At 68.4% G+C, this 112850-nt stretch carries 102 protein-coding genes, 1 tRNA gene and 1 pseudogene (2 of these 104 cut by a window edge); 50 read left to right on the forward strand and 54 right to left on the reverse strand.

Annotated features, from left to right (window positions below; genetic code table 11):
- Both ABL838_RS28170 and ABL838_RS28175 read left to right on the forward strand, forming a co-directional pair.
- Positions 1-1277 carry the 3' portion of an ATP-binding cassette domain-containing protein gene (locus tag ABL838_RS28170; protein WP_418122968.1) on the forward strand. 628 nt of this gene lie to the left of the window's left edge, so 1277 of the gene's 1905 nt are visible here — the last part of the coding sequence; its start codon lies beyond the left edge, outside the window; it ends in the stop codon at positions 1275-1277.
- An 84-nt stretch (positions 1278-1361) separates the two neighbouring features.
- Complete coding sequence (locus tag ABL838_RS28175) at positions 1362-3074, forward strand: phospholipase D family protein (protein ID WP_418122969.1); 1713 nt, start codon at positions 1362-1364, stop codon at positions 3072-3074.
- A gap of 18 nt (positions 3075-3092) precedes the next feature.
- Here the strand turns inward: ABL838_RS28175 and ABL838_RS28180 are convergent, their stop codons facing one another.
- The 4 genes from ABL838_RS28180 to ABL838_RS28195 form a co-directional block, all read right to left on the reverse strand.
- The gene (locus ABL838_RS28180) at positions 3093-4013 is read right to left on the reverse strand and encodes a copper chaperone PCu(A)C (RefSeq protein WP_418122970.1); all 921 of its coding nucleotides are present in this window, start codon (positions 4011-4013) and stop codon (positions 3093-3095) included.
- A 38-nt stretch (positions 4014-4051) separates the two neighbouring features.
- On the reverse strand, positions 4052-6343 hold the full coding sequence (locus tag ABL838_RS28185) for a TonB-dependent receptor (RefSeq protein ID WP_418122971.1): 2292 nt from the start codon (positions 6341-6343) through the stop codon (positions 4052-4054).
- Positions 6344-6469: 126 nt separating this feature from the next.
- On the reverse strand, positions 6470-6841 hold the full coding sequence (locus ABL838_RS28190) for a DUF2946 family protein (RefSeq protein ID WP_184642031.1): 372 nt from the start codon (positions 6839-6841) through the stop codon (positions 6470-6472).
- Positions 6842-6852: 11 nt separating this feature from the next.
- Positions 6853-8055 (reverse strand): TraB/GumN family protein, encoded by a 1203-nt coding sequence (locus ABL838_RS28195; RefSeq protein WP_418122972.1) that lies wholly within the window; start codon positions 8053-8055, stop codon positions 6853-6855.
- Positions 8056-8119: 64 nt separating this feature from the next.
- Between ABL838_RS28195 and ABL838_RS28200 the strand changes: the two genes are divergently transcribed.
- Positions 8120-8533 carry a VOC family protein gene (locus ABL838_RS28200; RefSeq protein WP_126025831.1) on the forward strand — a complete coding sequence of 138 codons (414 nt, stop codon included), beginning with the start codon at positions 8120-8122 and terminating at the stop codon, positions 8531-8533.
- 4 nt (positions 8534-8537) lie between these two features.
- A complete protein-coding gene (locus ABL838_RS28205; protein WP_418122973.1) occupies positions 8538-9710 on the forward strand; it encodes a toxin-antitoxin system YwqK family antitoxin in 1173 nt (390 codons plus the stop codon).
- Positions 9711-9827: 117 nt separating this feature from the next.
- Here the strand turns inward: ABL838_RS28205 and ABL838_RS28210 are convergent, their stop codons facing one another.
- Genes ABL838_RS28210 through ABL838_RS28220 form a run of 3 tightly spaced genes read right to left on the reverse strand, consistent with a single transcriptional unit; the run spans position 9828 to position 12811 of the window.
- Positions 9828-10802 (reverse strand): Bug family tripartite tricarboxylate transporter substrate binding protein, encoded by a 975-nt coding sequence (locus tag ABL838_RS28210; RefSeq protein WP_418122974.1) that lies wholly within the window; start codon positions 10800-10802, stop codon positions 9828-9830.
- A 42-nt stretch (positions 10803-10844) separates the two neighbouring features.
- Entirely contained in the window at positions 10845-11063 is a 219-nt protein-coding gene (locus ABL838_RS28215; RefSeq protein ID WP_418122975.1) for a hypothetical protein, read from the reverse strand.
- Positions 11060-12811: an FAD-dependent monooxygenase gene (locus tag ABL838_RS28220; RefSeq protein WP_418122976.1), complete on the reverse strand. Its 1752-nt coding sequence runs from the start codon at positions 12809-12811 to the stop codon at positions 11060-11062. Before ABL838_RS28220 ends, ABL838_RS28215 begins: the two co-directional genes overlap by 4 nt.
- A 98-nt stretch (positions 12812-12909) precedes the next feature.
- On the opposite strand from ABL838_RS28220, the gene ABL838_RS28225 reads away from it, so the two are divergent.
- Entirely contained in the window at positions 12910-13692 is a 783-nt protein-coding gene (locus tag ABL838_RS28225) for a helix-turn-helix transcriptional regulator (protein WP_369660657.1), read from the forward strand.
- Positions 13693-13698: 6 nt separating this feature from the next.
- Here ABL838_RS28225 and ABL838_RS28230 read toward each other — a convergent pair whose 3' ends face one another.
- Positions 13699-14796 (reverse strand): fumarylacetoacetate hydrolase family protein, encoded by a 1098-nt coding sequence (locus ABL838_RS28230; protein ID WP_418122978.1) that lies wholly within the window; start codon positions 14794-14796, stop codon positions 13699-13701.
- A 140-nt stretch (positions 14797-14936) separates the two neighbouring features.
- Here ABL838_RS28230 and ABL838_RS28235 point away from each other — a divergent pair, with 140 nt between their 5' ends.
- Positions 14937-16145 (forward strand): DUF3108 domain-containing protein, encoded by a 1209-nt coding sequence (locus tag ABL838_RS28235; RefSeq protein ID WP_418122980.1) that lies wholly within the window; start codon positions 14937-14939, stop codon positions 16143-16145.
- A 147-nt stretch (positions 16146-16292) separates the two neighbouring features.
- Positions 16293-16571, forward strand: coding sequence for a DUF3567 domain-containing protein (locus ABL838_RS28240; protein ID WP_418122981.1), 279 nt, complete (start codon positions 16293-16295; stop codon positions 16569-16571).
- 87 nt (positions 16572-16658) lie between these two features.
- On the opposite strand, the gene ABL838_RS28245 is transcribed toward ABL838_RS28240, so the two are convergent.
- Positions 16659-17714, reverse strand: a complete 1056-nt coding sequence (locus ABL838_RS28245; protein WP_418122983.1) for an AbrB family transcriptional regulator — start codon at positions 17712-17714, stop codon at positions 16659-16661.
- Positions 17715-17792: 78 nt separating this feature from the next.
- On the opposite strand from ABL838_RS28245, the gene ABL838_RS28250 reads away from it, so the two are divergent.
- A complete protein-coding gene (locus ABL838_RS28250) occupies positions 17793-18671 on the forward strand; it encodes a ChaN family lipoprotein (protein WP_418122984.1) in 879 nt (292 codons plus the stop codon).
- 70 nt (positions 18672-18741) lie between these two features.
- On the opposite strand, the gene ABL838_RS28255 is transcribed toward ABL838_RS28250, so the two are convergent.
- From ABL838_RS28255 to ABL838_RS28275, 5 genes are all read right to left on the reverse strand, one after another.
- On the reverse strand, positions 18742-24060 hold the full coding sequence (locus tag ABL838_RS28255; protein ID WP_418122985.1) for a beta strand repeat-containing protein: 5319 nt from the start codon (positions 24058-24060) through the stop codon (positions 18742-18744).
- Between the two features lie 81 nt (positions 24061-24141).
- Complete coding sequence (locus tag ABL838_RS28260; protein ID WP_418122986.1) at positions 24142-25539, reverse strand: CsgG/HfaB family protein; 1398 nt, start codon at positions 25537-25539, stop codon at positions 24142-24144.
- Positions 25540-25552: 13 nt separating this feature from the next.
- On the reverse strand, positions 25553-26071 hold the full coding sequence (locus tag ABL838_RS28265; RefSeq protein WP_418122987.1) for a hypothetical protein: 519 nt from the start codon (positions 26069-26071) through the stop codon (positions 25553-25555).
- 151 nt (positions 26072-26222) lie between these two features.
- Positions 26223-26801, reverse strand: a complete 579-nt coding sequence (locus tag ABL838_RS28270; RefSeq protein ID WP_418122988.1) for a methylated-DNA--[protein]-cysteine S-methyltransferase — start codon at positions 26799-26801, stop codon at positions 26223-26225.
- Between the two features lie 130 nt (positions 26802-26931).
- On the reverse strand, positions 26932-28266 hold the full coding sequence (locus tag ABL838_RS28275) for an aminotransferase class III-fold pyridoxal phosphate-dependent enzyme (protein ID WP_418122989.1): 1335 nt from the start codon (positions 28264-28266) through the stop codon (positions 26932-26934).
- 75 nt (positions 28267-28341) lie between these two features.
- Here ABL838_RS28275 and purU point away from each other — a divergent pair, with 75 nt between their 5' ends.
- Positions 28342-29208, forward strand: coding sequence for a formyltetrahydrofolate deformylase (gene purU / locus ABL838_RS28280; protein WP_126025818.1), 867 nt, complete (start codon positions 28342-28344; stop codon positions 29206-29208).
- 69 nt (positions 29209-29277) lie between these two features.
- On the opposite strand, the gene ABL838_RS28285 is transcribed toward purU, so the two are convergent.
- The 4 genes from ABL838_RS28285 to ABL838_RS28300 form a co-directional block, all read right to left on the reverse strand.
- Positions 29278-29652 (reverse strand): YXWGXW repeat-containing protein, encoded by a 375-nt coding sequence (locus tag ABL838_RS28285; protein WP_184642047.1) that lies wholly within the window; start codon positions 29650-29652, stop codon positions 29278-29280.
- Between the two features lie 163 nt (positions 29653-29815).
- Positions 29816-31135, reverse strand: coding sequence for a GDSL-type esterase/lipase family protein (locus ABL838_RS28290; protein ID WP_418122990.1), 1320 nt, complete (start codon positions 31133-31135; stop codon positions 29816-29818).
- A 65-nt stretch (positions 31136-31200) separates the two neighbouring features.
- A complete protein-coding gene (locus ABL838_RS28295) occupies positions 31201-34497 on the reverse strand; it encodes a carboxyl transferase domain-containing protein (protein ID WP_418125923.1) in 3297 nt (1098 codons plus the stop codon).
- 13 nt (positions 34498-34510) lie between these two features.
- Positions 34511-36124, reverse strand: a complete 1614-nt coding sequence (locus ABL838_RS28300; RefSeq protein ID WP_418122992.1) for an AMP-binding protein — start codon at positions 36122-36124, stop codon at positions 34511-34513.
- A gap of 85 nt (positions 36125-36209) precedes the next feature.
- Here ABL838_RS28300 and ABL838_RS28305 point away from each other — a divergent pair, with 85 nt between their 5' ends.
- From ABL838_RS28305 to ABL838_RS28315, 3 genes are all read left to right on the forward strand, one after another.
- Positions 36210-36905, forward strand: a complete 696-nt coding sequence (locus ABL838_RS28305; RefSeq protein WP_418122994.1) for a TetR family transcriptional regulator — start codon at positions 36210-36212, stop codon at positions 36903-36905.
- Positions 36906-36932: 27 nt separating this feature from the next.
- Positions 36933-38189, forward strand: a complete 1257-nt coding sequence (locus tag ABL838_RS28310) for a branched-chain amino acid ABC transporter substrate-binding protein (RefSeq protein ID WP_184642051.1) — start codon at positions 36933-36935, stop codon at positions 38187-38189.
- Between the two features lie 142 nt (positions 38190-38331).
- The gene (locus tag ABL838_RS28315; RefSeq protein ID WP_418122996.1) at positions 38332-41550 is read left to right on the forward strand and encodes a bifunctional cytochrome P450/NADPH--P450 reductase; all 3219 of its coding nucleotides are present in this window, start codon (positions 38332-38334) and stop codon (positions 41548-41550) included.
- A gap of 15 nt (positions 41551-41565) precedes the next feature.
- On the opposite strand, the gene ABL838_RS28320 is transcribed toward ABL838_RS28315, so the two are convergent.
- Complete coding sequence (locus tag ABL838_RS28320; protein WP_418122997.1) at positions 41566-42180, reverse strand: hypothetical protein; 615 nt, start codon at positions 42178-42180, stop codon at positions 41566-41568.
- A 196-nt stretch (positions 42181-42376) separates the two neighbouring features.
- On the opposite strand from ABL838_RS28320, the gene ABL838_RS28325 reads away from it, so the two are divergent.
- The 8 genes from ABL838_RS28325 to ABL838_RS28360 all read left to right on the forward strand — a co-directional run bounded on the left by ABL838_RS28325 (position 42377) and on the right by ABL838_RS28360 (position 49701).
- On the forward strand, positions 42377-44671 hold the full coding sequence (locus ABL838_RS28325; protein WP_418122999.1) for a type VI secretion system Vgr family protein: 2295 nt from the start codon (positions 42377-42379) through the stop codon (positions 44669-44671).
- Complete coding sequence (locus tag ABL838_RS28330) at positions 44664-45836, forward strand: DUF2169 family type VI secretion system accessory protein (RefSeq protein ID WP_418123000.1); 1173 nt, start codon at positions 44664-44666, stop codon at positions 45834-45836. Before ABL838_RS28325 ends, ABL838_RS28330 begins: the two co-directional genes overlap by 8 nt.
- Complete coding sequence (locus ABL838_RS28335) at positions 45833-46180, forward strand: PAAR-like domain-containing protein (protein WP_184607300.1); 348 nt, start codon at positions 45833-45835, stop codon at positions 46178-46180. The genes ABL838_RS28330 and ABL838_RS28335 overlap by 4 nt, the downstream gene beginning before the upstream one ends.
- Positions 46180-47325, forward strand: a complete 1146-nt coding sequence (locus tag ABL838_RS28340) for a colicin D domain-containing protein (RefSeq protein WP_221297799.1) — start codon at positions 46180-46182, stop codon at positions 47323-47325. Before ABL838_RS28335 ends, ABL838_RS28340 begins: the two co-directional genes overlap by 1 nt.
- Positions 47322-47564: a hypothetical protein gene (locus ABL838_RS28345; RefSeq protein WP_184642057.1), complete on the forward strand. Its 243-nt coding sequence runs from the start codon at positions 47322-47324 to the stop codon at positions 47562-47564. Before ABL838_RS28340 ends, ABL838_RS28345 begins: the two co-directional genes overlap by 4 nt.
- A gap of 65 nt (positions 47565-47629) precedes the next feature.
- Complete coding sequence (locus ABL838_RS28350; RefSeq protein WP_418122023.1) at positions 47630-48601, forward strand: IS5 family transposase; 972 nt, start codon at positions 47630-47632, stop codon at positions 48599-48601.
- A gap of 234 nt (positions 48602-48835) precedes the next feature.
- Positions 48836-49036, forward strand: coding sequence for a DUF4926 domain-containing protein (locus ABL838_RS28355; RefSeq protein ID WP_418123003.1), 201 nt, complete (start codon positions 48836-48838; stop codon positions 49034-49036).
- A gap of 137 nt (positions 49037-49173) precedes the next feature.
- Positions 49174-49701, forward strand: coding sequence for a hypothetical protein (locus tag ABL838_RS28360; protein WP_418123004.1), 528 nt, complete (start codon positions 49174-49176; stop codon positions 49699-49701).
- On the opposite strand, the gene ABL838_RS28365 is transcribed toward ABL838_RS28360, so the two are convergent.
- The 5 genes from ABL838_RS28365 to ABL838_RS28385 all read right to left on the reverse strand — a co-directional run bounded on the left by ABL838_RS28365 (position 49646) and on the right by ABL838_RS28385 (position 54136).
- Complete coding sequence (locus ABL838_RS28365) at positions 49646-50431, reverse strand: esterase/lipase family protein (protein WP_418123005.1); 786 nt, start codon at positions 50429-50431, stop codon at positions 49646-49648. The genes ABL838_RS28360 and ABL838_RS28365 overlap by 56 nt on opposite strands.
- Before the next feature lie 88 nt (positions 50432-50519).
- Positions 50520-51155 carry a TetR/AcrR family transcriptional regulator gene (locus ABL838_RS28370; RefSeq protein WP_126025804.1) on the reverse strand — a complete coding sequence of 212 codons (636 nt, stop codon included), beginning with the start codon at positions 51153-51155 and terminating at the stop codon, positions 50520-50522.
- 26 nt (positions 51156-51181) lie between these two features.
- Positions 51182-51646 carry a phasin family protein gene (locus ABL838_RS28375; RefSeq protein ID WP_418123007.1) on the reverse strand — a complete coding sequence of 155 codons (465 nt, stop codon included), beginning with the start codon at positions 51644-51646 and terminating at the stop codon, positions 51182-51184.
- A gap of 54 nt (positions 51647-51700) precedes the next feature.
- Positions 51701-52258: a hypothetical protein gene (locus tag ABL838_RS28380; protein ID WP_418123008.1), complete on the reverse strand. Its 558-nt coding sequence runs from the start codon at positions 52256-52258 to the stop codon at positions 51701-51703.
- A 168-nt stretch (positions 52259-52426) separates the two neighbouring features.
- Positions 52427-54136, reverse strand: coding sequence for a WS/DGAT/MGAT family O-acyltransferase (locus tag ABL838_RS28385; RefSeq protein ID WP_418123009.1), 1710 nt, complete (start codon positions 54134-54136; stop codon positions 52427-52429).
- Between the two features lie 215 nt (positions 54137-54351).
- Here ABL838_RS28385 and ABL838_RS28390 point away from each other — a divergent pair, with 215 nt between their 5' ends.
- Both ABL838_RS28390 and rocF read left to right on the forward strand, forming a co-directional pair.
- The gene (locus ABL838_RS28390) at positions 54352-56424 is read left to right on the forward strand and encodes a prolyl oligopeptidase family serine peptidase (protein WP_418123011.1); all 2073 of its coding nucleotides are present in this window, start codon (positions 54352-54354) and stop codon (positions 56422-56424) included.
- Position 56425: 1 nt separating this feature from the next.
- Positions 56426-57346 (forward strand): arginase, encoded by a 921-nt coding sequence (gene rocF, locus ABL838_RS28395; protein WP_418123012.1) that lies wholly within the window; start codon positions 56426-56428, stop codon positions 57344-57346.
- 6 nt (positions 57347-57352) lie between these two features.
- Here rocF and ABL838_RS28400 read toward each other — a convergent pair whose 3' ends face one another.
- From ABL838_RS28400 to ABL838_RS28465, 14 genes are all read right to left on the reverse strand, one after another.
- Positions 57353-57916, reverse strand: a complete 564-nt coding sequence (locus tag ABL838_RS28400; RefSeq protein WP_418123014.1) for a DUF805 domain-containing protein — start codon at positions 57914-57916, stop codon at positions 57353-57355.
- 50 nt (positions 57917-57966) lie between these two features.
- Entirely contained in the window at positions 57967-59337 is a 1371-nt protein-coding gene (locus tag ABL838_RS28405) for a DUF58 domain-containing protein (protein WP_418123015.1), read from the reverse strand.
- An 11-nt stretch (positions 59338-59348) separates the two neighbouring features.
- Entirely contained in the window at positions 59349-60344 is a 996-nt protein-coding gene (locus ABL838_RS28410; RefSeq protein WP_019657549.1) for an AAA family ATPase, read from the reverse strand.
- A 14-nt stretch (positions 60345-60358) separates the two neighbouring features.
- On the reverse strand, positions 60359-61621 hold the full coding sequence (locus ABL838_RS28415) for a DUF4350 domain-containing protein (RefSeq protein ID WP_418123016.1): 1263 nt from the start codon (positions 61619-61621) through the stop codon (positions 60359-60361).
- The gene (locus ABL838_RS28420; RefSeq protein ID WP_418123017.1) at positions 61618-62412 is read right to left on the reverse strand and encodes a DUF4129 domain-containing protein; all 795 of its coding nucleotides are present in this window, start codon (positions 62410-62412) and stop codon (positions 61618-61620) included. The genes ABL838_RS28415 and ABL838_RS28420 overlap by 4 nt, the downstream gene beginning before the upstream one ends.
- A complete protein-coding gene (locus ABL838_RS28425) occupies positions 62399-63130 on the reverse strand; it encodes a hypothetical protein (RefSeq protein WP_369660634.1) in 732 nt (243 codons plus the stop codon). The genes ABL838_RS28420 and ABL838_RS28425 overlap by 14 nt, the downstream gene beginning before the upstream one ends.
- A complete protein-coding gene (locus tag ABL838_RS28430; RefSeq protein ID WP_418123018.1) occupies positions 63120-64109 on the reverse strand; it encodes a stage II sporulation protein M in 990 nt (329 codons plus the stop codon). Before ABL838_RS28430 ends, ABL838_RS28425 begins: the two co-directional genes overlap by 11 nt.
- Positions 64106-64828, reverse strand: a complete 723-nt coding sequence (locus ABL838_RS28435; protein WP_126025793.1) for an RDD family protein — start codon at positions 64826-64828, stop codon at positions 64106-64108. Before ABL838_RS28435 ends, ABL838_RS28430 begins: the two co-directional genes overlap by 4 nt.
- Before the next feature lie 16 nt (positions 64829-64844).
- Complete coding sequence (locus ABL838_RS28440; protein WP_418123019.1) at positions 64845-65363, reverse strand: RDD family protein; 519 nt, start codon at positions 65361-65363, stop codon at positions 64845-64847.
- Between the two features lie 73 nt (positions 65364-65436).
- Positions 65437-66438 carry an FUSC family protein gene (locus tag ABL838_RS28445; RefSeq protein ID WP_418123020.1) on the reverse strand — a complete coding sequence of 334 codons (1002 nt, stop codon included), beginning with the start codon at positions 66436-66438 and terminating at the stop codon, positions 65437-65439.
- Positions 66435-66905 (reverse strand): MarR family winged helix-turn-helix transcriptional regulator, encoded by a 471-nt coding sequence (locus tag ABL838_RS28450; protein ID WP_418123022.1) that lies wholly within the window; start codon positions 66903-66905, stop codon positions 66435-66437. The genes ABL838_RS28445 and ABL838_RS28450 overlap by 4 nt, the downstream gene beginning before the upstream one ends.
- Positions 66906-66948: 43 nt before the next feature.
- The gene (locus tag ABL838_RS28455) at positions 66949-67677 is read right to left on the reverse strand and encodes a DUF2242 domain-containing protein (protein WP_418123024.1); all 729 of its coding nucleotides are present in this window, start codon (positions 67675-67677) and stop codon (positions 66949-66951) included.
- Between the two features lie 95 nt (positions 67678-67772).
- A complete protein-coding gene (locus ABL838_RS28460) occupies positions 67773-68435 on the reverse strand; it encodes a nucleoside/nucleotide kinase family protein (RefSeq protein WP_418118133.1) in 663 nt (220 codons plus the stop codon).
- 36 nt (positions 68436-68471) lie between these two features.
- Positions 68472-69746 (reverse strand): Glu/Leu/Phe/Val family dehydrogenase, encoded by a 1275-nt coding sequence (locus ABL838_RS28465; protein ID WP_418123025.1) that lies wholly within the window; start codon positions 69744-69746, stop codon positions 68472-68474.
- Between the two features lie 230 nt (positions 69747-69976).
- Between ABL838_RS28465 and ABL838_RS28470 the strand changes: the two genes are divergently transcribed.
- The 3 genes from ABL838_RS28470 (at position 69977) to ABL838_RS28480 (ending at position 71499) form a co-directional block, all read left to right on the forward strand.
- Entirely contained in the window at positions 69977-70303 is a 327-nt protein-coding gene (locus ABL838_RS28470; protein ID WP_418123026.1) for a DUF4148 domain-containing protein, read from the forward strand.
- Between the two features lie 126 nt (positions 70304-70429).
- Entirely contained in the window at positions 70430-70888 is a 459-nt protein-coding gene (locus ABL838_RS28475; RefSeq protein WP_126025784.1) for a hypothetical protein, read from the forward strand.
- A 143-nt stretch (positions 70889-71031) separates the two neighbouring features.
- Positions 71032-71499 carry an Lrp/AsnC ligand binding domain-containing protein gene (locus ABL838_RS28480; RefSeq protein WP_019657564.1) on the forward strand — a complete coding sequence of 156 codons (468 nt, stop codon included), beginning with the start codon at positions 71032-71034 and terminating at the stop codon, positions 71497-71499.
- Positions 71500-71509: 10 nt separating this feature from the next.
- Here ABL838_RS28480 and ABL838_RS28485 read toward each other — a convergent pair whose 3' ends face one another.
- Positions 71510-72214 (reverse strand): YggS family pyridoxal phosphate-dependent enzyme, encoded by a 705-nt coding sequence (locus tag ABL838_RS28485; RefSeq protein WP_418125924.1) that lies wholly within the window; start codon positions 72212-72214, stop codon positions 71510-71512.
- 51 nt (positions 72215-72265) lie between these two features.
- Between ABL838_RS28485 and ABL838_RS28490 the strand changes: the two genes are divergently transcribed.
- The 3 genes from ABL838_RS28490 (at position 72266) to ABL838_RS28500 (ending at position 75447) form a co-directional block, all read left to right on the forward strand.
- Complete coding sequence (locus ABL838_RS28490) at positions 72266-73309, forward strand: type IV pilus twitching motility protein PilT (RefSeq protein WP_093206426.1); 1044 nt, start codon at positions 72266-72268, stop codon at positions 73307-73309.
- Between the two features lie 28 nt (positions 73310-73337).
- The gene (locus ABL838_RS28495) at positions 73338-74474 is read left to right on the forward strand and encodes a PilT/PilU family type 4a pilus ATPase (protein WP_126025782.1); all 1137 of its coding nucleotides are present in this window, start codon (positions 73338-73340) and stop codon (positions 74472-74474) included.
- Between the two features lie 64 nt (positions 74475-74538).
- Positions 74539-75447, forward strand: a complete 909-nt coding sequence (locus tag ABL838_RS28500; protein WP_418123027.1) for an NAD(P)-dependent oxidoreductase — start codon at positions 74539-74541, stop codon at positions 75445-75447.
- Between the two features lie 54 nt (positions 75448-75501).
- Here ABL838_RS28500 and ABL838_RS28505 read toward each other — a convergent pair whose 3' ends face one another.
- The 3 genes from ABL838_RS28505 to ABL838_RS28515 all read right to left on the reverse strand — a co-directional run bounded on the left by ABL838_RS28505 (position 75502) and on the right by ABL838_RS28515 (position 77394).
- Entirely contained in the window at positions 75502-76323 is an 822-nt protein-coding gene (locus tag ABL838_RS28505) for a BON domain-containing protein (protein WP_418123028.1), read from the reverse strand.
- Positions 76320-76931 carry an SIS domain-containing protein gene (locus ABL838_RS28510; RefSeq protein WP_126025779.1) on the reverse strand — a complete coding sequence of 204 codons (612 nt, stop codon included), beginning with the start codon at positions 76929-76931 and terminating at the stop codon, positions 76320-76322. The genes ABL838_RS28505 and ABL838_RS28510 overlap by 4 nt, the downstream gene beginning before the upstream one ends.
- Positions 76932-77016: 85 nt before the next feature.
- Positions 77017-77394, reverse strand: a complete 378-nt coding sequence (locus tag ABL838_RS28515) for a YraN family protein (protein ID WP_126025778.1) — start codon at positions 77392-77394, stop codon at positions 77017-77019.
- A gap of 69 nt (positions 77395-77463) precedes the next feature.
- Between ABL838_RS28515 and rsmI the strand changes: the two genes are divergently transcribed.
- Positions 77464-78414, forward strand: a complete 951-nt coding sequence (gene rsmI / locus ABL838_RS28520) for a 16S rRNA (cytidine(1402)-2'-O)-methyltransferase (RefSeq protein WP_126025777.1) — start codon at positions 77464-77466, stop codon at positions 78412-78414.
- Here the strand turns inward: rsmI and ABL838_RS28525 are convergent.
- The 5 genes from ABL838_RS28525 to ABL838_RS28545 form a co-directional block, all read right to left on the reverse strand.
- A complete protein-coding gene (locus ABL838_RS28525; protein WP_126025776.1) occupies positions 78411-79139 on the reverse strand; it encodes a glutathione S-transferase family protein in 729 nt (242 codons plus the stop codon). The genes rsmI and ABL838_RS28525 overlap by 4 nt on opposite strands.
- Positions 79140-79252: 113 nt before the next feature.
- The gene (locus ABL838_RS28530; protein WP_418123029.1) at positions 79253-79807 is read right to left on the reverse strand and encodes a hypothetical protein; all 555 of its coding nucleotides are present in this window, start codon (positions 79805-79807) and stop codon (positions 79253-79255) included.
- Complete coding sequence (locus ABL838_RS28535) at positions 79804-81684, reverse strand: LysM peptidoglycan-binding domain-containing protein (RefSeq protein WP_418123032.1); 1881 nt, start codon at positions 81682-81684, stop codon at positions 79804-79806. The genes ABL838_RS28530 and ABL838_RS28535 overlap by 4 nt, the downstream gene beginning before the upstream one ends.
- A gap of 17 nt (positions 81685-81701) precedes the next feature.
- The gene (locus ABL838_RS28540) at positions 81702-84437 is read right to left on the reverse strand and encodes a type VI secretion system Vgr family protein (protein WP_418123034.1); all 2736 of its coding nucleotides are present in this window, start codon (positions 84435-84437) and stop codon (positions 81702-81704) included.
- Positions 84438-85051: 614 nt separating this feature from the next.
- Positions 85052-85177 carry a hypothetical protein gene (locus tag ABL838_RS28545; RefSeq protein WP_260319502.1) on the reverse strand — a complete coding sequence of 42 codons (126 nt, stop codon included), beginning with the start codon at positions 85175-85177 and terminating at the stop codon, positions 85052-85054.
- A gap of 404 nt (positions 85178-85581) precedes the next feature.
- Here ABL838_RS28545 and ABL838_RS28550 point away from each other — a divergent pair.
- Positions 85582-85786: pseudogene (locus tag ABL838_RS28550) on the forward strand (diguanylate cyclase domain-containing protein); the annotation flags it as partial.
- Between the two features lie 230 nt (positions 85787-86016).
- Positions 86017-88101: a TonB-dependent siderophore receptor gene (locus tag ABL838_RS28555; RefSeq protein WP_418123036.1), complete on the forward strand. Its 2085-nt coding sequence runs from the start codon at positions 86017-86019 to the stop codon at positions 88099-88101.
- A 70-nt stretch (positions 88102-88171) separates the two neighbouring features.
- On the opposite strand, the gene ABL838_RS28560 is transcribed toward ABL838_RS28555, so the two are convergent.
- Together ABL838_RS28560 and ABL838_RS28565 are read right to left on the reverse strand one after the other, a co-directional pair.
- A tRNA-Arg gene (locus ABL838_RS28560) sits at positions 88172-88246 on the reverse strand.
- Positions 88247-88289: 43 nt separating this feature from the next.
- Positions 88290-88964, reverse strand: coding sequence for a TetR family transcriptional regulator (locus ABL838_RS28565; RefSeq protein WP_418123037.1), 675 nt, complete (start codon positions 88962-88964; stop codon positions 88290-88292).
- 178 nt (positions 88965-89142) lie between these two features.
- Between ABL838_RS28565 and ABL838_RS28570 the strand changes: the two genes are divergently transcribed.
- The 4 genes from ABL838_RS28570 to ABL838_RS28585 all read left to right on the forward strand — a co-directional run bounded on the left by ABL838_RS28570 (position 89143) and on the right by ABL838_RS28585 (position 95995).
- Positions 89143-90447 (forward strand): efflux RND transporter periplasmic adaptor subunit, encoded by a 1305-nt coding sequence (locus ABL838_RS28570; RefSeq protein ID WP_369660610.1) that lies wholly within the window; start codon positions 89143-89145, stop codon positions 90445-90447.
- Between the two features lie 18 nt (positions 90448-90465).
- Entirely contained in the window at positions 90466-93633 is a 3168-nt protein-coding gene (locus tag ABL838_RS28575; protein ID WP_126025098.1) for an efflux RND transporter permease subunit, read from the forward strand.
- A gap of 156 nt (positions 93634-93789) precedes the next feature.
- On the forward strand, positions 93790-95229 hold the full coding sequence (locus ABL838_RS28580; protein WP_126025189.1) for an efflux transporter outer membrane subunit: 1440 nt from the start codon (positions 93790-93792) through the stop codon (positions 95227-95229).
- Between the two features lie 145 nt (positions 95230-95374).
- Positions 95375-95995: a c-type cytochrome gene (locus ABL838_RS28585; RefSeq protein ID WP_126025099.1), complete on the forward strand. Its 621-nt coding sequence runs from the start codon at positions 95375-95377 to the stop codon at positions 95993-95995.
- A gap of 61 nt (positions 95996-96056) precedes the next feature.
- Here the strand turns inward: ABL838_RS28585 and ABL838_RS28590 are convergent, their stop codons facing one another.
- From ABL838_RS28590 to ABL838_RS28600, 3 genes are all read right to left on the reverse strand, one after another.
- A complete protein-coding gene (locus ABL838_RS28590) occupies positions 96057-96608 on the reverse strand; it encodes a DUF2946 family protein (RefSeq protein ID WP_369660608.1) in 552 nt (183 codons plus the stop codon).
- A gap of 4 nt (positions 96609-96612) precedes the next feature.
- On the reverse strand, positions 96613-97638 hold the full coding sequence (locus ABL838_RS28595; RefSeq protein ID WP_418123038.1) for a YheT family hydrolase: 1026 nt from the start codon (positions 97636-97638) through the stop codon (positions 96613-96615).
- 67 nt (positions 97639-97705) lie between these two features.
- Positions 97706-98158, reverse strand: coding sequence for a YybH family protein (locus tag ABL838_RS28600; protein ID WP_093206406.1), 453 nt, complete (start codon positions 98156-98158; stop codon positions 97706-97708).
- A gap of 218 nt (positions 98159-98376) precedes the next feature.
- Between ABL838_RS28600 and rutA the strand changes: the two genes are divergently transcribed.
- The 6 genes from rutA to rutF are packed head-to-tail and all read left to right on the forward strand — an operon-like array spanning position 98377 to position 102708.
- Positions 98377-99489: a pyrimidine utilization protein A gene (gene rutA, locus ABL838_RS28605; protein WP_126025102.1), complete on the forward strand. Its 1113-nt coding sequence runs from the start codon at positions 98377-98379 to the stop codon at positions 99487-99489.
- 13 nt (positions 99490-99502) lie between these two features.
- The gene (rutB, locus tag ABL838_RS28610) at positions 99503-100294 is read left to right on the forward strand and encodes a pyrimidine utilization protein B (RefSeq protein WP_418123039.1); all 792 of its coding nucleotides are present in this window, start codon (positions 99503-99505) and stop codon (positions 100292-100294) included.
- A gap of 38 nt (positions 100295-100332) precedes the next feature.
- Positions 100333-100725, forward strand: coding sequence for a pyrimidine utilization protein C (gene rutC / locus ABL838_RS28615; RefSeq protein ID WP_019657601.1), 393 nt, complete (start codon positions 100333-100335; stop codon positions 100723-100725).
- Between the two features lie 5 nt (positions 100726-100730).
- On the forward strand, positions 100731-101537 hold the full coding sequence (gene rutD, locus ABL838_RS28620; protein ID WP_369660604.1) for a pyrimidine utilization protein D: 807 nt from the start codon (positions 100731-100733) through the stop codon (positions 101535-101537).
- Positions 101534-102136 carry a malonic semialdehyde reductase gene (locus ABL838_RS28625; protein WP_418123041.1) on the forward strand — a complete coding sequence of 201 codons (603 nt, stop codon included), beginning with the start codon at positions 101534-101536 and terminating at the stop codon, positions 102134-102136. The genes rutD and ABL838_RS28625 overlap by 4 nt, the downstream gene beginning before the upstream one ends.
- A gap of 14 nt (positions 102137-102150) precedes the next feature.
- A complete protein-coding gene (gene rutF / locus ABL838_RS28630; RefSeq protein WP_418123043.1) occupies positions 102151-102708 on the forward strand; it encodes an NADH-dependent FMN reductase RutF in 558 nt (185 codons plus the stop codon).
- A 130-nt stretch (positions 102709-102838) separates the two neighbouring features.
- On the opposite strand, the gene rutR is transcribed toward rutF, so the two are convergent.
- Positions 102839-103543 (reverse strand): HTH-type transcriptional regulator RutR, encoded by a 705-nt coding sequence (gene rutR, locus ABL838_RS28635; protein WP_418118163.1) that lies wholly within the window; start codon positions 103541-103543, stop codon positions 102839-102841.
- A 197-nt stretch (positions 103544-103740) separates the two neighbouring features.
- Between rutR and ABL838_RS28640 the strand changes: the two genes are divergently transcribed.
- From ABL838_RS28640 to ABL838_RS28670, 7 genes are all read left to right on the forward strand, one after another.
- Positions 103741-104742, forward strand: a complete 1002-nt coding sequence (locus ABL838_RS28640) for an isopenicillin N synthase family dioxygenase (protein ID WP_418123044.1) — start codon at positions 103741-103743, stop codon at positions 104740-104742.
- 14 nt (positions 104743-104756) lie between these two features.
- Positions 104757-105143, forward strand: a complete 387-nt coding sequence (locus ABL838_RS28645) for a VOC family protein (RefSeq protein ID WP_418118165.1) — start codon at positions 104757-104759, stop codon at positions 105141-105143.
- Positions 105144-105226: 83 nt separating this feature from the next.
- Positions 105227-106330, forward strand: a complete 1104-nt coding sequence (locus tag ABL838_RS28650) for a BMP family ABC transporter substrate-binding protein (RefSeq protein ID WP_418123046.1) — start codon at positions 105227-105229, stop codon at positions 106328-106330.
- A gap of 18 nt (positions 106331-106348) precedes the next feature.
- The gene (locus ABL838_RS28655; RefSeq protein ID WP_418123048.1) at positions 106349-107875 is read left to right on the forward strand and encodes an ABC transporter ATP-binding protein; all 1527 of its coding nucleotides are present in this window, start codon (positions 106349-106351) and stop codon (positions 107873-107875) included.
- Positions 107868-109010, forward strand: a complete 1143-nt coding sequence (locus ABL838_RS28660) for an ABC transporter permease (RefSeq protein WP_418123049.1) — start codon at positions 107868-107870, stop codon at positions 109008-109010. The genes ABL838_RS28655 and ABL838_RS28660 overlap by 8 nt, the downstream gene beginning before the upstream one ends.
- Positions 109007-109939, forward strand: a complete 933-nt coding sequence (locus tag ABL838_RS28665; RefSeq protein WP_418123051.1) for an ABC transporter permease — start codon at positions 109007-109009, stop codon at positions 109937-109939. Before ABL838_RS28660 ends, ABL838_RS28665 begins: the two co-directional genes overlap by 4 nt.
- On the forward strand, positions 109936-110610 hold the full coding sequence (locus tag ABL838_RS28670) for a cysteine hydrolase family protein (protein ID WP_418123052.1): 675 nt from the start codon (positions 109936-109938) through the stop codon (positions 110608-110610). The genes ABL838_RS28665 and ABL838_RS28670 overlap by 4 nt, the downstream gene beginning before the upstream one ends.
- A gap of 3 nt (positions 110611-110613) precedes the next feature.
- On the opposite strand, the gene ABL838_RS28675 is transcribed toward ABL838_RS28670, so the two are convergent.
- A complete protein-coding gene (locus ABL838_RS28675) occupies positions 110614-111372 on the reverse strand; it encodes a hypothetical protein (RefSeq protein WP_418123054.1) in 759 nt (252 codons plus the stop codon).
- A gap of 46 nt (positions 111373-111418) precedes the next feature.
- Here ABL838_RS28675 and ABL838_RS28680 point away from each other — a divergent pair, with 46 nt between their 5' ends.
- A complete protein-coding gene (locus tag ABL838_RS28680; RefSeq protein ID WP_184642103.1) occupies positions 111419-112018 on the forward strand; it encodes a LemA family protein in 600 nt (199 codons plus the stop codon).
- A gap of 12 nt (positions 112019-112030) precedes the next feature.
- Positions 112031-112850, forward strand: partial view of a TPM domain-containing protein gene (locus ABL838_RS28685; protein ID WP_418123055.1) — the 5' portion only. Its footprint extends 59 nt past the window's final position; only the first 820 of its 879 coding nucleotides appear in the window; its start codon is at positions 112031-112033; the stop codon falls past the right edge of the window.

Raw genomic sequence — 112850 nt, forward strand, 5'->3', positions numbered from 1 at the left:
CCACCCGCATCGTCGAGCTCGACCGGGGCAAGCTCGGCTCCTACCCCGGAAATTTCGAGCAGTACCTCGCCCAGAAGGAAGAGCAGCTCGCCCAGGAGGCGGTGATCAACGCCAAGGCCGACAAGCTGCTGGCCCAGGAGGAAATCTGGATCCGCAAGGGCGTGGAAGCCCGCCGCACCCGCAGCCAGAGCCGCATCACCCGCCTGCAGGAGCTGCGTGCCAGCCACGCCGCCCGCCGGAACGTGCAAGGCAGCGTCAACATGGACGTGGCCTCGGGCCAGGCCAGCGGCAAGATCGTGGCCGAGCTCACCGACGCCACCAAGTCCTTCGGCGACAAGACCGTGATCCGCAAGTTCAGCGGCACCATCCTGCGCGGCGACAAGGTCGGCCTGCTCGGCCCCAACGGCGCCGGCAAGACCACCCTGCTGAAGCTGATCCTCGGCGAGCTCGAGCCCGACAGCGGCAAGATCCGCCGAGGCACCAACCTGCAGGTGGCGTACTTCGACCAGATGCGCGACAAGCTCGACCTCGACGCCACGCTGGAAGATTTCATCAGCCCCGGCAGCGAGTGGATCGAGATCGGCACCCAGAAGAAGCACGTCAAGAGCTATCTCTCCGACTTCCTCTTCTCCCCGGCGCGCGCCAACTCACCCGTGCGCTCGCTCAGCGGCGGCGAGCGCAACCGGCTGCTGCTGGCGCGCCTGTTCGCGCGTCCGGCCAATGTGCTGGTGCTCGACGAGCCGACCAACGACCTCGACATCGACACCCTCGAGCTTCTCGAGAACCTGCTGCAGGACTACGACGGCACCGTGTTCCTCGTGAGCCACGACCGCACCTTCCTCGACAACGTGGTCACCAGCACCATCGCGTACGAGGGCGACGGCCGCTGGCGCGAGTACGAAGGCAGCGTTCAGGACTGGCTGACGCAGTCCAAGCGCGCCCGCGAGATTGCCGAGCAGCGCCTTGCCGCGGCAGCGGCAGCCGCACCGGCCGCGGCTCCCGCCCCTGCGGCGGAAGTGCCCGCTCCGAAGGTGGCGCCAGGCCTGCGCAAGAAACTCTCTTACAAGGAGCAGCGTGAACTGGACGCGCTCCCCGCCCAGATCGCGGCCCTCGAGACCGAGCAGCAGCGCATCACCGAGTTGCTCGAGCTGGACGGCGGCGCCATCTACGCCACCGACTCCTCGCGCGCAGCCGAGCTGGCGGAGCGCCACGCCAAGATCGACGATGAACTGCTGGCCGCCATGGAGCGCCAGGAAGAACTCTCCGCCGGACGCTGACAGCCAGGCGCGCCTGCCGTCCGACGCGCGGCGGGCGCCGACTAGGCTATATATGCGGCACCCCTCCAAGCCCGGGAAAGCCGCATGCCTTCATCCTTTCAGACGTTCTTCCGCCGGTCGACGGCACTGCTGGCGCTGCTGACCCTCGGCGCCTGCGCGCAACTGCCGCAGAACGTCGATCGCCCCGTCTCGACCGCCATCGCCGCGCCGGCCACCGGCACCGCGCTGGCCGACCTGGTGCAGCAGCGCCGGCAGGCCGAGAAGGCCCGCTACGAATCCGGCTTCCTTCTGCTGGGTGGGCCGCAGGCGGCCTACGGCAGCCGCCTCGCGCTGATCGAGGGCGCGCAGAAGACGCTGGACCTCCAGTACTACGCGATCCACGCCGACGCCAGCACCGGCCGCCTGGTGCGCGGCCTGCGCGCGGCCGCCGAGCGCGGCGTGCGGGTGCGCGTGCTGCTCGACGACTTCCACTCCACCGGCCGCGACGCGCTGGTGCTCGGCCTGGCCTTCATTCCCAACATCCAGATGCGGCTGTTCAACCCGCTCGCGGGTTCGCGCGATTCCACCTTCAGCCGCCTGCTCAACTCGATCGACGACGCCTCGCGCATCCAGCAGCGCATGCACAACAAGCTGTTCCTGGCCGACAACGTGCTGGGCGTGACGGGCGGGCGCAACCTGGGCGACGCCTACTTCGGCAACGCGACCAATGGCAACTTCGTCGATGTCGACGTGCTGGCCGCCGGCCCCATCGTGCAGGACCTGTCGCGCAGCTTCGACAGCTACTGGAACAACGAGCGCGCCTACCCGGTGCAGTCGCTGGTCACCCGCGAGGAGCTGCAGGCCATGCGCGACCGCGCGCGAAAGGCCGCCCAGGAACTGGCCGAGGAATCGGCCCGGCAGCAGGAAGGAGGCGCCGGAACGCCCACAGCCGAACAGCGCGCCCGAGCCTGGGACGAGAAGCCGCTCGACCTGCGCACAGCCACCTTCGTCTGGGCGCCGGCCGTGATGCTGGCCGACAAGCCCGGCAAGATTCCCGCCGACTCCGGCCCCGGCAACGCGAAGGCTCCGGGCCTGGTGGTCAGCCGTCCCGACGACAAGGCCGGAAGTTCTCGCGGCCCGGCCTCGCTGGAAGCCGCCTCCGACATCGCAGCCAGCGGCGACACCGTGGTCGAGGGACTGCTGCAGCTCATCGGCCAGGCACGAACCGACCTGACCATCATCTCGCCCTACTTCGTGCCCGGAAAGGACATGCTGCAGGCCTTCTCCACGGCCCGCGCCCGCAACGTCCGCATCCGCGTGCTGACCAACTCGCTGGCCTCCAACGACGCGCCGGTGGCGCACGTGGGCTACGCGCGCCACCGCGAGGAACTGCTGAAGATGGGCATCGAGCTCTACGAACTGCGCAGCGAGCAGGCGAGCTTCGGCAATGTCTTCGGTTCCTCGGGCGGCAGCAGTGCCCCCGGGGAATCGCGCGCGATGCTGCACTCCAAGGTGCTGGTGATGGACGGCCGGCTGCTGGTGGTGGGCTCGATGAACCTCGACCTGCGCTCCCAGCTGCAGAACACCGAGATCGCACTGCTGATCCGCAGTAACGAGCTTTCGCGCGCCGCCACCGAGCAGATCGAGCGCGGCATGCGCGAGCGCTCATGGCGCGTCGAGCTGGTCGACGGCTCGCTGGTGTGGCGCGCGCCCCAGGGCAGCGGCCTGAAGGACGCCACCACCGAGCCCGACGCCGGCGCCATGCTGCGGCTGATGCTCAAGCTCTTCGGACCGCTGGCGCCTGACCAGCTGCTCTGAGAGCGGAAGCGGCGCCGGTCAGTGCTTGTGCTGGTGCGCCGCACCGCCGGCATCCGCGCCTTCGGGCGCGCCCACCGGCAGCGTCACGTCGAGCGTGGTCTTGGCGCCCTTGGCGTCCTGGAAAGTCAGCATCATCGGCACGGTCGCGCCCTTCGCCAGCGCGCCCTTCAGGTCCATCATCATCACGTGGTAGCCGCCGGGCTTGAGCTCGACGGTCTGGCCCGCGGGCAGGTCGAGGCCGGTCGAGAGCTCGCGCATCTTCATGGTGTCGCCCTCCATCTTCATCTCGTGCACTTCGGCGACACCTGCGGCCGGCGTGGAGATGCCCACCAGCTTCGCGCCGGTGGGCGAGGTCAGCTTCATGAAGGCGCCGGTGCCGCTCTGGCCCGGCACCGACTGGCGCACCCAGCCGTCGCGCACGTCGACCGTGGCCACGCCCTGCGCCACCACGTTGAGCTTCGCGGCCGGGCTCTTCAGGCCGGCGGTGGAGCTGCCCGAGGCCGGCACCTCGGCCCAGTCGGCAGCGCCCACGTCGCAGGTCTGAAGCACCTTGAACCACAGCGTGCCCGGCGTGGCGGGCACCTTGCCGCGCAGCACGAACTCGGCGCGCTCGCTGCCGGGCAGCGCGTTCCCGGGCGTCTCGGCGGTCCAGCGGACCTCGCCTTCGCCGTCCTTGGCGCCCTTGTGCACGTCGAGCTTCCAGCCCTTGCGCGCCTGGGCGTCGCTCAGGATGAAGCCCCTGGGCAGGCGCACGGCCAGGCCGGTGGTGGCCTTGGCGCCTTCGCAGGCGTGGCCGACGCGGAAGGCGGCGTCGTAGTCGCTGCCGACGGTCACGCCGCCCGGGCGCAGGGTGACGTGCGCCACCGCGGCGCCCATGCCGGCCAGCATGGCGCATGCGGCGGTGGTCCTGAGGATGGCCATCGAAGTCGTTTTGTTCATGTCGTTTGGTCCTTGCGGTTGGAACGGGGAGTCATCGATCAAAGGTCGAACTTGAGTTCGGCCACGTAGGTGCGCTGCGGGTACGGGTGGAAGGCCCAGTACTTGTTGTTGTTCAGGTTGTCGATGCCGAAGGAGGCGCTCCACTGCCGGTCGATCCGGTAGCGTATGCGCGCATCGACCACGAAGAACTTCGAGAAGCCCATGTACGCGAAGCCGTTGGGGTCGCTGTTGTCCAGGGTGCCGTACTGCCTGCCGCTGTAGCGCGCGCCCACGGTGTAGCTCCAGCGCTCGTCGGGCCGGTAGGTGGCCAGCAGCGTGGCGCGCACCCTCGGCACGCGCGGCTGGTCGTGCCCGACGCTGGCCGCGAAGCCGTTGTTGGCGGCGATCTTCGAGCGGGTCAGCGTGAGGCTGCCGCTCAGGTCCAGCCCGCGCACGCCGACGTCGACCGCGTTCAGCGCCACCTCCAGCCCGCGGGTGCGGATGGCGTCGACGTTCTGCACCGTGCTCACGAGGTTGTTCAGGGCCTGGGTGTAGAGCGCGTCCTTCGTGTTCTCGAAGAAGAGCGTGGTGCGCAGCACGCCGTCGAGCCCCCAGCCCTTGAGGTCGCGCTCTGCCGTGAGTTCGGTGGTCCACGAGCGCTCGGGGCGCAGGTTCGGGTTGGTGTTGACGATGCGGTTGCCGTCGATGGAGCCCTGGTAGAGCTCGCTCACTGTGGGCATGCGCACCGCGCGGCCGGTCGAGGCCTTGAGCAGCCAGTCGGAGGTGGCCTGCCAGGCGATGGCCGCCTTGGGCGAGTCGTAGCTGTTCTTGCGCGGCGCAAAGTTCAGCAGCGTGCTGGCGTTGCCGAGCTGGCCGCCGTAGGCCTCCCAGCGCTCGTGGCGCAGGCCGAGCGTGGTCTTCCAGTCCTTCGCGAAGCGCCAGGTGTCCTGTGCGTAGAGCGACTGCAGCCGGGTGTTGCCGTTGAAGGCCGAGAACGGCGAGACGGACGAGCCGCCGATCCAGTCGAGCGTGTTGCCGACGCTGGTGCGAAGCCGCGCCGTGTCCTGCTGGAAGCCGAAGTCGACCACATGCGCGCCCACGCCCTCGGCCGAGCCGGTGGGCCGCCAGGTGCCGGCCGCCTTGAAGGTGTTCCAGCCGGTGCCGCCCATGTCGGTGGTGCGGCCCGGGCCACCGCCGAAGGCGCCCGGCAGCGGCGTGGTGGGCGTGCGGGAGGTGTCGCGCGAGTAGTCGTAGAGGCTGGCCGCCACCTCCCAGTCGAACACGCCGCCGGTGTGGCTCTTGACCGAAAGGCCGTGCATGTAGTGCGTGAGCGCGGTCTCGGTGGGCGCAAGCGCGGCGCTGGGCGAATCGAGGTTGTAGCTGCGTCCGCCGATGTTCACCCGCCCGCCGTACACCGGCCGGCCGAAGGCGTCACGCAGCCAGGTATCGACGCCGCCGTGGGTGGTGTTGTTCCATGCGCCGAGCGTGTAGGTGGCGCGCACGGTGGGCGAGAAGTCGTAGGCCAGCTTGAGCTTGGCCTGCTCCTGCGTGGTGTCGTAGATGGTGGAGCCGCCGACCAGCCACCAGGGCTGGTTCGACGGGTTCAGGCCGCCCACCGCGCCGGTCACCGGCGTGCCCGCGTTGCCCACGGTGCCGGCGCTCACAAGCCGGTTGCCGAACACCAGCGCCTGCCCCTTGCTGTGCGTGCGCGAGGCGCTGAGCCACCACGACCAGTCGCCGCTGCGGCTGCCCAGCGACAGGTCGAGCTGCTGGCCGGCCGGCGAGGAATGGCTGTTGTAGAGGTCGAAGTTCGAGACGAAGCCGCTGAGCTTGACGTGCGCCTCGAACTTGGTGGGCATGCGCGTCACGTAGTCGACCACCGCGCCCACCGAGTTGCCGGGGTAGGCCGCCGAGAACGGCCCATAGAGCACGTCGACGCGCTCGATCTCCTCCGGCGACACCATGCCCCAGCGCGGCGCATAGGTGGCGCCGTTGCCCAGCGGGTTCGACAGCATGATGCCGTCGGCGTACACCATCGAGCGCGCGCTGTTGCCGGTGCCAGAGGCGCGCGTGGCGAGCACCGCGTGGTTGAAGTCGCCGATGTAGCGCTTGCGCACGACCAGGCTCGGCAGGTACTTCAGCGCGTCCTCGCTGTCGGTGGCGTTGACGGTCTCGACGATCTGCTCGTGCGTCACGCCCTCGATGGTGGTGGGGATCTGCGCGGGCAGCGAAGTCGGCCGGCCGCCGGTCACGGTGATGGTGTTGAGCGAGCGGCCGCCGGGGCCGCCTTCAGACGCCTCGGCCGGCTGCAGTTGCTGCGCCAGCGCGGGCGCGCCGAGGGGAAATGCCATGGCGATCGCCAGGGCGCGGGAATGCTTTTTCAAGAGGAACCTTCTCCACGAAGCTTCAAACCGGACAGGCCGGACAAGCCGCGCGCGCGCTTCGGGCGCGCATGCACGGCTACGGTTTTGAGAGCGTCAGGAGAAGGTCGGGGGCCCGCGCGCCGGCAGCGGCGCCGCGGTGGCCGCGGCAAGGCGCGCGGCGGGAATGGGCTGGACCACGCGGCCCAGCGGGAGGGGAAGATCGAAAACCGGGGCGGCCATGGCCGGCGGCGGTGCGCCGGTCAGCACGCACAGCGGGCAGTCCATGTGCGAGGCGCCCATTTCCTTCACGCCGTCCTCGGTGTGGACCACCACCTTGATGGAACCGGCGCTGGAACACACCAGCTCCATGGCCTGCGGGTTCACCAGCGGCGACGCCGCCGCCACGCCCAGCGACATCACGAACCACAGCAGCAGCAAACGCCCGGCGAGGGCGATGGAGCGGGTGGATCGGTGCAGCGCGTGCATGGCGGCCGCGATTATCTGCGCACTTTGCCCTTGGCGGCAGGGGCCGGGGCCTTGGAAGGCGCGGCCTTGCCGGCTGCCTTGGCCGGCGCGCGGGCCCCGCCCCTGGGCGCGGCGGGCGCCGCCTTGGCCGACTTTCCGCCTCTTGCGGCAGCCGCGGGCGCCGCCTTTGCGCGCTGGCCCTTGACCGCCTTGCCGCCGCGCGCGGCCCTGGGCGCCGGCGACGGCGCCGCGAGCGCGGGCATCGGCTGCGCCGTCTGCTCCTGCGCGTTGGTCAGCACCGGCGTCACGGTGAAGCCGCGCGCCGCCATCAGCGTCGGCAGGCCCTGCGGCCCGATCATGTGCAGCGCACCGACCGCGGCGAACACGCCCTTGCCGCTGGCGTGCAGGCGTTCGATGCCGTCGGCGAGGTTCGGATTGCGGTCGTCGAGCAGGCGCTTGAGCAGCCGCTGCTCGGCGGGCGTGTTGAGGCAGTCGCACCACTCGGGGTAGCGGGCCAGCCGGGCGGCATCGCTGCGGGCCCAGACGTCGGCCAGCTCCTTGATCTGGCCCCGCAGCTTGCCCGATTCGAGTTCGTCGAGGGCCGCGTCGACCTGCTCGGCCTCCTCGGCTTCGGAATTGCCGGTCAGCACCTTGAGCTGGTCTTGCGCATTCTCGAGAGCGACGATGGGCTTGTTGCCGTTGCGCGCGGCGACGGCCAGCGTCTCGTCCACGCCGAATTCAGGATAGAGGCCGTCGGCACGCCCCACCAGCCCGGCCAGCGCCGTGACCTGCAGGATCGGCTGCAGCTTCGACAGCGAGCCCGGCGGCACGCAGGCTTCGCTGTTCTGGCGCTCCAGCCGGCGGGCGCGCTCGCCGCTGAGCATGCGCGCCAGCAGCTCGGGATCGGCGGGTCGGGCCATGGCGCGCGCGGTGGCTTCGTCGCGCATGTCGAGTTCGAGGGCGACGGTGTCGCTCTGCGTCAGCGCCTTCTGGATGGTGGGGCCGGGCCGCACCCAGTCGCCACGGCCGATGTGGATGGTTCCGTACAGCCACGAGGTGCGCCCGTCGCGCTCGATGCGCCAGAGCACGCCTCGGTCGACGCCGTTGCGCATGGCGACGCCGGGCTTCTCGAGGCTGGCGATGGCGGAAGGCGGGCAGGCGGCCTGGGCCGCCCCGAAGGTGAAGAGGAAAGCGATGCCGCACAGGGGCGCGGCGAGGATCCGGAGTATCCGCAAGGCTTGCTCCACGATGAAAGAAAGTCCGGCATTCTCACAGCACCGCTGCCCATAATCCGAAACCATGCAAAGCATCTTCCACCTTGCCTTCAATGTCCGCGACCTCGACGGCGCCCGCCGCTTCTATGGCGGCGTACTCGGTTGCGCCGAAGGCCGAAGCACCGACACCTGGGTCGACTTCGACTTCTTCGGCCACCAGATTTCCCTTCATCTGGGCGAACCCTTCGCCACCGCCCGTACCGGCCGCGTCGGCGACGTGATGGTGCCCATGCCGCACTTCGGCCTCGCGCTCGCGCTGCCCGACTGGCAGGCGATGGCGCAGCGGCTGGAGGCCGCCGGCACCGAGTTCGTGCTGAAGCCGCAGGTGCGCTTCGAGGGACAGCCCGGCGAGCAGTGGACGATGTTCTTCCACGACCCGTTCGGCAATCCGATCGAGGTGAAGGGCTTCCGTTCCCTGGACTCCCTCTACGACAAGTAAGCAAATGATCCCGCGCCCGGCCGCCGTCATCGCGCCCCTGGCGCTGCTGTGCGCCACCCTCGCGCACGCCCAGCTCGACTGCGAGCTCAACGGCCGCCCCGTGAACCCCGACAACGGCAGCAGCACCGACGGCAAGACCGGCCTGCTGCGCTGCAAGGACCGCGCGAGCGGCGAGCTGCAGCGCGAGGAACAGATACAGAACGGCGTGTCGATGGGCCTGGTGCGCATCTACGAGAAGGGCAAGCTCGCCAGGGAGCAAAGCGTCAACGCCAAGGGCAACCTGCAGGGCCGCGCCCGCGAGTTCTCGCCCACCGGCCGCGTACTGCGCGACGCCACCTACGACGATGGCCAGGAGCGCGGCCTGGTGCGCAGCTTCTACCCCGACGGCAAGCTGCGCCGCGCGATCTTCTATCCGACCTCCGACACCGGCGGAGGCAACGAGCGCGCCTCGGTCGAGTTCACCGAGCACGGCCAGCTCTCGGCCCTGCGCTGCGCCGACGCGCCCACGCTGGCGCCGGTGGTCGACGACGCGAAGCTCTGCGGCTTCTCGGGCACCGGCCCCTCGCAGGTCGACCTGTTCGACGCGCGCGGCATCCTGCGCTCGCGCCTCGCGTACGTGTCGGGCAAGCGGGTGCGCGCGCAGAGCTTCTACGACAACGGCAAGACCTCGTCGCTCGACGAGACGGTGGGCAACCAGCGCGTCGAGCAGAGCTTTTCATCGGAAGGCGTCAAGCGCCGCGAGACCGCCTTCCTGCTGGTGGAGCGCACGAGCATCCGCGTGCGCGAGCAGGCCTTCTCCGAAAAGGGAACGCTGGTGCGCGACCAGCGCTGGAACAGCGCGGGCGAACCGATCGTCGACGACAGCTACTACCTCAACGGCCAGCCGCGCAGCAAGTCGGCCTACAGCGGCAACGGCGACGCGCGCGCGGTCGAGATCACCGAGTTCTACGACAGCGGCCAGCGCGCCGCGCAGGGCCGCTACGAGATACAGGGCCGAAACCGGCAGATACCGGTCGGCACCCACCAGCGCTTCAGCGAGAAGGGCACGCTGCTGGCCGAGTCGAGCTTCGACGCCAAGGGCCGCGTCACGCGCGAGCGCGCATGGGACGAGAACGGCGAGTTGCAGCGCGACGACGAAGTCTTCGAGGACGGCTCGCGCAAGGCATATACAAGGTAACGCCCCCAGGCTCCGCGCACTTCGTGTCGCTGCGCCAACCCCCTACCGGGGGCGACACCTGCGGCCCGGCGAAGCCGGTTCCGCGGTGTCCCGCGAAAAGAGCTGCTCCTGGCGAGCTCAGTCCAGCTTGATTCCTGCCTGCTTGATGATCGGGCCCCAGCGCTTCGACTCGGCGCGCGACAGCGCCGCGAACTGCGCCGGCGTGCCCGGCATCGCTTCCATGCCGAAGTCGTCGAAGCGCTTCTGCACGGCCGGCGTGCCGAAGGCCTTGTTCAGGTCGCCGTTGAGCTTGTTCACCACCGCCGCCGGCAGGTTGGCCGGGCCCAGGATGCCCTGGAACGCGAACACCTCCGTGTTGGGCACGCCCACCTCGGCCAGCGTCGGCACGTTGGGCAGCGGCTTGCTGCGCGCGCCCGAGCCGATGGCCAGCACGCGCACCTTGTTGCTCTGCATGATCGGCAGGCCCGAGGCCAGGTCGAGGAACATGCAGGGCACCTGGCCGCCCATCACGTCGGCCATGGCGGGCGCGGCGCCGCGGTACGGGATGTGGGTGATGAAGGTGCCGGTGCGCACCTTGAACATTTCCATCGCCAGGTGGTGCGGCGAGCCGTTGCCGGGCGAGGCGTAGTTGACCTTGCCGGGGTTGGCCTTCACGTAGGCCAGGAAGTCCTTGAAGTTCTTCGCCGGGAAGTCGGGATGCACCACGAGCGCCAGCGGGAACTTGCCGATGGCGCCGATGTAGGTGAAGTCTTTCTCGGGGCTGAAGGGCAGCTTGCTGAACAGGTGCTCGTTGAAGGCCAGCACCGCGTTGTCGGCCGACAGGATCGTGTAGCCGTCGGGCTTGCTCTTGGCGACGATGTCGGCGCCGATGTTGGTCGAGGCGCCGGGGCGGTTGTCCACCACGATCTGCTGGCCCAGCGTCTGGCGCATGGCCTCGGCGAGCACGCGCGCGATCACGTCGGTGCCGCCGCCTGCCGGATAGGGCACGACCCACTTGATGAGCTGCGCGGGGTATTCCTGCGCGCGGGCGAAGGGCGATGCGGCCATCGCGGCGCCGGAGGCGAGCGTGGCGAGAAGGGTGCGGCGATCCATGGAATCAGTCTCCAATCTGCTGGTTGTATGTAGTTCCGGAAATCAGGAAGCGGAAAGCGATGGTACGGGCAGAGCCCGCAGCGCGTCGGCCAGCGCGGCGCGACAACGCGCCTCGTCGCCGACCTGCTCGAACAGCAGCAGAGCGAGCCGCGCGAGGAAGAGCGACTCGCGCTCGGTGCCCGCCTCGGTGATGGCCCGCGCGCACTCTGCGTACAGGCGGTCGCGGGCGTCGGGTTGGAGCTGCGGGGCGGTGGTGGTCATGCGGAAATCTCCCGGGCCGCGCGGGCCAGTGCGGGTTGCAGGGCGCCGGCCGGCAGGCGATGCCAGCGCGCGGCGACGTGGCCGTCTGGGCGCAGCAGGTAGACCGCGCCGTCCAACGCGCCGAGCGCCTCGAACACTGTCGGCGAGGCATGCGCGTCGGCGCTGTCGGTGCCCGGGCTTGCGATGGCGCGGAGCACGAAGGGCAGCGCGCCCTTGCATGCCCGCTCGATGTCGCCGGACGGCAGCGCGACGAGGTCTGGCCGCAGCACCAGCAGCGTGAAGGTGGGCGCGATCCAGTCGGTGAGGTGGCCGCGTTCGAGCTGTTGCTCGGGCATCGCCTCGCCCGGCAGCGGGCCAACGGACAGATCGTCGCCATCGCTCGACAGCGGCGAGGCCGCATAGCGCACCGCCTGCGTCTGGCGCGGGTTGATGAGCTGCGCGATGCCGCGGTGCTCCTCAGACAGCGACAACGCCGCCTCGCGCAGCAGGTCGAAGCCGCGCGAGGGCGGCGACATGAACTCGGTGCTGCGCATGGCGTTCTCGGCGTTGACGTGGAAGGCCTCGATGCGCTCCTGCGAGTACGAATCGAGCAGCGCCGCGTCGGACAGCCCCTTCGCGACGAAGGCCAGCTTCCACGCGAGGTTGTCCGCGTCGTCGAAGCCGGAGTTGAGTCCGCGCACACCGAAGATCGGCATAGCGTGCGCCGCGTTGCCCGCGAACATGACGCGGCCGTGGCGGTAGCTCTCCAGCGTCATCGCGCCGGCGCGGTACACCGAAGTCCACACCGTCTTCCACGGCAGGTGGCCTTCGCCGATGGCGTCGAGGTGGCGCTGCACGAACTCCGCCACCGCGGCTGGCTGCAGCGCCTCCTCGGTGCTCTGGCCGGGGCGCAGCTGGTAGTCGATGCGCCAGATGTCGTCGGGCTGGCGGTGCATCAGCACGGTCGAGCCGGGGTTCCAGGGAGGGTCGAACCAGGCGCGGCGCTCGGTGGGGTGGCCGCTCTTGAGCTCGATGTCGATGATCACGTAGCGGCCTTCGTAGCCCGTCCCCTCGAGCGCGAGCCCCATCGTCTTGCGCACGAAGCTCTGGCCGCCGTCGCAGGCCGCGAGCCACTGGCCGCGCAGCCGATAGGTACCGAGGGCATTGCGCACGTCGAGGCTCACGCCCTCATCGTCCTGTGCGAGGCCGGTGAGCTCGGCGCCCCAGCGGATGTCGACGAGCCCCGGCGTTTGTTCGTTGCGGCGCAGGATCTCCGCGAGCAGGTAGTGCTCGGCGTAGTACTGCTCGAGGTTGATCATCGGCGGCAGCTTCTGCCGCTCGTCGTTGGGCATCTCGAAGCGGAACACCTCGGCGGTCTTGTAGAAGCTGCGACCGCCGGTCCAGGGCAGGCCCTTGTCCATGAAGGCGGGCAACACGCCGAGCCGCTCCATGATCTCCAGGCTGCGCCGCGAGATGCAGGCCGCGCGGCTGCCCACGCACACGGTGTCGTCGGCTTCGAGGATCACGCTGCGCACGCCGTGGTTCGCGAGCCCCAGCGCGAGCGCCATGCCGACCGGCCCGCCGCCGGCGATCACCACGGGGTGGCTGGCTGCTTCGATGCCGTCGGGGCCGAGTTCGGGCGTGCGGGGTTCGTAGCTCGTGTAGTGGAAGGCGCCGACCGAAGGCGGCACTCCGGCATCGGCGCCGGGCTTCGGCGGCACGGGGCCGCTGGCGGCATCGCCGAGGGTGGCAGCGGGGGAATTCGTCATCCGGCGGGATTGTCCCGATGCGCGAGGGGCGGCAATGTCATAACTTCGTACGAGGTGTTTACCCGCATGTGCGCCCTTTTTTCCTTCCTTTTCCAGCCATGAGACGCTGGCGCATCCACCCTTCGGAAGACGCCGCGCTGGCCGCGGCCGTGGTTGGCGACGTGCTCTCGGGCGTGGGCACGCCGCTGCTCGCGACCAGCTACCTCAGGGCGATGCAGCGCGTGATGCCGGTGACCTTCTGCACCGTGTTCGTGGTCGATGCCGCCGGCCGCATCGAGCTGGTGTCGGCTGCCAGCAGCTACGGCAGCACGGCCGAGCGCACATCGGAACGCTATGTGGCTCAGCGCTTCGACCTGCTCGACCCGAACATGGCCTGGCTCGCCGCGCGCAAGCTGCCCGGGCGCGCGCAGCTATGGATGGGCCACCAGCGCGCCGACGAGGTGGCCGACCCGGTGTACCGCGCCGCCTGCTATGGCGACGTGGGCATCCGCGAGCGCGCGTCGGTGCTGTTGCTGCAGCCCACCGGGCAGCGCGTGGCGGTGAGCTTCTACCGCAGCCTCGCGCAGCCGGAGTTCGGCGCGGCGGATTTCGCGCTCATCGAGGCGCACGCCACGCTGCTGGCCGACGCCACCGCGGCGCACGGCCGCAGCGCGGTCGGCGCACGCAAGGCGGTGGAGCCCGACCTCGCCGAGCGGCTGCTGAGGCTGAGCCTGCGCGAGCGCGAAGTCATCGGCCACCTGATGGCGGGCCGCACGGCCAAGGAAGCGGCGCGCGAGATCGGCGTGGAGCTGACTACCGTGCGCACCCACCAGTACCGGGCGTTCCGTCGGCTGGGAATACGGTCGCAGAAGGAGCTGCTGCGCGGCGCGGGGCCGCACTGAGCCGCTTCAGTCTTCCGGGGTTTCCTCTTCGGGCTGCGGCGCCTCGTCGCCGGCCTGCGGCTTGACCAGCGACACCGGCGCATCCTTCGGACGCCCCGCGGTGGACACGATCTCCTGGTCGATCGCACCGAAGATCGAGCGACCGTCCAGGCCCTTCATCTCGATGCGGATGGTGTCGCCGAACTTCATGAAGTCGGTATAGGGCTGGCCGGTCTGGATGGTCTCGATGCAGCGCTTCTCGGCAATGCACGAATAGCCCTTGGGCCAGTCCATCTGGCCGTCCTTCTTCTCCACGCCCTTGTTGCTCACGGTGCCGCTGCCGACGATGCTGCCGGCGCGCACGTTGCGGGTCTTGGCGATGTGGGCGATGAGCTGGCCGAAGTGGAAGGTCATCTCCGGGCCGGCGTCGCACATGCCGACCTTGCGGCCGTTCCAGCTGCTTTGCAGCGCGAGGTGCACGCGGCCGTGCTGCCAGGCCTCGCCGAGTTCGTCGAGCGTGACGGCCACGGGGCTGAAGGCGGTGGCGGGCTTGCTCTGGAAGAAGCCGAAGCCCTTGGCGAGTTCGGCCGGGATGAGGTTGCGCAGGCTCACGTCGTTGGCCAGCATCACGAGGCGGATGCCGTCGAGCGCCTGGTCGGGCGTGGCGCCCATGCGCACGTCGCCGGTGATGACCGCGATCTCGGCCTCGAAGTCGATGCCCATGGCCTCGCTGGGCACGACCACGTCGTCGGTCGGGCCGAGGAAGTCGTCGCTGCCGCCCTGGTACATCAGCGGGTCGGTGTAGAAGCTCTCGGGCACCTCGGCGTTGCGCGCCTTGCGCACCAGCTCCACATGATTGATGTAGGCCGAGCCGTCGGCCCACTGGTAGGCGCGCGGCAGCGGGGCCATGCACATCGAGGGGTCGAAGGGAAAGGCGTGGCGCGCGCGGCCGGCATTGAGGCTGGCGTACAGGTCCTGCAGCTGCGGGCTCATGAAGCCCCAGTCGTCCAGCACCTGCTGCAGCCGGTTCGCGATGCCGGTGGCGTAGTGGGCGAGCGTGAGGTCGCGCGATACGACGACGAGCTGGCCGTCGCGCGAGCCGTCCTTCAGGGTGGCGAGTTTCATGATGCGGTGCGTGCGTGAGGACTGGAGCGGGCCGCCGGCACGGGCCGGTCGCCGCTCCCACTTAAACTGGTTGAACGGGCGGCAGTTTACCGAGGTGGGCTTTGGTGAACCTCCGGGCCGGCGCCCCACTCCACTTACCGATGCCGACGCTCGTCGCCCCTTCTTCCTCGCCGTCGCTGCCTCCCGGCCTGCCGGGGCGTCCGTCGTGGCGGGTGCTGATCGGGCTGACGCTGCTGGTGGGGCTGATCCACCTGCTGCTGCTCGGGCTGGCGCCGATGGCCATCGGGCCGGAGCCCTCGCCGCTGGCGAACAAGTTCAGCACACGCACCATCGTGATCGCGCCGCCGGCCGCCGAGGCGCCCGCGCCGGCAGCCGCCCCTGCGGAAGCGAAGCCCGCACCCCCCCCGAAGCCCAAGCGGCCGCGCGAAGCCTCGGTGCCCAGGCCGAAGCCGGCACCGAAGCCGGCCCCCGCCGAGCCGTCGCCCGAACCCGAGACAGCCGCGACACCGGCACCCGAAACGCCCGACCTGACAGCCCAGGCTGCTACCGATTCAGGAGCAGCACCACCCGAAGCGGCGGGCGGTGCGCCGGCTGGGGCGCCGGCTGGGGCGACATCGCCTTCCGGCGGCAGCGGAACCGGCACCCAGGCGGCGGCCGGCGGCGAGGCCTCGGGCACCATCGCGGGCACCCAGGCGATGAAGATCCCGGGCTCGGTCACGCTGGACTTCGAGGCCACCGGCCAGAGCGGCGCCTCCCCCCAGCGCGGCGTGTTCGGCGAGCTGGTCTGGCTGCAGGACGGCACCCGCTACGACGGCCGGCTGACGCTCAAGGCAGTGTTCTTCACCCTGCTCAACTGGCATAGCACCGGGCGCATCGGCCCTTCAGGCCTGGAGCCGGAGCGGTACTCCGAAAGCCGCAAGTCCGAAGTGGCCTCGCATTTCGTGCGCGACCAGAACCAGATCGTCTTCAGCAACAACGCGCCCCCGGTGCCGCTGCTGCCGGGCGCGCAGGACCGCATGAGCGTGATGATGCAGCTCGGCGGCCTGCTGGCGGCCAGCCCGCAGCGCTATCCCGCCGGCACCAGGATCTCGGTGCAGACCGTGGGGCCCCGGGACGCCGAAGTCTGGGTTTTCGTGGTCGGCGAGGAAGAAAAGCTCAGCCTGCCCGCCGGCGAATTCACCGCCCGCAAGCTCACCCGCGACCCGCGCAAGGCCTTCGACAGGAAACTGGAACTCTGGCTGGCCCCGGAATACGGGTATCTACCCGTGCGCATCAGGCAAACCGAGGCCAACGGGGACTTCGCTGACGCGCAGTTGCGCAAACCCCTGCCCTCCGGCCCGCCCAATTGAGGAGAAAGTCACGCTAACGAAGCGAAAGGAGCCAGAGATAGGCCAATTAGCCAGTTGGTTTTACAGATAGACAACCTATCTTGAAACTGGCGCGTTGATTGCTATCTAACCCCCATGAACGCCATCGACATTCTCACAGGGCCCGCCATGAACATGCTTTATGACTCGGAGTCTTTCGTCGTCGTCCACGTGCAGCCCAATGAAGGCGAGGAGTCCGCGCAGCCGAACATGCCGATCCTCGAACGCCATGGCTTCGAGATCGTGGACAAGCGTTCGGGCAAGGAGGTGTACCTCGACGGCTCCTGGGCCGAGCTGTTCCAGCAACAGATCGCCGCCTGGCAGCTCAACACCCCCACGCAGGAAGAGGTGGAAGACACGCTCGAGGGCTACGCCGAACTGGCGCACACCCCGGTCCTGGTGCACTGAACCCGATCCGGCCGGTTTCCCGAGAAATCGCCAAAAAGCGCCCCGAGGGGCGCTTTTTTCATTCCTTGCCGGCTTCGCTCAGCGCCCTCAGCGGTAGATCCACCGGAACATCGGCCCCACGACCAGCAGCACCGCCACCAGCCGGCAGACCTGAAAGGCCGTGACCACCGGCACACCCAGCTGCAGCACCTTGGCGGTGATCGACATCTCGGCGATGCCACCCGGCGAGGTGCCCAGGATCATCGTGGCCGGGTGCAGCCCCGTCGCCCACGCCAGCAGCCATGCCACGCCACCGCAGAGCACCAGCATGCCGAAAGTGCCCAGAACCACCGAGCCCAGCCAGCGCGGTGCCGTGTGCAAAAACTCCCGGCTGAAGCGCACGCCCAGGCTCACCGCGATCACCAGTTGCGCCGCGTTCGACATCCACGTGGGCACGGCCGACAGCGACTGGCCCGCGACGGTGAAGCCCATCGCCACCAGCAGCGGCCCGATGAACCACGGGTTGGTGCGCTTCAGCGCGCGCATCGCGAGCGCGCCGATGCCGGTCGCCACCGCCAGCAACGCGAGGCCGCCGGGGCTCACTTCGCGCACGCCGGGCGGGTTGATCTCCAGCCCGTGCAGGCCGCTCCACTGCATCGCGAACGGGATGGTCACCGTCACCACCACCAGCCGCAGGCTGTGCGCCGCGGCCACGAGGTCGGTGCGCGCGCCGGCCGACTCGGCCATCAGCGTCATCTCCGAGGCACCGCCGATGGCGCCGGAGAAGTAAGTCGTGGCTCTCATGGATTTCGCCGGCACCTGCGGCATGCGCGACGCCTGCATCGCGTGCAGCCAGCGCCCGAATCCCACGCCCAGCAGCAGCGCCCACGCGATCGCCAGCACGATCGCCCACCAGACGCTGGCCACCAGCGCCACCACGTGCGGCGTGAAGTACAGCCCCAGCGCGGTGCCGATGGTCCACTGCCCCGCGTTGCGCAACGGCGTGTAGCTCGCGGTGGGTGCGCCGGCAATCGAGGCCAGCGACACCGCGAGCAGCGGGCCGATCATCCAGGGCAGCGGCGTGCGCAGCGCCAGGCACGCGCCCGCGGCAGCGAGCGCCAGCAGCAGCGTGGCCAGCACGCGAACGGGATATCGGGAAGGCACGGACCGGAAGAAGGGACGACAGGGAAAAGCGGCGGCGGACGGCACCGCGGGCGGGCGCCGGGGGCCTAGTATGGCGCGATGCTTCTTCCTCACCGGCCCGCTCGGGCTTCCTGGCTGCCGCTGCTGCTCCCCCTCTTCGCCGCGGCCACGCTCGCGGGCTGCTCGGCGCTTTCCAGCCTTTCCGCCTCGGGTGCCGATGCGCCCGACGCCCCCATCGCGCGCCGCGTCGCGGCACTTCAGCCGGTCGATGCCCTGCTGCTCGGCGAGCAGCACGACGCGAGCGAGCACCACGTCATCGAGCGCGAGACCGTCGAGGCGCTGGCCGCGCGCGGCCACCTCGCCGCGCTGGCGCTGGAGATGGCCGAGGAAGGCCGCAGCACCGCGCAGCTCGCGTCCACCGCCACCGAAGCGCAGGTGCAGGCCGCGCTCGACTGGAGCGACAAGGCCTGGCCCTGGGCCAGCTACGGCCCCGCCGTGATGGCCGCCGTGCGCGCCGGCGTGCCGGTGGTCGGCGCCAACCTGCCGCGCTCGCGCATGAAGAACGCGATGGCCGACGTCTCGCTCGACGTGCAGCTCAACGGCGAGGCCTTCACCGCCCAGCAGGACGCCGTGCGCGACGGCCATTGCCGGATGCTTCCCGAATCGCAGATCGTTCCCATGACCCGCATCCAGGTGGGCCGCGACCGCGCGATGGCGCAGGCCATCGTCAAGGCGAGGAAGCCGGGCCAGACGGTGCTGCTCATCGCCGGCGCCGGCCACGTGGTGCGCGCGCTCGGCGTGCCGCAGCACCTGCCCGACGACGTGAAGATCGCCACCGTGCGGCTGCTGGCGGCGCCGGCTTCGGCGGCTGGCCCCGAGACCGGCGACTACGACCGCATCTGGCGCACGCCGCCGCTGCCCGAGAAGGACTACTGCGCCGAGTTCAAGCGCCAGGCCCGGCCGCAGCCCAGGACCTGACCAGGAAAGAAAAAACGCCGCCGGCCCGAAGGCACGCGACGTTTTCTTGTCGCCCCGGGAACGGCGCAGCTCAGCGAGAGCTGATCGTCGACACGGCCGAGTTGCCCGTCGCCGACGCCGTGATCTGGCTGCCCGTGGTGCGCAGCGTGCTGTTGCCCACCGGGCCCGAGACGGCGACGCCGAAGTTCACGCTGGTCACCGTGGCCGTCACCGCGCCGCTGTTGACCTGGTAGTTGCCGATGGCCGCGCTCGGCGCGCCGGTGTTCAGCGCCGTCTGCGTCACGCGGTTCGTCGCGCTGTTGCCGAAGGCCTGCGCCGCCAGCGTATTGCCGGTGACGCCGGCCGTGCCGTTCGACACGCCCGCGCCGGTGCCGTTGAGCGCCACCTGGTAGCTGGTGCCCGTGCTCGTGGCCGTTACCGCGCCCGCGTTGTTCTGGCTGTTGAGGATTGCCGCGCTCGCGCCGACGTTCAGTGCCAGCGGCGCGCCGATCAGGCTCGACGAACCCACCGTGGCCGCGCCGCCGTAGCTGCTGCCGGCGCTGGATTCCAGCACGTTGGTCGCCGCATTGCCGCGCGCCAGCGCCGCCGTGGTGTTGCCGTCGAGCGAGACGGTGCTGCCGTTGAGCGGCACCGCGCCCGCCAGCGTGGCGTTGGCCACGGTGCTCGAAGTCGCCGTCACGCCCGCGGTGCTGCCCTGCACGTTGAGGATGCCGGCGCTCGCGCCCTGCGTCGCGCTGCTCGCCACCGTGGCGGTATTGGTCGCGCGGTTGGCCGCGGCTTCGGCGAAGGTGCTGTTGCCCGAGATGGTGAGCGCGCCGTTGGCCAGCGTCGTCGTGGGCGCGGCGTTGTCGTCGTTGTGGATCGAGGTGGCGGCCGTGCTGCTCACAGTCGACGCGGCCGTCTGGCGGTTCGACAGCACGTGGTCGCCGGTGGCCGACACGTTGTCGGGGCTGCCGGTCTCGGCGAGCGTGGCCGAGCCCGTCGCGCCCGCCGGCAGCGTGTTGACCGCGCTCACGCCCAGCGTGTTGGCCACGTCGTTCATCACGCCCAGCGCGGCGTTGCTGTTGCCCGAGAGCCGCACCGTCGAGCCGGTGGAGCCCGCCGGCGCGAACACTTCGAGCGTGGAGGACGCCGTCACCGCCGCGGTGCCCGACTGGCTCGACTGCAGCGCGGTGCGCGCGCCCACGTTCGAGCCCGCCAGCGCCACGCTGTTGAGCGCCGTGTTGGCCACGGCCTTGGCGCTCTGGCTGTTGTTGGTCACGCCCAGCGTCGAGGCGCTCACTGCGGACAGCGGCGCCGTGTCGATGCCGATGACGCCCGTCGCGGTGGCCGACACCGCGCCGGAGCCCACCTGCACGTTGGCCAGCGCATGGTCGGCCGACACCGCCACGGCCGAGGCCGGTCCGCCCGTCGCGGTGGCCGATGCCGGCACTCCGCCGGTGATGGCGCCGCTCTTCACGTCGATGCTGTTGGTGGCGGCGCTGCCGGTGGCTGCGGCGATGGTGCTGTTGCCGTCCAGCGTGGCGCTGCTGCTCGCCAGCGCCGAGGGGCCGGTCAGCGTGAGCTTGGTCGCGTTGTTGGCGTTGGCGGTCACGGCCGCGCTGCTGTCCTGCGCGTTCAGCACCGCCGTCCTGGCCGACTGCGAGGCACCGCCTGCCAGCGATGCCGCGTTGGTCGCGCGGTTGGCCGAGGCCTCCGAATACGTCGTGTTGCCCGAGGCGGCGAAGCTGCTGTTGGTGAGGCCGGAGTTGCCGGGCACCAGGCGGTCTTCGTTGTAGATAGCTGTGTCGGCCGTGCTGGTGACCGAGGCGCCGGCCGACTGGCGGTTCACCAGCACCTGGTCGCCCGCGGCGATGGTGTTGCCCGGCAGCGGCCCCTGGGCGATGAGCGCCGGCACCGGCAGCGAGCCCGAGGTGCCGCCCGAAACGGAGACCTTGTTGCTCACGTCGTTGATCACGCCCAGCGCCGTGTTCGCGTTGTTCGACAGCTTCACCGCCGAGCCCGACACCGAGGCCGGCGCGAAGGCCTGCATGAAGGAGCGCGACTCCACCGCCGCCGTGCTGCCCTGCGAGGACATCAGCGCGGCGCGGGCCGACACGCCGGTGGCCGCGAGCGCGATGGCGTTGCTGCCGGTGTTGGCCACGGCCTTCGCGCTCTGCGTGTTGTTCGAGACACTCAGCGTCGAGCCCGAGATGACCGCGCCCGGCGCCGTGTCCACGCCGAAGGCCGCCGCCGCCTTTGAAGAGACTGTCGGGCTCGTCACCAGCTGGATGTTCGACAGCGCATGGTCGGCCACCGCGCCTGCGATACCCCCGATGTTGGCCGCGCCGCCCAGCGGCAGGCCGTTGCCCACCGCGATGGTGTTGCCCTTCACGTCGATGCTGTTGGCCGCGGCGTTGCCGGTGGCCGATCCGCCGGCGGAGTTTCCGTCCACCGTGACCTGCGAACCCTGGATGCTCGCGCCGCCCAGCACCACCTGCACGCCGTCCTTGTTGGTCAGCAGCGGGCCTTCCTGGCCCGTGAGCGAGCTCACCGCCGCGCTGGTCAGCTGCAGGTTCTGCACCGCGCTGGTGGTCGAGACGCCGACGGCATCGATGGCCACGCCGTTGGCCGCGCTGTTGCTGGTCGCGCCGGCCAGCGTGGCGTTGCCGGTAGCGGCGATCTTCGAGTTGCTGACCGCGCCGCCGACCACGACATTCACTTCAGGTCCGCCGCTGCGCTGCGCCGACACCGTGCCCTGGCCCGACTGCGCGTTCTGCACGCTGAAGGCGGCGTTGGTGGCGAGCGCGTTGCCCGTGAGCGTCGCGCCCGACAGCGAGAGACCCGAGGTGTCGATGTTGTTGCCCGTCACCTTCACCGTGTTGCCGGTGGCGCGGCTGCCGTAGGCCAGCGCCTCCGCCGTGTTGCCCGAGCTGGTGACCGAGCCGCCGGTCAGCGTGCCCGTGACCGTGGTGCCCGCCACCACGCCGCCGGCCGCGATGGCCGAGACGACGGTGCCCGCGCCCGCCACCGCCTGCGTGTTGGTGACGTTGGCAACCGCGGCATTCGCGCCGCTCACGTTGTTGAGCTTCAGCGTCACGCCGCTGGCCGCGTCGTTGCCGTAGGCGGCGGCGACGAAGGCATTGCCGCTGTTGGCGACGCTGGCGCCGGAGACGTTGCCGGCGACAGCGGCCGCGAAGGTATTGGCGCCGGTGGCCGCCGAGTTGACGTTCGCCTGCACCGACTGGTCGTTCAGCACGCCGTAAGCAGCACTCACCGTCGGGAGCGCTCCTGCCGTGTTGCTGAAGGGCAGCCCGCTGAGCGCATCGACGGTGACGTTCGAGGCCGGCGTGATGCCCAGGCCGGGCGCCGCCGCCAGGTTGCCCGAACTCACGCCCAGCGTGTTGGTGGCCGAGTTGCCATAAGCGATGGCGCGCTGCAGGTTGTCGGTGAGCGCGGCCGAGCCGCCGGCGAGGTCGCCGTTCACCAGCAGCCGCGCCTCGGGGTTCGACAGCCCCGCGCCGACGGCCGAGTTCGCGTCGTTCATCTGCACGCTCGCGATGCCCGCGCCCGTGCCCACCGGGTTGCCGGCCAGCGTGAGCGTGTTGGTGGCACCGCTGCCCAGCGCCACGGCTTCCTGCCGGTTGCCGTCCAGCACCAGCGTGCTGTTGGCGACCGGCACGCCGCCACCATTGGCGACCAGCCAGATCTGCGAGCCGGCGTTGACCGCCGCGACGCCGCCGCCGTAGTTGCCCTGCAGGTTGGTGAGCGTGGCCGAGCCGCTGGCGGACACGCGCCCGTCGGAATCGGTGCCGCCCGTGAGCGCGGCGTTACCGGTGCCCAGCGCCACGGTACCCGCCTGCAATGCCAGGCTCTGTGTGATCTGGTTGCCCTGCGCGCTGGCCGCCGAGGTGTTGTCGGAGACGCTGACCGAGCTGCCCGTGGTCTGGCCCGTGCCGGGCGACTCGCCGGTCTGCGCGGCGATGACCGAAGGCAGCAGCAGCGCGCTGACCGGTGCATTCAGGTTGGCCTGCTGGTTCGACACCGCGGCGGTGCCGGTGAACGAGGCCGCGTTCTTGCCAGTGGCGATGCTGCTGGAGGCCGTGTTGCCGGCGACGGTGGCCGTGATGCTGTTGTCCGCCAGCGTGACCGCGCTGTTCTTGCTCGACTGCACGCCGGCCAGGATCTGCGCGCCCATGGTCTGCGCGACAGTGGTCACGCCGAGGTTGCCCTGGCTGTTGACGATGGCCAGGTCGCTGTTGACGTTGCTGGTCACGCCCGCGCCGTTGTGGATGCTGTTGTTGGACGCCGTGGCCGCCGTGCCGCTGCCCGCGACGCTCACGTCGCCGATCAGGATGCGGTTGCCCGCCACGCCGGCCGTGGCGCCCAGCGCCTCGTTGCCCGTGGCCTCGCTGGAGATCGCGTTGCCCTGCACGGAGAGCGAGCCCTGCAGCACGTTGGAGCCACCCGCGGGCGCGCCGCTGACGATGCCCATGACGACCGAGCCGGCGTTGGTGGCCGAGCGCGTCGCGAGGATGCCGTTGCCGTTCGCCTGCAGGTTCGCGACCACCGCCGAGCCGGCGAAGGTCGGCGCGCCGCCCGACTGGATCTCGGCCGTGCTGCTGGCGCTGTTGGCCTTGAGCACCGCCGAGATCGAATTGCGTTCCAGCGACGCCGCCGTGGTCAGCGTGTTGCCCGCGTTCGCGGTCAGCATCAGGTCGACCATGTTGCCCAGCACCGCCGCACTGGAGCCCTGCCCCGTGGCCGACTGCAGCGAGGTGACCACGATGTTGCCCTTGGCGTCGAAGAGCTGCGCGCCCGCCGGATAGGTCAGCACCGAGGTGCCCGGCTGCGCCGGCGCGGCGACGGCGGCCGCGCCCGAGATCACCGAGCTGCCGCTGTTGAGCGTGGTGGTGGCCGAGATGGTGTTGTCGGCATTGACCACGCTGCCGGCCTGCAGCGTGGTCGATTCGGAGGCGAGCTTGCTGCCGGTCACGCCGCTGTCGATGACGCCGGTGTTGGTCGCGACGCCGAGCGTGGCCGCGTTGTTCACCGGCAGGCCGGGCGCGGCCTGGATGCCGTTGCCGAAGGTGTTGCCGGTGGCGGTCGCGCCTATCAGGTTGCCGCTGGTGCCGATCGCCACCGGGTTCGGGTTCGACGGCGTGCCGGTGGAGGTGGTGCCCACGGTGGCGCCGGTGATGGTGGCGTTGACGTTGGCCGAGTTGGTGGTGCCCGCATTCACCGAAGGCGTGCCGGTGGCGGTACCGCTGTAGGCCGCGTCCACCGAAGTCTCCGCGGCCTGCGCGCCGGAGGCCGCCGCGATCAGCGCCATCGCGACTGCGCTGCCGATGCTGCTGCGGCTGAACATGGGCGCGCGTGCGGCCCGGCTCTGGATCTTGCGTGCTTTCATGTCGTGACTCCTCGGATGTTGGATGCGGTCTGGCTTGGAAAACGGATGGACGCGCGATGCGCGCAACGCGCTGAGAGCAGGTCAGTCGCCCTTGACGGCGCCGTCGGAAGAAGACGAAGGTGCCGAGCCGCTGACCACCGGGCTGCCGATGCGCAGCTTGGCGATCTCCTGCAGCCCCGGGCCGTCGCGATGGATCGACGTGTCGGCCGCGTCGGGCCGCCAGGTGATGCTGATGGCGCCCGGCGCCACGCCGCGGTTGGCCAGCGCCGAGGTCACGGCCGCGATGCGCTGGTCGGTGAGCTCGTCGCGCTTGCGGGCGTCCCAGTTCTCGGTGTCGCGCGCCACCAGCACGATGTCGGTGGTGCCTTTCTTGGCCGCGCCGGCGATCTGGTCGATGAGCGCGAGCGAGGCACCGCCGAGCGTGGTCGCGCCGAAGTCGAAGGGCACCTGCGTCGCCGTGCCCGTGAGGCGAGCACCGCCCGCACCGCCGGCATTGACGGCCACGCTGCCCTGCGCCACCGGCGAGGTGACGGCCGCTGCCCCCACCGCGGCATCGCCGGGGTTGTCGACCTTGCGCAGCTCGGCCGCCGGCGTGAGCGGAATCGGCTCGCCGCCGCCCGGGCGCATCGTCATGCAGGGCCGGTGGTCGACCTGCGTGACGGCGGCCATCAGGCGCACAACGCCCTCCTCGAGCGCGGCGCGCACGCCCATCTGCACCGGCTCCTGGCCCTTGGCGCCGATGTCCACGTCGTACAGCTTGCTGCCGAAGAAGCGGAACACGTTCAGGCCCACTTCGTAGCCGTTGAACTGCTTGGTGAGGCTCACGGTGCGCACCACCATCAGCGACCTGGTGTCGACGATGCGCAGGTCGATGCTCACCGACTGGCTGAAGGTGCGCGCCTTCACGCCCACCTGGTTCACGCCGAACTCGGCGCCGCCCGAGTTGATGTTGTAGTTGAGCTCGGTGATGCCGCCCACGATGAAGTAGTCGGACTTGTTGATGGTGCCGCCGAAGTACGGCAGCCACGGCACGTTCTGCCCGCCGTTGGGGCCGCCGAGCTGGTGCGTGCGGCCGTCGCCGAGCTGGCGGCGGTCGGCATACGCGAGCTCGCGCTCGGCGATCACCGGGTCGAAGCGCTCGGCGATGCTCACCGCGCCGCCGAGCTTGCCGAGAGCCGAATACACCATCAGCGCACCGCCCTGCGTGATGGCGTTGCCTTCGTTGATGCTGTACTTGCCGGTGTAGTCCTTCACGTCGCCCACGCCGATGATCACCGGTGGGCGCCGCGTGGCCGCGATGTGGTCGGCGTAGCAGGCGAGCACCGCCTCCATCGGCGTGACGTTGTCGCGCACCGAGGGGCCGAGCACCACGGGTGCCTCGTTCGGTGCGAAGCGCTGCTGCGGCGCGGAGACGCAGCCGGCCAGCGCCAGCGTGGCGGCGGCTGCGAGGGCAAGGGTGCGTGCGATGCGGCGTTGCATGTCGCGCTCCTGCTCAGTTGAGCACGCCGAAGGCGCAGGCCGAGCTGCCGCCCACGCTCGCCGTCTGCGCGCCGTTGTTGCCCTGCGTCGAGTTCAGCGCCTGGTTGGCCGCGCCCTGCACCTGCGAACTGGTACCGCCCACGATGCCCGATGCCACCGCGCCCGAGTTGGCCTGCGAGGTGCCCACCGTCGCGCCGCCCAGCGTGCCCACCGCCGTGCGGCTGTCGTTGCCCGATGCGTTCGAGGTGGAGCCGGCGGTGCTCGGCGAATTCGCGACCGTGCTGTTGTTGCCGTCGTTGCCGGTGGAGGTGGCCGAGACGTTGCAGTTGTACTGGCGGCCGATGTAGTTGTTGGTGTTGTAGACAGGTGCCGAGTAGTAGCCGCTCTTCTGCTTGCGGATCATGTCCTGGATCGCGGCCTGGTTGACCTTGTCGGTGCTGGTCTGGAACTGCCATGCGGCGTTCTCGCCGACGTTGTTGGCGTGCGCAGCCAGAGGCATGCACAGCAGTGCCCAAAGAAATACGCGTTGCATGACGGTCCCTCTTTCGAAGACACACCCGATGAAGTCACGAGTGCTGTGTTTCGCGAGGGGATGCTAGGCACCGGCCGCGGTGGCCGGTATCCCTGGAACCGGTAGGCGGCATCCCGCGAACCGGTGGAAATGGAAAGCGGGAAGCCGTGGCTCAGAACGCGAGCCGCATGGTCTGCGGTGCAGCGGCGGCGCCTGCCGGCCCGGCATCGGTGGCGGGCAATGCGCCCTCATGCTGGAGCAGCCGCTGCTTGCGCACGACACCGCCCGCGTAGCCCTTGAGCTCGCCGTTCCTGCCGATCACGCGGTGGCAGGGCACGACGATGCTGACGGGATTCGATCCGTTAGCCGCGCCGACGTCGATGGCCGCGCGCGGATCGTCGAAGCCCAGCTGCTTCGCGAGTTCGCCGTAGCTGGTGGTGCGGCCCGCCGGAATGCGGCGCAGCGCGGCCCACACCTTGCGCTGAAGCGAGTCGCCCAGTGTGGCTACCGGAAGCGCTTCGATGGCGGCGAGATCGCCGTCGAAATAGCGGCGCAATGCATCGGCCACCGCATGCGGTGCAGCGCTTCCTTCAGCCAGTTCGAACTCGCCTTCGTGCAACTGGCGCAGAAGACGATGCAGGCGGGCGCGATGGTCCGCGTAGTCCAGCGCATGGATCGCGCCGGCGTCGTCGACGACGAGAAGGAGCCCGCCCAGCGGCGACTCGATGCGGCTCAATTGCAGCTTCAGCATGATCGTGTTCTCGGAAAAGAGAAGGCGGCGGGGCCGCGAACATTCACATGCTGCGCGTTCCCCGCCGCCTTCACTCGCCGTATCCGGACATCGATCTGCGGCTGCCGCCGCATGTCCTTTCAGCGCTTGTTCAGGCGTGCGCCTTGATCGAATCGGCCAGCGTGTTCACCAGCGTGTCGATGTGCGACTTCTCCACGATGTACGGCGGCGCGATCACCAGCACGTCGCCCGCGGGCCGCACCAGCGCGCCCTTGTGGAAGCAGTCGAGGAAGATCTCGTAGGCGCGCTTGCCCGGCGTGCCCGCGATGGGCGCGAGCTCCACCGCAGCGGCGAGGCCGAGGCTGCGGATGCTGATGACGTTGGGCAGGCCCTTCAAGGTGCTGTGGAAGGCGTCGCCCAGCACCTTGCCCATTTCGCCTGCGCGCGCGAAGAGGTTCTCCTGCCTGAACAGATCGAGCGTGGCGATGGCAGCTGCGCAGGCCACCGGGTGGCCCGAGTAGGTGTAGCCGTGGAAGAACTCGACCACGTGCTCGGGCGCGTCGGTCTTCATCATCGCGTCGTAGAGCTTGTCGCGGCAGATCACGCCGCCCAGCGGGATGACGCCGTTGGTCACGCACTTGGCGAAGTTCAGCATGTCGGGCACCACGCCGAAGTAGTCGGACGCGAAGTTGGTGCCCATGCGACCGAAGCCGGTGATGACCTCGTCGAAGATCAGCAGGATGCCGTGCTTGTCGCAGATCTCGCGCAGGCGCTTGAGATAGCCCTTGGGCGGCAGGTACCAGCCGGCCGAGCCGGCCACAGGCTCCACGATGATCGCGGCCACATTGCTCGGGTCGTGCAGCGGCAGGATGCGCGTCTCGAGCTCGACCAGCGGGTCTTCGGCCCACACCGGCTCCTCGTTGTGGATGTAGGCGTGGTTCACCGGGTCGTGGATGAAGCGCATGTGGTCCACGCGCGGCAGGAAGGCCGAGCCGAACACCTTGCGGTTGCCCGGGATGCCGCCCACCGACATGCCGCCGAAGCCCACGCCGTGATAACCCTTCTCGCGGCCGATGAACACATTGCGGTGGCCCTCGCCGCGCGCGCGGTGGTAAGCCAGCGCCACCTTCATCGAGGTGTCGGCGGCTTCCGAGCCCGAATTGCAGAAGAGCACCTTGTTCAGGTCGCCCGGGGCCAGCGAGGCGATCATCTCGGCCGCCTTGAAGGCGCGGTCGTTGCTCACCTGGAAGGCGGTGGCGTAGTCCAGCGTGTCGAGCTGCTGCTTGATCGCCTCGTTGATCGGCTTGCGGTTGTGGCCCGCGCCCACGCACCACAGCGACGAGATGCCGTCGATCACCTTGCGGCCGTCGTGGGTGGTGAACTCCATGCCGTCGGCCGCCACGAACACCCGCGGGTCCTTGCGGAAATGACGGTTGGGGGTGAAGGGCAACCACTGGTTGTCCATGTTGAAGTCCTGGTAGGCCATGTCTCGCTCCTGCGGTTGGGTTATCTGGGAGGGGAAAATCGCGATTCTGGCACCCCTGCCACAATTACGCCCCTGATGACGACCTCTACGCCCACCTCGCCCGCCTACATCCTGAACCTCTACTGCCCCGACCGGACGGGCATCGTGCACGCCGTTTCGGGCTTCCTGCTCGAGCACGGCGCCAACATCGAGGAGGCGGCCCAGTACAACGACCACGACACGGGTCTTTTCTTCATGCGCGTGCGCTTCGCCTGCGGCGCCCACAGCGAGGCCGTGCTGCGCGAGGAACTCAAGGCCTTCGCCACCGGCTTCGGCATGACGCTGCAGCTGCACGCGGCCGCCGAGCCGATGAAGACGGTCATCATGGTCAGCAAGGAAGGCCACTGCCTCAACGACCTGCTGTTCCGCTGGAAGAGCGGCCTGCTCGCCATCGACGTGCGCGCGATCATCTCGAACCACCGCGACTTCTACCAGCTGGCCGCCAGCTACAACGTGCCTTTCCACCACATCCCGGTGACAGCCGCGACCAAGGCGCAGGCCGAGGCAAAGCAGCTGGAAATCATCGAAGCCGAGGGCGCCGAACTTGTGGTGCTCGCGCGCTACATGCAGATCCTGAGCGACAACCTCTGCCGCAGCCTCTCGGGCCGCGCGATCAACATCCACCACTCGTTCCTGCCGAGCTTCAAGGGCGCCAAGCCCTACTACCAGGCCCACGACCGCGGCGTGAAGCTGATCGGCGCCACCGCCCACTACGTGACGGCCGACCTCGACGAAGGCCCGATCATCGAGCAGGACGTGGCCCGCGCCGACCACACCGATACGGTGGAAGACCTCACGGCCCGCGGCCGCGACACCGAAAGCCAGGTGCTGGCGCGCGCGGTGAAGTGGCACAGCGAGCACCGGGTGCTGCTGAACGGGCACCGGACGGTGGTGTTCCGCTGAGCATCCGGCAGCAGGCCCCCAAATGAACATGCCCCCTCTTCAGGGGGCATGTTTGCTTAGGCAACGCCGTCAGTTGCGATTCGGATTGTTCGGCCGACGGTCATAACGGTTCGGCACGCCGTCGCCGTCACGGTCCCAGCGGCCCCTGTCGTAGACCCAGCGGCCGCCGTCCTGGCGCCACTCCGGCGGACGGTAGGCGTAGCCCGGGCGGGCGCGGACCCAGCCGCCGCCGATCCACACGTGGCGGCCGCCACGCCACTCGTAATGTCCCGGCGCCCACACGTACCCGCGGCGCGGCGGGGGAACGCGCTCATAGCGCGGCGGAGGCGGCGGCGTCTGGATGGTGATCACAGGCTGCGCCTGCACGGCCGTCGGAACGGTCAGTGCGCCCACCGACAGAAGCGATGCAGCGCCGACAGAAAGAGCCAATGCAAGTTTTTTCATGAAGAACTCCTCATGAGTTGTTGGAGGAGCCTTCATGCTGCCCAGCCCTTGTGAACCTCCTGTAAGCCGTGCACGAAGTCTTGTGTAAAGCTGTGACGCGCCTTTGGGGTCTTTTTGGCTCTTGCTAGCGCTCACTCACACGCGCAGAAAGCCCGAAAAAGGCTCATTCCTGCAGTTCGCGCAGGTCGATGGCCGCCGCCATCGCCGCATGGCCGGCCTTGTTGGGGTGCAGGTGGTCGCCCGAATCGAACAGCGGGTTCAGCGCCTGCGGGTCGGCCGGGTCACGCAGCGCGGCGTCGAAGTCGATCACGCCGTCGATGTCCTGCTTGCCGCGGATCCAGCGGTTCACTGCCTCGCGCATGGCCTCGTTCGATTCGCTCCAGTAGGGCGTATTCCTGAACGGCGGCACGGTGCCTATCAGTACCTTCACGCCCTTGGCGCGCGCCTGCTTCACGAGCTGCTGCAGCCCCTCGGTGATGCGCTCGGCCGTCGGCATGTCACGCGGCTTCAGTTCAGCGCCCGGCACCTTGGCGAACATCGCGCGGCCGATGTCGTTGGTGCCCAGCAGGATGATCGCGTGCGTCGCGCTGCTCTGCTTCAGCACGTCGAGCTCGAAGCGCGAAAGGCCACTGGGCCCGATGCCGTCGGCCAGCAGGCGGTTGCCTCCGATGCCCAGGTTGAGCACGGCGACGTCCTGTCCGCCAGGCTGGGTATCGCGCAGGCGCGTGGCCAGCATGTCGGGGTAGGCGCCGGTGGTGGCCTCCGTGGTGCCCGCCGTGATCGAATCGCCGAATGCCACGACGGTGCGAACGGACTTGGTGGTGAGTACGTCGAGCCCCGTCACGATCTGGTTGAGTACCAGCGTCGCCGGGTTCCTGAGCTTCGGCGTCATCACCGCGTTGCCGGCCGTCACCCACGTCGTGCCCGACTCCACCATCGACACCGTGGCGAAGGGCGTGGCGCGATCGAAGAAGGCGCTCACCATCACGGTCTGGCCCGCCTGCACCGGCAGGTCGATGCCGTCGCTCCAGGCCTCCGCGCCCGGGGCGATGGTGAGGCTGCTGCGGCCGCCGAAATGAAGCACGCGCAGCGTTGTCGGCGAGAACGCCTCGGCACCGGTGCCGCGCGCAACGCTCGCCGCGGCGATGCGCAGCGGCGTCTTGCCGAAACGATTGGAAAAACGGATGCGGATGCGCTCTCCGTCGAGCGACAGCTCCACCTTCTGGCGAAGCGTCTGCCCGCGCAGGTCATTGCCCGCGGGCGACGAGTAGCTGCCGCCGCCGGGGCTGGCGGCCATCTCGGCGAAGTCGACGGGCGCAACGGCCCAGCTCGCGACCCAGTGCGCCTCGGCAGGCTGGCGCGGACGCCCGTCGGGCGTGACGGCATGCACGCCGACGGCCAGCAGGGCAAGGAAGGAGGCAGCCACCCAGTGTGCGACGGCCACGTCGCGAAGGCGGGCCGCCCATCGGGAAAGCAGGTTCATGCACGCAAAGCGAATCAGTGTACGGAGCCACCGATCCCCCGAACGTGACGAGGTCTAAAGCCCGGTTACCAGGTGTCTACGTAAGCGACGGCCGCTCCTTGGGCCTTCGTCGCGGAAGACAGCCCACGCACCAACCAGGTGCGCGTGTCGGCCGGGTCGATCACTGCGTCGATTTCCAGCGTCTGTGCCATGTGGATGGCCTCGCCGTTCTCGTACTGCTGCGCCACCAGCTTTTTGAACAGCGCATCGCGCTCGGCGCCTTCGGGCGCGGCGGCCAGCTCCTTGCGAAAGCCCAGCCGCACGGCACCTTCCAGCCCCATCGCGCCGAATTCGCCCGTGGGCCAGGCCACCGTGAAAACAGGCGCATCGAAGCCGCCGGCAGTCATCGCCTGCGCGCCCAGGCCATAGCCCTTGCGCAGCACCACGGCGAAGAAGGGCACGCGCAGATGCGAGGCCACCATGAACATGCGGCACACGTGCCGAACCTGCGCCTGCGCCTCGATCTCGGGCCCGACCATGAAGCCAGGCGTGTCGCACAACGAAACAATTGGAAGGCCGTGCGCATTGCACAGCTGCATGAATCGCGCGGACTTGTCGGCCGCCTCCACGTCGATGGCGCCGCCCAGGTGATGCGGGTTGTTGGCCATCAGCCCGACCGGCCTGCCCTCGATGCGCGCGAGCGCGGTGACAATGCCCGCGCCGAAGCCCGCGCGCAGCTCGAGCAGCGAGCCGGTATCGGCCACGCCGCGCATCGCGGCGCGCACGTCGTACACGCGCAGGCGGTTCTCGGGCACCACGTGGCGCAGCGTGCGCGGGTCGGCGCACTGCCAGCCGGTGGTCGCGCCCTGGAAGTACGAGAGGTACTGCTTCGCGGCGGCCACGGCCGCGGCCTCGTCCTCCACCAGGATGTCGATCACGCCGTTGCGCGACTGCACGCCGCTCGGCCCGATCTGCTCCGGCGCGAAGGTGCCGAGCCCACCGCCCTCGATCATCGCGGGGCCGCTCATGCCGATGTTGCTGCCCTTGGTGGCGATGATCACGTCGGCGCAGCCCAGCAGCGCCGCATTGCCCGCGAAGCAGCGGCCATGCACGATGCCCACCACCGGCACCTTGCCCGAGAGCGCGGCGAACTGGCTGAAGGTGTGGTTGTTGAGGCCGGCCACGATCGGCATGTCGGTGTCGCCCGGCCGCCCGCCGCCGCCTTCCGCGAACAACACCACCGGCAGCTTCAGCTGGTGCGCCACAGCCAGCAGCCGGTCGGTCTTGTGGTGGTTGCGCATGCCCTGCGTGCCGGCCAGCACGGTGTAGTCGTAGGCCAGTACCGCGCAGCGCGAGGCCTCGGGACCGAACTGCTTCGCGTTGACGCTGCCCAGCCCCGTGACCATGCCATCGGCAGGCGTGTTGGCGATGAGGTCTTCCAGCGTGCGCCGCCGCGTCTGCGCGGCGATGGCGAGCGCGCCGTATTCGATGAAGTTGGCGGGGTCGCAGGCGGTGTCACACAGGTCCGCGATGTTCTCTCGCGCGGTGCGCCCGCCCTGTGCGTGGCGCTTGTCGACGGCCGCCTTGCGGTTGGCGTCGAGCGTGTAGGCATGGCGGTCGATCACCTTGCGCAGGTCGGGGCGGATCGCGTCGAGGTCATGCTCGGCGCGTGCCTCGGCCTGCACGGCCTGCGCATCGACGGCTTCGAGCTGCACCAGCGATTGCCCTTCGACGAGATAGTCGCCCGGTGCGGCCAGCAGCGCCACCACGCGGCCGGCCACCGGCGCGTGCAGCAGGTGCTCCATCTTCATGGCTTCGAGCACGCCGAGCTGCGCGCCGACCGGCAGCACGTCGCCCACCTCGACCTCGAACTGCACCAGGCGCGCGGGCATCGGTGCTTTGACCGTGAGTTCGTCCGACTCGTCATCGGCAGCGACGGCCGCCTGCCCGGTCGGAGCAGCCACCGTCTTTCGCACCTGCTTCTCCAGCGTCGACGCGGCGGCGAGCAGATCGCCCAGATGCGCCTCCACGAAGCGCGTGTGCACCGCCTGCGTCGCGAACTCGGGCCGCGCCGCGATGGCGCGCAGCAGCGCGAGGTTGGTGGCGATGCCATCGATGTGGCACTCGTCGAGCGCGCGCAGCGAGCGGCGCAGCGCGTCCTCGAAGCGCGGCGAGGGCGAATGCACGATGAGCTTGGCGAGCAGCGTGTCGTAGTGCGGCGAAGGCGCGAGGCCCGCATAGCCGTGCGTGTCCACGCGCACGCCGGGGCCGGCCGGCAGGTCGAAACGCGCAAGCGTGCCGCCCGAGGGCCGAGCGTTGCCCTGCGCATCGAGCGTCTCGGCGTTGATGCGCCACTGCACAGCGAAGCCGCGCTGCGGCGCCGTGCGGCCGGCCTCCACGCCGAGTTCGGAAAGCGGCTGGCCGGCGGCCACGGCGATCTGCAGCTGCACCAGGTCCAGCCCCGTCACCGCCTCGGTCACCGTGTGCTCCACCTGCAGGCGCGGATTGGCCTCGATGAACACGAAGGGCAGCGTCGCCGATGCCGCATCGACCAAAAACTCGAAGGTGCCGAGCCCGCGGTAGCTCACCGCCTTGGCCATGCGCAGCGCGGCCTGCGTGACCTGCGCGCGCAACGCCTCGGGCAGCGAGGGGCTGGGCGCGATCTCCACCAGCTTCTGGAAGCGCCGCTGCAGCGTGCATTCGCGCTCGCCGAGGCTGGCCACGGCCTTGCCGTCGCCGATCACCTGCACCTCGATGTGCCGCGCGTTGAGCATCAGCCGCTCGACGTACACGCCCTCGATGCCGAAGGCCGCCCTGGCTTCGGACATGCAGCGCGCATGCGCCTCCGGCAGCTCCTGCGCATCCAGCACCGCGCGCATGCCACGCCCGCCACCGCCGCCGATGGCCTTGACCATGACGCCCGCGCCCTGCGCCTGTTGCTCGGCGAAGAAGTCCTGCGCCTGCGCGAGCGTCACGGCGCCGGCGCTGCCGGGCATCACCGGCACGTCGCACTGCGTGGCGAGTTCGCGCGCGCGTGCCTTGTCGCCGAACAGGCCGAGCTGCTCCGGCGTGGGGCCGATGAAGACCAGCCCCGCATCCGCGCAGGCCTGCGCGAAATCGGCGCGCTCGCTGAGGAAGCCGTAGCCGGGATGCACCGCATCGCAGCCCTGCGCCTTCGCCACGGCGATGAGCGCGGCGACGTCGAGGTATGCGGAGGGGCCGGTGGCATCGAGCGCCACCGCCGTGTCGGCCAGCTGCACATGCAGCGCGGCGGCATCGTCTCGCGCATGCACCGCCACGCTGGCGATGCCCAGGTCGCGCAGCGCGCGTACCAGTCGCACCGCGATCTCGCCGCGGTTGGCAATCAGAACTTTGGAAAACAGCAAACGGAACCTCTCAGCTTTTGTCTTTGAGCAGGCGGCGCAGCACCTTGCCCGCACCGGTGGTGGGCAGCGCGTCGATGAAGCTCACCGCGCGCGGCGCCTTGTAGCTCGCCATGTTGTCGCGCGCCCAGGCGATGAGCGCATCGGCTTCGAGCACGGCACCGGGCTTGCGCACGATGAAGGCCTTCACCACCTCGCCCTTTTCGGCGTCGGGCTGCGCGACGACGGCCGCCTGCGCCACCGCCGGATGCTTGATGAGAATGGTCTCGACCTCCTCTGGGAACACGCTGTAGCCCGAGACCTTGATCATTTCCTTGAAGCGGCCGATGAAGGTCAGGTAGCCGTCGGCGTCGATCTTGCCCATGTCGCCCGTGTGCACCCAGCCGTCGCGCAGCGTGGCGGCGGTGGCCTCGGGCTTGTTCCAGTAGCCCTTGAAGGTGCCGGGGCTGGTGAGCACGATCTCGCCGACCTCGCCCGCGGGCAAGTCGGCCTGCGTGTCGGCATCGACGATGCGGATCGTCACGCCCGGCACCGGCACGCCCTGCGTGCCCCAGCGCGGCGCATGGTGCGGCGTGTAGGTGTCGCAGGTGTGGGTCTCGCTCAGGCCGTAGGCGGCCTCGAAGGACGTGCAGTTGGGCGCATGCGAGCGCCACTGCAGCGCCAGCGGCTCGGTGAAGGCGATGCCGAAGCTGGTCACCGGGTTCATCTTCAGGCTGCGCAGGTCGAAGGACGCGATGTCCGGCACCTGCATGCAGGCCACGTTCATCGGCGCGATGCTGTACCACCAGCTCACTTTGTACGCCGCGATGGCCTGCAGCGCAGCACGCGGGTCGAAGCGGTGCAGCAGCACCGAGGCCGCACCGCTGAGCACCGGCACGTTGACGCCCATCAGCATGCCGGCGATGTGATACAGCGGCGCGATCGAGAGCAGCCGGTCGTCAGGCCCAACGCCGTTGCAGTCGGCCGCTGCGCGCGTCTTGAAGAGCGCGTTGCCGTAGCTCAGCATCGCGCCCTTGGGCAGGCCGGTGGTACCGGATGTGTAGGTCATGAGCGCGACGTCGTCCATGCCGATGGCCACGGGCTGCGGCTTCGCATCGGCGCGCATCACGGCGAGGAAGTCTTCGCAGTCCTCGGGCACGCTGCGTTCCGCCCTGCGTTCGGCGGCGAGTTCGGCCGGAAGGTCGAGCGCAGGATCGGCCGGCAGCAGGTCGGCGTAGTGCACCACGAACACGTGCTCGAGCGAGCTCCCGGGCTGCACCTTGCGCACCACCGGCAGCAGCGGCGCAGCCGCGACGATCACGCGCGCCTTCAGGTCGTTGACCTGGTAGGCCAGCTCGTGCTCCTTGTTGAGCGGCCCGCTCGGGCAGACGATGGCGCCGATCTTCTGGATGCCGAAGTGCGCCACCAGGTACTGCGGGCAGTTGTTGAGGAAGAGCACCACCGGCTCGCCCTTCTCCACGCCCAGCGCCTGCAGCCGCGCGGCGAAGGCGTCGCTGGCGCGGTCGAGCGCGCCCCAGCTCGTCGCGTGGCCGTACCAGATGCAGGCGGGGCTGTCGCCGCGCTCTCGCGCGTGGGTGCGCAGGTACTCGTGCAGGGGCTGCTGCGGGCGGTCGGGCAATGTCTCCATGGCGTCACTTTCTCAGGGTTATCGATAGCAGCCCGCAAGGGGCTGGCGCTTGCCAATGGTGCATGGTGCACGAACAATCCTACCCATGGGTATAACTTCCGCGACACGGCAAAAACCCTCTGGCTCCGCAGACCAGAGCGGCGTCACGGCGCAGCCGCACCTGCCCCAGGGCACGGGCCGCCAGCGCGCGGCCACGCAGGGCACCGACACGCAGCGCGAGCGCATCCTGCAGGCGGCCGCGCAGCTCTTCGCGGCACAGGGCTACGCCAACACCACCATGGCGCAGATCGTGCGCGAGCTGGGCATGACCAAGCCCTTCGTGTACTACTACTTCCGCGACAAGCAGGAGATCTTCGAGACGCTGTCGTGGCGCCCCGCGGTCGACTGCTTCACCGCGCTCGACTTCGCCGCAACCGATCCGCGCCGCGCAAGCGAGAAGGTGCTCGACGGCCTGGAGCGGCTGATCCGCACGACCATCTCGCACCACCCGGTGGCCTTCTTTCCCTACCGCGAGCCGCAGGTGTACCGGCCCGAGTACATCGCCGCGCAGAAGAAGCTGGCGCATCACTTCTACGAGCGGCTGTGCCCGCTGCTCGAAGAGGCGCGCGCCGACGGCGACCTCGACTTCACCGAGACCAAGATCACCGCGCTCGCGGCCTGCAGCCTGCCGGGCTTCCTCTACAGCTGGTACCGCCCGGGCGGGCGCCTCTCGCCCGACGAGGTGGTGGCCGAGCTCACGAAGCTGGCCAGCCGCGTGATCGGGCTGCGAACGAAGAACTGAAGACAACACCTCCGGAGACAAAGCACCATGAAGTTCAGGAAAGCGCCTCTGGCGCGGATCGCCCTTGCCTGCCTGCTGGCCGCGGCCGGCGCATCGCATGCCCAGCAGGCGACCTACAAGATCGCCTACATCGACCCGCTGTCGGGGCCCTTCGCCAACGTGGGCGAGCTGATGCTGATGCACACGCAGTACGCCATCGAGGACATCAACGCGAAGGGCGGCGTGCTCGGCGGCACGAAGCTGCAGCTGCTGCAGTTCGACAGCAAGCTATCGGCCCAGGAAAGCCAGAGCGCGCTGCAGGCGGCGATCGACCAGGGCGCGAAGGCCATCGTGACCGGCGGCTCGGGCTCCTCGGTGGTCACGGCGCTGGTGCAGTCGGTGGCGCGCTGGAACCAGCGCAACCCGGGCAAGGAGCTGATCGTGCTGAACCACTCCTCCATCGACCCCGAGATGACGGGCAAGGCCTGCAGCTTCTGGCACTTCCAGACCGAGGCCAACACCGCGATGAAGATGAAGGCGCTGGCCAACTACATCAAGAAGACGCCCGAGGTGAAGAAGGTCTACCTGCTGAACCAGGACTACGCGCACGGCAAGCAGTGGGCGAGCTACGGCCGCCAGCTGGTGGGCCTGGCGCGGCCGGACATCCAGTTCGTGGGCGAGACGCTGCACCCCATCGGCCGCGTGAAGGACTTCTCCCCCTACATCGCCAACGTGAAGCAAAGCGGCGCCGACTCGGTCATCACCGGCAACTGGGGCCAGGACATGACGCTGCTGCTGAAGGCCGCGGGCGATGCCGGCTACAACCTGCGCTACTTCAACCACAGCGCGGGCTCGGTGCCGGGCACGGTCACGGCCGTGTCGCAGGCCAGGCTGGGCCAGCTGACCTGGGTGGCCGAATGGCACCCGGGCGAGGCCGACACGCCCAAGGTGGACGCGCTGGCCAAGGCCTACAAGGCCAAGACCGGCAAGGACTTCCTCGCGCCCCGTATCGACATGACGCCGCGCCTGCTGGCCGCGGCCATCAACAAGGCCGGCTCCACCGACACGGTGAAGGTCGCGCATGCCCTGGAAGACCTGAACTTCGACTCGGTGGTGGGCCCCGTGCGCATGCGCGCCGAAGACCACCAGCTGCTGCTGCCGCAGGTGGTCAACACCATCGTGCCGGTGGACGGCAAGACGGTGAAGACCGGCTGGGAAGGCACCAACTACGGCTTCCGCACCGACGCGGTCTATACCGGCAACGAGCTCGCGCAAGGCACGGAGTGCAAGATGGTCAGGCCCTGAGCGTGCACTTTCTTCGCGACTGCTGAAGAGGACGGGGGTTGTAAGGGAAACCCCGTCCTGCCTGCCGCCTGTGCCGTCGGGATACTCCGGCTTCGAAGCCCGGATATCAGAGGCGGGTCCATTCCAAAGGCACAACAAGACCATGGCAGGCAAAAACTCGCTCCATCCGATCCCGCATCCGGCGAAGAAACCCTTCGTCGGCAACCTGCTGTCGATCGGCTCCGACTCTCCCGTGCTCGACATGTGGAAGATCGCGCAGGACCTGGGCGGCATCTACTGGCTGGACATGCCGGGCATGCCGGTGATCGTGGTGTCCTCGCCCGCGCTGGTGGACGAGCTCTGCGAGGAAGAGCGCTTCGACAAGAGCACGCGCGGCGCGCTGCGCCGGCTGCGCGCGGCCTCCCACGGCCTCTTCACCTCCGACACGCACGAGGAGACCTGGTCGAAGCCGCACAACATCCTGCTGGCCAACTTCAGCCAGCGCGCGATGCAGGCCTACCACCCGATGATGCTGGACATCGCCGGGCAGCTGGTCACCAAGTGGGAGCGGCTGAACTTCGACGAAGAGGTGGACGTGGTGCGCGACATGACCGCGCTCACGCTCGACACCATCGGCCTGTGCGGCTTCGGCTACCGCTTCAATTCCTTCTACCGCGAAGGCTTCCACCCCTTCGTCGACGCGATGGTGCGCACGCTGGAGACGGTGCAGAACCGCCGCGGCCTGCCGCTGGAAGAGCTGATGCTGAAGAAGGAGCTCGCCCAGCAGCGCAAGGACATCCGCTACATGCACAAGATGGTGGAAGACATCATCGAGGAGCGGCGCACGAGCGGCGCCGACATCGCCACCAAGCCCGACCTGCTGAGCTACATGATCGCAGGCGTGGACAAGAAGAGCGGCGAGAAGCTCACCGACAAGATGATCCGCGACGAGTGCATCGAATTCCTCATCGCGGGGCACGAGACCACCAGCGGCCTGCTCTCCTTCGCCATCTACTTCCTGCTGAACAATCCCGACGCCATGGCCAAGGCGCAGGCCGAGGTCGACAGCGTGTTCGGCCCTGACACCACGCAGAAGCCCACCTACGCGCAGGTCAACCGCCTGCAGTACGTGATGCAGGTGCTGAAGGAGTCGCTGCGCCTCTACCCCACGGCGCCCGCGATCTCGATGCGCGCAAAGGAAGAAACGAAGATCGGCGGCCAGTACACGATCAAGAAGAACAACATGGTCATCATGCATGCGCTGGCGCTGCATCGTGACAAGGGCATCTGGGGCGAGGACGCCGACCGGTTCAATCCCGACCACTTCAGCCGCGAGGCAGAGCGCGAGCGGCCGGTGAACGCCTTCAAGCCCTTCGGCAACGGCCAGCGCGCCTGCATCGGGCGGCAGTTCGCGCTGCAGGAGGCGGTGCTCACGCTGGGCATGATCCTGCAGCGCTTCAACCTGGTGGACCACACGGGCTACAAGCTGAAGATCAAGGAAGCGCTGACGATCAAGCCCGAGAACTTCAGGATCAAGGCGCTGCTGCGCGACCCGGCCACGCGCCCGCGCGGCAACATGAGCGACGCGACCGCGGCGCCGGTACAGCCCGCCAAGGCGGCCGAGCGCAAGCCGCAAGCGGCGCGCCATGGCACCTCGCTGCTGGTGCTGCAGGGCTCCAACCTCGGCACCGCCGAAGACCTGGCACGACAGCTCGCCGAGGCCGGCGAGATGCGCGGCTTCTCGACGCAGTTGGCCTCGCTCGACGACTACGCCGAACGGCTGCCGGCCAACGGCGCGGTCGCCATCGTCTGCGCCTCGTACAACGGTGCCGCACCCGACAACGCGGCGGAATTCCACCGCTGGCTCGACAAGGCCGACGACTCGCTCAACGGCGTGCGCTTCAGCGTCTTCGGTTGCGGCAACACCGACTGGGCCTCCACCTACCAGGCCGTGCCGCGCCGCATCGACGAGCGGCTCGAGGCGCTGGGCGCCGCGCGCATCCACTCGCGCGGCGAAGGCGATGCGCGCGAGGACATGGACGGCGCCTTCCAGGACTGGAGCGACGCACTCTGGCCTGCGCTGTCGAAGGCCTTCGGCATCAAGACGGGTGCCGACATGCCCGCGCAGAGCGAGCCGCTCTACACGCTGGAAGAGCTGCCGCCGCCGCAGAAGAACGCGATCGTCGATGCGCTCGGCGCGGTGGCGATGCGCGTCATCGAGAACCGCGAACTGCAAAGCGGTGGCAACGGCGAGGCCGGCCGCTCCACGCGCCACGTCGAGCTGATGCTGCCCGAGGGCCTCGTCTACCGCGCCGGCGACCACCTGAGCGTGGTGCCGCGCAACAGCCCGGCGCAGGTCGAACGCGCGATGGCGCGCTTCGGCTTCGACCGCGCGGCCCATGTGCGGTTGCACGCGGCCACGGGCCGCAAGGCGGCGCTGCCGGTGGAGCAGGTGATCGCGGTAGACCGCCTGCTGGGCGACTATGTCGAGCTGCAGGACGTGGCCACGCGCAAGCAGATCGCCACGCTGGCGGCGTACACCGAGTGCCCGTTCACGAAACCCAGGCTGGAGGCCCTCTCGGGCAGCGACGAGGCCTCGCAGGCCGCATACAAGGCCGAGGTGCTGCACAAGCGCAAGTCGCTGCTCGACCTGCTGGAAGAGCACCGCGCCTGCCAGGTGCCGTTTGCCGTGTTCCTGGAGATGCTGTCACCGCTCTCGCCGCGCTACTACTCGATCTCGTCCTCACCCGCGATGACGCCGGGCCGCTGCAGCGTGACGGTGGGCGTGGTGAGCGGGCCCGCCAAGTCGGGCATCGGCACCTTCGAGGGCGTGTGCTCCAACTTCCTGGCGCGCGCCGAGGCCGGCGACACGGTGCATGGCGTGGTGCGCGAGACCACGGCCGAAGGCTTCAGGCTGCCGGAGGACGCGACCCGGCCGCTCATCATGATCGGCCCCGGCACCGGGCTCGCCCCGTTCCGCGGCTTCCTGCAGGAGCGCGCGGCGCAGGCCGAGGCGGGCACCGCGCTCGGCGAGGCGCTGCTCTTCTTCGGCTGCCGCCATCCCGAGCAGGACTTCATCTATGCCGACGAACTGCAGGCCTGGGCGCATCGCGGCCTGATGAAGCTGCACACCGCCTTCTCGCGCGCGGGCGAGCGCAAGGTCTACGTGCAGGACCTGATCCGCGAGCAGGCCGCACACGTGTGGAAGCTGCTGGAAGCCGGCGCGGTGGTCTACGTGTGCGGCGACGGCTCGCGCATGGAGCCCGATGTGCGTCGCACGCTGAGCGACCTTGCGCGCGAGCACGGGCACGACAGCACCACGTGGATGGACAAAATGATCGCGGACCAGCGCTACGTGCTGGACGTGTGGGCGGGGAACTGAGGCGGCGGCGGAAGCTCAGGCTTCCAGCGCTGGGGCGAAGGCGTCGAGCGTGCCGCGCACGCACCAGCCGTCGGCGGTCAGCGCCATCACCCTGTCGGAGAGCCCTTCGGACCCGGCAGCCGCCCTGAGCTTTTCGGCGGCAGCGCACATGCGGCCCAACGCTTCGGCGCCGCCGCGGCTCTCGGCGAAGTAGACGACGTCGCGACTCGGCACCACCGCGATCAGCTCGCCCTCGAAGCCCTGCGCAAGCTGCTGCCAGAGATCGGGCAGCAGCAGCATGCAGGCCTCGAAGCCGTCGCCCGCGACGAGTGCCTTGTAGCAGCCGAAATCCCGCGTGCGGACGTTGGGCGCCACGAGCCGCAGCATGTTGTCGATGGCCAGTTCGTACATCGACTGCGTGTCGAGTCCTGTCTCCAGCAGCCCCTCGCGGGTCAGCGTGACGAACCGCGCCGAAGTGTCGACCACGAAGCTCACCAGCAGGTCGGAATCCGCGGCAAGGGGAAAGGCCACCGGCTCGTGCGCTTCGCGGTTGCCTCCGAGCGTCGCGATCAGGTCCAGCACCGGCCGCATCGCCTGCTCCACGAAGCCGGCATGCCTGATGCGGGGGTAGATGGGCGGGAGGCTGTGCATGGTGCGCCATTGTTTTGGGCGGACCAGCGGCGCCACAAGTGACGGAAGTCATGGCTCGCCGCAATCTTGCGCACACGAACGCAAGCACGCCGGAAATGCCCGATCTGTAGCAATCTATCGTCTTACTGGTGTTTCAGGCTCGAATTGCTACGATTTGCTTCGTCAGCCAAGAACCCAAGAACTCCAGGGAGATTCCATGTCTGTCGGCGCAGCGCAGCTTGCGCGTGTCCTTACCGCTTCCTCGTCCGCCATGCCCACGCTCGGCAATGCGCCGGCGCTGGAACCCATCGCCATCGCGGGCGACGAGGGCCTGAGCAGCCTGTTTCGCTACACGCTGACGCTGGCCACGCCCGAGCAGCAGGGCTACAACGAGCGGCAGGCGGCCAACGTCGCCATCAAGCAGCTTGTGGGCGAAATGCTGGCCGCGCACATCGTGCTCGACGGCCGCCCGGGCTCCGGGCCGCAGCAGCGCCACATCTCGGGCCTGGTCACACGCGTACGCTTCCTGCGGCTGGAGAACCGGCGCGCGCTCTACGAAGCCGTGATCGAGCCCTGGCTCACGCTTGCCACGCGCACGAGCGACTACCGCATCTTCCAGAACCAGAACGTGCTGGACATCGTCAGGACGGTGCTCGGCAAGTACAGCCTGCCCTTCGAAGTCCGGGCAACGCGCAGCTATCCGCCGCGCGAGTTCCAGGTGCAGTACGGCGAGAGCGACCACGACTTCATCGCCCGGCTGCTGCACGAATGGGGCCTGTACTACTACTTCGAGCACGAGGAGAGCAGCCACAAGCTGGTCATCGTGGACGAGATGGCCTCGCACCAGCCCTTCGCCCACGAGGGCTACCAGAGCATCCCCTTCCACCCTGCGGACGCGACCGTGCGCGAGGAGCACTGCGACCGCTTCAACGCCTGCGAGGAGCTGCAAAGCGGCCGCTGGGTGACGGACGACTTCGACTTCAAGCGCCCCAAGGCCGAGCTGCAGCAGATCAGCGCCATGCCGCGCAAGACCGCGCAGAACACCTGGGAACGCTATGGCTGGCCGGGCGACTACGTCGTCGAGTCCGAAGGCGAGCAGCTGGTGCGCACGCGCATGGAGGAGACCGGCAGCCAGGGCGAGCTCGCCAGCGGCTCGGGCAACCTGCGTGCCGTGGTGCCGGGCTGCCTCATGACGCTGGAGCGGCATCCGCAGAACGAATCGAACCGGCAGTACCTGGTCACGCACGCGCATCTGCGGCTGCAGGACGTGGGCGACGCGAGTTCGCAGCAGGAGTTCGAATGCCGCGTCGACTTCGACGTGATTCCGTCGAGCAAGGTCTTCCGCGCGCCGGCGCCGCCGGTGCCCAGGCCGCGCACAACCGGGCCGCAGACCGCCATCGTCACCGGCCCCGCGGGCCGCGAGATCTGGACCGACGAGTACGGCCGCGTGAAGCTCAGCTTCCACTGGAACCGCTACTGCACGAAGGACGAGAACAGCTCGTGCTGGGTGCGCGTGTCATCGCCCTGGGCTGGCACCAACTTCGGCGGCATCCAGATCCCGCGCATCGGGCAGGAGGTGATCGTCGACTTCGAGAACGGCGACCCCGACCGGCCCATCGTGACCGGCCGCGTCTACAACGCCGACAACATGCCGCCGTGGACCCTGCCCGACAACGCCACGCAGAGCGGCCTGCTCACGCGCAGCTCCGAGGGCGGCAGCGAGGCCAACGCCAACGCCTTGCGCTTCGAGGACAAGAAGGGTGCCGAGCAGGTGTGGCTGCACGCGGAGCGCAACCAGGACATCGAGGTCGAGCACGACGAGACCCATTCAGTGGGTCGCGACCGCAGCAAGAAGGTGGGCCGCAACCAGATGGCCACCATCGGTATGGCCTACATGCACAACGTGGGGCTGGCCAAGATGGTGAACATCGGCCTGGCCTACTCCTTCAACGTCGGCATGCTGCGCAACACCGTGGTCGGCATGATGGACAACACCATGGTCGGCAAGACGCAGACCACCAAGGTCGGCGAGAAGTACCTGCTGTCCGTGGGCGGCGACAAGGGCAGCCACATCGAGATGGACGGCAAGACCATCTCGCTGCGCGTGGGCGCCTCGGTGCTGCAGCTCAAGGCCGACGGCTCCATCGCGGTCACGGGCAAGAAAATCAACATCACCGCGCAGGGCGACGACGTGACCGTCAACGGCGAGCACATCTGGCTCAACCCGAAGGGCGGTGGCGCGGCGCTGCAGCCGAACGCGGTGCCCACCCCGCCGCCGGCCGAGCCTCCGGGCAGCCCGCTCGCGAGCCTGGGCGCGCTGATGGGCGGCAACCCGGCCGACCTGCTGGGCAAGGCGGGGCAGCTCGCGTCGATCGCGCAGCAGGTGGCCGGAGGCGCTGGCGGTGGCGGTGGAACGGCAGGCCAGGTGACGCAGGTGCTGGGCACCGTCTCCGCGGCCGTTTCTGCCGGCGTCGGGAAGATGGCTGCAGACAAGGACGACAGCCATGGCTGAGCCCGCGTCGCCGATTCCCGAGCCACGCCTCGCGCAATTGCGCAACGCGACGCCCTTTCCTCACTTCCAGTTCGACAAGATGGGCAAGGGCCGGCGCTTCCACGACGTGGTGGTGGTGTGCGCGAGCTTCGTTCTCGCGCCCGGGCGCCTGGAGCCGGCAGCGTTCCACCGCGGACCGGTCTTCGCCGACGAGCCGTGGGACGCCGACCATGCCACGCTGTCGAGCCTGCGCGCCGCCACCGACGTGCTGCTGCGCAAGCCCGGTGCCGACGTCTACGTGACGGGCACCGCGCACGCCCTCGGCTGGACGCCGTCGAGCGAGTGGCATGCGCAGCTGCTGGTGCGCCGGCAGGAGGAAACGCTGCTGCACAAGGCGCTGCGCCTGACGGGTCCGCGGCACTGGAGCTGGCACGAGGACACCGCACAGCGCGGCCTGTCCGATCCGCAACCCACGCTCGCCGTGCCTCTGCGCTATGAACTCGCCTACGGCGGATGGGGCTTCGACCAGGGAGACGATGAAGCAGCCCAGCCTCGCACGCACGCAGCCAATCCCTGCGGCACCGGATGGTTCGGCAGCGCAGCCCGCGAAGACCACCCCGGAGCGCGCCATGCCGCCGGGCTGCCGTTCTTCGGACCGCAGATCGAATACGCCGGCGCACCGCCGCAGCACGCCAACCAGGAGGACGCGCAGCCCGCCGGCTTCGGCCCCATCGCGCGCTTCTGGCAGCCGCGTTTGGCGCTGGCCGGCACCTACGACGACGCCTGGCTCCAGCGTCATGCCGGACAGCCGTACATGGACTACGCCGACGATTTCGACGAGCGCTTCTTCCAGTACGCGCCCGCCGACCAGGTCGTGGCCGGCGGCCTGCGAGGCGACGAGTCGGTGCGCATGAGCGGCTTCTTCGCCTCCGCGCCGCATATCGAGTTCCAGCTGCCGCAGCTGTGGATCGAGGCGCTGTGCAGGGACGGCGATGGCACGGAGCGCAGCGAAGCAATGCGGCTCGACACGGTGCACGTCGACCTCGACGAGATGCTCGTGCATCTGACCTGGCGGCTCACGCTGGACCAGGCGCTCGATACGGTAGCGGTCGACCTCTTCCACCGGCAGCTTGCCGAAGTCATCGCAACCGATGGCAATGCCCGCCAGGAAGAGGTGTCGGCATGAGCACCGAAAAACACATCGCCGACGCCGAGTCGGGCTTCATGGTGGTCAACGTCGTGCCCGACTTCTGCATCGTCGGCAAGCAGGTCGTTCCCTTCGATATCGTGTCGATCCTCCCTCCGGAGAAGGCCGCCTACTCGCACACAGTGTTCGCGCGCAGCGAAAAGGTGCTCATGGTCGACAGCATCGTCAAGGGCGTGGCAGGCAATGCGGGCAGTGGCGTGCGCTCGGGCGTCTCGCTCGGCGCGGGCAACGTGAAGATCGTCTCGGGCTCGCAGACGGTCTTCGTCGAGAGCCGCCCTGTGGCCCGCCACGGCGATCTCTGCGAGATGAACGGAGCGGCCTGATGGGTTCGATGCCTGACGACAAGAAGACGCTGGGGCAGGTGCTGTCCACGTCTTCTTCGCCATCATCATCGTCCTTCAACAGCAACGGCACGCTCGGCAGGGTGCTGACCTTCGAGGTGCCCAAGGGGCCGATGCTGCGGCGCAAGCCCGGCATCTGCAGCGAGCGGTACGAACGGGAAAAGGCGGAGTTCGAAAAGATTCCGTGGTACGAGCGGATGTGGATCGGCACCGGCCGCGACGCGCGCCTGGAGCCGACCGACGCACTGCAATCGGCCAAGACGTTCCAGCGGGCATGCGAACAGATGCCCGACGAGATCCCGAAGTCGGCACTGGACGAGAAGCTCCAGCAATTGAACGACCACTACAGCGGCAAGAATCCCCTGCCGCCCGAACAGTCTCTGGAGCTGAAAAGAAGGACATCCTTCTTGCAGGACGTCTATACGCCGGGGCCGCGCTGGGAGAACAGCATTTCCGGCGCCGAGAGTGCCTGGCTGAGCGAGCAGAACCTGCGCTTCGGCAATACGCTGGGCATTGCCCTGCTGGGGCCGATCTTCGGTGCGCCTGGTGCAGCAACACGTGTACTCGGAGGAAGCGAGGAGCAGGTGGCAGCGGCCAATCAGGTCGGCGCGGCCGCATTCGATGCGGCCGCTGCGCACGTGGGGCTTGGGGGCGGAAAGCGTGGTTCCGAGCCTCTGCCAAGACCCGGGGAAAGCGCTCGCGGCGCTCCCCTCGAACCAGTCGGCCGGCCCGTCGGAGGAAAGTCTTCGACGCAGAGTCCGCCACCAGAGCCCCCTGCGCAGGGCACTGTTGTTCGACGCCTTCCTCCCCCGGCACCGCCGCCCAGGCCCACGGTTCAATACGACAAGAAGCAGCTACAAGCCAAATACAAACATGCCAGAGACTTCGGCGTGAACGATCCTTGGGGCAAGAATGCTGCCGCAAACTATCAGTCGGCCCTCGATGCACACGTGCAGGGTCCGGGCACGCAGATGATCAGCGGAACGTATCGTGGCGATCCTGTCATCCACTACCTCAACCCCTCCACGGGCTTGAACGTCATGACAGATACTTCGCACAACTTTCTTTCCGGATGGCGGCTCAATCCGGCCCAGATCACCAACGTCCAAACAAGAGGCAGCCTGTGACGAACGACAAGTACGACTTCGACAAGGAAGTAAACATCACCCTGTCGCAAGCCAAGATGGCCATCCTGATGGAGATTTGCACCAAGATTGCCCGGTTCGGGCTCGCCCCGGAAGAGGAGCACGTCCTGAGGGAGATCGAATCTGCAGCCGAGTCGGAGATCGACTTCATCTTCGACCCGGACTACAAGTCGATGATGGAAAGTATCAGGAGCAAGCTCCGAGCCGAGCTAGACCTTTAGGGAACGTCTGAACAAGTCCACCGATCATGCCGCTGCGCGTTGACTGACGCAAAGGAACTTGCGCGATGAGCCAATTGAGTTTTTCGGACGCGGAGTACGCCGGCAAGAGGAAGAAGACGCGGCGCGAGGTGTTCCTCGAAGAGATGGAGCAGGTGGTTCCGTGGAAGGCGCTGCTGAAGCTCATCGAGCCGCACTACCCGGTGGCCGGGCGCGGACGCAGGCCGTACCCGCTGGAGGCGATGCTGCGGGTGCACCTGATGCAGAACTGGTTTGCGCTGTCGGACCCGGCGATGGAGGAAGCGCTGTATGAGATCGCCTCGCTGCGCAACTTCGCGGGGCTGAACCTGAGCGAGCCGATTCCGGACGAGACGACGATCCTGAACTTCCGGCACATGCTGGAGGAATCCGATCTGGCCGAGGACATCTTCAAGCAGGTCAACGCGCACCTGTCGCGCAAGGGGTTGCTGCTCAAGCGAGGCAGCATCGTCGATGCGACCATCATTGCGGCGCCCAGCTCGACGAAGAACGCCGAGGGCGAACGCGACCCCGAGATGCATCAGACGAAGAAGGGCAATCAGTGGCACTTCGGGATGAAGGCGCACATCGGCGTGGACGCCGACAGCGGCCTGGTGCACACGGTCACAACGACGCCGGCCAATGAAGCGGATGTGGAGCAAGTGGCCGATCTGCTGCATGGCAAGGAGACTCAGGTGTGGGCCGACTCGGGCTATCGCGGCGCGCAAGGCCGCGTCGAGCGTGACGTGAAGTGGCACATCGCCGCGCGGCCCAGCGACATCGCCAAACTGCCCGAGGGCAAAGCCAAGGCGCGAGTACAGCAGCGCGAACACGCAAAGGCCAGCATACGCGCGAAGGTCGAGCATCCCTTCCGAGTGATCAAGCGCCAGTTCGGGCTGGTGAAGGTGCGCTTCCGTGGGCTGCAGAAGAACACCGCGCATCTGCTCACCCTGTTCGCGCTGTCGAATCTGTGGATGGCGCGAAGGCAATTGATGGGAGTCGTGCGTCTGAAGCTGGCGTGAGGGCCATGAACGACGCCGAAATCTCATTCAAGGTCGATTCGAGCATGCATTTGTTCAACCCTTGTAGCCCGCACGCGCTCAAATCGCGCTCGTTCGCCTGTTGTTCAGACCTTCCTTAGAGCTCGGACATCGGCCGCGCTGGGCCGAGTGGCAGCGGCATAGTTCGGACCGGATGGATTTTGAAGACGGGTTCGGATGTTCCCGAACTCGCAACCCTGTTCGTAAAGTAACGCCATGAAGTTCCGTATCAACGAGTCAATTCGATTGACCGCGCCGATCCACTCGGCATTGCTGGAAGCTAGCGCGATCGGCTTGATCGTCGAGATTTTTCTCGAACCTGAAGAAACATACGAAATCGAGTTCTCCGATGAACGCGGTGCGACCACCCACCAGCTGCTGCTTCATCCTCATGAAATCCAGCGCCTCGAATCCTGATGTGATTTTGCAATGACCTGATCAAAATCGGTCGCACGCTATTCCACCGGTCATGCCGCACAAAACGTCCACGGCCCATGGCTAACGCGGACTCGCTCGGATGCAAACAGGGCCTTGAGTATCTGGAGACTTGGACAATGATCTGGTTTGACGCTGCGCTGGAACAGGATGTTGGCGCAGAACCCCTGCGCCGCGGTCTGTCGACCCTCCTTGAGGTCAATTGCGACGCCGTGAAGTTGGTGCACGACATCACCGAGATGAGAAGTGATGATCCTGCTACGTGCCTGGTCGATTCGCGATCAGGAGAAGCGTTCTCCCAGATCATTTCTATCTATCTGACGATCCCCATCCCCGAGCGCGGCATTCTGGATGGTGCCAGTCGTCTGGCGAAACTGCTTCAGGTCCGACTGCTGCTGGCCGATGACGAGAGCCAGGATCCGTACGCGTTCATCCTCGTGTCAACGGCAGGATCGATGACCAAGGTTGAAGTGGATGCAGAGGAACTGGATTTGAACAACCGCTACACCCAATGGCAATTCAGCCAGCACGTGACAGCGCAGTCATTGGCCGCACGTCCCGAACCTGACAAGAGCCACCAGCCAGGTCTTGTCAGGCGTCCCGATCCGGATCCGGATAAACCAGCGGCCCCAGCACCCCGCGATTGAAGGGCTTCCACTGTCCCTCCGGCTGCGCCAGCCGGTCCGCCACCGCATAGAGCACCGCCGGGTGCGCGCCCAGTCCAAGGTGGCTGGCGATGACTTCGATGTTCTCCGACTGCGGGCCGGTCTTCTCGATGCTGCAGCGCCATGCGACGACGCCGTCGGTGCGGCTGAAGATCGAGGTGGTGGGCACGGGCGGCGTGGGCTGCACGAACTTCATGCGACGCGGGTCGTGCGAGCTCTGGCCGCTCACGCCTTCGTACACGCGCCATGCGTTGGTGGCGCGCGGGCTGCCCGAGAAGGGGCTGCCCAGGGTGATGACGTCGCGGATCATGTGTGAGTACGACGAGGCCAGCATGCGTGCGTACACGCCGCCGAGGCTCCAGCCGATGATGCTGACCTTCTGGCCGCTCTCACCGTGCAGCTTCTTCAGCAGCTCGACCATGCCCTGCTCCACGCCCTCGCGCGGGCCGAAGTTGCGTCCCTGGCCCCAGCCGTGGGCGTCGTAGCCGCGGCTGCAGAGGTAGCGGCGCAGCAGCAGCGTGGAGCCGTCGCCGGCCACCAGGCCCGGCAGCACCAGCACCGGGTGCCCGTCGCCGCGCGGCGTGAGCTGCAGCAGCGGCCACATGGCGAGGCCCGCCCCGGTCTCCCACAGCGCGCGGCCCTCGGCCAGCAGCAGCAGGCGCGACGGCGGGGTGAGGTCTTCCTTGGCGTAGGTGGCGGTAGCGCTGGTCATGATGGATGGCTCCTTTGTGGTTCTTGTATCTGCTTCAGAACGAAGGTGAGGCCGGCAAAGCGAATGCCCCGTCGGACGGCAGCGACATTTATCCGAGGTATTTGGCCCTCAGGTAATCGAGGTAAGCCCTCGATTCGCCGGAAACATACGGGGAAACCAGCGTGAGCGTGTAGAAGGCCGCAAGGCCCGGGTCGGCCTGCGCCAGCGCCTCGCGCCCCGGCACCAGCCGCTCGAACGAGAGCCAGCAGGTGGTGGTGAACACCATCTGCAGCGCCAGGATGCGGGCCTGCTCGGCACTGGTCTCGATGACGCCCGAGGCCACGAGGCTCTCGCACAGCGTCTGCGCGGCCAGCAGGTTCTGCGCGGTGAGGGCCTGCGCGCGCTGGCCCAGCGCCGGGTACTCGCTGGCCAGGAAGGCCATGTCGCGGTAGATGAAGCGGTATTCGTCGATGGCCTCGAAGCGCAGATGCAGCGCGAGCCAGAGGTCGTCGATGGCCGCGATGGAGGCCGACGAGCCGTTCAAGGCCTCCAGCCGCTGCTCGAAGCGCCGGAACAGCCATTCGACGATGAGCTGCTTGGCCTTGAAGTGGTAGTGCAGGTTGCCCGGGCTGATGCCCAGCTCGGCCGCGATCTTGTGGGTCGACACGGCCGCGAGACCTTGCGCATTGAAGAGCGCCAGGCTGGCCTGCAGGATGCGGTCGCGCGTGGTGTTGGAGCTGGCCACAGGCGGCTTGCTACGTTGCCTGCCGTTCAGCGCTTGCCGCGCCCGCGGGATGTGCCTGCGCCCGCGCCCGTGCCGGTGCCGGCTTCGAGCTGCGCCACGCGCTCGCGCAGCCTGGCCACCTCGTCGCGCAGGGCCCGCACCTCGGCCGCGTCGGGCATGCCCAGGCGTTGCATGGCGGTGGCGACGCGCTGGTCGAACACGTCCTCGAACTTGCGGATGCCGAAGCTGTCGAGGCCCAGGCTCGGCACCTTGCCCTGCCCGATGCCGAGCAGGCCTTCGATCACGTTGGCCTGGCGCTTGGCGACGTCGTTGCGCACGTTGTCCAGCGCCTTGAGGCCGGCGCGCAGCAGGCCCTCGGCCTTGCTGCCCGTCTGCTCCGCCGCCTTCTTCGCGGCGGGGGCCTTCTTCTTCGCGGCCGGCGCCGTCCTGGCCGCCTTCGCGGGCGCCGCCCTCTTCTTCAACCTTGCAGTTTCGTCGGGACGGGTGGCCATTCGGTACTCCAGATGCCGGAAGAAAAATGAAAAGGGGCGCCATGCGCCCCAGGATCAGGCCGCCTTGCGGGCAGCAGCGCGGCGAACCGGCTTCTTGGCGGCGGCGGCCTTGGCCTTCACCGTGCGGACCGGCCTGGCGGCTTCTTCGGCGCCGTTCACGCGGGCTTCGATCTGCTTGGTGCCGGCGGCGATGCGGTCGGCGATCTGCACCGAGACGGTGGCCAGCGGCTGGTTCAGCGCGCCGAGGGCATTGATCACCGAGGTGGCGACCGGCGATTCGACGCGGGCCACGCGGCCGGCGACGGCTTCGATGCCGCTGGTGGTGCCGGCGGCGACGCGGTCCATCACCGAGACGATGCGGCCGGTGTCGATATCCACGCGGTTGGCCAGGAAGCCGTTGATCTTCTCCTGCGCGCCGATCAGGTTGGCCTTGACCTGCTCGCTCACCAGCGGGAGCCGGCGGCTGCCGAGGAATTCGCTGTAGCGCGAAGCGGCGCCGCCCAGCAGGCGGTGCACGCCGGCGCGATAGGCGCCGACCAGGGTCTTGCCCGCGTCGTTGTACTGGCCGACGACGTGGACGGCAGCGGAGGCGATGGAGGTTTGCGTGGACATGATGAAGATTTCCTTGAAGTTGATGGGCTTCGCGAAGGAAACAGAGGGACTGGATCAGTCGCGATGGGCCTATCTTCTTCCAGGGGGCCTAGGCCTGGAAAACTAGAACGGTCGGAAAACTAGTCCAACTGCCCCAATTTTCTTGCCGGGCCCGCCCCCTTGTGCCGGTCAGGCCGCCGCGGCCCTGGGCGCAGCGCCCGGGGATCGCTTGGCCGGGGCGGCCTTTCGGGCAGGAGCCTTGGGCGCGGCCTTCTTGGCAGGGGCCTTGGCCGGTGGCTTGGCGGCCACCTTGGCTGCCGCTTTCACGGGTGCCTTCTTCGCCGCGACCTTGACCGGGGCCCTCTTGCGAGCGGCTGGCTTCTTCTTTGCGGCGGCAACGGGCATGGCTTCGGCCTCGTCGTCCGAGGGCTCCGCCACCGTCTTCGGCGGCACCGGAGCGGGCGCGGCGCCGGCTGCGGCCGGGTGCTTCTGCGTGAGCTCCATCAGCAGCTTGTGCTCGGCCAGCATGTAGTCGCCGATCTCCGTGATGTCGGGCACGGCGCGGCGGCAGGCGATCAGGCCGTAGTCCATGCGGCCGTTGTAGCTCTGCACCGTGACGTTGAGGGCCGTGCCGTGGCTGGCGATGGACACCGGGTAGTAGCAGGTGACCAGCGCGCCCGCGAAGTACATCGGGAAGGGCGCGCCCGCCACGTTGGAGATGGCGACGTTGGCCGCCGGCGGCAGCAGGTTGACGATGCCCGAGCGCCCCACCATCGACGCGATGCCCGACACCAGCCAGGGCGCGGCGAAGGTCGGAAAGTCGTCGAGGATCACCGCCTTGAAGCGGTTCATGGTCGACTTGGAGCTGGTCGACGAGGCGTTGATGGCCTTCAGCCGCTGGATCGGGTCGGTGATGTCGCTGGCCAGGCTCACCAGGATCATGCTGGCCTGGTTGTTCGCCGTGTCGTCGCCCGCCTCGCGCAGGCTCACCGGCACGCCGGCCACCAGGGGCTTGCCCGGCAACTCGTTGTTGTCGGCCAGGTAGTGGCGCAGCGCGCCCGACACGGTGGCCAGCACCACGTCGTTGAGCGACACGCCGAAGTGCTTGGCGATGTACTTGGTCTCGGCCAGCGAGATGGTGCGCCCGGCGAAGGTGCGCTGGTTGGTGATCGACACGTTGAGCGAGGTGCGCGGCGCGAAGAGGTTGAACTTCTTCGGCGCGGCGGCCGCGTCCTTCTCGGCCGCCTTCTCGTCGGGCCTGGCAAGTCCGCTGATGGCGCGCGCGATGGCGGGCGCCATCTTGAAGAGCTTCACGTACTGCTGCGCAGTGTTGCGCAGCGCCGCGGTAGCGAGTTCGGCCATGCCCAGCTGGTAGTTGTTGCCGCGCGGGCGCGAGCGCGGCGGCTTCACCACGCGGCCCGTGGCCTCGAGGTCGAAGATGGCCTTGCCCACTTCCACGCCGGCCTGCCCGTCGATGCCCGCGTGGTGCACCTTGGTGTAGAGCGCCACCTGGCCGCTCTTGAGGCCGTCGATGATGTAGAACTCCCACATCGGGCGGCTGCGGTCGATGAGCGACGAATGCAGCCGCGCCACGTACTGCTGCAACTGCCGGTTGGTTCCGGGCTTGGGCAGCGTGATATGGCGCACGTGGTAGTCGAGGTCGATGTCGTTGTCTTCCACCCAGACCGGATTGGTCATGTCGAAGGGCATCAGCGCGAGCTTGCGCGTGAACACGTCGGCCAGGTGGATGCGGCTGGCCATGAACTTCTTGGCGTCCTCGTAGAAGTCGCCCGTGTAGCCCTTGGGCAGGTCGAGCACGTTGAGCGAACCCACGTGCATCGGCATTTCCGGCGTTTCCAGGTGCAGGAAGGTGGCATCAAGACCGCTCAGGTGTTTCATGTGTAGTGTCTCCTTGGTGGGGCATGAGCCGCTTGGCAGGATACCGTGCGCATCGCGTTCCCGGGCCCTCCCTTATTCAGTGTTTCCACCGAGGGCAGGCACCGGCGCGACAGGGGTTTGCCCCAGTAATTCCAAAGTACGGATACTGAAAAAGGCACCGCAACAACTGCTCACAAGACGCGGTGTCTTTCACGGCGCCTCCGTACACTGGGGCCATGACATCCAGCCTCCCCCCGCAGCAGCATCAGCAACAGGACGAAGACGAGAACCTCTGGCTAGAGGACATCGATGGCGAGAAGCAACTGGCCTGGGCGCGTGCCCAGAACGCCATCACGGTTCAGGCCTACGCGCAGTCGCCTGCGTTCGAGGCGCTCCAGCAGGGCATCCTCGAGGTGCTCGACTCCGACGAGCGCATTCCGATGGTCCGCAAGATCGGCCCGCGCTTCTTCTACAACTTCTGGCGCGACAAGGAAAATCCGAAGGGCATCTGGCGCCGCACCACGCTCGACGAGTACCGCAAGCCCCGGCCCGAATGGGAGACCGTGCTCGACATCGACGCACTGGCCGCGGCCGAGGGCGAGAACTGGGTCTGGCACGGCGCCGACTGCCTGGAGCCCGAGTACAGGCGCTGCCTGATCTCGCTGTCGCGCGGCGGCGCCGACGCCGACGTGGTGCGCGAGTTCGACCTGGAGACGAAGCAGTTCGTCGAGGGCGGCTTCTCGCTTCCGGAGGCCAAGAACCACGTGGGCTGGAAGGACATCGACCACCTCTACGTGGCCACCGACTTCGGCCCCGGCTCCATGACCAGCTCCAGCTACCCGCGCATCGTGAAAGAGTGGCGGCGCGGAACGCCGCTCGAGAGCGCGGTGACGGTCTACGAGGGCCTGCACGAAGACATGTCCGTGAGCGCCTGGCGCGACAACACGCCCGGCTTCGAGCGCGACTTCGTCTCGCGCCAGATGGACTTCTACGAGAGCGAGACCTGGCTGCGCGGCGCCGACGGCAAGCTGGTGAAGATCGACGTGCCCGACGATTGCGACACCGACATCACGCGCGAGTGGCTGCTCGTCGAGCCGCGCGAGGACTGGACCGTGGGCGGCACCACCTACACGGCGGGCTCGCTGCTGGCCGCGAAGTTCGACGACTACATGGCCGGCAGCCGCACGCTCACGGTGCTGTTCGAGCCCGACGACACCACCGCGCTCGACGACTACTCGTGGACGCGCAACCACCTGATCGTCAACGTGATGCACGACGTGGTGAACCAGCTCGAGGTGCTCACGCCGCCCGCGGACGGCAAGGGCCCGTGGAAGCGCGAGAGACTGGGCGGCGCGCCCGCGCTCTCGACCATCGCGGCGGGCGGCATCGACGAGGACGAGAACGACGACTACTTCCTCACCGTGAGCGGCTTCCTGCAGCCGACCACGCTCTACATCGGCACCATCGGGCAGGGAGAGCCGCAGGTGATCAAGGACAGCCCCTCCTTCTTCGACGCCTCGCGCCATCGCGTAAGCCAGCACTTCGCCACCTCGAAGGACGGCACGCGCGTGCCCTACTTCGAGATCGCGCCGAAGGACCTGAAGGCCGACGGCACCAACCCCACGCTGCAGTACGCCTACGGCGGCTTCGAGATTCCGCTGCAGCCCGCCTACAGCGGCAGCATCGGCCGCGCATGGCTGGACCAGGGCGGCGTGTACGTCGTCGCCAACATCCGCGGCGGCGGCGAGTACGGCCCGCGCTGGCACCAGGCCGCGCTGCAGGAGAACCGGCTGCGCACCTGCGAGGACTTCGCGGCCGTCTCCGAGGACCTCATCGCCCGCGGGATCACCTCGCCCGCGCACCTGGGCGCCATGGGCGGCAGCAACGGTGGCCTGCTGATGGGCAACATGCTCACGCTGTACCCGCACCTGTACGGCGCCATCGTGAGCGAGGTGGCGCTGCTGGACATGCGCCGCTACACGCACCTGTCGGCGGGCGCCTCATGGATCGCGGAGTACGGCGACCCCGACCAGCCCGAGGAGTGGGAGTTCATCCGCACCTTCTCGCCCTACGAGAACGCGAAGCCGGGGCTGGCCTGTCCGCCGGTGCTCTTCACCACGTCCACGCGCGACGACCGCGTGGGCCCGGTGCATGCGCGCAAGATGCACGCGAAGATGAAGGCGCTGGGCTACGACAGCAGCTTCTACGAGAACCTGGAAGGCGGGCACAGCGCGGCAACGGACAACAAGGAATCCGCCTTCATGGACGCGCTGGGCTACGCATACCTGTGGCGACACCTGAGGAATTGAAATGAGCAATGCCAACGTCACCCTCGAACTGATCGGCGCGCCCACCGACGTAGGCGCCAGCGTGCGCGGCGCGGGCATGGGCCCCGACGCGCTGCGCGTGGCGGGCCTGCCCGAGGCGCTCGCGCGGCAGGGCTATGCGGTCGTCGACCGCGGCAACCTCGCGGGGCCGGCCACGCCCTGGACGCAGCCGCCGAGCGGGCTGCGGCATCTCGACGAGGTGATCGCCTGGAACCGCTCGGTCTACCAGGCCATCGACACGGCGCTGGGCGCCGGCCACGTGCCGCTGATGATGGGCGGCGACCACTGCCTGGCCATCGGCTCGATCAGCGCGGTGGCATGGCATGCGCGCAAGCGCGGCAAGAAGCTGCGCGTGCTGTGGCTCGATGCGCACTCCGACGTCAACACCGAGGCCACCAGCCCCAGCGGCAACCTGCACGGCATGCCGGTGTCGTGCCTGCTGGGCCACGGACCCTCGGCGCTCACGGGCTGGAGCGGCGAGCGCGCGGCGCTGCAGCACGACTCGATCCGCTTCATCGGCATCCGCAGCGTGGACGGCGACGAGAAGGAAGCCATCCGCACGCTGGGCCTGAACGTGTTTGACATGCGCCACATCGACGAGCACGGCATGCGCACCACCATGACCGAGGCGCTGCAGGACGTCGACGAGGACACCCACCTGCACGTGAGCTTCGACCTCGACTGCCTCGACCCCGCCGACGCGCCCGGCGTGGGCACCGGCGTGCGCGGCGGGCCCACCTACCGCGAGATGCAGCTGTGCATGGAAATGATCGCCGACACCGGGCGGCTCGGTTCGCTCGACGTGGTGGAGCTGAACCCGGCGCTCGACGTGCGCAACCAGACGGCCGAGGTGGCCGTGGAGCTCATCGAGAGCCTGTTCGGCAAGTCGACGCTGGTGAGGTAGAAAAGCTCAGGGCCGCTCGACCTGCGCCGCCTTGGCGCGCGTGCTGTAGCCCTGGTAGGCCGGCAGCGCGACGGCAGCGAGGATGCCGAGCACCGTGATCACCGGCAGCAGCCACGCGCCGATCAGCACGCCGATGCCGTTGGGCGGCGGCGGCGCGCCGAAGCGGTTGCGGCCCTTGGTGCCCGACTTGAAGACCCAGATCAAGGCGACGAACGGAATCAGCGCCAGGAACAGCATCCAGCCCGACCAGTCCATGTCGTGCGAGCGCTGGATGCCCGTCAGCACGTAGAAGACCAGGTACGGAATCGCCAGCAGGAAGGTCAGCCCGCCGATCACGCCCTCGGAGCGCGCGAGGCCGGTGAAGCCGAGGATGCCGCCCATCACCGCGGCTGCGATGATGAAGATGATGTACGAAAAAAGCGTGTACGCCAGGAAGCGCGCCCGGCCGATGCGGCCCTTGGCGGACCACAGCTTCACGGGCTGCACGGCATCGGAGCCGCCCTCGTACACGTCGGCCACCGTGGAGCGGGGCGCGGCGTACGGATTGGGATTGGTGAAATCGGTCGTCATGTGCTTCTCTCTCCTCTGATTTATGAAGAACCCATTGTGGGCAAAGACCTTTACAAAAGGCCAGCCCTTTTGACCGCGTGGTACCGATTCACCAACGCCACGGCGAGGTCGGCCGGCTCCACGTCGACCGACAGCGGGTCGTTGCCCACCACGCGCGCAAAGGCATCGCGGCGCGACTGCTCGAACAGGTGCGCCGCCGCCACGTCGACCGCGTCGCGCGCATGCACCAGCGGCTGGCTGGCGATGTGGCCGAGCACGCGTTCGCGCAGGCTCGCGACCAGCACGAGGTGCTTGCGGCGCAGCAGCTTGATGGCGGGGCGCAGCTCGGCCGCGTCCTCGTCGCGGAAGTTGGTGAGCACTATGACCAGCGCGCGCCGCTTCTGCACGCGCAGCAGCTCCTGCGCGGCCAGCAGGTAGTCGGAATGGGTGGCGCCGGGCTGGATGTCGTGCAGCCGGTTCATCAGCGCGTTGAGCGTGGCGCTGCCCTTGCGCGGGGCGAAGTCGCGGCGCTCTTCGGGCGGGCAGCCGAAAGTCATGGCACCGACCTCGTCGCCCTCCTTCAGCGCGACGTAGCTCAGCAGCATCAGCGCGTTGAGGGCTTCGTCGAAGTGGCTGTTGTTGGCCTGCTGCTGCACCAGCGCGCCTTCGTCGGCGCGCATGCGGCGGCCGCAGTCGAGCAGGAACAGCACGCACTGGTCGCGGTCGTCCTGGAACTCGCGCACGATGGGCCGGCGCTGGCGCTGCGTGGCCTTCCAGTCGATGTGGCGCAGCGAGTCGCCGGTCTTGTAGTCGGCGAGCTGCCGGAAGTCGGTGCCCAGCCCGCGCTGCGCGTATGTCTTGATGCCGATCTGCGCCAGCCGCCGGTCGCCCGAGAGCCAGGCATAGCGCGCGAGCGCGGCGAAGTTCGGGTACACGCGCAGCCGGCGCGGCTCGCCGAGCGTCTGCCGCACTTCGAAGCAGCCGAGGCGGGTGCGCCAGCGCAGCTGGGTGGCGCCGAACTGCGCCACGCCGCGCTGCGTGGCGGTGGCCGTGTAGCGGATCGCGACGCGCGAGAGCGCCGGCACCACGTGCTCCTGCGGCAGGCCCTCGAAGGCGAAGTGCGTGTCGAGCTCGTCGAACACCGACACCCGCCAGGCCTGCGCGCCTTCGTTCACCAGCGTGAGGGTGAGCACCGTGGGCACGCCCAGCGAGAACGCGCCCGGCAGGTTGCGCTCGATGCGCAGCGGCGCGGCCCGCCAAAGCCGCAGGCTCTGCCAGAAATCGGCGCCCGCCAGCACGAAGCCGAGCGCCAGCAGCACGCCCGCCACGACGGCGACGTAGTCCACCGGCACGCCAAGCAGCAGCGCCACCGTGGCGACGACGCCGAGGCCGGCCAGCGCCAGCACGGGCGCGCGCGCGGGGATCGGGATGGCAGCTCGCATCCGCGCTGGGCTTACAGCCTTGGAGCTTCGACGCTGTCTCGCGCGGCACGCAGCAGCGTGTCGACGCTCAGGCCTTCGAGCTGCGCATCGGGCGAGATCATCACGCGGTGCCGCAGCGCCGGCAGCGCCTGGCGCGCCACGTCGTCGGGCGTGATGAAGTCGCGCCCGGCCATCAGCGCGGCGGCGCGGGCGGCGCGCACCAGCGCCATGGTGCCGCGCGGGCCGGCACCCGACGAAAGCCCCGGCCAGTCGCGCGTGGCGCGCGCGATGCGCACCGCGTAGTCGATCACGCGCTCGTCGGCCTGCACCAGGCAGGCCAGCCGCTGCAGCTCGAGCACCTGCGCCTCGTCGAGGCAGGGGCGCACGGCTTCCAGCGGAAACTGGTTGCCCGCGCGCTGCCGCGTGGTGAGCTGCACGATGGCGTTCTCCTCGCTGTGGCTCGGAAAGCCGATGTCGATCTTCAGCAGGAAGCGGTCGAGCTGCGCTTCCGGCAGCGGATAGGTGCCCTCGGTGTCGATCGGGTTCTGCGTGGCCATCACCATGAAAGGGCGCGGCAGCGCCATGGCCTTGCCTTCGAGCGTGACCTGGTACTCCTGCATGACTTCGAGCAATGCGCTCTGGGTCTTGGCCGGGGCGCGGTTGATTTCGTCGGCCAGCAGCAGGTTGGTGAACACCGGGCCCTGGTGCACCCGCAGGGTGCCGAGGCTGCCGTCGCCGCGCGATGCGATGTCGAGCACCGCGTGGCCGGTGACGTCGGAGGGCATCAGGTCGGGCGTGAACTGCACGCGCGAGTAGCGCAGCGTCATGGCCTGCGCGAGCGCCCGCGCGAGCAGGGTCTTGCCCAGCCCCGGCACGCCCTCGATCAGCACGTGGCCCGAGGCCACCAGCGCCACCAGCGTCTGGTCGACCGCCTCGAGCTGGCCGACCACGGCCTGGCCGACCTCGGCGCGCAGAGTCTGCAGCCACTGGGCCGCACGCGTCAGTTCTTCGGGTTGGATGGCTTGCATGGGCGTCTCTCGGTTCAGGATGAGGAAGAGGAAGGTGATGAAGAAGAAGCCCGCGGCGTGAACGGCCCGTTCGCGTCGAGCCGGCGGCGCGCGGTCTCGAGCACTTCCAGGTCGATCGCCATCGCGCCGGCGTGGCGGGTGCGGGCCCCGTCCATCGCGCGCAACAGCATCGCCGGCTCCAGCCCCGTTGCCTGCGCGATGGCGGCTGCTCGCGCCGTTGCATCGCGAAACGCGTAGCCGCGCAGCTGCCGGCGAGCCGATTCGTCGAGCGCGCGCAGCTGCGCAACGTGCAGCGCGCCCGGGCCGTGCGCATGCAGGAAACCGGCGGTGCCGCGCACCTGCTCGGCCATGGAGCGCCGGTGCGTGCCGGCCGAAGGCGCCAGCGGCCCGAAGCGCACGGCCGCGCGCCAGAGCGCGGCGAGCAGCGCCAGCAGCCCCACGACCATTGCCACCCAGCCCTTCTGCCAGAGCCACAGCATGAAGGGCTCGCGCGCCTCCTCGGCGACGAACCAGATCTCGGCACCGCCGCGCGCCTGCACCGCCGCGGCGGCGAACAGCGCGTTGTCGCCGCGCAGGAGGCTGTCGTTGTGCCAGAGGCCCCAGGGCATCACGGTGACGGTGCCGCGCCCGACGCCGACGCGGATCGCCTCGGTGCCGCGCGAGCCGGTCGCGGTCCACAGCGCGGGCGGCTGCTTGTCGGCGGGCCGGTAGCGCGAGGGCGACCACCATGTGCAGAGCCGGTAGATGCGTCCGTCGGCGAAGCTCGCGGGAACCGTTGCGGGCTCGTTCACCGTGTGGCAGTCCGCGTCCCTGGCGGACGGGTCGGGAATGCGCGGGATGCCCGATTTCCGCCTCTTCTTCGGCTCGGGCGTTTCCTTCTCGTTCTTTTCTTCCGATGCAGGCGGCTTCTCGCGCACCAGCGGCAGCCAGTCTTCGAGCTGGTCGCCGCCGACCAGGTAGCCCGGCATCACGAGGTGCCCGCCCTGCTCGACCCACTGGCGCAGGCGCTGCCCGCGCTCGGGAAACATGTCCCAGTGGCTGGAGCCGAGCACCAGCCGCGCCCGCGCGGGCGGCATGGCGTCGAGGCTGTCGCGCTTGACCACCTTCATGCCGAGCTCGCGCAGCATCGCCTGCGCACCGTAGAAGCGGTTCGTCCTGGCCTCTCCGCTCGCGGGCGTCGACACCTCGGTGTCGGCCCATTCGGTGGCGGAGACCAGCCAGAAGCCGGCCAGCGCCAGCACGAGCACCGTGAGGATGCGGGCCACCCATGCGTTCATGCGGCCGCGCCCTTCATCAGGCTGTCGTCCAGCTCGGCAGCGGCCGCCTTGGCGGACAGGTGCAGGTCGAACTCGCCGCAGATCGCCAGCACCTGCGCGGTGGACGGCAGCCGGCCGCCGTACGCCGCCAGTTGCCACGCCTCGATCAGCCGCACGAAGAAAGCCTGCGCGTCCGGCGACAGCCGGGTCGAGGCCAGCACCACGCACTCGCCCTCGGTGCTCGCGGCGCGCACCGGCACCGCATGCGCATGCACCAGCCGCGACAGGGCGCCGCGGTACAGCAGCGACAGCGCGGGCCGGTGCTGGCCACGCTGCCAGAGGCCGGCGGCGGCATTGCCGATGTCCCCGGGCAGGCTCTCGGGCCGGATGTCGAGGCTGCCCACGTGGCTGGGCAGCGGCGCCTTGCCGGGCCGCGTGCCGCCAGCGCGCACCCTGATCCATCGATGAAGGCGCACCGCCAGCCAGGCCAGCGCCAATGCGGCCAGCCCCCAGATCAGCCAGCGCGCGCCCTCGGCCACGGCCCGCACGAAGTCGCGCAGCCAGTCGAGGCTGTCGGTCTTCTTCTCTGGCTCTTCCTCTTCCTCATCGCGCTCCTTGAAGCGCAGCTTCTTCTCGGTCCTGGTGCCGGGCATGTTCGGGTCGGCGCGGACCTTGTCGGCGGCGGCCTGCACCTGCTCGCGCGTCAGCACCGTCTCGGCCGCGGTGGAGGTCGCCGGCAGCATCAGGCTGGCAGCCCACACGGCCAGCACCGCTGCCGCAACGCGAAGCCCGCGGATATCAACGGAATCCACGACGGAACTCCTGTTCGATGTCCCACGCTTCCAGCTCGACCCGGCGGTTCAGGTACATCGCGAACCCGGCCGCCACGTAGAACGGCTCCAGCACGCCGACGACCAGCGCATACGCGCCTGCCGTCAGCAGGCTCTGCACCGTCGAGTCCGACTGCGTGAGCCAGTTGAAGAGATCGCGCGAGCTGCCTTCAGGCGCGAACCAGAACAGCAGCGACAGCAGGCAGATGTCGAGCGCCATCTCGACGTTGGCGAACACCAGCTGCATGCCGGTGGCCGAACCGCGCCGTCCGCTCAGCAGTTGCGCGCGCCGCTTGCGCCGTGCGCTTCCGCGCTGGCCCTCGAGTTGCTCGATGGCCTGGGTGAACGAGCGCCAGGGCGAGAAGCGCCGCCACAGCAGCGTGCGCAGCAGCTGCCCGCCCCACACGGCTCGCCGGTTGGCCCAGAGGTCGGACCAGCGCGTCTCCTGCCCGAACACGGCGCGCGAATGCACGAAGAGCAGGCTGCGGTCGAGCCAGGGCTTGAGCCAGAAGATCAGCAGGCTGGGCAGCCAGCCGGCGATCTCGACCGTGCCAAGGGCCAGCAGCACCATGACGATGTGCACCGGCAGGAAGGTGCGCCACACCGAGCGCGCGTGGCTGCGCACCAGCTGCGCGCCGAGATCGGCGGCCTCGGCCATGGGCCGCGGCCGCAGCGCGATGGCGAGGCCGTCAACCCGCATGTTCGTCCCCTGTCTTCGCGGCGGCGCTCGGCCGGCCCTGCCAGCCCAGGTAGGCCAGCACCAGCACCCAGCAGGCGCCGCCCACGCCGTACTTCACGGCCGGCGCGATCCAGCGCGCCGACGACCAGAAGGCTTCGACTGCGGCGGCGATCAGCAGCAGCCCGATCACCCCGTAGACGATCACCACCGCGTGGCGCGCCGCCAGCCGCAGCGCCTCGAGCCGCGTGTGCCGTCCGGGCGCCACCCACGAATAGCCGAGCCGCAGGCCCGCCGCGCCCGCCAGCACGATGGCGGTGAGCTCGAAGGCCGAGTGCGTGACGACGAAGGAAAGGAAGTTCTGGGCATGCCCCGCCGCGATGAGGTAGCCGCCCACGGCCCCGATCTGCACGCCATTGAACACCACCACCGCCGCGCTGCCCACGCCGGCGAATATGCCCGCCGCGAAGCAGCGGAACCCGATGCCGATGTTGTTCATGATGTAGTAGCCGAACATCTGCCAGTCGTCGTCCGCGCTGCGCGTGCGGCCCAGCGACTCGGCGCTGTCGCCGTACATGGAGTCGAACTCCTGCACCGAGCTGGCGTCGAGCAGGTGCAGGATGAAGCCCGGGTCGCGCCAGGCGGCCCAGCCCGCCATCAGCAGCGGCAGCATGAACATCAGCGCCGACACCAGCAGGTAGATGCGGTGCGCGCGCACCGCCTCGGGAAAGTCGACCAGCGCGAGCCGCGCGAAGCGGGCGAGGCCGTAGTCGTGGCGGCGGTAGATCAGCCGGTGCGCGCTCTGCGTGAGGCCCTCCAGGCGCTGCGTGAGATGGATCGGATAGGAGCGCGCCTGCGCCAGCGCGAGGTGCTCGCACACGCGGCGGTACAGCGTGGCGAGCCGGGCGCCGTCGAACTTGCGCTTGGTCTCGGCCGTGCGGATGACGGCTTCGAGCTCGGCCCACAGGGGTGCGTAGGCGGCCTCGAAATCGAGCGGGGTCATCGCACCGCCCTTCCCTGCGCATCGGCACCGGAGCGCCGGCCCAGCACCCACTGCGCCACGCCGAGCAGGCGCTGCGAGGCCGAGGCGCCGGTGGTGTCGGGCCCGAGCACCGGTTCCGCGACGCGGGCAAGCTCGTCGAAGCGCTCGGGCGTGAGGCGGGTGGCGCGCCCAGCCCACGAGACGATGGCCATCTGCTCGCGCGCCGACAGCGGCCGCGCGGGCGCCTGCGGCTCGGCCGGGGGCACGCTGCCGTGCAGGCTCACCTGGTCGCTGAACACCACCAGCGTGCCGGCGGCGAGGTCGCCCAGGCGCTTGCTGTCGTGGCGCCACAGCATCGACACGATGCCCGCGCCGTAGAAGGAAGGCACGAAGTCGGCCGCGCGCAGCAGGTTGCGCGTGAGCGCGGCGGCGGGCGTGACGGGCAGGCCCGAGTCCATCACCACGCGCAGGCCCATCACGCGCTTGCCGGGCGTGGCGGCCGCGCGCGTCAGCTCGAAGACCACAGGGTAGAACCACTCCAGGCAGAAGTAGGCGATCAGCAGGATGCCGAAGCCCATCTTGCCCAGCATGCCGACCCCGATGGAGATCGCGACGAAGATGCCGAGCCGGATCGCGAAGTCGATGAGGTAGGCCAGCCCGCGCGCGACCAGCCCGGCCGGGCGCAGCGAGAGCGCGATGCCTTCAGGGGTCTCGGCGGTGTAGAGCGTGTCGAGGCGCACTGGCGTCGCGCCCGGCTCAGGCTTGCAGCACGACGGTGTCGGCGATCTGGTCGTGCAGGCAGCGGCGCGACGCGCGGAAGATGAAGAGGCAGTCGATCAGCACGTAGATCGGCCCGAGCAGCGGCCAGATGCTGGTGAAGAACATCGGCCCGTCGCGCAGCGCGAGGATGCGGCCGATCTGCGCCTGCGAGCCGTCGGGCCGCGCGATGCGGATCTTGAAAAGCGCCTTGCCGATGGTCTGGCCGCGGGTGGCCAGCAGATATCCGTGCAGCACGAGATAGAGGACGACGCCGGAGGCCGCGCTGGAGATGCGGGGCTCCCACATGCCGAGGCCATCGGCTTCCCAGAGATTGATGGGCGTGAACTTCGCGAGGAGCCAGATCGCCACGATGGAGATGCCCGCGTCGAGCATCGCGGCGAGAAAGCGCGTGCCGCGCGATGCGAGCTCGCCCGACTGGCCCCCGCCCGGCTGCACCACGTCTTCCACATGGGATTGCGGAGGCGCGTAGCGCGCGTCCTGCGACTGGTCTTCCATGCCCGTCCCTCTCCGAAACGAATGAATTTTCGGAAGATTCTAGGGCGGTTCGATGCCCGCTCCGGCCGGCCGGCTAAGCCGGCGGGCGCGCGGCGAGCGTGGTTTGCAGGCGCCGCAGGTCGTCGAGCAGCAGGTTCAGCGGCGCCGCCAGCAGCGCGTTCGAAGCGCCTTCGCCCGACGAAGCCTGTGCTGCGCAGCGGGCCAGTTCGTCCAGGTCGGACGGCGCGGGCTTGCCTTCGAGCGCGTCGGCCATGCCCGCGATGGCCGCGCCGGCCGCCTGCGCGGCTTCGGCCCGCGTGCCGGGCGCCAGGCGGAACACGCGGTCGAGCACCGTGGCGTCCTGGAAGATGCGCGCCGCCAGCCGGGCCTTGTCGCGATAGCTGCCGCTCGTGCCGCCCCGGCGCCACCATCGCGCTTCGAGGTCGGCGCTGCCGGCGAGCGCCCCCAGGCGGACCAGCGCGGCGCGCGTACCTGCCTGGATGCGCTCGATCTCCCCGGCATCGATGGGACGGCGCGAGGCGGACATGCGCCTTGCGATGCCGCGCAGCAGCGCCGCGCAGCCCTCGTCGAAACGCGCGCCCGCGTGGTACTCCGACATCACCGTCGAGACCACCAGCGCCACGCCCACGCCGATGCCGATCTGCACCATGCGCAGCAGCGCCACCTGCAGCGGCGAATGGCCGGGAATGCCGCCGGCAGACAGGATGATGAGTGCCGCCACCGGCGCGCTGCGCATGCCCGGCACCGAGGCGCTGGCGAAAGCGAGCAGTACGACGAGGGCCAGCGTGGTCGCGATCGGCTGTGCGCCGTGATGCTGCAGCCAGACGCCCGCCATGCCGGCCAGCGCGCCAGCCGCGGTGCCGCGCACGCGGTCCCAGCCGGCGTCGAGCGTGGAACCGGCGCTCGGGCGCATGACGATCAGCACGCTCATCACGGCCCAGAAGCTCTCGGGCAGATGCAGCGCGGTAGCGGCGCACCATGCGATGGCCACCGCCGCGGCGAGCTGCACGCCGGGACGCCAGCGGCCGTTGCGCCAGGGGTCGGCGAGGCGTTGCAGCGCGCGCGTGCCGTTCATGGCCCGGGAGGCTTCGCGCCGCCGTCGAGCGCGGCCGAAATGCTGTCGATCAGCCCGCAGGCTTCGAGCAGCAGGGCGCGCTGGCCTTCATCGAGCGTGGCTCCGATCGCCTCGGCCAGCGCCGCCTCGCGCGTGCGCATGATCGCCTTCAGCCGTCGCATGCCCTCGGGGGTGAGCGACAGCAGCCACTGGCGCCCGTCGGCCGGATGCGGCGCGCGGCCGATCCAGCCCTCGGCTTCCAGCTCGGCCAGCAGCCGGGTCAGCGACTGGAGCTTGACGCGCTCGAACCCCGCCAGCGCGGTGGGCGTGCACGGCCCGTGCCGGTGAAGCTGGCCCAGCACGCTGAGCTTGGCCACGCTCGGCCCCTCCGGCGTGGCACTGCCGCCGCGAAGCTGGCGGGAGAGCAACGACACGGAGGAGCGAAGACGCGAGGCGCATTGCGCCGTATCGGGGATGGTGGAAGCCATGCCCGGATTGTAAGACGCGTCTTGGTATTCAGGCCTTTCGGCGTCAGCCCCGGTTGGGCGATGAAGTCACAGGGTAGGTGACGGCCGGCGCCGGCTCGGAGGCCGGAGCGATGGCGGGCGCAGGCATGGGCACCGGGGCCGGCGATGCGACCGGCGTTTCCTCGGGCTTGGTCGCGGCCTCGTCCTCGGCTTCTACCTCCGGGCCTTCCAGGAAGCGGTCGAGCAGCGCGAAGAAGCGGTCGTAGAAGCGCTCGTCGGTCAGCGTCTCGCTCGCCACTTTCACCATCGCGTCGTCGCTGCCCGAGAACGGCAGCGAGAGCGAGCCGATAGCGCCCACGCCGAGGCTCGCCGAGTTGTTCACCTTCTTGAGCCCGTAGCGGTCCTGCAGCGCGGTGGCGAAGGCCACGGTGCTCCTGCTCGTCTTGCCGCCGCGGGTGCTCTCGCGCGCGCAGACCACGCGGAACTCGACTTCCACATGCACCTCGGCTGCAGGCTGGAAGCTCTTGCGCCCGGTCACGAGGTCGGAGTTGGCGGCCGTGATCATGTAGCCCTGGCTCAACAGCGCACGGCGCGCAGCCTCGCAGGTCTGGGCCTCGGTGGCCTCGTAGTCGCGGGTGTGGGTGGTGGTGGAGCCGAAGGCCTCGGGTTCGTAGTTGACCCGGCGGGAGCTACTGCCGCAACCGGCGAGCACGAGAACGGCGCAGAGCAGGCCCAGGGCGAGAACCGGTTTACGGACCGGGGCACGGATGGCGAACAGGGAATTGGAGTGCATGGACGGCATGAAGCGGCGAATGCTAACCGGCGGCCTTGCCGGCAAGCCTTCGAGCGCGCCCGTGCAAGCGCGTTCCCGCCGCAATGCCGAAATTTTCAGGACCAGGGCAGCACGTGATGCGCGCGCACCCGCGTCGCCGCGATCAGCCGCGCGTTCGGCGCATCGGTGCTCTCCACCCAGGCGCGCGCTTCTTCGGCGCTGCGGCCGAACTGCTGGTGGCGGCGCACCAGCCGCGCCTCGCGCACCGCGTCGTCGATGTCCACGTACCAGACCTCGTCCAGCATCGCCGCCGCGCCGGCCCATGGGCCCACGTCGTGCAGCAGGTAGTTGCCTTCGGTGATGACGAGCTGCGTCGAAGGCAGCACCGCGATCGCGCCGGCGATCGGCTCCTCAATCTCGCGGCGGAACTCGGGCGCGTAGACGATGCCCCCGTCGGGCCGCTGCTCGCGCAGGCGCTGCAGCAGCGCGACGTAACCGGCGCTGTCGAAGGTGTCGGGAGCACCCTTGCGGCCGGCGCGGCCGAGCCGTTGCAGCTCGACGTTGGCCAGATGGAAGCCGTCCATGGGAACGACCTGGGCACGCTCCGCGCCCACCGCCTGCAGGAGCGCCGCCGCGAGCGTCGACTTGCCCGCGCCGGGCGCGCCGACGAGCCCCAGCAGCCGCCGCTGCCCGCTGGCCATCAGGGCCTGCAGGCGGGCGGCGCTTTCAGGGGGAAGTGCTGGAAGCGGGGGAAGGTTCTGCGCGGGGGAAGTGGTCATCCCCCGAGCGTAGCTTTTCCTTCCGTCAAAAAAGCATCAGGGATACAGGCCGCGCTCCTGGCGAGCCATCAGGATGCGTTCGCAGGCCACCGCGTAAGTTGCGGTGCGCAGCGTGATCTTGTGCTTGTCGGCCGTGTCCCAGATGTGGTTGAGCGCGTTCATCATGATGCGGTCGAGGCGCACGTTGATCTCGTCCTCGTCCCAGAAGAAGGACGAGAAGTCCTGCACCCATTCGAAATAGCTGACCGTCACGCCGCCGGCATTGCAGATCACGTCGGGCACCACCAGCACGCCGCGCTCGGCGAGGATGTCGTCGGCCTGCGGCACGGTGGGGCCGTTGGCGCCTTCGAGCACGAGCTTGGCGGTGGTCTTCTGCGCGCGCTCGGCGGTGAGCTGGCCTTCGAGGGCAGCCGGAATGAGGATGTCGCAGGGCGTGTTCCAGAAGTCCTCGTTCGGCACGATGTCGCCGCCGGCCTTGAAGCCGACCACGCCGTCAGTGCGCGAGATGGGCACGAGCTTGGCGAGGTCGAGGCCGTTGCTGTTGACGATGGTGCCGGTGTGGTCCTGCACGGCGACGATCTTGGCGCCGGCTTCGGCGAAGAGTTCGGCCGCGACGGAGCCCACGTTGCCGAAGCCCTGCACCGCGATGCGCGCGCCGCGCAGGTCCATGCCGAGGCGGCGCGCGGCTTCGCGGCCGGTGACGAACACGCCGCGGCCGGTGGCCTTCACGCGGCCCAGCGAGCCGCCCAGGTGCAGGGGCTTGCCGGTGACGACGCCGGTGGCGGTGCCGCCGACGTTCATCGAGTAGGTGTCCATCATCCACGCCATGATCTGTGCGTTGGTGTTGACGTCGGGCGCGGGGATGTCGGTGTGCGGGCCGATGATGATGCCGATCTCGCTGGTGTAGCGGCGGGTGACTTTCTCGAGCTCCTGCGGCGAGAGTTTCTTCGGGTCGACGCGGATGCCGCCCTTGGCGCCGCCGTACGGCAGGTTCACGGCGGCCGTCTTGATGGTCATCCAGGCCGACAGGGCCATCACTTCTTCGAGCGTGACGTCGGGATGGAAGCGGATGCCGCCCTTGCCCGGGCCGCGGCTCATGTTGTGCTGCACGCGGTAGCCCTCGAAGTGGGCGATGGTGCCGTCGTCCATCTCGATGGGCACGTCGACGATGAGCGCGCGCTTGGGGCGCTTGAGGGTTTCGACCCAGCGGGCCAGCGGGCCGAGGTACGGCACGACGCGGTCGACCTGCGAGAGATAGGTGCCCCACGGGCTGTTGGCTGTAGGACTGACGAAGGAGAGTTGTTCGCTCATATGAGTTCCCTTGCTTGGTTTGTTAGGGTGGCCGCAACGATAGACCTCCGCCGCGCGTTGCGCCATGGCTTATGCGCGCCGCGGAGGCGGTTATGCAAGAGAGGTTGGCTGGCCTGCCGGGTCGACATTGCGCCGATGTAATCGCGGCGTGCGGAGGTTGACCGGCTCGCTTCCTAGATTGGCATGGTCGCGCCATCCCGGCGACGACGGACAACCAGGAGATACCGACCATGCCGCACCGCAAGATTCTTGTTTCTTCCTCCCTTCTCGCCGCCGTCGCGCTGACTCCGCTGGCAGCGTCCGCCGCGGGCGAATACCACTTCGCCCCCAACGAGGCCGGCGTGACGCGCTATCCCGATCACGCGAAGCAGGATCCGTCGCGCGACAGGGTCGTGGCAGAGCTGGCAACGGCGCAGAAGCAGCCCGCCTGGAACAACGTGAGCCGCGGCGCGCCCTGGCCTGCCGCGCGCACCGGCCAGCCCGCCACGCGCGAAGCGGTGGAGGCCGAGGCCATCAAGGCGATGCGGGCGGGAACGATCCCCTCGGGCGAGCGATAGGCATGCGCCACATCCGTAGATGACAGAAACGTCATCGACGGGTTATCGACCCAGCAGATCCGCTTCGTAGAGTTGGCTTCACCAACCATGGCAAACCAACCGACGTCACACATCAAGGAGTAACGAATGAGCAAGCAAGCTTCCGCCACCCGTCTGATCGGCACCGCCGCCCTCGCCGCCCTGCTGGGCACGATCGCCGCGCCGAGCTTCGCCGGCAACTACGCCGAGGGCGATCCGCGTCCCGCGCCGCTGGTCTCCTCGACCACACGCGCCGCCGTGACCGCCGACGCGGTGCAGTGGCTGAAGACCGCGCCCACGCAGGGCTACACCAGCGGCTACGAGCAGCAGGCGGTGGTGGTGTCGGCCAACTCCCGCGCCGCGGTGGCTGCCGACACGCAGCTGTGGATCCGCTCGGGCCTGGCGGCCAGGCAGAGCGGCGAGGCCGGTGCCGACACGATGAGGCCCGGCTACCGCGAGGCCGCCGCCGAGTACGCACGACTGCGCGCGAGCCCTGCCTACAGCGCACTCGTCGACCAACTGAAGAACCAGCAAGCGGCCGCGCAACCGCAGACCCAGCTACGCTGACGGGGATGGAATGCCTCGGCCCCTTCGCTCCTTGGGTAAGCGAGGGTAGGCCGGCGGCAGTTCCTTGGTTCTATCTCCTATAGCCTGCCTCCATAACCCGCATCTTTTGCCACGAATCGATGCCCGAGCCGGATAATCCTCCGATGCTCGACCTGGACCGCATCGATCTGCGTCTGCTGAAGATCCTTCAGGAAGACGGCCGCATCACCAACCTCAAGCTCGCCGAGGCGGTGGCGCTTTCGCCCACGGCTGTGCTGGCGCGGGTGCAGCGGCTCACGCGCGACGGGTTCATCCAGGGCTATGAGGCGCGGCTCGATCCGCACAAGCTGGGCCGCGGCTTCACCGTCTTCGTCGAGGTGCTGCTCGACCGCACCACGCCCAACGTGTTCGACCAGTTCAAGGCCGCGGTGCAGGTGCGCGACGAGATCATGGAATGCCACATGGTCGCCGGCGGCTTCGACTACCTGCTCAAGACCCGCATGGCCGACATGGCCGCCTACCGCGAGTTCGCGGGCACCGTGCTGTGGCAACTGCCCGGCGTGCGCGAAACGCGGACCTATGCGGTGATGGAAGAAGTGAAGAACAGCGCGCGGCTGCCGCTGGGGGTGTGAGCCGGGCCTGTCAGGCCGGCTTGGCGTAGTTGCGGCCGCCGAAGATCGCGGTGCCTACTCGCACCATCGTGCTGCCGGCGCTGATGGCGGCTTCGAGATCGCCGCTCATGCCCAGCGAGAGTGTGTCGAGCGCGATGCCCGCGTCGCGGATCGACTGGTACACCGCATGCGCGCGCAGGCACAGCTCGCGTTGCGCCTCGAAGCCGGTCGCCGGCTCGGGAATCGCCATCAGCCCGCGCAGCCGAAGTTGTGGCAAAGCCGCCACAGCGCGCGCCAGCGCGAGCGCCTCCTCCGGAGGCACGCCGGACTTGTTGGCGCCGCCGTCAACATTAACCTGAAGGCATACATTCAGCGGCGGCAGATGCGCCGGCCGCTGGGCCGAAAGACGCTCGGCGATCTTCAATCTGTCGACGCTGTGGACCCAATCGAAGTGCTCGGCCACGGGCCGCGTCTTGTTGCTCTGGAGCGGCCCGATGCAGTGCCATTCGAGGGAAGAACGCAGGTCGGCGAGTGCTTCGATCTTGTCCAGCCCCTCCTGCACGTAGTTCTCGCCGAAGGCCGACTGGCCCGCCGCATGCGCCTCGCGCACGGCCTCGGGGCCGAAGGTCTTGGACACCGCCAGAAGGCGCACTCCGGCCGGGTCGCGGCCGGCCGTTACACATGCCTTCGCGATCCGGTTGTTTACTTGCTGGAGGTCGTCGCCAATCATCGTCATAATCGTCCAAAATCGTATCAAAACGTCACGAAACCCGAGCCGAGGAGCCCCGTGGACATCACCCAACTGCTGGCGTTCAGCGTCAAGAACAAAGCCTCCGACCTGCACCTTTCCGCGGGCCTGCCGCCCATGATCCGCGTCAACGGCGACGTGCGCCGCATCAACGTCGACGCGCTCGACCACAAGGGCGTGCACGCCATGGTGTACGACATCATGAGCGACACGCACCGCAAGCACTACGAAGAGTTCCTGGAGGTCGACTTCTCCTTCGAGATCGACGGCCTCGCGCGCTTCCGGGTGAACGCCTTCAACCAGGCACGCGGCGCGGCCGCGGTGTTCCGGACCATTCCGTCCAAGATCCTCACGCTCGAGCAGCTGAACGCGCCGAAGATTTTCGGTGAACTGGCGCTCAAGCCGCGCGGGCTGGTGCTGGTGACGGGCCCCACGGGCTCGGGCAAGTCGACCACGCTGGCGGCGATGATCAACTACCTCAACGAGAACGAGTACGGCCACATCCTCACGGTGGAAGACCCGATCGAATTCGTGCACGAGTCGAAGAAGTGCCTGATCAACCAGCGCGAGGTGGGACCGATGACACTGTCGTTCTCCAACGCCCTGCGCTCCGCGCTGCGCGAAGACCCCGACGCCATCCTGGTGGGCGAGCTGCGCGACCTCGAAACCATCCGCCTGGCCATGACCGCCGCGGAAACGGGCCACCTGGTGTTCGGCACGCTGCACACCTCCTCGGCCGCCAAGACCATCGACCGGATCATCGACGTGTTCCCGGGCGAAGAGAAGGAAATGATCCGCGCCATGCTCTCGGAGTCGCTGCAGGCCGTGATCTCGCAGACGCTGTGCAAGACAAAGGACGGCCAGGGCCGCGTGGCGGCGCACGAGATCATGCTGGGCACCCCGGCCATCCGCAACCTGATCCGCGAGGCCAAGGTGGCGCAGATGTACTCCACCATCCAGACCGGCCAGGGCTCGGGCATGCAGACGCTGGACCAGAACCTGACGGAACTGGTGCGCCGCAATACCATCTCGGCAGCGGAAGCCCGCGGGAAAGCCAAGATCCCCGAGAACTTCCCCGGCTGACCCCAGGCCCTCCCGGAGCAAAGACATCATGGAACGCGATCAAGCCAGCCAGTTCATCAACGACCTGCTCAAGCTCATGGTGAGCCGCAACGGCAGCGACCTGTTCATCACCGCCGACTTCCCGCCGGCCATCAAGGTCGACGGCAAGGTCACCAAGGTTTCGCAGCAGGCGCTGGGCGCGCCGCACACGCTGGCGCTGACCCGCTCGATCATGAACGACCGCCAGACGGCGGAGTTCGAGCGCACCAAGGAATGCAACTTCGCGATCTCGCCCACCGGCATCGGCCGCTTCCGCGTGAACGCGTTCGTGCAGCAGGGCAAGGTCGGCATGGTGCTGCGGACCATTCCCGCGAAGCTGCCGACCATCGACGGCCTGGGCATGCCGCAGGTGCTGAAGGACGTGTCGATGACCAAGCGCGGCCTGTGCATCCTGGTGGGCGCCACGGGCTCGGGCAAGTCGACCACGCTGGCGGCGATGATCGACTGGCGCAACGAGAACTCCTACGGCCACATCGTGACGGTGGAAGACCCGGTCGAATTCGTGCATCCGCACAAGAACTGCGTGGTGACGCAGCGCGAAGTGGGCATCGACACCGACAGCTGGGAAGCCGCGCTGAAGAACACGCTGCGCCAGGCGCCGGACGTCATTCTGATGGGCGAAATCCGCGACCGCGAAACCATGGAGCACGCCGTGGCTTTCGCCGAAACGGGCCACCTGTGCATGGCCACGCTGCACGCCAACAGCGCCAACCAGGCGCTGGACCGGATCATCAACTTCTTCCCCGAAGAACGCCGCGCGCAGCTGCTGATGGACCTGTCGCTGAACCTGCGCTCGCTGGTTTCGCAACGGCTGGTGCCGACGGAAGACGGCCTGGGCCGCGTGGCCGCGGTGGAAGTGCTGCTGAACACGCCGCTGATTTCCGACCTGATCTTCAAGGGCGAGGTGGGCGAGATCAAGGAAATCATGCGCAAGAGCCGCAACCTGGGCATGCAGACCTTCGACCAGGCGCTGTTCGACCTCTTCGAGAGCCACTCGATCAGCTTCGAGGACGCCATCCGCAACGCCGACTCGGCCAACGACCTGCGGCTGCAGATCAAGCTCAACAGCCAGCGCGCGCGCAGCACCGACCTGGCGGCGGGCACGGAGCACTTCGCGATCGTCTGAGGCCGCGGGAGGCCGGCCTCCGCCGCACGGCGCCTGCGGCGGAATGGCCTTAAGCTGTCGCCCCATGAGCAGCATCAACCCCCGCACCTACGAATCCATCCCCGCGCGGACCGTGGCCTTCCTCGGCCTCGGCGTCATGGGCGGCCCGATGGCCGGCCACCTGGCCAGGGCCGGCCACAGCGTCACGGTCTACAACCGCACCGCCGCCAAGGCGCAGGCCTGGGCCGAGGAATTCGGCCCGCCCGGCCGCCACGCCGCCACCCCGCGCGAAGCGGCCGCCGGCGCCGACATCGTGTTCTGCTGCGTCGGCAACGACGACGATCTGCGCTCGGTGGTGCTGGGCGACGACGGCGCCTTCGCCGGCATGAAGAAGGGCGCGGCGCTGGTCGACCACACCACCGCCTCGGCCGACGTGGCGCGCGAGCTCTCCAAGGCAGCGCAGGCGCTGGGCCTGCACTTCATCGACGCCCCCGTCTCGGGCGGCCAGGCCGGCGCGCAGAACGGCGCGCTCACCGTGATGTGCGGCGGCGACGCGGCGGTCTTCGAGCGCATCAAGCCGGTGGCCATGGCGTTCTCGCGCGCAGTCACGCTGCTGGGCGAGAGCGGCGCCGGCCAGCTCGCGAAAATGGTCAACCAGATCGCCATCGCGGGCCTGGTGCAGGGCCTGTCGGAAGCCATCGCCTTCGGGCAGCGCGCCGGCCTCGACATGGAAGCGGTGCTGGGCGTCATCAGCAAGGGCGCGGCCCAGAGCTGGCAAATGGAGAACCGCGGCAAGACCATGATCGAAGGCAAGTTCGACTACGGCTTCGCGGTCGACTGGATGCGCAAGGACCTGGGCCTGGTGCTCGACGAAGCCAAGCGCAACGGCGCGCGCGTGCCGGTGACGGCGCTGGTCGACCAGTTCTACGCCGACGTGCAGCAGGCCGGTGGCCGGCGCTGGGACACCTCGAGCCTCATCACGCGACTCAAGTGACGCAATGAAGAAAGCCCGCATCAGCGGGCTTTCCTGTCTTGGCGTGCCGGATCTTCAGCGCACCGGCGAGGTCGTCACGCCGTTCGAGGAAGGCGCCGGCGTCGACGAGCCCGCGGGGGGCAACGGCTCCATCGGCGGCAGCGGCACGCGCGAGGTGGAAGACGACGAGGGCGCGGACGGCGTTGCCGAAGTCACCGGCGCCGGCCCCGTGCCACCGCGCTGCGCGGCAGCCTGATTCGCCGCCTGGCTGGCCGCCAGATCGGCTTCGCTCACGACCTCGACCACGCGCACCACCTTCACCACGCCCGACACGCCGCGCGTGATCTCGGTCGCGCGATCGGTCTCGCGCCGCGTGGCGATGCCCATCAGGTAGACCACGCCGCGCTCGGTCACCACCTTGAAGGAGTTCGCGAAGATGTCCTTGGCGTCGAGCAGCGAGGCCTTCACCTTGCCGGTGATGTAGAGGTCGTTCGAACGGTCCTGGAAGGTGCTGGAGGAACCGACGGTCAGCTCGTTGACCACCGAGCGCACGTTCACGATGCGGCTCACCTCGTCTTCGACGCGGCGGCGGTCGGCATCGCTGCCCACGGCGCCGGTCAGCAGCACCTGGCGGTTGTAGCTGGTCACGCTGACGTACATCTGGTCGTTGGCGATGTCGCGCACGCGGGCCGCGGCACGCAGCTCGATGCCCTGGTCGTCGAGCTGGGCGCCCGAGCTGCGGCGGTCGGTGGCCACCATGCCCACGCCCACCACGGCCGCGCCGCCCACGACGAGCGGCACGCAGGCGGAGAGGCCGGCAACCATTGCGGCGCCCAGTGTCAGGGCGAGAGCGAAACGCTGGGTCGATGTCGTCGTCGTCATGGTCGTCAAGGTCATGAGGAAGCTTCCTGTTCTCCGAGTAACTGGGCGTCCACGCCGTCGCACAGGCAATGCAGCGCGATCTGGTGGATCTCGTGGATGCGCGCCGCACGCTCGTGCGGCACGCTGATCTGGACGTCGGTCTCGCGCAGCGCGCGGCCGATGGCGCCGCCGGCGCCCGATGCCGCGTTGCCCAGCAGCGCGACCACGGTCATGTCGCGCTCGTGCGCCGCGGTCACCGCCGCCAGCACCGGGGCCGACTGGCCACTGACGCTCAACGCGAGCAGCACGTCGCCGGCCTGGCCGAGCGCGCGCACCTGGCGGGCGAAGCGGTCGGCATCAGCCGCGTCGGCACTGTCGGCGGCGGGGTCGGTGGCATCGCCGGGCAGCGCGATGGCGCCGAGCTCGGGCCGCTCGCGTTCGAAGCGGCCCACGAACTGCGCGGCGAACTGGGCCGCCAGAAGGCCCGACACGCCTGCGCCGCAGGCGAGCACCTTGCCGCCGCTGGTCACGCAGGCGAGGATGGCCTGCATCGCTTGGGAGATGGGTTTGCTGAGGACCGGCCCGGTCTGGTACTTGAGGTCGGCACTGTCGATGAAGTGCTGCTGAATCCGTTGCTCGAGCATGGGGCGGGATGATAACTGGGGGCTGTGAAACAAGACGTTCGAGATGTGGAGCACTCATCGAGGCTTCAGTTCCTCGAACTGCTCGTCAACCGGCGTCGAAGGCTGCCCGCAGCCACGTGATCTTCTCTTCGACCAGCACCACGTCGAAGCGGCACGGCGGCACCGTGCGCAGCCGGCTCAGGTAGTGCTGCGCGGCGAACACGATGCGCCGCTGCTTCAGCCCCGTGATGCTGCCACCCGCGCCGCCGTGCGTGCCGGAACTGCGATGGCGCACCTCCACGAACACCAGCGTGCCCGTGGGCGACGGGCGCGGATCGCGCATGATCAGGTCGATCTCGCCGCCGCCGCGCCCGGGCGTCCGATAATTGCGGGCGAGCAGCACGAGGCCCGCGTCCCGCAGGTGGTCGAGCGCGGCGTCTTCCGCCGCATCGCCCCGATGCTTCGTTGTGGTGTCGGTCTTCATGGCCCTCCCTGGCCGGCTCTCGAGAGTCTTCTTTTTCCTGCTGCCTGTTCGTTTCGACGGAGAAACCCCTTGGCTTCACTCGCTCCCGCCTCTTTCGGCGCAGCCCTCGCGGCAGCTCATGACGCCGCGGGTGCGCAGCATTATCCGCAGGGCACGCTCTACGTCGTCGCCACGCCCATCGGCAACCTGGCCGACATCACGCTGCGCGCCCTGCACGTGCTGCAGTTGGTCGATGCCGTCGCCTGCGAGGACACCCGCCACACGCAGAGCCTGCTGCGCGCCTACGGCATCGACCGGCCCGGCTCGCAGCTGCTGGCGGTGCATCAGCACAACGAGGCCGAGGCGGCGCAGGCGGTCGTCGCTCGGCTCGCGCAGGGCGAGCGTATCGCCTACGTCAGCGACGCCGGCACGCCCGGCGTGAGCGACCCCGGCGCGCGGCTCGCGGCCGCGGTGCGCGCCGCCGGACAACGCGTGCTGCCGCTACCGGGCGCAAGCAGCGTGACCACGCTGGTCGGCGCGGCGGGGCTGGTGGCCGAGGGCGGCCACGACGGCAACGCCAGCAGCGCTTTCGTCTTCGCGGGCTTCCTGCCGAGCAAGGCCGGCGAGCGCGATGCGGCCGTGCAGGCGCTGTCGCAGGAACCGCGCGCGGTCGTGCTGCTGGAGGCACCGCACCGCATCGAGAATCTCGCGCGCGCCCTGGCCACGCTGGGCGACCGCCGCGTCACCGTGGGCCGCGAGCTCACCAAGCAGTTCGAGGAAATCGCCACCGTCGCCGCGGATGCCCTGCCCGACTGGTTCGCCACCGACCGCGACCGCACGCGCGGCGAGTTCGCGCTGGTGCTGCACCCCGTGGCCGTGAGCGGTGACGGCGGGGCCGAAGGCGAGCGCGTGCTGCGCCTGCTTCTGGCGGAGCTGCCCGTGAAGACGGCCGTGAAGCTGGCGGCGGAGATCAGCGGCGCCCCGCGCAATACGCTGTATGACGCCGCGCTGCGCATCCGCGACGAGGCGGAGCAGAACTAGCCGTCCAGTTCGGCATAACGCCTGAAGATGCCATCTTCGTTGAACGCGATACGGCGCGGACTCTGCAGATAGTCATGCACGCGCTGACGTCGCTTGACGTTGGCATGCAGCCTCTCCACCGCGGGCGTGGCGGAGAGTGCCCGCGCCGAAGCCTTCGGAAACGCGTAGCGCAAACCGTCCACAAGCTGGAACAGCGACAGGTCGGCGTAGGTCAGCGTGTCGCCCACCAGATGCTGGCTGCCCGCGGGATTGCGCTGCAGCACGCGCTCGAACCAGCCGAGGAACTTCGGGATGCGCTCCTCGCGAAAGGCCTTCGCGCGCTGCACGGCCGCGTCGCGCTGGTCTTCGTAATAGGCGCCGACCGAGATCGGATGGTGCGTGTCGTGCGCCTCGGCCACCGCATCGGCGATGGTGAGCTGCAGCTGGTGCGTCCAAAGCCCGTCCGATTCGCCTACGCCCGACAGACCGAGCCTGGGGCCCAGATACAGCAGGATCGCGGCCGTCTGCCCGACCACGATGTCGCCATCGACGAGGAACGGCGGCGCGAAGGCAGGGCGCGCGGCCTCCGGGTCGTCCAGCCGCTCACCCAGAGCGGATCCGCCACCGCCCTCGCCCTCGGGCAAGCGCGCCACGTCGACATAGTCCGCGCCGGCAGCTTCGAGCGCGAGCCGGACGAATTCACCTCGGCCCTGGATGGTGGGCCAGTAATGGAGTTGGTAGGGCATGCGGAAGATGGTGGCATGGGTGTGGCGATCCCCGCAATAGCATGAAGCGCAAGATACCCATTCATGGAAGCTCCGCAAATCCAAGATCTCAACGGGCGAGCAAAAGGATGAACCTAAGGCGCACGCGTAACGGGCGGCAGGAGCACGCAGAACGCATCTTCAATATCTCGGGCGGATGGTGACGCGTCACCCGGCCTCATCTCAAAAGTCTTGATCTTTTTCCTGCCGGTTACGAAATTCATCATTTTCGGACCATTCTTTTTGGAGTACACAATGACTCCATCCAGACCTTCGTCGATCTCTCTATCGGCGTCCCTGAAAGACTTCAAAAATCGATTCAAATACTGAAGAGATTTTCGATCTTTTTCGATAAACACTTTTCTAATCAACTCATCAGTTATTCCGGGGGGACGCTTTTTCATGTAGAGCACCGACCCCCATTCATGCCAGGAAACACCGCACTCAGCATCGACCCTTCCTGACTCCACAAAATCCTTGACTATCTTATTGATCAACTCCCGGCCCGGGCTTTCATCCAAATTCACCCAGACAACGAGTCTATCGTCTCTATATCCGGCGAAGGATTGCGAGGAAGACCCCCAGAGAAGGAAAGCAGCCAAAAACGAAACGAACCGTTTATTAAAACCAAACATCGACCACCCTTTCAAGAAATATCTTCACTCAAACCTCCCTTCCTTCCTCCAGGCTTTTCCGGAGGAATTCCCAAGATCAAATTCAGCGACACAACATTTGCCTCGTTCAACCCGGGCTCTACCAGATCCTTTTTCGCTTGCTCATAGTAAGCAATGGGGATGAAATATTTCAAATAACTCGAGCTTCCGGATTTTCTTATTTCCGCTTTTCCATTTTTATTTCTCACCATTACCTGAGTTCGTAAATTTTTGGCAAAAGCGGAAAATCTGATCTGACTCCGCTGATTGCCTCCAAGAAGGATCAAGTCCTCGTCACCGCTTTTTGCATAGACAAACCCGACGTGCCGGCCATGCCCCTGTCTCGATGTGACCATGGCGATGGCGCCATAGATCGGCCTATCCAATTCAACGAACAAGGGATTTCTGACTTTGGGCGGTGTCTTCTCCGATTTCTCTTTTGGCCCGTCGACTTCATAAAACCCATGCGCGCGTGCTTTCGCCACCTTGCGATTGGGATAGCCAAGGTTTTCAATTGGATATTTCGCCTGCATCAGGCACCAGTTCACAAACGCGGCGCACCACGCATTGCTGGGGCCGTCCAAGGCCTTGAGTCCGTCGTCCACCTCGACGTGGTAATTGATCTTGTCTTGGAGCGTGATTTCGAGTTCGCCCCGCCTGAGCTTCGCTTCCGCAATCGCGACGGGCATCCAAGGAGCCCGCCCCGGGACCGGATTGATCAGCGCCAGAACCTTCCCTTCGCCTTCCTTCGACCGCTCCGAGTCCGATGGCCTGATTCCGGATGGAGCGGGAGGCGGCGGAGGAGAGACCACTTTTGGCCTCGACAGCGCTGCCGGGCTTGGCGGCGCACTCGCAGCCGGTGGCTTGGCGGCGGCCATGCCGGGAGGAGGAGCAGTTGAAGGCCTGTGACCCGACTTGGTCTTGCCGCTCCCCGCAATCAACAGCACCTCACCGGGATAGATCCTGTCGTGCCCCCGCTCGTTGGCCTCCCTGATGGCTTCCACGCTGGTGCGATACAGCTTCGCGATCTTCCAGAGGCTGTCGCCCGGCTGGACGACATAGCTCATGGGCTTTCTCTGCCCATGGGTCGAGCTGTTGATCTTTTCCGAGCCGGCGACGCCCTTCCACCTCTTGAATCTCGCCAGCAGGTTGAAATCCTTTCCGACGTCGCCCTCGATGGTTCCGACCGTCACGGCCTCCCTGCTCTTCGGATCTGCCACCTTGACGTGCACGGCCGACTTGTCGGCGGGGTGAATCACAGGAGGGAATCGCCCTGCGGCATCGGACTTGACGGTTTCCTCCTTGCCTCCTCTTTGAAGAATGATCTCCGTGCCGGGCAATGGCTGGCTGCCGTCGGTCGCGTTGATCCTGCTCACGGCAACCCAGGTTTCCTTCCGCGTGTCGGCGTTGGCGTGAAACCCCTCGATCTCCGCGATGCTGCTCACGATCTTTTCGAGTTCGGCGTCGCTGCACTCGCCGATTTTTCTGCCGGCCGGAATGCCACTGGTCTTGAGCAGATCGCGCACATATTTTTCCGTGTCGTTTTCCTTCTTCGGGGCGTAGATGGGAATGGCTTCCGGGATCGTCCTGTCGCCATGCAGGCGCTTCAAGTTGGCCTTCAATTCCTCTCGCCCCGCGTCTTCGTCGGGAAAGATCAGGAAGGTCCTGCCCGATCTGGTGGTGGCGAATCCGATGTAGCCCTTTGCTTTCCTGGGTGCAGGCACGCCGTCGACCTTCCTGGCAGTCAGGTCGCCGGGATTGTTGATGCGCCACGGCAGCGTTCCGCCCGAGCGCAGCAGGTGACGGCCGTCTTCGCAGATGAATTCGGCGACTTCGATGTTGGGGTGGTAGGTTGCAGATATCAGTCTGGACATGCGGGTGTTTCCCTAGCTCAAGCCAAGCCGTTCAGGTGGGCTTCGATGGCGGACTCGGAAAGAAAGTGGCCGGGGTCGAAAGCGCCTGCAGCCGCTGCATACATGGAGCCTTCCGCTCCCGGCGATTCGGTCTCGCCGTCGTCATCGGCCCGGTCATCGTCTTCCGCGCTGTCTGGCTCGGAGCGGATCGTCGGAACGGGCGTCCAGTCCCACGCTTCCTCGCCCACCACCAGCACTGCCTCGTCCGGCGTTTCGAATGCGACGCGGGGCAGCCGTCCGTCGTCGGGAATGACGCCTTCGGCCAGCGTTTGGCGCTTCTCGCCGAGGATCCGGTAGGGCAGCCCCGACATGCCCTCGTGCTTGAAGATCTCGTCGCTGCCAAGGGGCGCGAAGCGCACGCTGTACCTGTCGTCGTGGCTCACGCCTTCCATGCGACGGCGCTTGGCCATGTCCATCGGCCCTGCATAGCTGTGGGTGGCCGCGTGCTCGCGCCAAAGGCCCTGGGTGCCGTGCACGATGCCGGAGGCACTCCACCTGGAAAAGCTGCCGCCGCCGTTGATGACGACCTCTTCCTTGGCGCTGATGCTGATCCTGTCGGACTCCATCTTGATGTCGAGCCTCGCCAGCAGGTTGATGCTGTTCTGCAGGGCGACGATGTCGATGCCGGCCGTGGCTGCGGTCAGGCGGATGGCCTTGTATGCGAAAAGGCGTACGGCCTCTTTCACGCTCACCAGAAAGCTCCTGCCGGCGCTGATGCTGGTGTGCCCGCCGCTGCTTAACGCGTTGTGCGTGATGCTGGCGATGTGGGTGGCGCCCGCCGCCGTGCTCTGGATGCCTGCCGCACTGGCGAGCACGAGGTGCGGTTCGCGGAGTTCAGGGAAATCTCCCTGCCGCGAATGGCGGCCCTTGATCGCATCGTTCTGTTCCTTGAGGGCCTGGGTGACCGCGTCCTGGTCGCCCGCTTCGTGCGCCTTCGCTTCCTGCGCGGTCCGGCTCTGCCGTTCATGCAGGTCGCGCGCGGCCGTCAGGCGTGCGACTGTTTCCCCAAGATCGGTGATGTGCGCATCGGCTCCGGGCCTCGGCTCGGTGCTGAGCAGCAAGCCCCTTGCTGCGCGCACCGCGGCATGGCCATCGGTACGCAACTCGGCGCCCTCGCCGCGGTCGTCCTTACGGCCTGCCGTGTCGTCGATGCGCCCGATGTGGCCGAGGCTCAGGCTGCTGCTGAGATGGTCGCTCTTGAGCTGTGCCTGGATCTTTCCGGGTTGATCGTCCAGCACCAGGTGGTTGCCGCGCGATCCGCCTGCTGCACCCGCCTTCAATTCACGGCTGCGCAGGCCCGATAGGTTCTGCTGGTCGGGCAGCCGCCACGCGGGCATGTTCTCGGCATTGAACACACGGCCGGTGATGATGGGACAGTCCGGGTCGCCGCCGAGGAAATCGACGACCACCTCCTGGCCGACGCGCGGCAGCGCAGCCGCCCCGAATGTCTCTCCGGCCCAGGCCATGGATACGCGGATCCAGCAGCTGGAGTTCTCGTTGCGTTGCCCGATGCGGTCCCAATGGAACTGCACCTTCACGCGGCCGTACTGGTCGACCCAGATCTCTTCGTTCTTCGGCCCGACGACGATGGCAGTCTGAGGTCCGCGGGTGCGGGGCTTCGGAGTGACGCGCGGCGGGCGCCACGCGTGGCTCACGGGCTGCGCATCGAAGCAGAAGCGCTGGACGGAGCCTTCGCCGGCATCGGCGCCTTCGGTGGCCCGGAGGTTCTCCCGCAACTCGTAGTCGACGGCAGTCAGAAGGTACTTGCGGTTCTGATCGCCCCTCGGATGGCCCGCCAGCTCGAAGATGCAGCCCGGCGCGAGTTCTCGCCTGTTGGAGCGGCCGCTGGCAACGCTGCCACCGCTCAGTTGCTCTTCGACGCGGGTGCGTGCACAGGCCTCGCCGTCGTCGTAATGCCTGTACCCACCGGGCCATTCGTACAGCTCGAGCTCGTCGTGCGAGTGGCCGGTGCGCAGCTCCCGCCGGCTGGAGAGGTCGGCCTTTGGCTTGAGCGGGTCGTAGTCGTTGGTGAAGTGCAGGCCGGAACGGACTTCTTCGCTCGTGCGCCACTCATGGATGCGTTCGTTCGAGCCATCGCCACCGCCGGTCATTCCCGCCTTCTCCAACGGATGAAACCGCACCGTCTCCCCTCCGGGCATCGGATCGTGCGAGCCCAGCACGTCATCCGCAAACACCAGCACCTGCCGCTGAGCCTCATGCCGGAAGTAGTAGTAGATGCCTTCCAGCTCGCACAGCCGCGAGACGAAGGAGAAATCGCTCTCGCCGTACTGCACGCAGTACTCCCACACGCGGTAATCGCGGGCCAGCCGCTTCTCCATGGGGTAGCCGTAGGCTTCGAGCACGTCGGCGACGATGTCCGGAACGGTCCTGCCCTGGAAGATTCGGAAGTCGCTGCGTCGCGTCGCGAGCCACAGCCATGGGCGCAGCTTCATTCGGTAGAAGCTATGGCGTGCGTCCTCTCCGGCCAGGCCGAAGGACGCGACGACACCGCCCAGGTAGCGCGTGCCGCCGCTCTCGGTCTGCATCGCCAGGGTAACGGTCTTGCCGAGCAGCATCTTCGGATCGACGCTGTTGCTGCTGCCCAGCAGTTCCACATCGAAGTCGTGGAGCCGGCTCAGCGCCTCGCGGCCGGTCAGCCAATGGAATTGCAGCGCTTCCCCCAACGGGGTCTGAATGGAAACCCGGCGCGTCATCGCACCACCGCGGACGCAACGGCGCACGGCGCCGGGCGAACGTGCCGGCGCGTGCCATCGAAGATGGACATGGATCCTCCCTGAAATCATTCGTTGCCGCTCTGTTCGGCGGCGTGTTTCGTCGGAGTATCCGGGCGCGCTCGGCCTTCCTTCCGCCGATGGCGAGATGGCGCACGGATTCGTGAACGAATGCGCGTGCCGGCCGCGCCGCCTATCGCCGCTCGACAGCGAGATTTCGAATGTTCACAGGTCGATGCCTGGCGAGCCGGTCGTTCGCGATTTCCGGCAGCCGAATGGCGCGCGCGGCCGGGTCCGGCCAGCTTTCGCTTCTTATCTACTTACTCTGTTATTTAAAGATAGTAGTAGTAGATAAGGGTAAACCCGCGCTGTGGACATCGGGGTTTTTTCCTTGCGCGACAAGGACTTGCGGTTGCCGCACCGCTGTGCGTGCGCCTGCTTCGCGCATGCAACCGGAAATGGAACAACATCCTGGAAGTCGCCCCGGCTGTGGATAAGGACCGACTTGTTCCGGAACTGTCCCCAGAGTTGTCTGGCGAAGCTTCGGAATGCACGGAGTGGTCAACGCAGACTCGTGCCCGTCGCCGGTGGACGTTCTATCGATTCACAACGATGCGATGGATCTGGATCCTCTCGGGCAGTTCGATCAAAAGCTCCTTGTCGCGCGGCAGGTGGTGGACGGTCAGCGGATCACCCTTCGTGAACGCGGTCATCGATTCCATGTCGGGCCAGTAGGAGATGGTCGTGAACCAGGTCTCGTCGTCGCGGTCCTCTCGCAGGAGCTGGACGCCGAGGGTACGCCTTCGGCGCGGTTGTAGGCTTCGTACTCATCGGCAACTTCAGGCCGGGTTCGGCCGCGCCAGATGCGGGCGATAGCGGGTTGGGGCTTGCTGGTCATGGTGGTCGTGCTTCCGTGGCAGGCGTTTTCGGAGTGAGGACGCTGCGCACGGCAGCTGCAGCTCGTGGAGCAATCCACGGAGTGACTGAAAGAATGGCCGCATCGATGGTTGCCGAAGTAGGACGGCTTTGCGTTCGTGTGCAGGCGAGTTCGGGTCATCGAGGCTCCGCGGCGGAAGGCACTTTGACGACGCCGACGACGACGCCGTTCATCGCGGTGGCCGCACCCGATTCGCTCGCGGGCTTGAAGAATCGGCGCGCACTCGATGCGGCGCTGGGTGCTCTTCGTGGATGCGGACAATTTCAAGCGATGCAGCGACGAGTACGGCCATGCCCAGGGCGACATCGCGTTGCAGCATCTCCCGGCCTCCATCGCAAGGCATGTCCGCCGACGTGGCGATCTCGCGGCGAGGTGTGGCGAAGAAGAGTTCGTGCTGGCCGGTGCCCGGCCGTAGCTTCGTCAAAACCGGCTCAAATGTCACCATCATGTAAATGAGAGTTGTTTTCATTGAGTGCTAGGATTCGCGCCCCCAGCTTCAGGCCTGCTGCCAGGTTTCCATCACAGGACGAAGCCTCTGTTCCCCTCTCCTCGCGACATCTCTCCGTGCTTTCTTCTCCCAGCTCTCACCCTCGTTTTCCCCGCGCCGCATCCGCCCTCGCCGCCATGCTGACGCTCACGCCCGGCTCCGACCTGTTCGCGCAGGAGGCGGCCGATGCCGGCACCTCCGGCACGCTTCGGACGATCGAAATCCAGGAACGCTCCGAGGGCTCCGCTTCGGGCTATGCGGGCCCTCGCGGCGGCACCGCGGCCACGCGCACCGAAACCCCGCTCATCGAAGTACCACAGGCAGTGCGGGTGGTGCCGCGCCAATTGATCGAGGACTTGGGCGCGACGCGGCTGGGCGACACCATCGACTACGTCAGCGGCATCGCGCGGCTCAACGACTTCGGCGGCACCTGGGACAACTTCGCGATCCGCGGCTTCAGCAACACCGAGGGCGGCTCGCTGCTCAACGGCTTCCCGTCGGGCCGCGGCTACGGGCCGCAGCGCGACGTGGCGAGCGTCGAGCGCGTCGAGTTCCTGAAAGGCCCGGCCGCCGCGCTCTACGGCAGCAGCGAGCCTGGCGGCACCATCAACGTGGTCACGAAGAAGCCGCAATTCACAGCCGCGCACACCGTCGGCGTGGAGGTCGGCACGCGGGGCTTCAGGCGCGCGACGCTGGACACCACCGGCCCCATCGGCACCAGCTTCGCCTACCGGCTCAACGCGGTGGCCGAGGACGGCGCGAGCCGCAGCAGCCTGATCGACAGCCGCAAGCAGGTGCTTGCCCCGGCGGTCACCTGGACGCCCGACAGCCGCACGGTGGTGCAGTACGAGGCCGAGCTCGTCCGCATCCGCGCACCGCTCGACCGCGGCGTGATCCAGATCAACGGCAACACCGGCGTGCTTCCACGAGACCGCTTCCTGGGCGAGCCCGACCGGGGCAACATGCACATCGAGGGCGACACCCATCAGCTGACGGTGGACCGCGAGCTGGGCACGGGCTGGCGCGCCCGGGTCGGCACTTCTTACCGCGAGACCCGCTACTTCGGCGACGCGGTTGACCTCAACAGCACGCTGCGGGCAGACAACCGCACCCTCAATCGACGGGACAGCTGGCGCAGCCTGCCGTCGCGCGACACGTCGGTCCAGGCCGAGGTCGAGGGCAAGTTCGCCACCGGCGGCATCGGCCACACGCTGCTGGCGGGCGTGGAATCCTGGCGGCTGTTCATGGGGCAGTACGGCGATTATTCGAACGTAGCTACAGCGCCCTACGCGATCGACATCTACAACCCGGTCTACGGCCGGGCCCGGACCGCGCCGCTCTCGCCCCTGTTCAACACGCGCGACAGCCAGCGCGCCACCGGCGTCTTCGTGCAGGACCAGATCGATCTGTCGCCGCACTGGAAGCTGCTGGCGGGCGTGCGCTTCGACCGCTTCCACCAGGACTACGAGGACCTGCTGGCGCGCAAGACCACCACCCAGAGCCATTCGGCCACGTCGCCGCGCGTGGGCATCACCTACCTGGTCAGCGACCGGCTGTCCTTCTATGCGAGCGCGGGCAAGTCCTTCCGGCCCAATTCGGGCGGCGACGAGAATGGCAACGCATTCGCGCCGCAGTCCGGTCGCGCGCTGGAAGCGGGCGCCAAATGGCTTTCGGCCGACGAGCGCCTGACCGCCACGATGGCGGTGTTCGACATCCGCAAGAACAACGTGCTCACCCGCAGCCCCACCAACCCCAACTTCAACGTCGCCGCCGGTCAGGCACGAAGCCGGGGCTTCGAGGCCGACGTGGCGGGGCAACTCGACGCCCACTGGCGCCTGACGGGCAACCTGGCCTATACCGACACCGAAGTCACCCGCGACAACAACCCGGCCATGCTGGGGCGCAGGGTGGCCAACATCCCGCGCGTCAGCGGCGGCCTGTTCGCCATCCGCGAGGACAGGCTGCTCGACGGCCGCTACGGCGTCGGCGGCGGCCTGGTGCACGTGGGCGAGCGCGCCGGCAACGCCACCGACACCTACCGCCTGCCGGCCTACACGACCGTGCGATTGACGGCCTACTGGCAGATCAATCCACGCGTCCGGCTCACCCTGGACGTGAACAACCTGTTCGACAAGACCTTCTACGTCGCCTCCTGGAACAACCTCACGGTGCTGCCAGGCATGGGCCGCCAGGTGGTGGCGGGCCTGCAGGCGAAGTTCTGACGACGGACCGCCTCTGTTCGGAGGGGAAACAAAAAAGCCGGACACCTTTGCAAGTGTCCGGCTTCGTAACTGGTCCCGCCGCCAGGAATCGAACCTGGATCTCAGCCTTCGGAGGGCCGAATTCTATCCGTTGAAATACAGCGAGAAATTGGGATCCGGTTTGCACCGGAGTCCGACATTATCGCCTATCAGACGACGACAGTTTCGGCCTCCGCCGCAGCCGCGGCTCCCGGTTGCGGCCGGGCGAAGCCGAGACCCGCCAGATAGACCCTGAAGGTGCGCCTTCCCGTCGGCACGAGGTCGAAAGCTTCCGGGTCGAGCAGCCAGTTCTGGATGAGCCCGCTGATCAGCGCGTGCAGCCCCTGCGCCGCCACATGGCCCGGCACCGGCAGCTTGATGCGGCCTCGGCGCGCGGCCATGCGCAGGGCCTTCTCGAAATCGGCGACGCAGGCGTTGCGCGCATCCAGGTGGCGCTGCTGCACCGAGGCCATGTCGTGCGTGTATTCGACCTTGTGGGTCGCGATGTCGAACACGCGGCGCACCTGCAGGTCGGTGGTCATGAGGTTGAGCGCGTGGACCATTCCTTCCTCGATCTCGGCGAGCGGGTCCTCGACGTTGGGCGCGGTGGCGGCCGCCCTCGGCGTGGTCTCCAGCGGCAGGATGACGCGCTCCATCATCGCGTTGAAGAGATCGGCCTTGTCCTTGAAGTGCCAGTAGATGGCGCCACGCGTCGCGCCGGCCTGCTGCGCGATCTGCTGCAGCGTGGTCTGCGAGACGCCTTGCGCCTGAAACAGCAGCTCCGCGGCGTCGAGCAGACGATGCCGCGTGGCCAATGCTTCTTCCTTCGTACGACGTGCCACCAAGTCTCCTGATTTGTAAAGACAACGCCCTCTATGTATCGTGGGGCCATTGCTCGGCTGTCACTATACATCCATGAATGTATGTAAACTAGCCGGCTTCCCCGATGGCCCACCTGGCCGTACAGGTTTCCGGTTCGCCCCGCGAACGCGCCATCTCCCGTCTTCGCTTCAAAGGAATCGCATGCCTCTCTTGCATGTTTCGCGCCAATCGTCCTTTTCGCCGCGCCTCGCGACCGTGGCCGCCGTCGTCCTGCTGGTCCTCGCGGGCTGTGGCAAGAGCGACGCACCCGGAGGTCCGGGCGGCGGAGGCGGTGGTGGTGGCGGTCATCCCGCGCCCGAAGTCGGCGTGGTCGTGGCCGCGCCGACCGACGTCGGACTTGTTACCGAACTGCCCGGTCGCCTCGAAGCCTCCCGCGTCGCCCAGGTCCGCGCCCGCGCATCGGGCATCCTGCTGAAACGTGAATTCCGCGAAGGCAGCGACGTGAAGGCCGGCCAGCTGCTGTTCCGCATCGATCCGGCGCCGCTGGTGGCCGCCGCCCAGAACGCCCAGGCCACGCTCGCACGCGCCGAAGCCAACGCCGTGCAGGCCAAGGCCCTGGCCGACCGCTACAAGCCGCTGGTCGAGGCCAACGCGGTGAGCAAGCAGGAATACGCGACCGCCGTCGCATCGCAGAAAACCGCCGAAGCCGACGTGGCCGCCGGCCGCGCAGCGGTGCAGACGGCCAAGATCAACCTCGGCTATGCCGACGTGACCTCGCCCATCGCCGGTCGCATCGGCCGCGCCCTCGTCACCGAAGGCGCGCTGGTGGGCCAGGGCGACGCCACCGAGCTCGCCGTGGTGCAGCAGATCAACCCGCTGTACGTGAACTTCACGCAGTCGGCCTCCGACGTGCTGAAGCTGCGCAAGGCCGTGGCCGACGGACAGTACAAGCGCGCCAGCGGCGACGAAGCCGCGAGCATCCGCGTGGTGCTGGAAGACGGCACCGACTACCCGCTCGAGGGCAAGCTGCTGTTCTCCGACCTCACGGTCGATTCCACCACCGGCCAGGTCACGCTGCGCGCCGAAGTGCCCAACCCCAAGGGCGAGCTGCTGCCTGGCCTGTACGTGCGCGTGAAGCTCGAGCAGGCCCAGGCCACCAACGCGATCACGGTGCCGCAGCAGGCCGTCACGCGCACCCAGCAGGGCGATACGGTGTCGGTGGTCGACAAGGACGGCAAGATCAGCAAGCGCACCGTCAAGATCAGCGCCGCCAAGGACAACCAGTGGGTTGTGCTCGATGGCCTGAAGGCCGGCGAGCAGGTGATGGTCGACGGCTTCCAGAAGCTGCAGATGATGCCGCCGGGCACGCCGGTGAAGGCAGTCCCGTGGACCAAGCCGAACCCCAACGGCGGCGCGCCCAAGCCCGCCGCCGAGGCAGCCGCGCCCGCCGCAGCCGCCTCCGCTGAGAAGGCTCCGGCCGACAAGGCCCCGGCCGAAAAGAAGTAATCAGGAGCGCGCCCGCAAATGGCCAAATTCTTCATCGACCGACCGATCTTCGCCTGGGTGATCGCACTGTTCATCCTGGTGGTGGGCGGCGTGTCAATCACCCAGCTGCCGATCTCGCAGTACCCGCCGGTGGCGCCGCCCGCCATCGTCATCAACGTCGCCTACCCGGGCGCCTCGGCACAGACGCTCGAGGACAGCGTGCTGTCCGTCATCGAGCGTGAAATGAACGGCTCGCCGGGCCTGATCTACATGGAATCGGTGGCCCAGGCCGACGGCACCGGCTCCATCACGATCAGCTTCGAGCCCGGCACCAACGACGACCTCGCGCAGGTGGACGTGCAGAACCGGCTGTCGCGCGCGACGCCGCGCCTGCCTTCCGCCGTGACGCAGCAGGGCGTGCGCGTGGACAAGTCGCGCAACAACTTCCTCATGTTCGTGATGCTGTCCTCGGACAACCCGAACTTCGACCCTGTGGCGCTCGGCGACTACGCCGCGCGCAACGTCGTGCCCGAACTCCAGCGCGTGGTCGGCGTGGGCCAGGCGCAGCTCTTCGGCTCCGAGAACGCAATGCGCGTGTGGATCGACCCGGCCAAGCTGCAGGGCTTCAACCTGTCGGCCACCGACGTCAACAACGCCATCCGCGCGCAGAACGCGCAGGTGTCCTCGGGCACGCTGGGCGACCTGCCCAACATTCCCGGCCAGGCCATCGCGGCCACGGTGACGGTGAACGGCCAGCTGGTCAACGTCGAGCAGTTCAAGAACATCGTGCTGCGCGCCAACACCGACGGCTCGACCGTGCGGCTGAAGGACGTGGCGCGCGTGGAACTCGGCGGCCAGTCGTACGCCACCTCGGCGCGCCTGAACGGCGTGCCCGCGGTCGGTGTCGGCGTGCAGCCCACGCCCAACGGCAACGCGCTGCAGTCGGCCAAGGCGATCCGCGCCAAGATGGCCGAGCTCGAGCGCTACTTCCCGCAGGGCGTGAAGTGGGCCATTCCGTACGACAGCTCGCGCTTCGTGCAGATCTCGATCAGCGAAGTGGTCAAGACGCTGCTGGAAGCCGTGGCGCTGGTGTTCCTCGTGATGTTCCTGTTCCTGCAGAACTGGCGCTACACGATCATCCCGACCATCGTGGTGCCGGTGGCGCTGCTGGGCACCTTCGCCTCGCTGCTGGCGCTGGGCTTCTCGATCAACGTGCTGACCATGTTCGGCATGGTGCTGGTGATCGGTATCGTGGTGGACGACGCGATCGTGGTGGTGGAGAACGTCGAGCGCATCATGAGCGAGGAGGGGCTCTCGCCGCTCGAAGCCACGCGCAAGGCGATGCGGCAGATCTCCGGCGCCATCATCGGCGTGACGGTGGTGCTGATCTCGGTGTTCGTTCCGCTGGCCTTCTTCGCGGGCTCGACCGGCAACATCTACCGCCAGTTCTCCGCGGTGATGGTGGCCTCGATCGCCTTCTCGGCCTTTATGGCGCTGTCGCTCACGCCGGCGCTGTGCGCCACGCTGCTCAAGCCGGTGGAAGCCGGCCATCACCATGAGAAGACCGGCTTCTTCGGCTGGTTCAACCGCGGCTTCGCACGCACGGCCAAGGGCTACGAAGGCATCGTCGCGCGCATCCTGCGCCGAGCCGCGCGCTACCTGGTGATCTACGTCGCCATCATCGGCGCCGTGGCATTCACCTACAGCCGCCTGCCGAGCTCGTTCCTGCCGCAGGAAGACCAGGGCAACATCATCGTGAACGTGCAGCTGCCGCCCGGCGCCACGCAGGAGCGTGCGCTGTCGGTCATGCAGCAGGTCGAGGGCTTCATCCTGAAGCAGCCCGAAGTGCAGAGCATGGTGGGCGTGATGGGCTTCAGCTTCTCGGGCCAGGGCCAGAACGCGGGCCTCGCCTTCGTGACGCTGAAGGACTGGGAGGAACGCAAGGACCCGGCCCACTCGGCCAGCGCGCTGGCCGGCCGTGCCTTCGGTGCGCTCTCGGGCATCCGCGACGCCTTCATCTACCCGCTGAGCCCGCCGCCCATTCCCGAACTGGGCAACGCCAGCGGCTTCAGCTTCCGCCTGCAAGACCGCTCCGGCGCGGGCCATGATGCGCTGATCAATGCGCGCAACCAGCTGCTGGGCATGGCCTCGCAGAGCAAGGTGCTGGCGCAGGTCCGTCCCGACGGCCTTGAAGACGCGCCGCAGCTGCAGATCGACATCGACCGCGACAAGGCGAACGCGCTGGGCGTGAGCTTCGACGCGATCAACGCGACGCTGTCGACCGCGCTGGGTTCGAGCTACATCAACGACTTCCCCAACCGCGGCCGCCTGCAGCGCGTGGTGGTGCAGGCCGACGCTCCGGCGCGGATGCAGCCGGACGACCTGCTCAAGCTGAACGCCAGCAACACGCAGGGCCAGCCTGTGCCGCTGTCGGCCTTCGCGACCACCAAGTGGGTCACGGGCGCCACGCAGACGGTGCGCTACAACGGCTATCCGGCGATCCGCATCAGCGGCGACGCGGCACCGGGCTACAGCACCGGCGCGGCGATGGCCGAGATGGAGAAGCTCGCATCGCAGCTGCCCGCCGGCTTCGGCTACGAATGGACCGGCCAGTCGCGAGAAGAAAAGCTCGCCGGCTCGCAGGCCATCATCCTGTACGGCTTCGCGATCCTGGCGGTGTTCCTCTGCCTGGCCGCGCTGTACGAGAGCTGGTCGATCCCGCTGTCGGTGATCCTGGTGGTGCCGCTGGGCGTGCTGGGCGTGCTGGTGGCAACGATGCTGCGCGCCTATTCGAACGACGTGTACTTCCAGGTGGGCCTGATCACGATCATCGGCCTGTCGGCGAAGAACGCGATCCTGATCATCGAGTTCGCGAAGGACCTGCAGGCGCAGGGCAAGGGCATCATCGAGTCGGCCCTGGCCGCCGCCCACCTGCGGTTCCGCCCGATCATCATGACCTCGCTGGCCTTCGGCCTGGGCGTGGTGCCGCTGGCGATCGCCTCGGGCGCCGGCTCCGCCAGCCAGCGTGCCATTGGCACCGGCGTGCTGGGCGGCATGGTGACAGGCACCGCGCTGGCCGTGATCTTCGTGCCGGTGTTCTTCGTGGTGGTGCGCAGCCTGTTCAAGGGCAGCGCGCGCCAGCACGAGGCCGACAAGCGGCATGCAGAAGCCGCGGGCATCTCCGCGGAGGAAACCAAACATGACTGAACTCGGGCACACCCCCAGGCTTCGCGCACTGCGTGTCGCTACGCCCACCCCCTTGCAGGGGGCAACACCTGCGGCCCGGCAGAGCCGGTTCCGTGGTGTTTCCCGAACAGGCCGCGCAGTGCGTGCAGCGCGAGCGGCCATGGAGTCGCAATGACAATGACGAAATTCATTCCAACGGCACTGGCCGCGGCAATGCTGCTGGCCGGCTGCTCGCTGATCCCGACCTACGAGCGCCCCGCCGCGCCGGTGCCCACCACCTACCCGGGCGACCCGTCGCAGCCTCCGGGCCAGGCCGCGGCCACCCTGCCGTGGCAGGACTTCTTCACCGACCCGCGCCTGGCGGGCCTGATCCGCACGGCGCTCGCGAACAACCGCGACCTGCGCGTGTCGGTGCTCAACATCGAGCAGGCGCGCGCGCAGTTCCAGATCGAGCGCTCGAACCTGTTCCCCGCGCTCGGCCTGACGGGCACGGGCTCGCGCTCGAGCCCCAACGCCTACCAGGCGATCGACCCGAGCCAGGGCAGCGTTTCGTCGCAGTACGCCGTCAACTTCGGCTTCACCTCTTGGGAGATCGACTTCTTCGGCCGCATCCGCGCGCTGAAGGACCAGGCGCTGGCGCAGTACCTCGCCACGGACGAGACCCGCAAGGCGGTGCAGATCAGCCTGATCGCGTCGGTGGCCAACGGCTGGCTCACGCTGCTGGCCGACGACGAGCTGCTGGAGATCACGCGCCAGACCATGGTCACGCGCGAGGAGTCGGTGCGCCTCACGAAGCTGCGCTTCGACAACGGCGTGTCGTCCGAACTCGATTTCCAGTCGGCGAACTCGGCGCTGGAAACCGCGCGTGCCGCCTATGCGCAGCAACTGCGCGCCCGCGCACAGGACGAGAACGCTCTCGCCCTGCTGCTGGGCGCGCCGGTGCCGGCCGATGCCACCGCCGGCGGCGCCAAGGGCCTGGACGGCATCAAGCCGATGCCCGACGTGCCGGCCGGCCTGCCTTCGGACCTGCTGGCCGAACGTCCCGACATCCGCTCGGCCGAGCAGCAGCTGATAGCGGCCAACGCCAACATCGGCGCGGCGCGCGCGAACTTCTTCCCGCGCGTGTCGCTGACGAGTTCCATCGGCACCGCGAGCAGCGAGTTCTCGGGCCTGTTCGACCGCGGCTCCAAGGCCTGGTCCTTCGCGCCCACGGTGACGCTGCCCATCTTCGACGCCGGCCGCAACATCGCCACGCTCGACTCGGCCAAGGCCGGGCGCGAGATCGCGGTGGCGCAGTACGAGAAGTCGATCCAGACGGCGTTCCGCGAAGTGGCCGACGCACTCGCGGGCCGCGCGACGCTGGGCGAGCAGGCGCGCGCGCAGCGTGCGCAGGCCGACGCGGAAGCCGTACGCTTCAAGCTCTCCGACCTGCGTTATCGCAACGGCATCGCCAGCGCGCTCGACCTGCTCGACGCGCAGCGCTCGCTGTTCACTGCGCAGCAGTCGGCTGTGACAACGCGCCTGCTGCAGTTGCAGAACCAGGTCACGCTGTACAAGACGCTGGGTGGCGGCTGGGCCACGCGCGACAGCAACGACGCGGCGGGCGGCAAGGGCTGAGGAAGCTCCCGGCGTCCCGGAGTGGCCGAGACGCCAAGGCGTCCCATAAGGGAGGTCCCTTGCTCCTGCCGGCAAGGGCTCTCTCTATAATCGCCGGTTGGTTAGGAAAAGCCCCCCGACGAGCCCCCGATAATTGAGGACGCGAATGAGCGCAGACCCGCATTACCAGGCCACAGAAGAAGCCCACACCGGGCCGATCAAGAACCCGAAGCAACTGCTGCTCGCGGTATTTTTTTCCTTCATTGCCCCGATCCTGATCATCGTGGGTCTTGTCTCCTACGTGGTCTCGGGCAACAAGCCCGCCGGCACCGCCCAGGGCGACAACATGGCGCTCTACGGCGTCACCAAGGAGGCGCGAGACCGCGAAGTGGCCGAGCGCCTCAAGAAGGTCGGCAGCATCGAGATCCGTGACGCCAACCGCCCGCTCGCAGCCGGCGAGGCCGTGTTCAAGGCCCAGTGCGTCGCCTGCCACGGAGCGCCCGGCATCCCCGGTGCCCCCCACCTGAACGACGCGGCAGCCTGGGGCCCGCGCATCGGCCAGGGCTACGCAACGCTGCTCGAACACGCCCTGAAGGGCAAGGGCGCCATGCCTCCGCAGGGCGGCGGCGACTTCGAAGACCTCGAAGTGGGCCGTGCCGTGGTCTACATGGCCAATGCCGGCGGCGCCAAGTTCCCGGTGCCGGATCGCCCTGCCGCAGCCGCGGCGCCGGCCGAAGGCGCTTCGGGCGCGGCGCCTGCCGCACCGGCGAGTGCGCCAGCCAAGTAAGCGTTTTCCCTAATCAGCCAAAAGAAGAAAGCCGGCCCAGCGCCGGCTTTTTCTTTTCCGCTCAGGTGTGCGGGACGGCTGCGTGGCGTCCGGCCGGGCTCAGCACGTGTCCGAAACGCGCGGGCAGATCGCTGGCCTGCACCGTCTCCGGCGTCCAGATTCCGCGTTCGACAGCCTCGGCTGCGATGCCCACGTCCTGCGTGTGCACCAGCCCGAGCCCCAGCGGCGAGGCCAGATAGAGCCGTCCGTCCTCGTCGAGCAGGCAGCCCGACACCGTGACCGCCGCGCCCGTATGAGCGGTGACGGCGAAGCCCCCGCTCGCATCCTCGGCGACACGCCATACCAGCGGTGCCGCCTCCAGTTCCACGTACACGCGCTGCGGTCCGTTCTGGAAGAACCACTGTCCTTCGTCGTCGTGCTCGTAGTTGCGGTGGATGAATTCGATCAGCTTGTCGTGCCGCAGCATCGAGCCCTTGGCCGTGCGGAACGGGCCCTGCGCCTGGGTGCGGTCGTCGCGCATGTACCAGTTGCCGCGCGCATCCAGGCCCAGCCAGCCGTAGCAATGCGGCACGTTGGGCCATTTGGCGAGCGCCTGCTTGACGATGTCATCCATGGCGTCATTCTCGTCCCGGCGGCAAGCCCCCGCCGTCAGCGGAGGCGCCGCCGTGCAGCTGCAGCCAGCCACCGACCTGTTCCGGCATGCCCCGCACATGCCCTGGCGGCAGCCCCATCGGAAAGCCGACGTGCCCGCCGTGCTCGGGCTGCCACAGCGTGACGTGCGAACCGACTTCGCCAGGCCTTGGCAGGCTGCGCGCCGGAATGAATGGATCGTTGCGCGCATTCACCACCAGCGCCGGCACGCGGATCGAGGCGAGATGCGGCTTGGCCGAGCCCCGCGCCCAGTAGTCGTCGGCATCGCGAAAGCCGTGCAGCGGCGCGGTGAAGACGTTGTCGAATTCGTAGAGGTTGCGCGACGACACCAGCCTATCGCGGTCGAACAGGCCCGGAAACTGCGCAAGCTTGGCCAGCGCCTTGGGCTTCATGGTCGAGAGGAACATGCGCGTGTAGACCAGCTTGTTGAAGCCCTTGCCGATGGCTTCGCCGCCCGCGGCGAGGTCCAGCGGCGCGCAGACCGAAGCCACGGCGCTCACCACGCCCGTGGCGGTTTCTCCCGCCTCGGAAGCCCATCGCATCAGCGCATTGCCGCCCAGAGACACGCCCGCGGCCAGCACCGGGCCGCCGCCCTTTTTCACATGCTGCTCGCGCATGCGCGCGAGGATCCAGCCGATCTCCTCGAAGTCGCCCGAGTGGTACGCGCGCGGCGCGAGGTTCATCTCGCCGCTGCAGCCGCGGAAATGGGGTACCGCGAAGGCCATGCCGCGCGATGCCGCGAAGGTTGCGAAGGCCTCGGCGTAGTGGCTGCGCGACGAGCCTTCGAGCCCGTGGAACAGCACCAGCAGCGGCCGCGCGCCGGGCATCGGCGCGTCGACGAAATCGACGTCGATGAAGTCGCTGCCATCCGGCGTCGACCAGCGCTCGCGCCGGTAGGCCGGCGCCTGGCCTTCGAAGCGGCGGGCATAGAGCGCGGCCCAGATGGTCTGCAGGTTGCCGCCGGGCAGCCAGCGCGGCGCGGCGTAGTCCATCGGCTGGAGGGAGGTTCCGGCAGAGGCAGCCGGAGAGAAGGAAACGACCGGAGAAAGCATCAATCGATCAATGCAGGACCTGGGGCGGATCGTTCGCGTCGTCCGGCTCGCGCGCGGTGCCGGGGCTCGCATGGTGCGCCACCATGCGCCAGCCCTGCGCGGTCTTGTGATAGACGTTGGTGGCCAGCACGAAGGCATGGCGCGGGCCTTCGGCGGTGAGCACCTCGATGCGCTCGAGCACGTTGTGCACCGCGCTCGCGAGCGAATCGATCTTGCGCACCCGCGCGGGCATGGCGTGGATCGCACCGTTGCCGAACATCTGCTCGAAGGCAGCGCGGATCGCCACGGCGCCCACCAGCCTCGGGCCGCCGGGGTGCACGCAGAACACCTCGTCCTCGTCGGCCCAGCAGGCCATCAGCGCGTCGATGTCGCCGCGCTGCAGCGCTTCGTAGAAAGCCGCCTCGACGTCGTCGGCGGTGCCGCCGATGGCCGCGGCGGCACGGAGTGGGGTCTTGGGCATGGCGTGATTTTGCCGCGTGCTCCGTGACGCGGGCGCTGCACCGCTTTGGCCCCGGCCGCACCGCGGTGCCGCAGCCCCGCCGAATCTTCTGCTCCGTTTTGGACCAAATGGTCAAAAGGAAAGCGTGAATTTTCCGTAAGCCATTGATATCAAAGAACTTATTCATCTGGCACGGCGCATGCAAGGAGCCTCCCGAACCCGCAACAGGAGCCCTTCCAATGAACGTCGGCATCTTCATTCCAATCGGCAACAACGGCTGGCTGCTTTCCGAGAACGCACCGCAGTACAAGCCCAGCTTCGAGCTCAACAAGCAGATCACGCTGAAGGCCGAGCGCTACGGCGTCGACTTCGCGCTGTCCATGATCAAGCTGCGCGGCTTCGGCGGCAAGACGGAGTTCTGGGACCACAACCTGGAGTCCTTCACGCTCATGGCCGGCCTCGCCGCCGTCACCAGCAGGATCAGGCTCTTCGCCACCGCGGCATCGCTGGTGATGCCCCCGGCCATCGTGGCGCGAATGGCCTCCACCATCGACTCCATCTCCAACGGCCGCTTCGGCCTGAACCTCGTCACCGGCTGGCAGCGGCCCGAGTACTCGCAGATGGGCATGTGGCCCGGCGACCAGTTCTTCGGCACGCGCTACCAGTACCTGTCCGAATACATCCAGGTGCTGCGCGACCTCTGGGGCAAGGGCTCGTCCGACTTCAAGGGCGACCACTTCAAGATGGACGATTGCCGCCTCAGCCCGCAGCCGCAGGCCGACATGAAGGTGATCTGCGCGGGCCAGAGCGACGCGGGCATGGAGTTCTCGGCGAAGTACGCCGACTACAACTTCTGCTTCGGCAAGGGCGTGAACACGCCCAAGGCCTTCGCCCCCGCGGCCGACAAGCTCATCGAGGCCACCGCGAAGACCGGCCGCAAGGTCACCACCTACGTGCTGATGATGGTGATCGCCGACGAGACCGACGAGGCCGCGCGCGCCAAGTGGGAGCACTACAAGGCCGGCGCCGACCACGAGGCCATCGCATGGCTGGGCCAGCAGGGCGCGGCCGACACGAAATCGGGCGCCGACACCAACGTGCGCCAGATGGCCGACCCGACCTCGGCCGTGAACATCAACATGGGCACGCTCGTCGGCTCCTACGAGAGCGTCGCGCGCATGCTCGACGAAGTGGCCGAGGTGCCCGGCACCGAGGGCGTACTGCTGACCTTCGACGACTTCGTTCAGGGCGTCGAGGCCTTCGGCGAGCGCATCCAGCCGCTGATGAAGAGCCGCGCGCATGTGCAGAGCCCCGTGCCTTCGCAGGCAGTGCCCGAGCGCCTCGCAGCCTGAGGAGGAACGCCACGTGACCACTCCAGCACGCAACACCACCCTCACCTCGAACACGCCCGTGGGCGCGCCGCGCGCACCCGGTGCGCCCGCGCCGCTGGTACTGCCCGCGCGCCCCGAGCCGCTGGCACTGCACGCCACCAACTCCGCGCTGATCGTCGTCGACATGCAGAACGCCTACGCCTCCATCGGCGGATACGTCGATTCGGCCGGCTTCGATATCTCCGGCGCGCAGGGCACCATCGCCAGCATCTCGCGCAGCATCGCGGCGGCGCGCGCGGCCGGCATGCTGGTCGTGTTCCTGCAGAACGGCTGGGACGCGGCCTACGTGGAAGCCGGCGGCCCCGGCTCGCCCAACTGGCACAAGTCGAACGCGCTCAAGACCATGCGCGCCAGGCCCGAGCTGCAGGGCAAGTTCCTCGCCAAGGGCGGCTGGGACTACGAGCTCATCGAGCAGATGAAGCCCCAGCCCGGTGACATCGTCGTGCCCAAGACGCGCTACAGCGGCTTCTTCAACAGCACGCTCGACAGCACGCTGCGCTCGCGCGGCATCCGCCACCTGGTGTTCACCGGCATCGCCACCAACGTGTGCGTCGAATCGACGCTGCGCGACGCCTTCCACCTCGAGTACTTCGCCGTGATGCTGGAAGACGCCACGCACGAGCTCGGCGGGCCCGCCATCCAGAAGGCATCGGTCTACAACGTCGAGACCTTCTTCGGCTGGGTGTCCACGACAGAGCACTTCTGCAGCACCTTCGCGCCCTCGCTCGCAACCCGATCCGCTCCGGCCGAAGCGGCCGTTGCCTGATTTCCCTTCCCCATCTTCTTCACCAAGGACTTTCCACCATGCCCAAGCAAGCCATCATTCCTCCCGGCACCGGCGTTCCCATCGCTCCCTTCGTCCCCGGCACGCTCGCCGACGGCGTGCTCTACGTGTCGGGCACACTGCCCTTCGACAAGGACAACAACGTGGTGCACGTGGGCGACGCGAGCGCGCAGGCCAGGCACGTGCTCACCACCATCAAGGGCGTGGTCGAGGCCGCCGGCGGCACCATGGACGACGTCACCTTCAACCAGATCATGCTCAAGGACTGGGCCGACTACGCGAAGATCAACGCGGTGTACGCCGAGTTCTTTCCCGGCACCAAGCCCGCGCGCTACTGCATCCAGTGCGGCCTGGTGAAGCCCGACGCGCTGGTCGAGATCGCGTCGATCGCGCACGTGGGCAAGAAGGCCTGAGCTTCATGAGCGCGCTGCACTACGAGGTGCACGGACCGTCCGATGCAGCGGCCACGGTGCTGCTGTCGTCGGGCCTCGGCGGCTCGGCCGGGTTCTGGCAGCCGCAGCTCGGCGCGCTGATCGCCGCAGGGCATCGCGTCATCGCCTACGACCAGCGCGGCACCGGCCGCAGCCCCGCCGCGCTGCCCGAGGCCTACGCCATCGCGCACATGGCGCGGGACGTGATCGAGATACTCGACGCGACGAACACCTCGCGGTGCCACTTCGCGGGCCATGCGCTAGGCGGCCTCGTCGGACTGCAGCTCGCGCTGGATGCGCCTTCGCGCATCGCGAGCCTCGCGCTCGTCAACGCGTGGTCGAAGCCCAACCCGCATTCGGCGCGCTGCTTCGATGCACGGCTCGCACTGCTGGGCGCATGCGGTCCGCGCGCGTACGTCGAGGCGCAGCCGATCTTCCTGTACCCCGCCGCATGGGCCGCCGAGAACGCGCAGCGCGTGGCCGACGAAGTCGACCATGCCTTCGCGCACTTTCCCGGCGAAGCCAACATGCGCGCGCGCATCGCCGCCCTGCGGGCCTTCGACGTGGATGCGCGCCTCGCCGACATCTCTGCGCCCACGCTCGTGGCCGCAGCCAGGGACGATGTGCTCGTGCCCTGGACCTGCTCGCAGCGCCTGGCCGACGGCCTGCGCGACGTCACGCTCGACTTCGTGCCGCACGGCGGCCACGCGCACTGCGTGACCGAGGCCGAAGACTTCAACCGCAGCCTGCTCGACTTTCTTTCGCGGGTCAGTGCACCCGCCGTTCCAGCATGACCACCACCATCTCTTCCACACTCGACGACGCCGCGCTCTCGCTGCTCTTCACCGGCGCGCGCAGCCACAACGGCTGGACCGATGAACCCGTCACCGATGCCCAGCTGCAGCAGATCTACGCACTCGCGAGCCTGGGCCCCACCTCGGCCAACTGCTCGCCCGCGCGCTTCGTCTTCGTGCGCACGCCCGAAGGCAAGCAGCGCCTCGCGCCCGCCCTCTCCAAGGGCAACCTCGACAAGACCATGGCAGCGCCCGTCACCGTGATCGCCGCGTGGGACCGCAAGTTCTACGACAGGCTGCCCACGCTGTTCCCGCATGCCGATGCACGCAGCTGGTTCACCGGCAGCCCCGAGGCCGCGCACGAGACGGCCTTTCGCAACGCCAGCCTGCAGGCCGGCTACCTGCTGCTCGCGGCGCGCGCGGTCGGGCTCGATGCGGGGCCGATGTCGGGCTTCGACAAGGCGAAGGTCGGCGCGGCCTTCTTCGAGGGCTCCGACTGGACCGTCAACTTCCTCATCAACCTCGGCCACGGCGACGCGTCGAAGGTGTTCGGCCGCCTGCCGCGGCTGTCCTTCGACGAGGCCTGCCTGCTGGCCTGAAGGAGTCACGCGAGATGCTGCACAACGCCATGGCCTCGAACCCTGCTCCATCGTCACCCAACCCTGCCCTGCTGCCGCAGGGCCTGCAGAAGGCCGACTACCGCAACGCGATGGCGCGGCTGGGCGCGGCGGTGAACATCATCACCACCGACGGCCCCGCAGGCCGCGCGGGCTTCACCGCATCGGCCGTGTGCAGCGTGACCGACGAGCCGCCGACGCTGCTGGTGTGCCTGAACCGCTCGGCCTCGGTGTACCCGGCGTTCAAGGCCAACGGCGTGCTGTGCGTCAACGTGCTGGCTGCCGGGCACCAGTCGCTCTCGGCGCTATTTGGCGGCAAGACGCCGATGGACGAGCGCTTCGCCGCCGCGCGCTGGAGCAGCAAGACCACCGGTTCGCCGATGCTCGACGACGCGGCCGTGTCCTTCGACTGCCGCGTGGTGCACGCGACGAGCGCGGGCACGCACGACGTGCTGTTCTGCGAAGCCGTCTCCATCGCCATCGGCGGGGCGGCGCAGGGGCTCATCTACTTCGATCGCCGGTATCACGAGATCGCTGCGCCGCCGCAGCACTGACCCGTTTTCTCCCCTCTCCCCTCGGGGAGAGGGTTAGGGTGAGGGGGCAACGGCGCTCGCAACAGCAGCAGTGACTTTCAGGCCGCCACCCTCACCCCAGCCCTCTCCCCAAGGGGAGAGGGAGCAAGACTCAGCGCGGCACGATGCCCTGCAGCACGATGCGCTGAACGTTCTCGACGGTCTGCTCGAAGAACCCTTCGTCCTCCAGCGTATGCCCCGACAGCGCCTGCACCTGCACGCCGAAGTCCGCGTAGTGCTGCGTCATCGCCCACAGCGCGAAGATCAGGTGATGCGGATCGACAGGCGCCAGCTTGCCTGCATCGATCCACGCGCGGATCACTTCCGATTTCTTCTCCACCAGCGTGCGCAGTTCGCGATCGAGCTCGTCGCGCAGCAGCGGCGCGCCCTGGATCATCTCCAGGCAGAAGAGCCGTGACGCGTCGGGCCTGTCGCGCGAGACCACCAGCTTGCGGCGGATGTAGTCGCCGATGGCCTGGGCCGGATCCTGCTCGGCGCTGAAGCCGCGCAGCGGTTCGAGCCACAGTGCGAGCAGGTCGCGCAGCACGTTCACGTAGAGCTCTTCCTTGTTCGCGAAGTAGTAGAGCAGGTTGCTCTTCGACACGTCGGCGCGTGCGGCCACCTGGTCGATGGAGGTGCCGTGCAGGCCGAAGCGCGAGAACAGCCCCAGCGCGGCGCCCAGGATCGCGCTGCGCTTGTCCTCTATCTGACGCAACCGGCGGTTCACTGCGGAAGCGCTTCGCACCGCGGGCTTCGCGCGCTTGCGCGCCGGGCTCTCCTTGCCGGCATTCGCAGCCAGCGCTTTTGTCTTCGGCATCTTCCCTCGCTCTTGATCTGATCGTGAATCGACAAACGCGCACCACTGTAAGGCCACGGTGCATCGCCTTGCGCCGCGACCGCCTTCGCAACGCATTCCCGCGCACCATGCTGACGCGACGGATGCTGTTTGTCCATTTGGTCCAACTGGCACAGACGTTGCATGGCGAAAGGCATGCCAAGCATGAGGAACCTGCCATGACCCTGCTGTCCGTGCCCATCATCGATCTCGCGCCCTACTTCGCCGGCACCGCCGAAGGCAAGGCGGAGGTAGCGAAGAAAGTCGACGAAGCCTGCCGCAGCATCGGCTTCCTCGTCATCACCAACCACGGCATCTCGCCAGAGCTGATCTCGCGCGTGTCCTCGCTCTCGCGCAGGTTCTTCGACATGCCGCTCGCAGAGAAGCGCAAGGTCGACCGCCCGCGCGAGGACGCCGTGCGCGGCTACAGCGCGGTGGGCGAGGAAGGCCTCTCCTACAGCCTCGAGGAAGCGGCACCGGGCGACCTGAAGGAGTCGTTCTCCATCGGCCCCTCGAACGTGCCCGACGACGACTACCACCGCGGCCCCGCCGCCGGCCCGCACTTCGAGCCCAACAGCTGGCCGCCCATCGAGGGCTTCAAGGAGGCCTACGAGCAGTACTTCGAGGCGATGAGCGATCTCTCGCGCTCGCTGATGCGCGTCTTCGCGCTCGGCCTCTCGCTGCCCGAGACCTTCTTCGACGACAAGATCGACAGGCACATCAGCATGTTCCGCGTGCTGAGCTATCCGCCGCAGCGCGAGCAGCCGCTGCCCGGCCAGCTTCGCGCGGGCGCGCACAGCGACTACGGCAGCCTCACCATCGTGCTGCCCGACGACAAGGGCCTGCAGGTGTTCAACAAGGCCGGCCAGTGGGTGGACGTGCCGCAGGTCGAGGGCGGCCTCGTGGTCAACATCGCCGACCTCATGATGCAGTGGACCAACGACCAGTGGGTGTCGACGCTGCACCGCGTGATCAACCCGCCCTTCGAGGTGGCGAGCACGAACCGCCGGCAGTCGCTGGTGTTCTTCCACCAGCCCAACTACGACGCGATGGTCGAGTGCCTGCCGAGCTGCCTCGCACCGGGCGAAGAGCCGAAGTACGCGCCCATCTCCTCGGGCGACCACCTCACCTCGAAGTTCGTCAAGCAGACGACCTTCGGCGGCACCAAGGTCACGGCCTGAGCCCCTCCGAACCCATGGCCCATCTCTCCTACGTCAACGTCTTCGCCAAGGACGTGGTCGCGCTCAGCGGCTTCTACCAGCGCGTATTCGGCTTCAAGGAGATCGAGGCGATCCGCTCGCCCATCTTCCGCGGGCTGGACACCGGCAAGTCGAGCCTCGGCTTCAACGCGCTCGATGCCTACGAGCTTCTGCACCTGGGCGAGTTCTCCGACACGCGCGGCGTGAAGTTCCTGCTGAACATCGACGTCGACAGCCAGGCCGACGTCGACCGCATGGTGCCCGTCGCGCTCGAGGCCGGCGCCACGCTCGTGAAGGCGCCGTACGTCACCTACTACAACTGGTACCAGTCGGTGCTGCTCGATCCCGAGGGCAACGTGTTCCGCATCAATTTCATGATGTAGCGGCGCGCGGCCTTCCTTCCCTCTCTTCTCCCTCTTCCGCCTTCCTCTCCCTCGTCTTCACGCTCCTCACGAAAGGTTGCTCCATGCCGCGCATTTCCTCCAACGGCCCGGCCCTCGGCCTGGCACTGACGCTCGCAACCTGCGGCGCCTCGTTCTCGCTGCCGGCCGCGGCCGACGGCTTCACGCTGAAGGACAAGCCGAAGATCGCGATGCTCTACTTCGGCCCCAAGAACGACGGCGGCTGGACGCAGGCCTTCGACGAGGCCCGCGTGAAGATCGAGAAGGAGATCGGCCAGAAGATCCAGTTCGTGGAGAACGTGCCCGAGGACGCCTCGGCCATCAAGCCCGCGGCGGAGAAGTTCATCCAGCGCGGCGCCAACATCGTGATCGGCACCGCCTTCGGCTATTCCGACAGCTTCAAGGACCTGGCCGCAAAGTACCCCGACGTGGCCTTCCTCAACGGCTCGGGCACCACCAACGGCAGCAACCTCGAATCGTTCTACGGCCGCACCTACGAGAGCCAGTACCTCTGCGGCATGGCCGCCGGCGCGGCCTCGAAGACCGGCAAGCTCGGCTTCGTCGCGGCCAACCCCTTCGGCGTGGTGAACTGGACCATCAACGCCTTCGCGCTCGGCGCGCAGAAGATGAACCCCAACGCCACTGTCAACGTGATCTACACCGGCGCGTGGAACGACCCGGTGAAGGAACGCGCAGCGGCGGCCGCGCTCATCGACCAGGGCGCCGACGTGATCGGCCAGCACGTGGACAGCCCCACGCCGCAGATCGTCGCGCAGGAGCGCGGCGTGTACGGCACCGGCCACCACCGCGACCTGCGCCAGTTCGCGCCCAAGGCCACGCTGTGCTCCTCCGTGTGGGTGTGGGACCGCTTCCTGACGCCGGAGCTCAAGAAGATCATGGCCGGCGGCTGGAAGCCCGCGCAGTACGGCGCCTTCATCGAAATGAAGGACGGCGGCACCGACATCGCCGGCTTCGGGCCCGCCGTGCCCAAGGACAAAGCCGCTCTCATCACCGCCGAGCGCGACGCGATCATGAAGGGCAAGCAGGTCTACGCCGGCCCGCTCGCCGACCGCGACGGCAAGGAGCGCGTGGCCAAGGGCGCCGTTCTTTCGGACGCCGACCTCTGGAAGATGGACTGGTTCGTCAAGGGCGTGGTCACGCAGAAGTAAGCCGGAGCCACGCACCTCATGCCCAACGCGCTCGAACTCACCGGCATACGCAAGTCCTTCGACGGCTTCGCGGCGCTGACCGATGCCCGCTTCTCCGCACGCTGGGGCGAGGTGCATGCGCTCCTGGGCGAGAACGGCGCGGGCAAGTCGTCGCTGATGAACATCGCGGCCGGGCTCTACGCGCCCGAGGCCGGGCAGCTGCTGGTGGACGACAACCCGGTTCGCTTCGCCGGGCCGCGCGACGCGGCGAAGCACCGCATCGGCATGGTCCATCAGCATTTCAAGCTGGTGCGGCCTTTCACGGTGGCGCAGAACATCCTGCTCACCGCGCCGCCGCCGGCGGAGTTCCAGAGCCACGGCGAGCGGCTGCGCGAGATCACGCGCGACATCCGCAACAAGGCGGCGGAGCTGGGCTTCGACATCGATCCCTCGAAGCGCGTCGATGCGCTGTCGGTCGCCGAGCAGCAGCGCGTGGAAATCCTCAAGGTGCTGCTGGCGGGCGCGCGCATCCTGATCCTCGACGAGCCCACGGCCGTGCTGACCGACCAGGAGGCCGCGCGCCTGCTGCAGACGGTGCAGGGCCTGGCGCGCAAGGGGGCGGCAGTGGTGCTGGTCACGCACAAGATGGCCGACGTGAAGACCTACGCCGACCGCGTCACGGTGATGCGCGGCGGCCGCACCGTGGCAACGCTCCAGCCCTCGGAGACATCGGTGGCCGAGCTGGTGAAGCTCACGGTCGGTGAATCGATCGCCGCGCAGGGATTTCAACCGCCGGCGGCCCCGCGCGGGCCGGTGCGCCTTTCGGTGCGCGGGCTGCGCACGCCGGCCTCGCCCGAGGGCCGCCGCGTGCTCGACGGGGTGGACCTCGACCTGCATGCGGGCGAGATCTACGGCCTCGCCGGCGTGGGCGGCAACGGACAGGGCGAGCTGGCGGGCGCGATCATGGGCCTGGAAGGCGAACCCACCGAAGGCGAGATGCGGCTCGAAGGCCATGGCGACCTGAAGACCATGCCCGCCTCGGTGCGCCGGAGCATCGGCATCGCGGCCATTCCTGCCGACCGCTACGGGCTCGCGCTCGCGGGCGGCCTCTCGGTGGCCGAGAACTACGCCATCGGCCGCGTGCACACCGGCCGCTACGGGCCCGTGTGGCGCCTGCGGCGCGGCCGCATCCAGAGCGACACGCAGGAAGCGGTGCGCGCCTTCGACGTGCAGGGCGTGCGCTCGGTCGCGCAGAAGGCCGCGCTGCTCTCGGGCGGCAACGCGCAGAAGCTGGTGCTGGCGCGCGAATTCGGCAAGTCGCCTACGCTGGTGCTCGCGCACAGCCCCAGTCGCGGGCTCGACGTGCGTGCCAGCGCCGAGGTGCATGCGCGGCTGCGCGCCGCGCGCGACAGCGGCGCGGCGGTGCTGCTCATCAGCGAAGACCTCGACGAGGTGCTGCAGCTCGCCGACCGCGTGGGCGTGATGACGCGCGGGCGCATCGCCGGCGAGTTCGCGCAGCCCGCCGACCGCCAGGCCATCGGACAGGCGATGGTGGACCATGGCTGAAGCATCGCTCTCCGCCGACATGGCCCCGTCGCACAAGACAACGGCAGCGCGACAGCCCCAGCCGCTCGCCGGCCGCCGCTACGCGCTGGAGATCCGCCAGCACATGGCCTGGCGCTGGCAGGCGCTGATCCTCGCGGCCGCGCTGCTCGCGGGCTTCGCCATCTCGGCGGCGATCCTCATCGGGGCCGGCGTGCCGGCCGACGAGCTCGCCAACGAGTTCGTGGTGCAGACCTTCTTCGACGGCCAGAACTTCCGCGCCGTGCTGTTCCAGGCCGCGCCGATGATCCTCGTCGGCCTCGCGGGCTGCGTTGCCTTCCGCGCGCGCTTCTGGAACCTCGGGCTCGAGGGCCAGATGATCTGGGGCGCCATCGGCGCGACCGCCGTCTCGATGTGGCAGATCGGCCCCGAGAACCTGCGCCTGCCGCTGATGTTCGTCGCCGCCATCGGCTGCGGCCTGCTGTGGGTGCTGGGCCCCGCGTGGCTCAAGCTGAAGCTGGGCGTGAACGAGATCATCTCCACGCTGATGCTCAACTACATGGCGGCCAACTTCCTGCTGCACCTGGTCTACGGCAGCTGGAAGGATCCGAAGGACAACTTCCCCTATTCGCCGCAGTTCCGCGTGTTCGAGCGCCTGCCCGAGCTGGGCGCGGGCATCGGCAGCTCGATCCTGCTGGCGGGCATCGTCGCGCTGCTGGCGTGGTGGCTGGCGAGCGTGAGCCGCATGGGCCTGTACCTGCGCTTCGTCGACGCGAACCCGCGCGTGGCGCATGCCAGCGGCGTGCCGGTGCGGCGCACCATCTACGGCGCGGTGCTGCTGTCGGGCGCGATGGCCGGGCTCGCGGGCTTCGCTGTGGCGGCGGGGCAGGAGGGCCGGCTCACGCAGGCCTTCTATCAGGGGTACGGCTTCTCGGGCATCCTCATCGCCTTTCTCGCGCGCAACAACCCGCTGGCGGCCACGGTGGTGGCGCTGCTGGTGGCGGCGCTCTTCGTCACGGGGCGCAGCCTGCAGGTGTTCTACCAGGTGCCGTTCTCGATGGTTCAGCTGATCCAGGCGGTGATCGTGGTGTGCGTGGCGTCGAGCGACTTCTTCATCCGCCACCGGCTGCGCCGCGTGGGCGGGGAGGCCGTGCAATGAACGGCGGCATCGTCCTCAACTGGCTGGCGAGCACACCTGACTTCGCCGTGCCTTATGCGCTGGCGGCGCTCGGCCTCATCATCTGCGAGCGCGCGGGGGTGCTCGCGCTCGGCGCCGAGGGGCTGATGCTGGTCGGCGCGCTGGCCGGCATCGGCGCGCAGATCGTCATCGGCCAGCCGGCCGTATCGCTGGTGCTCGCGATGCTGGCGGCCAGCGTGGTGTCGGTGCTGTTCGCGGTGATGGTGATCTGGCTGCGCGTGAACCAGGTGATCGCCGGGCTCGCGCTGGTGTTCTTCTGCCAGGGGCTCACGGCGCTGGTGGGCTCGATGGCCGAGTGGACCAACCATGCGACCGAAGGCATCGGCACGATGGGCCTGTGGCCGCTGTCGCTGCTGCCCGGCGTGGGCCGGATCTTCGAGCAGAACGCGATGGTGTGGCTCACGCTGCCGATCTTCGGCGCGGTGGCGTGGTTCTTTGCGCGTACCTCGGCCGGCCTGCGGTTGCGCGCGGTGGGCGAGAACCCGCAGGCGGCCGACGCGGCGGGCATCCGCGTGACGGCATGGCGCTTCGCGGCAGTGCTCGCGGGCTCGGCGCTGGTGGGGCTGGCGGGTGCCTACATCTCGGTGGTCAGCACCAAGCTGTGGATCGCGGGCATGACAGGCGGCCGTGGCTGGATCGCCGTGGGCCTCGTGATCTTCGCGCGCTGGTCGCCGTGGAAGGCGCTCGTCGGCGCACTGCTCTTCGGCTGCATCGAGGCGCTGATTCCCCAGCTGGCCGCCGCCGGCGTGCAGCTGCCGCAGTACTTCGTGATGATGACGCCGTATGCGGTGACGCTCGGCGTGATGGTGTGGGTCGCGCTCTCGCGGCGCGGCGCCGACGAAGAGCCCGGGGCGCTGGGACAACCCTATGTGAGAGAAGAACGTCGATGAAGGCCTGGGTCTACAACGAGGAGCGCGAGCTCGACGCGGCGCGGTTCGCCGACTACCTGAATCCGGCCACCACGGCTGTCGTTTCCATCGACATGCACCGCGGCCACCTGGACGACAGTCCCGACTGCCCCTGCCCCGCGCCGCGCGCACGCGACGTGGTGGCGCCCATCGACGGCTTCCACGACGCGGTGCGCGCGCTGGGCGTGCGCATCGTGCATGTCAAGTCGGTGCTGCGGCCGGGCGGCGTGGACGACATCAACGGCATTCCGTCGGCATGGCGGCGCACCTTTCCGCTGCACGTGGGCGAGATCCCGAACGCCGACGCGCACGCCATCGAGGGCTCGAAGTGGACCGAGTGGGTCACGCGCGTGGAGCCCGGCGACATGCGCGTAGACGGGAAGCGCCGGCTCTCGGCCTTCTACCCGACCGACCTCGACTTTCTTCTGCGCAACCAGCGCATCGAGACCGTGGTGCTCGACGGCGGCTTCACCGACTGCTGCGTGCTCAACACCGCCTTCGACGCCAGCAACCGCAGCTACCGCGTGATCGTGCTGCGCGACCTGGTGCGCGGCACCGACGCACACCTGGAAGGCGCGGCGCTCGCGATGGTGTCGCTGCACCTGGGGCTGGTGATGGATTCAGAAGAACTGCTGCGGGTGTGGCGCGGCTGAATCTCAGCCCGACACTCCGAGCCAGCGCGCGGCCACCGCCGGCATGTCGCCCTGGGCGGACTCCCACACCAGCTCGGGTGCCGCCACATGCACGCCGGGCGGCGCGATGCGCAGCGCCACATCGACCAGCTCCGCCACCTTCACCGCGCGCACCGGCTGCTCGCTGCTGGGCACCATGAAGCGCACCACCGAAAGCATCCACGCGGCCAGCCGCTCGAAGGGGTTGGCGATCTTCGCGTTCACCGGCTTGCGCGCCGAACGCACGAGGATCACGCGCTCGAAGCCGCAGGCCACCACCGCCTGCTCGTCGAGGCTCGCGAGGCCGCGCTTGAGCGCTTCGGGCAGCCGGCCCTGGTCGTGCGGCAGCACGATGGCCAATGTCTGCACGCCGCAGGCACGCAGCCAGCGGGCCAATTCGGGCAGATCGGAAGGCTCGGGCACCCACAGCGCGCGCTCGCGGTCGTGGTACAGGCGCGGCGGGTCGAAGGTGACGATGGCGGTGTGGGCCGAGGTCAGCGGCCATTGCGCGATCGGCTGGGCCGGGCTCAGGTAGGTCTCGACGCCGCGCAGCCCGTCGCGGATCGGCTCGCGCGCCAGCACGCGGGTGTGGGCATGGCGGTGGCTCCCCGCCAGCCGGCGCAGCAGTTCGGCGCCCAGCGCGCCGGTCGCGCCCGCGATCAGCAGCGTGCCGAAGGCATCGGAGGCAACGGGCATTACCGCACGGTTGGCGGCTTGCAGGGCTTGCAGTGGATCAACGGCCATGGAGCCGCCTATGCTACCTTCCGCATCTTCTGCGGAGGTAATGCAAATGATGATGAAGCGCTGGTTCCTGATTCTCGCGGCGGTCCTGTCCCTGAGCGGATGCGGCTACAACCAGTTCCAGTCCCTCGACGAGGCCAGCAAGTCGGCCTGGAGCGAGGTCCTCAACCAGTACCAGCGGCGCGCCGACCTCGTGCCGAACATCGTGGCCACCGTGAAGGGCGAGGCCAGCTTCGAGCAGGACACGCTCACCAAGGTGATCGAGGCGCGCGCCAAGGCCACCTCGATCCAGGTGACGCCCGAGACGCTCAACAACCCCGAGGCCTTCAACAAGTTCCAGCAGGCACAGGGCGAGCTCTCGTCGGCGCTGTCGCGGCTGATGGTGGTGTCGGAGCGCTACCCCGACCTGAAGGCCAACCAGTCGTTCCGCGACCTGCGCGTGACGCTGGAAGGCACCGAGAACCGCATCACCGTGGCGCGCAACCGGTACATCGAAAGCGTGCAGGAGTACAACGTGCTCGCGCGCAGCTTCCCGACCAACATCACGGCCAAGGTCTTCGGCTACGCGACCAAGCCCAACTTCTCGGTGCAGAACGAGGCGCAGATATCCACGCCGCCAACGGTCGACTTCAGCGCACCGAAGAAGTAAGCCGGCAACCTGATGGCCATCGCCGCACTGCTTCGCCGCGCGCTGGCCGCTGTCGTTCTCGCGGCCCTGGCCGGCGTCGCGCTGGCCCAGGGCCTGCTGCCGATCCCCACGCTCACCGCGCGGGTGATCGACCAGACCGGCACGCTCGACAGCGCGCAGCGCAACGGCCTCGAAACCAAGCTCGCGGCCTTCGAGCAGCGCAAGGGTTCGCAGATCGTGGTGCTGATGGTGCCGACCACCGCGCCCGAGGACATCGCCAGCTACACGCAGCGCGTGGGCGATGCCTGGAAGATCGGCCGCAAGGGTGTCGGCGACGGCCTGCTGGTCGTGGTGGCCAAGGACGATCGCAAGATGCGCATCGCCACGGCCAAGGCGCTCGAAGGCGCGGTGCCCGACCTCGCGGCCAGCCGCATCATCGACGAGGAAATGAAGCCGCGCTTTCGCAACGGCGACTTCGCGGGCGGGCTGAACGCGGCAGTGGACCGGCTCATCGGGCTGGTCGATGGCGAGCCGCTGCCCGAGCCGTCGCGCAACACGGGCGGGGGTGGCAACGAGGGCTTCGACTGGGAGAACCTCGCGATCTTCCTGTTCGTCGGTGTCTTCGTCGGCGCGCCGATCGCGCGCGCCATCTTCGGCAAGAAGCTGGGCACGATGTTCATCGGCGGCGGCGTGGGCGTGGTGGTTTTCTTCATCACCACCAGCATCGCCATCGCGGTGATCGCGGCGCTGGTGGCACTGATCGTCTCGCTGGTCGCGGGTACCGGGCGTCCGGGCGGTGGCGGGGGCGGCGGCTGGAGTTCCGGCGGCGGAGGCTGGGGCGGCGGTGGTGGCG

It is taken from the genome of Variovorax sp. 160MFSha2.1, assembly GCF_048305075.1.
In the GTDB taxonomy this organism is placed as follows: domain Bacteria; phylum Pseudomonadota; class Gammaproteobacteria; order Burkholderiales; family Burkholderiaceae_C; genus Variovorax; species Variovorax guangxiensis.

Coding starts and splice junctions, on each gene's coding strand:
- ABL838_RS28175 (WP_418122969.1), top strand. CDS start 1,362: ATGCCTTCATCCTTTCAGACGTTCTTCCGCCGGTCGACGGCACTGCTG.
- ABL838_RS28180 (WP_418122970.1), bottom strand. CDS start 4,013: ATGAACAAAACGACTTCGATGGCCATCCTCAGGACCACCGCCGCATGC.
- ABL838_RS28185 (WP_418122971.1), bottom strand. CDS start 6,343: ATGGCATTTCCCCTCGGCGCGCCCGCGCTGGCGCAGCAACTGCAGCCG.
- ABL838_RS28190 (WP_184642031.1), bottom strand. CDS start 6,841: ATGCACGCGCTGCACCGATCCACCCGCTCCATCGCCCTCGCCGGGCGT.
- ABL838_RS28200 (WP_126025831.1), top strand. CDS start 8,120: ATGCAAAGCATCTTCCACCTTGCCTTCAATGTCCGCGACCTCGACGGC.
- ABL838_RS28205 (WP_418122973.1), top strand. CDS start 8,538: ATGATCCCGCGCCCGGCCGCCGTCATCGCGCCCCTGGCGCTGCTGTGC.
- ABL838_RS28210 (WP_418122974.1), bottom strand. CDS start 10,802: ATGGATCGCCGCACCCTTCTCGCCACGCTCGCCTCCGGCGCCGCGATG.
- ABL838_RS28215 (WP_418122975.1), bottom strand. CDS start 11,063: ATGACCACCACCGCCCCGCAGCTCCAACCCGACGCCCGCGACCGCCTG.
- ABL838_RS28220 (WP_418122976.1), bottom strand. CDS start 12,811: ATGACGAATTCCCCCGCTGCCACCCTCGGCGATGCCGCCAGCGGCCCC.
- ABL838_RS28225 (WP_369660657.1), top strand. CDS start 12,910: ATGAGACGCTGGCGCATCCACCCTTCGGAAGACGCCGCGCTGGCCGCG.
- ABL838_RS28230 (WP_418122978.1), bottom strand. CDS start 14,796: ATGAAACTCGCCACCCTGAAGGACGGCTCGCGCGACGGCCAGCTCGTC.
- ABL838_RS28235 (WP_418122980.1), top strand. CDS start 14,937: ATGCCGACGCTCGTCGCCCCTTCTTCCTCGCCGTCGCTGCCTCCCGGC.
- ABL838_RS28240 (WP_418122981.1), top strand. CDS start 16,293: ATGAACATGCTTTATGACTCGGAGTCTTTCGTCGTCGTCCACGTGCAG.
- ABL838_RS28250 (WP_418122984.1), top strand. CDS start 17,793: ATGCTTCTTCCTCACCGGCCCGCTCGGGCTTCCTGGCTGCCGCTGCTG.
- ABL838_RS28255 (WP_418122985.1), bottom strand. CDS start 24,060: ATGAAAGCACGCAAGATCCAGAGCCGGGCCGCACGCGCGCCCATGTTC.
- ABL838_RS28260 (WP_418122986.1), bottom strand. CDS start 25,539: ATGCAACGCCGCATCGCACGCACCCTTGCCCTCGCAGCCGCCGCCACG.
- ABL838_RS28265 (WP_418122987.1), bottom strand. CDS start 26,071: ATGCAACGCGTATTTCTTTGGGCACTGCTGTGCATGCCTCTGGCTGCG.
- ABL838_RS28270 (WP_418122988.1), bottom strand. CDS start 26,801: ATGCTGAAGCTGCAATTGAGCCGCATCGAGTCGCCGCTGGGCGGGCTC.
- ABL838_RS28275 (WP_418122989.1), bottom strand. CDS start 28,266: ATGGCCTACCAGGACTTCAACATGGACAACCAGTGGTTGCCCTTCACC.
- purU (WP_126025818.1), top strand. CDS start 28,342: ATGACGACCTCTACGCCCACCTCGCCCGCCTACATCCTGAACCTCTAC.
- ABL838_RS28285 (WP_184642047.1), bottom strand. CDS start 29,652: ATGAAAAAACTTGCATTGGCTCTTTCTGTCGGCGCTGCATCGCTTCTG.
- ABL838_RS28290 (WP_418122990.1), bottom strand. CDS start 31,135: ATGAACCTGCTTTCCCGATGGGCGGCCCGCCTTCGCGACGTGGCCGTC.
- ABL838_RS28300 (WP_418122992.1), bottom strand. CDS start 36,124: ATGGAGACATTGCCCGACCGCCCGCAGCAGCCCCTGCACGAGTACCTG.
- ABL838_RS28305 (WP_418122994.1), top strand. CDS start 36,210: ATGGGTATAACTTCCGCGACACGGCAAAAACCCTCTGGCTCCGCAGAC.
- ABL838_RS28310 (WP_184642051.1), top strand. CDS start 36,933: ATGAAGTTCAGGAAAGCGCCTCTGGCGCGGATCGCCCTTGCCTGCCTG.
- ABL838_RS28315 (WP_418122996.1), top strand. CDS start 38,332: ATGGCAGGCAAAAACTCGCTCCATCCGATCCCGCATCCGGCGAAGAAA.
- ABL838_RS28320 (WP_418122997.1), bottom strand. CDS start 42,180: ATGCACAGCCTCCCGCCCATCTACCCCCGCATCAGGCATGCCGGCTTC.
- ABL838_RS28325 (WP_418122999.1), top strand. CDS start 42,377: ATGTCTGTCGGCGCAGCGCAGCTTGCGCGTGTCCTTACCGCTTCCTCG.
- ABL838_RS28330 (WP_418123000.1), top strand. CDS start 44,664: ATGGCTGAGCCCGCGTCGCCGATTCCCGAGCCACGCCTCGCGCAATTG.
- ABL838_RS28335 (WP_184607300.1), top strand. CDS start 45,833: ATGAGCACCGAAAAACACATCGCCGACGCCGAGTCGGGCTTCATGGTG.
- ABL838_RS28340 (WP_221297799.1), top strand. CDS start 46,180: ATGGGTTCGATGCCTGACGACAAGAAGACGCTGGGGCAGGTGCTGTCC.
- ABL838_RS28350 (WP_418122023.1), top strand. CDS start 47,630: ATGAGCCAATTGAGTTTTTCGGACGCGGAGTACGCCGGCAAGAGGAAG.
- ABL838_RS28355 (WP_418123003.1), top strand. CDS start 48,836: ATGAAGTTCCGTATCAACGAGTCAATTCGATTGACCGCGCCGATCCAC.
- ABL838_RS28360 (WP_418123004.1), top strand. CDS start 49,174: ATGATCTGGTTTGACGCTGCGCTGGAACAGGATGTTGGCGCAGAACCC.
- ABL838_RS28365 (WP_418123005.1), bottom strand. CDS start 50,431: ATGACCAGCGCTACCGCCACCTACGCCAAGGAAGACCTCACCCCGCCG.
- ABL838_RS28375 (WP_418123007.1), bottom strand. CDS start 51,646: ATGGCCACCCGTCCCGACGAAACTGCAAGGTTGAAGAAGAGGGCGGCG.
- ABL838_RS28380 (WP_418123008.1), bottom strand. CDS start 52,258: ATGTCCACGCAAACCTCCATCGCCTCCGCTGCCGTCCACGTCGTCGGC.
- ABL838_RS28385 (WP_418123009.1), bottom strand. CDS start 54,136: ATGAAACACCTGAGCGGTCTTGATGCCACCTTCCTGCACCTGGAAACG.
- ABL838_RS28390 (WP_418123011.1), top strand. CDS start 54,352: ATGACATCCAGCCTCCCCCCGCAGCAGCATCAGCAACAGGACGAAGAC.
- rocF (WP_418123012.1), top strand. CDS start 56,426: ATGAGCAATGCCAACGTCACCCTCGAACTGATCGGCGCGCCCACCGAC.
- ABL838_RS28400 (WP_418123014.1), bottom strand. CDS start 57,916: ATGACGACCGATTTCACCAATCCCAATCCGTACGCCGCGCCCCGCTCC.
- ABL838_RS28405 (WP_418123015.1), bottom strand. CDS start 59,337: ATGCGAGCTGCCATCCCGATCCCCGCGCGCGCGCCCGTGCTGGCGCTG.
- ABL838_RS28410 (WP_019657549.1), bottom strand. CDS start 60,344: ATGCAAGCCATCCAACCCGAAGAACTGACGCGTGCGGCCCAGTGGCTG.
- ABL838_RS28415 (WP_418123016.1), bottom strand. CDS start 61,621: ATGAACGCATGGGTGGCCCGCATCCTCACGGTGCTCGTGCTGGCGCTG.
- ABL838_RS28425 (WP_369660634.1), bottom strand. CDS start 63,130: ATGCGGGTTGACGGCCTCGCCATCGCGCTGCGGCCGCGGCCCATGGCC.
- ABL838_RS28430 (WP_418123018.1), bottom strand. CDS start 64,109: ATGACCCCGCTCGATTTCGAGGCCGCCTACGCACCCCTGTGGGCCGAG.
- ABL838_RS28440 (WP_418123019.1), bottom strand. CDS start 65,363: ATGGAAGACCAGTCGCAGGACGCGCGCTACGCGCCTCCGCAATCCCAT.
- ABL838_RS28445 (WP_418123020.1), bottom strand. CDS start 66,438: ATGAACGGCACGCGCGCGCTGCAACGCCTCGCCGACCCCTGGCGCAAC.
- ABL838_RS28450 (WP_418123022.1), bottom strand. CDS start 66,905: ATGGCTTCCACCATCCCCGATACGGCGCAATGCGCCTCGCGTCTTCGC.
- ABL838_RS28455 (WP_418123024.1), bottom strand. CDS start 67,677: ATGCACTCCAATTCCCTGTTCGCCATCCGTGCCCCGGTCCGTAAACCG.
- ABL838_RS28460 (WP_418118133.1), bottom strand. CDS start 68,435: ATGACCACTTCCCCCGCGCAGAACCTTCCCCCGCTTCCAGCACTTCCC.
- ABL838_RS28465 (WP_418123025.1), bottom strand. CDS start 69,746: ATGAGCGAACAACTCTCCTTCGTCAGTCCTACAGCCAACAGCCCGTGG.
- ABL838_RS28470 (WP_418123026.1), top strand. CDS start 69,977: ATGCCGCACCGCAAGATTCTTGTTTCTTCCTCCCTTCTCGCCGCCGTC.
- ABL838_RS28475 (WP_126025784.1), top strand. CDS start 70,430: ATGAGCAAGCAAGCTTCCGCCACCCGTCTGATCGGCACCGCCGCCCTC.
- ABL838_RS28480 (WP_019657564.1), top strand. CDS start 71,032: ATGCTCGACCTGGACCGCATCGATCTGCGTCTGCTGAAGATCCTTCAG.
- ABL838_RS28485 (WP_418125924.1), bottom strand. CDS start 72,214: ATGACGATGATTGGCGACGACCTCCAGCAAGTAAACAACCGGATCGCG.
- ABL838_RS28495 (WP_126025782.1), top strand. CDS start 73,338: ATGGAACGCGATCAAGCCAGCCAGTTCATCAACGACCTGCTCAAGCTC.
- ABL838_RS28500 (WP_418123027.1), top strand. CDS start 74,539: ATGAGCAGCATCAACCCCCGCACCTACGAATCCATCCCCGCGCGGACC.
- ABL838_RS28505 (WP_418123028.1), bottom strand. CDS start 76,323: ATGACCTTGACGACCATGACGACGACGACATCGACCCAGCGTTTCGCT.
- ABL838_RS28510 (WP_126025779.1), bottom strand. CDS start 76,931: ATGCTCGAGCAACGGATTCAGCAGCACTTCATCGACAGTGCCGACCTC.
- ABL838_RS28515 (WP_126025778.1), bottom strand. CDS start 77,394: ATGAAGACCGACACCACAACGAAGCATCGGGGCGATGCGGCGGAAGAC.
- ABL838_RS28525 (WP_126025776.1), bottom strand. CDS start 79,139: ATGCCCTACCAACTCCATTACTGGCCCACCATCCAGGGCCGAGGTGAA.
- ABL838_RS28535 (WP_418123032.1), bottom strand. CDS start 81,684: ATGTCCAGACTGATATCTGCAACCTACCACCCCAACATCGAAGTCGCC.
- ABL838_RS28540 (WP_418123034.1), bottom strand. CDS start 84,437: ATGACGCGCCGGGTTTCCATTCAGACCCCGTTGGGGGAAGCGCTGCAA.
- ABL838_RS28545 (WP_260319502.1), bottom strand. CDS start 85,177: ATGGAATCGATGACCGCGTTCACGAAGGGTGATCCGCTGACCGTCCAC.
- ABL838_RS28555 (WP_418123036.1), top strand. CDS start 86,017: ATGCTGACGCTCACGCCCGGCTCCGACCTGTTCGCGCAGGAGGCGGCC.
- ABL838_RS28570 (WP_369660610.1), top strand. CDS start 89,143: ATGCCTCTCTTGCATGTTTCGCGCCAATCGTCCTTTTCGCCGCGCCTC.
- ABL838_RS28575 (WP_126025098.1), top strand. CDS start 90,466: ATGGCCAAATTCTTCATCGACCGACCGATCTTCGCCTGGGTGATCGCA.
- ABL838_RS28580 (WP_126025189.1), top strand. CDS start 93,790: ATGACGAAATTCATTCCAACGGCACTGGCCGCGGCAATGCTGCTGGCC.
- ABL838_RS28585 (WP_126025099.1), top strand. CDS start 95,375: ATGAGCGCAGACCCGCATTACCAGGCCACAGAAGAAGCCCACACCGGG.
- ABL838_RS28590 (WP_369660608.1), bottom strand. CDS start 96,608: ATGGATGACATCGTCAAGCAGGCGCTCGCCAAATGGCCCAACGTGCCG.
- ABL838_RS28595 (WP_418123038.1), bottom strand. CDS start 97,638: ATGGACTACGCCGCGCCGCGCTGGCTGCCCGGCGGCAACCTGCAGACC.
- ABL838_RS28600 (WP_093206406.1), bottom strand. CDS start 98,158: ATGCCCAAGACCCCACTCCGTGCCGCCGCGGCCATCGGCGGCACCGCC.
- rutA (WP_126025102.1), top strand. CDS start 98,377: ATGAACGTCGGCATCTTCATTCCAATCGGCAACAACGGCTGGCTGCTT.
- rutC (WP_019657601.1), top strand. CDS start 100,333: ATGCCCAAGCAAGCCATCATTCCTCCCGGCACCGGCGTTCCCATCGCT.
- rutD (WP_369660604.1), top strand. CDS start 100,731: ATGAGCGCGCTGCACTACGAGGTGCACGGACCGTCCGATGCAGCGGCC.
- ABL838_RS28625 (WP_418123041.1), top strand. CDS start 101,534: ATGACCACCACCATCTCTTCCACACTCGACGACGCCGCGCTCTCGCTG.
- rutF (WP_418123043.1), top strand. CDS start 102,151: ATGCTGCACAACGCCATGGCCTCGAACCCTGCTCCATCGTCACCCAAC.
- rutR (WP_418118163.1), bottom strand. CDS start 103,543: ATGCCGAAGACAAAAGCGCTGGCTGCGAATGCCGGCAAGGAGAGCCCG.
- ABL838_RS28640 (WP_418123044.1), top strand. CDS start 103,741: ATGACCCTGCTGTCCGTGCCCATCATCGATCTCGCGCCCTACTTCGCC.
- ABL838_RS28645 (WP_418118165.1), top strand. CDS start 104,757: ATGGCCCATCTCTCCTACGTCAACGTCTTCGCCAAGGACGTGGTCGCG.
- ABL838_RS28650 (WP_418123046.1), top strand. CDS start 105,227: ATGCCGCGCATTTCCTCCAACGGCCCGGCCCTCGGCCTGGCACTGACG.
- ABL838_RS28655 (WP_418123048.1), top strand. CDS start 106,349: ATGCCCAACGCGCTCGAACTCACCGGCATACGCAAGTCCTTCGACGGC.
- ABL838_RS28660 (WP_418123049.1), top strand. CDS start 107,868: ATGGCTGAAGCATCGCTCTCCGCCGACATGGCCCCGTCGCACAAGACA.
- ABL838_RS28665 (WP_418123051.1), top strand. CDS start 109,007: ATGAACGGCGGCATCGTCCTCAACTGGCTGGCGAGCACACCTGACTTC.
- ABL838_RS28670 (WP_418123052.1), top strand. CDS start 109,936: ATGAAGGCCTGGGTCTACAACGAGGAGCGCGAGCTCGACGCGGCGCGG.
- ABL838_RS28675 (WP_418123054.1), bottom strand. CDS start 111,372: ATGGCCGTTGATCCACTGCAAGCCCTGCAAGCCGCCAACCGTGCGGTA.
- ABL838_RS28680 (WP_184642103.1), top strand. CDS start 111,419: ATGATGATGAAGCGCTGGTTCCTGATTCTCGCGGCGGTCCTGTCCCTG.